Below are 115,343 nucleotides of genomic sequence, written 5' to 3' on the forward strand. Positions count from 1 at the left end.
GCGGTTGGATGATTTCGAACGAGTAGCCCTCGCGGTCAAAACGGTTTTTGGCGCTGCGTAGCGCTTGATTGCTTTTGCCCGTCAGTGTAAATGATTCCAGCGGCACCAGTGCTTCCTCGCCCAGTTTGAAAAAGCGATAGCCGTTCTCGTGATAGATGGACAAATACTCCGGCGAGGCCTGATAAAATACAGCCGTTAACGCATACCGATCTGCGAACCGCTGAAATTCCTGAATGGCTTCACTCACACGTTCTTTTGGACCGAGTGGGTCACCTAATACAATCAGTTTGTCCCGGCTACGAGCGTAGGGAATGACAACCTGTTCATTTTTGGTCCAATACAGATATTTATCGCCCAGAAAAAGCATATGAGAGACGAGATTACCACCCTGCCGTTTCAAAAATTCTTTTAGCTTATCCAGCTCCTGCGCGTCGGGTAGATTAGCGATGCTACGCTGAGGTCGAAGAAAGAAATATACCGTCAGGAATACCCATGCCAAAATCAGACTAAACACGGCGGTAACTCCGTAATCGCTGCGGTTCATAAAAAAGTCTAGATGGACCTTGGCATGCAAATGGCGCATAAAGGGAGTATTGGAGCCTGCCCCAATGATAAAATAAGCCCCGGTTACGAGTAGAGATAATCCACCCCATATTAAAATGTTGTGCCGATTCAGCGGCGCACTGACCCGATAAAACCGCGAACGCGAAATCCATAGCATTAACGCCACAAACAGTAGGAATAAAGCTTCTTCAAAATCTAGACCTTTAGTGAAGGTGAAAATAGCTCCTGTCAGAAGCAGTATCAATGTCAGTCGTAATGCTCTGCGAATCCGCAGAGAGATTCCATGGGACAGGACGATAAGCATAATTCCGATGATGACCGAGATTTCATGCGACAAGCGCATGACGGGCAGGCTGAGCAAATGCTCAGCAAAACGAAGCCGATATAACAGACCGGGCGTAGCTGCCGACAAAAGAAGCACCACGCCGGAGATGAGTACCAGCTTACCAAGCGCCCATACCCCTAGATCGGCCAAAAACCGGAATTGACCAGGCCAGCCCCATACCTTCTGCCAGGCATTAAGGGAGTAATCCCAACCCGTCTCAGCTAGCTGATTCAGGCGCTCGTTACGCGGAATCATTTCCAGCGCGGCTAACACCAAGCCGATGAGCCACGGGATGATGTAATAAAAGACGCGAAAGACCAGTAGGACAGCCAGTGCCCGATCTGAGTTGGCTCCCGCCATTTGCAGCCCGAGCAGGGCAATGATGTCGAATGCCCCGACTCCTCCGGGTGCAAGACTGATCAACCCGGCAATCGCGGCTATTACATAAATGCCGAACACAGCATGCATCGGCAGTTCATGGAGCAAGTGCGAGCCGATCCATGCAAAGGTAAGGCCAGCCAGCAGCCATTCCAGCAGGGAAGCACTGATGGAAGCGGAGATGGTGGACCAGGAAAGCTGTCCTTCTCCCTTGTTGAACCATGTTGAGTACCGTTTGGAGCGCTGCATGATCAGGAATAGCGGTAGGTACAATGCCATTCCCCACAGCGCCCAATGAAGCCACGGGTGAGCATCCAGTACAGGCTGTACCGGATACAGATGAACAATGGCTCCCCAAGCCAGCAAAGATAGTCCGGTAATGACGACTGGCGAAAGAAACACGACCGCAGAGGTGATGACACCTAACGGCACACCGCTTTTCTTATACAGCACTGTGCGAAGTCCCGCTCCTGTAAAGCCTGCAAAACCAAAGACATTATTGAAGGTATTGGAGATCCAGGCGTAGCGAAATGTTGTTCCAGGCTTGACCTGAAGCTTGAAATGATGTCTGATTACGTAATCATATGCGCTCATAGCCGCCACAGCAACCAGTGAGAACAAGCCAATCTCGATGAGAAAGGTGGCATCCATTCGCCGCAGCTCATGAAGCATACGCGCCAGATTAAAGTCTTTTAGTTCTCGTCCGGCCTCCCATATAATAAAAGCCAGTACAGCCAACGGTAGCAAAATACGTGTCAATCGCTGCCTGTAGATGGTCATTATGAACTGTACGATTTTAAAAGATTGAATCGGTTTGTGATTAGATTTCATAGATTCACCTGCTTGGAAAAGAATGAGATATACACGGAATGAGGTGCTTAGATTTCATACCCGATGAACATTACTATATATTATACCTGTAATAATCGCTTCAATAACAACAGAAGGGTTACGAAATGGGATTTCAGATTGATTGCTGTAAATAATTCCAATATAATGATGAAAAACCTAGTGAATTGCTTGGCAATGGAGCTGATTTGGATATGAGTATATGGGACCGTAATCTTTTTATACGTCGGCTGGAGCTGATATGGCCTCCAGATGCGGACAAGAGCCAATATCCGTTTAACTTAAAAGCCTTACACCAGTGGAACGAACTCAAATTTCATCCTTCCGTCACCTATATTATTGGGGAAAATGGCGTAGGTAAATCGACGCTTATGGAGGCAATCGCGGTCGCGTGGGGATTTAATCCAGAGGGAGGAACTAAAAATTTCAATTTTTCTACACAAGCCACGCATTCCTCACTGTATGAGCATATCCGGCTGGTGAGAGGGGTAGAAAAGCCAAGGGATGGCTTCTTTTTCCGGGCGGAGAGCTACTATAATGTGGCGACTCACATCGACGAGCTGGATCGAGAAGGAGGAGGGCGACCGATTCGAGATTCCTACGGGGGTAAATCGCTGCATGAGCAGTCGCATGGCGAGTCTTTTTTTGCTGCCTTTGTGCATCGGTTTGGAGGGCAAGGATTGTATATTTTGGATGAACCGGAAGCTGCATTATCGCCTTTGCGCCAGATGGCCATGCTTGCACGGATTCACGAGCTGGTGCAGCAGGGCTCACAGTTTATCATTTCTACTCATTCCCCTATTTTGATGGCTTATCCAGATTCCATCTTGTATCATCTGACACATGAAGGGATCGACACCCGGACGCTGGAGGAAACCGATCATTTTATCATTACGAAACAATTTCTGAATAACAGGGAAAAGATGATACAGGAGCTATTCGAAGATCCACAACAGGAATCGTAGGGACCAGAGTAGCATCCGCTTGATGAGGAGGAAACAGGATGAATTCAAGTCTCATTGTGGACATTCGACGATTACCTGCTTTTAAGGTGGTGGCTCTGACCGCACAGGCCCCTTTTGCCGAGCTGGGTGATGAGGTGCGGAAGCAGTGGCAATGGGTGCAACAGTCTGTTCCAGAGATTCACCCTGGTCGTCTGGACGTGGATACGGGCTATGTGTTAACTCCCCAATGGACAGTTGCTCAGGAGAAAGGAAGCATGGCGGTCAAGGTGGGCGTTAAAGTGTCCTCTTGGAACGAAATACCGGATAGCCTTGAACGCATTGAGATACCTGAGGGGGAATATGCGGTCACCCGTTTTCAGGGAGATCGTGAACGACTGAACACCATTTATGATGACCTGTTTACTTGGATGGAGCGTAATGGTTATGAGCGTAATACTACGGAGGGGGCATATTGGATCGAGTCGAATCGGCTTAAGCCCGTGAATCCTTTTGATATTCCATCCGCAGAAATTCAGCAATTTGATTATGATATTGCAATTGCTATTGTACAAAAATAAAGGGTTATGAATCGCTATGAGAGGGACAACATCGTCTATTCAGGTTGTTCCTTTTTGCTGTTTTGCCAAAGGAAAGATTCAGGGTTATCGGAAGTATTTTATGATTGTTATTTGTCTCACACTCTATTAATATAATGAAGAGTTTTGCTGGAATGGTTACAAAATAAGATTTTCGTATACGAAATAAAGAACCTGAGGAGGACAAAACGCTACATGTCAGATTCACAACAGTTGAAAATGGGGCCGCTGGTCATTTTGATGATTAATATGTTTATTGCCATGCTGGGGATTGGCCTCATTATTCCGATCCTTCCCAAGTTTATGAGCTCCTTGGGAGGCAGTGGTGAAACGGGTGGTTATTTGGTTGCCGTGTTTGGCTTAACCCAATTCCTGTTTTCGCCGTTAGCGGGAGAATGGTCCGATAAATATGGACGTAAAAAAATGATTATTATCGGTTTGGTAATCATGACGGCGTCTTCTGTATTGTTTGCGATTGGGGAATCGTTAACCATACTGTATATCTCCCGTTTGCTGGGAGGTGCAGGAGCAGCTTTTATGATTCCTCCGATGATGGCCTATATTGCTGATATTACAACGGTCCACAATCGCGGTAGAGGAATGGGGTTGTTGGGTGCCGCCATGTCTCTTGGCTTTGTGATCGGTCCTGGTGTAGGCGGCTTGCTGGCAGATATCTCGATTCGTACGCCCTTATATGTTTCGGCGGCCGTATCGGGCGTAGCTGCACTGATTTCCTTGATTATGCTGCCCGAAACCTTGTCGCTGGAGAAACAGTTGAAGTTTCGGAATGTCAAGGCCAAACGGGATAATGTGATTAAACAGTTTGCCCTTTCTTTCCGCAAGCCTTACTTTATGCTGCTGATTATGATATTCACGCTAACCTTTGGATTGACGCATTTTGAAACGATGTTTCCTTTCTTCGTGACGGGCAAGTTTCATTACAATGAGCGTGATATTGCTATCATTATTACCGTAGGAGCACTGGTCGGAACCGTGATTCAAGCTGTGGTCATTAGCCCGATGTTGAATCGTTTTGGCGAAAAAGGTGTCATTATCGGTTCCTTTCTGTTTTCAGCGATTTCCCTTGTGCTTATGCTGCTCTCCGGCAACTTTTATTATGTACTCGGGGTATCGCTTATCTTCTTTACCGCTACGTCGTTGCTGCGGCCAGCCATTAATACTGCTTTATCCAAAATGGCGGGGGATGAGCAGGGAGTTGCAGCCGGCATGAACAATGCTTATATGAGTATTGGTAATATTCTGGGGCCTGCGCTTGCGGGCAAATTGTTCGATGTGCATATCAATTTGCCATACATTTTTGGGGCAGTCATTCTCATCCTTAGTTTGGGGCTGGCTGTAAAATGGAATAGCAGAGATACGCAAACCACAGCGGTTTAATGTTGTTCTTGTCGTAAATTTAGTCTCTTTTGGTGTGAACTGTGACGTTCTTATGAACCACAGATGGCGCCGAAGGAGGCTATTTTTTTGCATACATTGCGAAACGTTAATGAAACGACAGAATCTTGGGTAATAATGCATGATGGTTTTACAACAAGACAAATAGTAGAGCTAAAAGCCAGATCATATGTAAAAAAAGCTAGAAGGAGCTGAGAGCCGATGGAAGAGCGGAATGAGCAGTTATTTTATACAGGGACTTATGCGTCTCGTCAGGAAAGAGGAATATATGTATGTGCTTTGAATGTGACCCATGGTAATCTGCGCATGGTTGGAGGTGTGGAAGGGATGGAGAGGCCTTCTTTTCTCGCGCTACACCCGGATGGGACAAAGCTGTATGCTGCCAGTGAAACAGAAGGAGGTGAGCTGTATGCGTATCAGGTGAATACCCAGACGGGAGAATTACATCCTTTGGATCGCAAAGGGACAGAGGGAGCACATACTTGCTATGTTTCCGTAACAACCGATGGACGATATGTGCTGGCTTCCAACTATTCAGGCGGCAATGCCGTTGTGTTCCCTGTGACGGAAGCTGGAGGATTAGGAGACATGTCGGGGCAAGTTCAGCATACCGGCTCAGGTATTCGCCAGGACCGTCAGGATGCGGCACATCCGCATTCGATTATTCCAGATCCTTCAGGACAGTATGCCCTGATATGTGATCTGGGGCTGGATCAGATTGTGGTATACCGTTTGACAGAGGATGGCAAACTGGTGACCCATCGTGAGACAGATTTGCCACCTGGTTCTGGACCGCGTCATCTGGTTTTTCATCCTTCGCGTCCATATGCTTTTGTCGCCAATGAGTTGAACAATACCGTCGCTGTGTTTAGTTATAACGAACGTAATGGTGAGCTTACATTGCTGCAAAGCCTGTCCACACTGCCAGAAGGCTTTATAAATGTAGATAATACAGCAGCCGATATTCGGATTACGCCCTGTGGACGCTTTTTGTATGTGTCAAACCGCGGCCATGACAGCATCGTGCTATACCATGTCGATCTGGACAGCGGCAAGCTGAAGACGGTTGAATGGGTGGAAACCTTCGGCAGCACACCGCGTAACTTCAACATCCTGTCCGGTTATCTGGTAGTGGCGAATCAGGATGGAAACAACCTCGTATCCTTTGCCATCCATAGTGAGGATGGAAGGCTGACCCGAACGGGATATGTGCTGGAGGTTCCTTCACCTGTGTGTATTGAACCTGTACGCTAATCGGATAGCACGTGGCAAAAGAGTACGATATAAGTGAATGAAAAATAAAACACGGCGCTTTGTTTCCCATGAAAGGCATGGGCAAAACGCCGTGTTCAGGTCTTGAAGTGGACTAAAACTATTTGCTGCTATCGCCAGCTTCTACCGTTACTGTTTTGGTATGATTTTCTGCATGTTTGTAGTACAAACGGAACAAGATGTCCTGATTGTAGTTACCGAATCCGGTGCCGAACAGAGTAACCCCTCCCACATGCTGGGCATCATCCAATATGGCAATACGGAATTTCCATTGTTTCTGATCAATCAGCACTTGGCTTAAAGTCACGTCAGAAATTTGCTTCCCATCCATAAAGGTACCCTCGGAGGTAACGCGAAGTCTTTTGAGGAGACCATATTGATTGATAAAATCAGGCCACCATGCAGGTGTGTATTTACCACGGTTATCCCCGAAATCCCCTGGGCTGGTCCATGTACCCAAATTCACATCATTTAGGAAAAAAGTGATATCTGAAGGCCAATTATCATTGGTAAAAGGGGCCTCGGATGATAGTTCCATCGAAATTTCCAGTTCCTCAGCTTTTTGGCTGGACAGTAGGAAATTCGGCACCTTATAATCCATATATCCTTGGCTGAACCATAGAATTTTGGAATTGAAGCGCTCAGGGTCCAAGAACGAACGAGGCTCATCGAATTCACCAATGATCTTTTCGACGGTAGCCAGTCCGCAGGTCGCCTGTATTTCAAAATCTGTAAAGTGTCCGACGGAAATCTCTGTCTGATGGAATTGCCGTACATCCTGCTGATAGCGTGGCATGGCGATTTCAATTTTGTCTGTTGCCAGTGAGCACACTTTCTGTACCCCGCCTCGTCCGGGCAGCATTTTGGTCGAAATAATGGACGCTCTCTCCAGTTTCTTGACATGCATCGTCATAATCGCACTGCTGAGCCCCAAAGCTTCCGCCAGCTCACGTATATTCATAGGCTTCTCCGCAAGCAGAACAATCATGTTTAGCCGAACCTCACTGGCCAGCGCCTCATAAACGGGAAGTGATTTTTCAGAAATGTCCAGTTGCATAGTTCCTCCAATTCTAACGCACATCATAAATTGATGGTAGTTTAACATATATGGATTTTTTTCAATAATAATACATATAAAACGATATGATTTACATTTATATAAACAATATACCCTTTCCTTGATCATTGGCACAAGCCTAACCCCACAAAAATCCAAAAATTGTTCAAAAAACAGGACACCCCATAAACTCTTTCTTTGTTGTTGGGATGTCCTGTGATGGTATGTGATTTGCAGGCAGGATACGGGTAAAGGCATGTCCATTGGTGTTTAGGATCGGATATGTTCTTCTGCCAAAGAAGAGTCAGTCGTTTTATCTTTATCTGCTGCGCGTAAATCCTGATGTTGAGAAGCATCTGCCTTGATCAAGCCGGGATGACCAACATAAGGACGATCACTGCGAGAGCGGCCTCGGGTAAGTCGGAAGCCGATCAAGAACAGCACAAGCTGAACAGCCAGTATGTAGGGAGACGCTTCCGGTCCGATCCATTGAAACAGGGCGACAGCGGCGATTACCAAGCACAACAGGCTTGTTGGAAAATGGGATGCCGTCACGTCCAGATCATTTTGCCTGCGCAGGGTCATTAGCCTGTACACATACAGTAAGGCGATCAAGCCTGAAACGAACCTCATCCATGTACACCCTATGAGCCATGAGGCAGATTGTGCAGTGTCGGGCAGACTAACACCAACATGGCTGGAGGCTGTCAGTTCCACAACCAGCCTTGTGACCAACCAGACAATTCCTGCCAGTGCCAGCGGACCAGCTGCTGGACGCAATAGCTTCCACAATGCTGTTCCCCAGCCCGGAGCATGAGATTCCAGCAGAACAAGACGCCGTTCCTCAATAAGTTTGTTCATTTCACGCTCCAGTGATTTGAGAAGCAATTCTCTGCGGAACGCATCACACTCCCGAAGGGATGCTTGGACCTGCTCTTGAAGGTGAGGGGTCAAATAGGGAGCAGCTTTGGCTTCCTGGAGAGCGTGGATGAGTCCGTTCTGGTACTGCTTTTCGCTGTTATTGAACCCGTTCTGGGTAGTGGTTTGGAGGCAACCAGCTAATCGTCCATAGATACGCAGCGATTCCTGTAATTCTTCCAGCCGCTGCTGACGCGAATTTCGAAGCTGGGCTGCACTGTGAACATACAGCCATACCAGCAAAGACAACGCCAGCAGGAAGGCGATCAGACCGGGTGAGATATATGCGACTAACGCCGCGAAGTCCGTCGGGGACACCCGCAATCCCTCCTTCCATTGTTCTTTCTACACTATTGCACAGACTACACAGGCATTTCAAGGGCTTGTATACCTTTGACCAGGATATATGAAGTATTTTTTGGTAAAATAGACAAGATTACAAGCAGGAAGAGGAGATTCGGCATGAATAAAAATATAGAAAATGCAGCAGAACATCATGAGACATCAAATCGATATCCTGCACGGGTTTAAGCTGGAGATAAAACGGATAAATAACAGTAAGTAAATTATAGACAGGAAGAAGGCAGTGAATATGAAGGTTATTATTTTCGGGGCAACAGGAACAATCGGCAAAGCGTTAGTAAAGGAAGCTATCAAGCGTAAGTATGAGGTGACGGCGGCGGTGCGCGATCCGCAACGTATGACAGAGCAAAGTGAATATTTGACAGTGGTTCAAGCGGATATTCTGAATCCAAATTCTGTTACGGATGTGGCCAAAGGGCACGATGCTATCATTAGCGCATACGGTCCCAAGTTTGGAGAAGAGGAAGAACTGCTCGAAGCGACTCGTTCTTTGCTGGAAGGAACTCGGCGTTCCGGCGCGGAGCGCATACTTGTCGTTGGTGGAGCGGGAAGTCTGAAAACAGAAAACGGTGAACGCCTCATGGATACCGCCGAGTTTCCGGAGGAAGTGAAGCCGCTGGCGGCTGCCCATGCAGATGCACTGGAGCTGTACCGCGCTGCGGATGTAGACTGGACCTATTGTAGTCCTGCCGGAATGATTGAAGCAGGAAAACGTACAGGACAGTTCCGTATTGGTTTGGATCATTTGGTGGTTGACGAATTAGGCCATAGCCGTATCTCGGTCGAAGATTATGCGGTAGCCCTGATTGATGAGTTAGTAGAAGGGGAATTTGTCAATTCCCGTTTTACGGTTGGATATTAATAAGCAGGGATAGCCATACGGGAGGCGAAAAGCATGTATATGGTGACCGCCGAAGAAATGCGAGAATTGGATCGCTATACAATTGACAAGCTGGGTATTCCGGCCCTTACCTTGATGGAAAATGCCGGGCGCGCGGTAGCTGACGAAGTATTGAAGCTTTCACACACAGGGCCGGGGGATATACCGGGACATGGCGGTGTTATACGGACAGAGACGTGGAGTCAAGGACGACATGACTTACGGGAACGAGAACACTGGTATATCCTCGTAGGCAAAGGCAACAACGGTGGTGACGGACTGGTGGCGGCCCGTCATCTGACCGATGCAGGGCTGCGCGTCACCGTTGTGTACGTCGAGCCGCCAGACACGCTGCGGGGTGAGGCGGCTGCGCAGCGCGATATCATCGCGGCTCTGGGTATCCCGGTGATCCTCTATGGCCGGGATACCCTCGACCTGCGCGGCGCCTCCGGCATCGTCGATGCCCTGCTGGGCACGGGCACGCAAGGCCCGCCGCGCGAACCCTACGCCTCGCTGATCCGCGAGGCCAATGCCAGCGGCGTACCGCTGGTGTCGGTAGACGTGCCTAGCGGCCTTGACGCCGACACAGGTGCACTGCACGAGCCGTGCATTCGTGCGCGCGTCACCGTATGCCTCGCCTACTTGAAGCGTGGGCTCGTCCAATATCCAGGCGCCGGGACCGCAGGCGATGTGGTGGTACGCTACATCGGTATTCCACCCGGCCTTGCCCGTGAGTGCGGCGTGCAGCTGCAGCTCTTGACCCGTGACACGCTGCGCGCTGCGCTGGACGTGGATGTAAGCCGCAGCCGCGTGCCGGATGGACACAAGGGCACCTACGGCCACGTTCTGGTCGCGGCTGGAAGCCTGCGCATGAGCGGCGCGGGCTTGCTGGCCGCACGTGCCGCCCTGCGCATCGGCAGCGGCCTTGTCACGTGGGCGGTGCCCGAAGCGCTGCTGCCGCGCGTCATTGGCGCCGCGCCGGAACTAATGCTCGCTGCCGCAGCAGCAGGCGGAGACGGCGAATGGAACGCCGACTCCGCAGACGAGCTGCTACAGCTCGCGCAGGCACGTGATGTGCTGGCCGTCGGCCCCGGCCTCGGCCGCTTTGCAGGGGACACCGGCTGGCTACGCCGCCTGTGGGAGGAATACGGCGGTCCGCTCCTACTTGATGCGGACGCCTTGAACATCCTAGCCTCGGCGGGGCCTGAGCTAGAGGCTTGGAAGCCGAGAAGTGCGGCAGTCGTACTGACGCCGCACCCCGGTGAAATGGCTCGTCTGCTGGGCATACCGACAGCAGAGGTGCAGCGTGACCGTATCACCCATGCCCGGGAGTACGCCCGAACACGTGGGGTCACGCTGGTGCTCAAAGGAGCGCGCACGGTCATCGCTTGTCCCGACGGAGCGGCCTACGTCAATACCACAGGCCATGCTGGGATGGCGACAGGCGGTGCGGGCGATGTGCTAACAGGCATCATCGCAGGTTTGCTGGCTCAGGGCTTGAATGCTTCGCAGGCAGCAGCTTTTGGCGTGTATTTGCATGGTGCGGCTGGAGAAACAGCCGCACGTCATCGCCAGCATCCTGCCTCTGTGATCGCTGGCGACATTATTGAAGCCCTATAGGCCATAGCAGCAGTGGCAGGAGGAAGGCCAGCATGATCTGTAATCCATATTCACGGTTCAGCCAGTGCCTTCCTCCATAATACAGCAGTGTAATCCCTGCACCTGCTATGCCGTTGCTCCATGAAATGCCCGTTCCGGCAGGCGACATCAAAGAACCTAGCAGGAGAAAGACACTGAATCCTGCAGCGAGGTATAGGGTGAGCTGCTCGGGCTTGCGAAGCCAGGGTAAAAGATCGCATAGCGCATCAGCGACAAGAGCGGCAGGAAGGGCAAAACCATAGGCCCACAGCTGCGCGGTCAGTTCACCACTATTGCCTGCTATAGTCAGAGGAACCCCTATTACTTCCTCTGTCAGATAGCAGTAGACCCATAAGAGACCAAAAACCAATCCTCCACAGGCCAGTTTATTCAGCGCATAACAACCAAGCTCCATCCGCCAAGGCATTTTGGAATTAAATTCATTCCAAGGCTGTCTCATGTTGCGACTCCTCCTCTGATCACACTCGGTATTCACAACCAATCAAGGAATTTATTTTCAATTACAATCCGCTTACCGTTTACGACATTTCAGTTTACGTTAGCTGTGTATCATGTTCCTAAGCAAAATAAAGATTGCGGATAGCCGCGGTACGGAAAGGCGGGGATTGCATGATACAGGCGGTTATTTTTAATCTCGAAAGTACATTGTTAGACCCCGGAGGACGAGGCTTAACCCAGGGAATGCGTGATATTTTCAGATGGAAAGGTATACAGGTAACTGAAGAACAGGTATCTCATGGGCGAGGAATGCCGATCCGGGATCATATTGCGAATGTGCTGGGACTTTCAGAGGTTCGGAAAAAATGGCTGGAGTGCTTTGGTGCGCATCCTGGCAGAGTGGATATTGAGCATATTTATCTTGAGCTTGTCCCTGTTCTCCGCTCCTTGATCCAAGGGGCTGAGCCTGCTATCGGTATAGATAGGGCGCTGCAGGAGTTGCAGGATCGTCGCATTCAGTCAGGAGCCACTGCATCCTGTCCAATGGAGATGCTCAGTCACGTATTTACGCCTGCGCAGTCACCCTATACGCTGGATTGTATGGTTGCCCCTTGTGAAGTTTCGCAGGGGAGACCTTATCCGTGGATGATCTATGAAATTGCACATCGCTTGCAGGTATTTCCGCTGAGCGATATTGTGAAAGTAGGAGATACAGCAGCCGATATGCAAGAAGGACGGAACGCCGGTGTATGGACGATTGGTGTCTTGAACCATAACGAAAGCGTGACGACCGTAGCTCAAACGACCAGCCATGAAGCGGAAGACAGAGTGGCTGAGGAACGGCGCAGACAGAGTGTATATGGTTTGAAAAGAGCAGGAGCCCACATCGTGATGAACTCGGTCGCTGACTTGCCGCGTATTCTGCGTGAAATCGAAATGCTCCAGCATACGGGAGGCTATCCTTCTTACACAAAACAGGTGAAAACAGCGGCGCTACCTCCATCATAAGAACGGGTATGATTCTGGGTTGCTTGAATACACACTTCTAGGTTATATGTATGCACCTACTCGGATAAAGGTGAACTCTGCTCGGCTTTCAAAACATAATAATGGAGCATTCGCTACGTTAGCGAATGCTCCATTTTAGTTTACTTTTTTTGTTTAGTTGAATCGAATCCAGCATCATATTTACTATTCAGCGTTTTTTACCCGGAACTGGTCGGCATGACGCTGCAGATTGTTTGATAGTGTGGTGAGATTGCGGGCTACTTCGGATAGTTCTTTTACCGCTAGGGCCTGTTTCTGAGCGCTTGCTGATACATCTTCTGTCATTCCGGCAGTCTGCTGTGCCGCGCTGGCTGTGTGATTTAAATGTTGATCTACGCTGTGACGTACCTCTTGCATCTCTGCCGTCAACTGAGCCAGATGTGCAGCTAACTCCTCAACTTCCCGTGAAACCTGGGTGACTTTGTCAACAGACTGTAGACATGCTGAAATTTGGGTTTCTTGTTCATTGACGGTCTTTATGTTTTCATCAAATTGATCACCCATTTGCTCAATTTGCTCAACAAAGCTGCTTAAGATTTCGTCGATTTCACGAATCGATATGGCGGATTGTTGGGCAAGTTGCCCCATTTCATGAGCGACCACAGAAAAACCCTTGCCAGCTTCGCCTGCACGTGAGGCTTCAATAGATGCATTGAAGGACAAAATCTGCGTCTGCTTTACGATGCCCTGTACCTGTTGACCGATGTTAGCTGCCTCGCGGGATTTTTCGGTTAACGCGTGGGACATGCGTTGCATCTGCTTGATACGCAGGGCGCTTTCTCGTCCTTTTTCTAATAACAGTTCATGCTCACTGGCTATCTGATTGCGAACCTCATTGAGATGATGGGCTGTATCCGTGAATTGCTGCACATGGCTTCCGACTTCATCCAGCGTTTGTCCTAATCGGTCAGATTGTTGAACTGATTCCACCGCTTGTTCTGCTTGGTTAATAGAGACATCGGCAATTTGCTGGAGCGTACGGGACAGTTCCTCAGTCTGATGGAGTGTCCCCTCCGTTGTCACGACGATATTCTTCGAAGCATGCTGGAGTGTACTTGAACTGCTTTGAATATCCACAATCATATTGGACATGGCCTCCACCATTTTGTTCGTCAATCCGCTGATTTCGCCTAACTGATCATATGTTACTTGCGACGATGTAACCGTAAGGTTGCCGTCGGCTACTTGCTCCAGTGTATTTTTAATAAATCTCACCTGACGCAGTATCCGCCGGGTTACCAGCATCATAGCCGCAATGGAGATGATTAGAATGATGGAGATAACAGGAATAACTAATCGGTAGGCCTCGGGCAAGGTATGTTCGTATACTTCAGTCACAGAGGACAGGGATCTATCGATTCCCAAATAACCAATGATGGTTCCATCAGTATCCTTAATGGGAGTAAAGGAGGAAAACATCGTCCCCCACTCAGGGTCCGTTGTAATATCTGTAGTCACTGTTTCCCCTTGTTTCAATTTCTCTTCCGTTTCTTTAAGGGTAAAACTTACAGGAGTTCCGAATGGACTGTAGTCTTTGTCGTCCCATGCGGCTCCATCTACCGTAATTTTCCACTCATTGCCCACACGGTTGTACATATAGATGTACAGGATTCCAGTTTGCAGCCTGAGCGTATTTAACTCGTTACGAAGTTGTTTATACTCGCTACTTTGCTCCGATGAATCCGTATTTAAGCTCTTGACTGCGGATTTGTCCAATAACTGGGCCGTGTTCTTTGCCAGCGTTTCATTGTTTAGCTGCATGGTTGATAGAGAAGCATTCTGGATAGATTGATTGGTCGTCCACAGAACAATGACGCCAATCACTATTAAAGGAATGAGCAAGATGAAGTAGAGTTTGGATTGTAATCCCATTCTTTTTTTAACGCTTCTTTTCATAATATGCTCCTTACTATGTTTTTTTTACCTTCATATATATCGTGTACAAATAGGAAAATATGAATAGTTATTCAGATGTTTCATGATTTTTTTGCGTATTTGCGTAAATTCTCATGAAAAAAGCCTTAGCCCGGTAAGTACCGAGCTAAGGCTGTATCTTATGACTTACAAATCGTCAAATCCGTTGTCATCTCCGACCTTGCCATAATTGCGTGATTTTGCTTCAAAGAAGTCCGTTTTTGTCGCATTCAGCGCTTCATCTGAGAATGGTTTAATCCAAGGCATACAGTTTACATCTACGCCTTCGTACGCTTTGTCCATACCAAGCAATCTCAGGCGCATATTTGCCATGTATTTGATGTAATCGCTCAGCTCGTTCAGGTCGATGCCGCGAACCTCTTTGAGCGTATAATGCGCCCAATTCGTTTCCAGCTCCACAGCGCGGTCAATCATACGATAGACATAGTCCGTATTTTCCTTGGTATTCAGCTCAGGGAAATCGGACAATAGCTGCTTGAACACTTCGGCAAAGAAGTAGCAATGCTGATTTTCATCACGCTGAATATACGAGATCATTTGGCTGGTTGCCATCATTTTCTGATCACGGGCCAAATTGTAGAAGAAAGCAAATGTACTGTAAAAGAAAATGCCTTCCAAAATCAAATCCGCTACCATCGCTTGGAAAAAGGTTTGCGGGTTCTGCTCATCGCGGAACTCCTGGTAAATGTCCGAGATGAATGTGTTACGCTCCAGCAGGACAGGATCGTTTTTCCAGTATTCAAAAATTTCCTTCTGTTCCTGATCTGACACCAAAGAAGACAGAACGTAGGAGTAGGACTGGTTATGCACCACTTCCTGCTGCCCGATAATCGCTGAAATAGCTTCCAGTGACGAGTCGGTAAAATAGCGTTTTACATCCCCGACAAACATCGTTTGCATCGAATCCAGTACAGCCAGCAGGCCGATGTTAATTTTAAAGGTGCGCTGTTCTTCGGCATCCAGCACAGGGAACTGGGACGCGTCCTTGGACATCGGAATTTCATCTGGAATCCAGTGGTTCAGCAGTAGCACTTTATACAATTTGTACATATGCGGCATTCGAATATCGTTCCAATTCAAAATACCGGAGCTTTCGCCTTCAATAATACGGGTAGAGCGATTTGGCGCTTCCGTGTTAAAAATCTTCTGTAACTGCATGAGAGCTTCTCTCCTTTAGTTTAGGATGCGCAGCTATCACATTCTTCAATCGTCAGTGCGCGGCTGCGTACATAATAGGTCGATTTCATACCTGATTTCCAGGCATGGATGTGCAGCTCTAAAAATTCAGTTGCTTTAATATCAGGCCGTACATACAGGTTAAAGCTTTGGCCCTGGTCAATATGACGCTGACGTGCAGAAGCCATGTTGATCGAAGCGTGTTGATCCAGCAAGAAAGCCGTCTTGTAGTACCAGATAGTTTTTTCGTTCAAGTCCGGTGCAGGGTTAGCAATCTTGTAAGTTGTTTTCTCTTCATAGGAAAGCAGCTCATACAATGGATCAATGCTGGCGGTAGAGCCTGCAATAATAGACGTGGAACCGTTAGGCGCGATGGCGAACAGCCATGCGTTGCGGACACCGTTTTGTTGGACTTCTTCTGCAAGCTCACTCCACTCGGAGGTAGTGACAAATTTGCCTTCGCGTGTACCATCTGTATAGCCACGGGAAGTGAAATAGTGCCCGGTAGACCAGTCAGAGCCCTCGAATTTGGCATAACGGCCTTTTTCTTTCGCTAGCTCCATGCTGGATTTGACGGCCAGGTAGTTAATTTTTTCATACAAATGATCGTTATAGGTTACCGCTTCATCGGATTCCCAACGGATACCTTCCAGTGCGAGTAGATGATGCAGTCCGAATGTACCCAGACCGACAGCGCGATATTGGCTGTTCGTATATTGTGCTTGCAGTACTTCAATGTTGTTGATATCAATAACATTATCCAGCATACGTACCTGAATCGGCACGAGGCGATCCAGCACACCTGCCGGAACCGCACGAGCCAGATGGATGGAGTTCAGGTTGCACACCACAAAGTCGCCAGGAATTTTGGAAATAACGATGCGTGTTTGTCCGTCCTTGGTGACCAATTCTTCTTTTTCCACTACAGTTGCAGATTGGTTTTGCATAATTTCCGTACACAGGTTGGAGGAATACACCATACCATGGGCACGGTTCGGGTTGGCGCGGTTTACCGTATCACGGTAGAACATGTAAGGTGTACCTGTTTCCAGTTGTGACTTCATCAGGCGCTTCATGATGTCGATGGCAGGCACTGTAATACGAGAGAGAATGGGATGCTGTGATGCCTCCTCATACTTTTCGCGGAAGGTACCTGAACCGAAGGTTTCATCATAAAAATCTTCCAGGCCGAGTGGACGACCGTTGTCATCTTTCCAGCCCATTACTTTCTTCACTTCATGCGGACAGAACAGATTCCATTCGCCCCGTGCTTCGACCCGCTCCATGAACAGATCGGGCAGACATACGCCATGGAACACGTCATGTGCACGCATCCGCTCGTCACCGTTGTTCAGCTTCAGGTCAAGGAATGCGAGGATGTCCTTATGGAATACGTCCAGATATACGGCAATTGCACCTTTGCGAGTACCCAATTGGTCTACGCTAACAGCTGTATTGTTCAACTGGCGAATCCACGGAATGACGCCGGAACTTGTATTTTTATGTCCACGGATATCGGAACCACGCGCCCGTACTTTACCGAGGTATACGCCGATGCCGCCGCCCATTTTGCTAAGACGGGCTACATCCGTATTGGAGTCGAAAATACCTTCCAATGAGTCGTCTACGGTGTCGATAAAGCAGCTGGAGAGCTGTCCGGCCACCTTTTTTCCGGCATTGGACATAGTTGGTGTAGCTGCTGTCATGTACATGTTGCTCATCGCCCAGTACGCTTCTTTGACCAGCTCCATCCGCTTGTCGGCAGGCTCTTGGTGCATCAGGTACATCGCGATGATCATGTAGCGTTCTTGAGGCAGTTCCATTACGCGTCCGTCAAAATCGTTGGCCAAATAGCGCTCAGACAGTGTTAACAGCCCGATATAATCGAACAACAGGTCATTTTTCGGCAAAATGGAATCGCCCAACTCATCAATCTGCTCCTTGGTATAGTAGTCGAGCAGTTCTTGACGGTAAATTCCTTTTTGGACCAAATCAGTGATCAGTGGATAAAAAGCGCCGTAAGGCTCGTCCGCATAGGATTTGTAACGGCGGTGAGTAGCCGCTTTTTTATACAAGGAAGTGAGCAAAGCACGTGCAGCGGCAAATTTCCAGTCCGGTTCTTCCTTACTAACCAATTCAAGGGCAGCCATTGCAAACGCGTTGCTAATGTCATCCCCCGTGACTTCGTCCCGGCGCAGCTTGCTAGTTACACCGCGAATGAGTCGATCCTTATCCAGCTTGTCCAGTCCGCTGAGTACACGGTCGGCATATACGGAGATGCGTATTTCGTCAAAAGCCAACTGGCGATTGTTTGGTTTGGTTACGAGTTGTGGCATAGGATTAATTCCTCGCTTTCCTGATTTGGAATCATACTTGGGAATAGGCATGAAAATGATCATGATGAGAAGATAATGGCGAAAAAAGCGATGGTCAGACAGCATTTGGGGGCTGTATGTAATCCAATAACATAGAAATAGCGATGTACCTGCCAATGAAGGGGGAAAAGATGGTTCCCGTACGATTTATCGGCTACATCACTATATTTAGACGTGTTATGAATATTTAACCCAACATATTGTGTGTAAAAACTTAAAATTTCAAATAAGTGCAAGGAGTATTATAGCAACATTCGAAGCCATACGTAAAGGAAAAGGAATGGAAAATCAAAATATACAGAGAAGTCGCGGGCTGTATTTGAATTGAGACAGTTTGAACGGTACAATGAATGATAAAGATGTTTCCTACAGAAACAAGCAGCATACATATGAACTTTTTTTGTGAAATAAGGCTGCTCGCTCTATAGACTGAAATTTTAGATTTTTAAAGAAGCGATGATTTTAATTTTAGGGAGGAACCTGGCGATGGCTATTGCAGAAGTGACAGTGATCCCGATTGGAACGGGGAGTACAAGCCTGAGCGACTACGTTGCCCAGATGCAAAAAGTGTTGAAGACGCAAAAAGGAATTACCTATGAGCTTACCTCCATGAGTACGATTATTGAAGGTTCGTTGGACGATGTATTCACCGCCATCGCTGCGCTGCACGAAGCACCATTCCTGTCAGGAGCGAAGCGTGTTTCCACCTCGGTCAAAATTGATGATCGCCGTGACAAGCCTTCCTCCAGTCACCAAAAGCTCCGCTCTGTAGCAGAGAAACTATCTGGCACCGTGACAGGAAATGTTACCGAACTAAATCCAAATCCTAGTTGAAAAAGTTGATGTAAGTGATTGATTTTTATGTAACTAAGAGTATAATAGTTTTTGTTGTCAGTTACACTGACCTGCTGGTGTAGCTCAGGGGTAGAGCAACGCACTCGTAATGCGTAGGCCGGGGGTTCAATTCCCTTCACCAGCATAGCTATCAACTCAAGCACAGCGCGGCTTCCAAGCTTTTTGGAGGACGCGCTTTTTTTGTTGGAGTGAGCATTTTTCTACCATTTTTCTAACCCTTTAATCTAGTAAAGTGGGTTTTTCAGTGCTAATACTCTCACCTGTAATTGAATCGCCAATGTTTTTTAACACCGCCTCTTGGAGATTCGGAAGAACATGTGAATAGGTATCCAGAGTTACATTGATAGACGAATGTCCAAGTTGCTCTTGAACGTTCTTCGGATGAATACCAGCTTTGAGAAGTAAGGTTGGTTATTTTTACACTTTCAGGATTATGCGGTTCCAGAAATTAAAGCAGCATTTTTAAATCTTATTGTTAATGTGCCGGATAAGCTTTTAACCACCATCATAGCATTCACCCTCAAGTTACCATTGGAGGATTTTAAAGCACAAGCTCTGCTAACCTTATGGTTGGCAGAGCTTGTTCGTTATCGGAACTCCGTATTTGTTTTCGCAGCTCCTATCGTTAGATACGCTTAATTTATTTCATTATATCGTTCGACTGCCTTGCTTAGCTTATAATTGAAATTCTCAGGTGTGCCATCCGTAGTGTTCAGGAACTGGCCGTTCAGGTCAGAATCAGATACAGGTTCCTTCTTATTGATGCGTTCAATAATTTTTGAAGCAGCCGCTTTTGCCTCAGTGGCTGAGTCAACATAGTTCCTGATACTGAAGCTGTTAATCCCTTCTTTTTGAACTCGATTCTTGTCTTTTGAGATTGTCATGAGCGCACTTAGATCTGCGGTCATAATGTCGTATTTGGCTTTAAACTTCGTCATATCAAGCTGCAGCACATTGTCGGCGGTGATACCCTGCTCATCCATTTCAATGGCCGTAGCCTCGGCATCTATCATGAACTTCAAGGCATTATACCTGATCTGCTGGTCTGAATCCTTGAGTTTTTGCAGTTCAGCCAGACGCTGCTCGTTACCCAATTTTTGCATAGCCGTGAAGTATTGTTTGGAGACAGTCTCGTAAGCGAGATTGGCACTTACCAGCTTGGTATGCAGCTGTTTTCCTTTTGCGAAGTCATCATCCACGTAGCCTTTTGTATCATAGTAGGCTTTCATCTCGTCCAGGACGGACAACAGATCATTGATGACCGGTGTCAGTTTGATCACTACGGGATCTGCGTTCGCAAAAGCAGGTTGGCTTGCGGTATAGCCGTTCGCTTTATCAATAACTTCCCGCTCAGTTTCAGCAACGCCGAGCATGATGAAGCTGAAGTTCTTCTCGATTACAGGCTGTGTATCCACTCCGAACTTCTCGAAATAATGAACCAGAACCTCATTGATTCTGCCTGTCATCAAGTTATTCAGCCTCACATACGCATTGTATTTTTCGATTTCTTTGCTCTCGCCGGACGTAACGCCTGCAGTCGCTTGATCCACGGTGGATGTAATGGCAGAACAAGCGGACAACATTGCACCCAACATAATAATGGAAATAAAGAATGATAGCTTTCTCAAAATAGTGATTCCCCCGACTGAGTAATTTAACGTGCTCTTCTTTTGTAAGATGTCTGAATAGGAGAGAGAACAACTGACCTTTTCCGGGCGATTAAATTCCCTCTTCGCCGCATACCAATGTTAATTGTAAAACGATCTATTCAATTTTAAATTTATTTGGTGAATAGGTCTTGAGACTTGAGTAGCATAATTTTATAAATTTCTTTGTTGTTGACGATTGCTCTGCCAACTTCCTAAATGCTTGTATTCCTCTGGTCTCAGTTAAAGAGACTGACGACGATACTCAACACTGGATTAGCTTGTTCAAAAGTTGGGCAGAAGGTAATACTTACGTATATAAACTGTTGTCAGGAGATATAAGTGTGCTTCAAGATTATGTTGAATATATTGCAGCAACATCCGCCACTAACGAGAATGAGAAAATCTCAAAACTGTTGAATGTTATAATTTCAGCAAACCAATATAGTATAGATGTAGAAGGTATACTTCAGCAATTTGAAGCCGAAATAAATGCTTTTGCACAACAGCAACTATCATCAGATGATATGTATACCCAACAAGTGATACCGGATTATATCGCGTGGTTTGGTTACGAGTTATCTTATTATTATTTACATCGAGGTTCTTACATTGATGGTTTTAAACATTTGATGTATTCATTAGTAAGTTATCATACACTAAATAATGAGACTTGTTTTATAAACTGTTTGGGTTTGTTTTTACATTTTCGGGATTATGCGACTCCTGAAACCAAAGCAGCATTTTTAAATTTTATGGAAAAGGTGTGGATGACCAATGTTGAAAAAAATGGTACTGCTAATCATCGCGGCTAGCTTTTTGTTTATTGTTACTGTGCCGGATCAAGCCCTTAACCACCACAATAGTATTCAGCCTTACGTTACCATCGGAGGTGCTTAAACGTAACAAAACCAATCCCCGCTAACCTTAACTGGTCGGCGGGGATTTTTGTTGAACAATCTAAGGGGAACAGTATGTTGAGGAATCGTACTGGAAATTTAGGCTTTAACTGGTTCAGGTCTTTTTAATTGAAGAGGGGGAGGTATTAGCCAACCCTTTTCTTTATTCATTTTTAAAATACGAACTCCCAAAGCAGTTTTAGTTAGATGATATTTCGCAAATAAAGCCCCGATGTCTTCTCTAATGGATTGACCCATAGCTTGGCTGCAAGATGTCAATCCTACAGAGGTATCTAATGCGATTTTAGCTGCGATTTCGGGATCAGTAAACCTTGCACCAACCGGGATATCCTCAAGTTTCACAGGGGGTCTTTCAGGCAAAATAGGAGCTGGGGCAATCCCATTATCAGTAAGCATTGCGTCGCATTCTTGGATTTCCAGTTTAGCTTGATCAATAAGATCATCCAGTATTTTTTTGAGTTCTTTGTCTCCTGCGTGGTTTAAACATGCTTGGTAAAATGAAACGCTGCCTTTCGCTAACGCTGAAAACTGCCATACACTATAAACTTCTCCGTAATGCATGGGCTCGTCTTTTGGATTCCCGCTTAGGATACCCATTATAAAAACCACTCCTTTTTAATTTTAATGATGTACGAATTTATGATTCCCAGTAGTGAAGATTTAATGTGTGTATAAGAAATAAGTTCAATTGGCATGCTAAATACATTAAAAAATTGATTGCAAACACAAATTTAAAGGAGTGGTTTAGGTATGTTGAAAAAAATGAAGATAATGGCTGTTGTTGCATTAATGATTTCAAGCTTTGGAGCGGCAGTAGCATTTGCTGAAAACAGTCAAAACAATATGGCCACAAACGACAATGGTAGAACACAAATGCTAACTACTACTAATAATAATGATAACGATAATAATAATAATTGGGGGTGGCTTGGCCTGTTGGGATTAATTGGCTTGGCAGGTTTAAAACGTCGCGAGCCTGAAAACCACAGTAAAAGATAATCGTAAACAACAACTCAAAAACAACTAAACAATCCCCGCTAACCATACTTGGTCAGCGGGGATTGTTTACTTTTAGATTCAACACACCGATCACCGAATAGCTATTAAGATTAACTAATCTTATTTTTCCGTGATCAATGTGAATTTAGAGTAAATGAAAGGACTCCGCTAATATATTGCCATAAGAGTCTTTATTTGATTACTCACTTACTTAAAACGTCAGAGTATCTTTACTGTTTTATGGAGTAGTGGGTAATGCAGTTTCCTTCTCTTCGTTATTTTTAACTTTTCTTGTTACTTTCTTAGTTCTCCGTCTAAGAATGACGAACATATAAACTATAGCAATCAAAAATGACTTTATATAGAAAATGTCATCTAATTGTTGATAATAGAAAGACAAAACCAAAATAAAAGTAAAGACAGAGACAATAATCCTTACCGCCAGATGATGAATAAATTTTATAAATTTACTATGTTCATTACTTTTTTGAAGATCAATTATTAAGTATAGTACAAAAACAGGTATGGCAATCGAAGCTCCTTTTAATATATCCTCTATTGATTGTGATCTAACTGTAATAAATATTAGATACGACAATGCAAGCGTGCCAAAAGTAATAAAGGAAGTGACGACATTTTTAAAATTTAAGAATCCTAATAACCATCGTACCAGTACTTTGAAAGGATATAATATAAGAATTAGTGCAAACAAGCCCATGAATACTTCTATCATATATTCCATTCTAACTCTCCTTATGTTATTTAGAACTTAATTCTATACACTTACTATTTTCATTTATTAAATGTTCTCATATATCCACATCGGTTGTGGTATTTGCTTTTTATCTGCCATACATATTATCGGTATTTCCTGTTATTTTCTTTCATTATTTGTTCCATTGAAACAATTTTCTAACTAATGTGATAATGCATATCTTGAGAGTTTTTAGCAGCAATTAGAATTCTTAAGAGTGGAACCAAGTCAAAGATCATCATTCTGCTAGATACAAAGATAAGTATTTTAGAAACCATTAAGGCAACTGTCTCGTCTTGTTACTACTTGAGCGCGCATGGCTCCCACAATGATGGAAAGCTGTAGATAATCACTAATCCTCTGTATAAAATTTCGGATATTTCAACCATAATAAGACAGCCTGTTTTATTCCAAACGTACAGAGGAGTAGATAAAATTGAAAAACAAATGGCTGTTGCCGTTAACCTTGGCGCTCGTTTTTAGCATAACTCCGTTAGTATCGCGCAAGCGAAGGTAGGGGAGGAAAAGGGTTCTGCTTGCCTAAGTTCCAAAATGGTGCAACTGAAAGGCGATATGCAGAAGGTATGGATCGACCATACGATATGGACGAGGAACTATATTGTCAGCGCCATATCTAATCTTCAAGATCAGAAGGACGTATTGGACCGGCTTTTACGGAACCAGCAGGATATAGGCAATCTGATCAAGCCTTATTATGGGGAAGCCGCTGGTAATAAGCTGGCTGATCTCCTGAGGGAGCATATTCTGATCGCAGGCAAAATTGTAGCGGCTGCCAAAGCGGGCAATCAGGCGGATGTGAAAAAGCTAGAGGCGGATTGGCATACAAACGCCGACGATATCGCCAAATTTTTAAGTGATGCGAATCCGAACTGGCAGTTTAAAACGTTACAAGATATGCTGTATACGCACCTTCAGTTGATTACGGAATTAGTCCTTGACTATACCAAAGGAGATTGGAGAGCGGGGATTGCAGCAACCGACAAAAACGAGATCCATGTGATTCATTTAGCGGACATTCTGACAGAAGGCATTGTCAAACAGTTTCCTGAAAAATTTTAAGTGAGCGCTATAGACGCTGCAAAGCAGATTAGCTTTCTATAAATACCCCAAAGGGTGGCTATGGAAAGCTTTTTTTACCGAGAAGCCGCCTCAAAATATATTTCAATACATATACTTGGAGCATGAACATTCGAAGAAATAGTTTTCGAGAAAAATAGGGAAGTTGGCTTTTATGCAAAATAATATTTTCTAATTTTAAAATGTAGAATGGAGGGAACTTCTTGTGCCACGAGCTTCAGTTATACTGCCAGTTTATAACACTGTGTCCTTTGTTTGGGAAGCAATCCACAGTATATTAGCTCAAACCTATTCCGATTTTGAATTGATTATTATTGATGATGGCTCAACAGATGGATCCGCTTTTGTTATTTCACAAATAACAGATCCTAGAGTGGTTAAAATATTCCATAGTACCAATCAAGGTTTGGTTGCTACTTTAAACGAGGGATTCAATAGGGCAACTGGTGAATATATCGTTCGTATGGATAGCGATGATATTTCTACGCCAGATCGATTGGATGTGCAAATATCATTCATGGATCAAAATCCCTTAATTGATGTATGTGGTGCTGCTTTTACTACTTCTAGTGGAGGGGCACTTAAGGTGAATCCGGCTAGTCATGAAGAAATTAGAACATGGTTGTTATTTCATTGCTGTATCTGCCATCCTGCTACAATAATACGCAATAGCATGATACATCGGCTAAACATTCAATATGATAGTAGTTATCCTCATGCCGAAGACTACGAACTGTGGAACCGATTAGCCTCTCAGGTACAAATAGCAAACCTCCCTATAAGCTTATTGTATTATCGTCAACATAAAGGACAAGTGTCCATTCAGCACAGAGCCATACAAGACGACACCGCTCGGAGAATTCGACAAAGACAGTTTAGCCAGTTGGGCTTGGAATTATCAGATGAAGAGAACCAGATGATGCTGAATATTCTTGAGTTTAAAATTAATCCCTATGATTATAATTGCTACACTAAAGCTGTGGGATTTGCAAATTGGGTGTTGGATCAAAACCGTAAGTATCAGATTTACAATCAGGAACTATTAAGCATGGCTTTTTCGCGGTGTATATCTCATCTTCCATATTAACAAAGATATCAGCACGCGATCGGAAAGTATCCTAATATTCCGCTGGCATGCGTAAATGGAGTGCTTTTTATGTTTACCTGAATGCCCGGTCATAAAACATATTTACACATATATTAAGATGAAGACAAATAAAGGAGGGCTAAAGCTATGAGCGGATGTGCAGGTGCAGCTGTTTGCGGTGTGTGGACTTCTACAGCGGCTATTTTGGTGCTCTATATCCTCTTGGTTATCATCCTTAAATCATGTTGGGTTTAATTTTGCGAAAAGAATTGTATGATAATGACCCATCAATCAAGTTGAACGACCTTCTTTCATTCTGTCCGAAATTAGATTAGATAAAAAGCACTGCTAACCTTATGGGTCGGCAGTGCTTTTTGCATTTGAACAATTTTCTAATCACTTTATCTAGCCGGATAGAGTCCCTCTCGTTGTGTATTTAGTTGAATACTCGCTTAAGGGCTTGCATGATTAAAATTTATTGATTTTCTTTCGTGAGAAAAGAAGCTGCTAACAGTGTAGTATTCGTATAGCCACCTGAAATATTTTCATATGAAAAATTAGCGATAGGAACTCCAATAACTGTAGCAACGTCTCCTTCAAAAATTTCCCCACTTGCTCCCGGATAAACTGCCATTACTGTATTATCATTTTCATCACTAATATAAACGATAGCCGTTGTTCCTATAGGAATGTTATCTTCTTCTATATCTATTACATCGCCGCTTATTTTTACAAATTTGTTTAAGTATAAGTTCAAATTTTTATTTAAGTGTTTTGTTGTTACGGATTTGTCTACTAGATTAATGACTTTGCTTTTATCTGTGGAAGGAAATAAGTCACTGTTTTTAGCAATGAAGTCATAAGACGTTTGTTCCATAGAAGCTTGATCTTCTGTTAACATGGGGGTTCCATCTTTCATGAATTCAGCAAATAAATATTGTTTATCTGTGACCTGATTTGTAGAAGCTTGCTGAGCAGTATTTTCATTGCTTGCTGTTTGTTCAGTAGCAAAGGATGTACTTGAAGACCCAGACCTTGTCGTTGCTTCTTTGAAATTGCTTCCACAAGCTGTTAGAGCTACAGAAAGTAGAGCAATGAATAGAGCTTTTTTTAACATGACGAATTCTCCTGTGAGTATCCTCATCGGTTGAGGTAGTTGCTCATTTTATCTTGTTACCTTTATTATCGAATATTAATGTTGAATACATAAGCAAAGCACAGCTTCCAGGCTTTTTGGAAGCCGTGCTTTTTTTGTTTAAAAAACGATTTGCAAACTTTTAGTCTAGAAAAAATGTATCGTCCAGTATAGCAATTTAGGCGTGATTTTGAGATTAAGTAAATATAAAGAAGGACTTCATCGGCAAGTTAGCCGACATGAAGCCCTTCATCATGCTTATTTAGTTGAATATTCGCTTACTTCAAATGTGAGAATTTTGTTGAAGATTACGTAGTCTTTGCGATTGCTGAATGGACCTTTGTTGTTATTGTGCTTGTCAATGGCAAAGAAAGAAGCACCTCTACCAGCATCTTTAGCGTCATACCAAGCGATGAAGGCATTCAGTTCTTTTTTACTCAAATCGAATTCTTTATCAAACCCATTGTCCATGGTTACAGTGAGAATGGCACGATCACCAGTTGGTTGGGAGGCCCCATCTGTATCCGACGGATCGGGCTTAGTGGACGGATCCGGTGTAGTAGACGGATCGGGCTTAGTGGATGGATCCGGTGTAGTAGACGGATCGGGCTTAGTGGATGGATCCGGTGTAGTAGACGGGTCAGGCTTTGTAGATGGATCAGGTGTTGTAGATGTATCCGAATCTTGATAAGGTAAAAATCCTTCAGGGACTGGATATTTAAATTGGCTAGCACCGAAATTAGCTTGAAAGGATTTATATCCATTTTCCCCAGCCATAACCATCGGGAATACTTGTGATCCACCGAGTTGAGATGGTTTTGCAGTATTAGAACCTTGCCAAACTCCATTTTTGTACCAAGAAATTGTGTCGTTATCCATGTCCAACGCTAAACCAATAGTATCCTTCTGCGCAAAAGTTTTACCATATTTAGTTCTTGTTATATCAGAAGATATTTTAGTTAAAATTTGACCGTCATACCCATAGTAACTATGATACTTCCATTTATCTGATGTATTAGTACCTGATTCACTTGTTATACCAATTAATGATATACTTGGTATATCTGGATTTCCATCAACTACATTTACTTCCCAGTACCACTTCCCACTGGTTTTTCCTACAGTTGCTTTATCTCCTTGACCTCCATTCCCTAGTTTTGCTAATAAAGAACCATTCGACCAAGTCACGTTACTAGTCTCAGCTTTTGTAACAGTAGGGAACAATGAGAACACCGAAACCCCAATGAGAAGGGCTAACACTATTGTTCCTAGTTTTTTGAATATAATATTTTTCATGACTTCCTCCTAAATATATGTAATAACAAGTGAATTATAGAACTGGATTGGGAGAATTGTCCAAACATTAAATGATATATATTCAAATATGAGTATTATTATGGAATTTAATTTGTTAACTTCAGAATTAGACTAATATGAGGCGTGGGATTCGATAATCATAATAACCTGGCATATCCCATATGACTAAGTAAGTGCTTTTTGCTCACATAGAGGAGGGATATGATTGGATGCATTCGTAGCGCGCTCATTAGATGAAATACGATTTTGGTCGAGGATTATGAAGGAGCATTCCTTTTTTCTGGGGTTAGGTTTTAGAGCGGAAGATACTCAACTTAAAACAGAAGCCAATCAGTTTTACGCTATTTTCGAGGATATCGAGAAAAGGTCGCATGAATTTAATAACAAGGCAGATCCTTATACAATCAAAGAGTTTAATACGGAAGTTCAGAATGCGGCGACGAATATTTGGGCATTTAAGAGGATGGTACTGGGCCTTATATTACAATGCAAGCTTCCTGGACAAACCAATTTTCCTTTACTGGTAGATCACGTAAGTCGGGAAGCAAATTATTTCAGAAACCGTTTAGGAGAACTGAATTCAGGAACACTTGAACCCTTACCTGATGCTATTATTGACGAAAATGTATTTTTCTTAAAAATCATGGCCGATCACGCAAAATTTATAGGCCATTTACTTGATCCATCCGAACGTAAACTGGTTGAACAAGCTAGGGAGTTTAGTAATGATTTTGATATGCTAATGTTTCAAGCGATTGACCTAAGTCATATGCGGCCACAGTCACAAACCGTTCCACTCCTGAGTCAATTTGTTGATGAGAACCGTGTCTCTGTGAAGTCCTTGCGTGATTTTAAAAAAACAGCGCGTGATTTAATCGACGAGTGCCGAATAAAAAGCATTATCCATCCTTTATTAGCCGATCATGTATTTCGTGAAGCTGAGAGGTTTCTTTTTATTCTCGATATGTTTGATCAATCCTTATCAGGTGTTAAGGTGAATAAGAGAGAAATCATGCACTGAGAGAGCCCAGCCAAAAGAACACAGTTTCTGTAAAATATCCAGTGGAAATAAAGCTTTAGACTGAACAAAAAATCAAACAGCGGCGGACCAAGACTTGAAAAATAAAGTCTTAGACAGCCGCTGTTGTCATCCAACTAACGTGTATGAGCATATAGAAAATCCAATATGTCAGCATTAAGTCCCCTATGGAAATGTTCGCGATCAAAGCCGGGAGGGTCTTGCGATGGGAGAAAGGCTGGAGTCCTCATCGATTTCGGGAAAGGACTCAGAAAGGAGAAATGTCCGGCGTTTTTTACTGTTTTGTATTGTACCTTCTTAGGGTCCAGCACGCCATCCAATATTATACGCGCGTGTAAAGAAGGAGTGTACTGATCCTTCTCTGCATCCATCATTAAGATAGGTAGATTAACCGTACGCAAGCTATCTTCAGCTCGAAACCAGACCGACGCTGGCGCTAGTAAAACGAGGCATTTTACTCGGTAATCTGGTGTAACCTCTATAAGCTGGGGCTTTCCGTCCGAGGTCTCGTGAGGAAAAGAAGTCGGCACGCCACCTGCCGCTGCTAATACCGTATAACCACCCATGGAATGTCCAATGAGCGACACAGCATTCTGTATCAAATTGTCCTTGAACAGCATACTATCGAAAAACCAATCGGTGGCCATATTAAGATGTCTAGGTCTATAGATAAGATTCTGGGCAGTCCCTTCCAGACTATTATCATTTCGATTGTTAAATGGATGCTCTGGAATGCCGACAATAAAACCATTACGTGCTAAATACTGCGCCAAAATCCGATACACAAGCGGTGTACTGCCAGTACCGTGAGAGATGATAACCAAAGGGAACCTTCCTTCCGATGGCCCTGCCTCTCTCGCCAACTCTAACTGGTATGGACCCAATCGCTCTATTTGTTCGGGTTCGTCCGTTGGATACATTACCATCATGGGAAATGTAATGCCTAGAGAGGAATCCTTTATTTCTACTTCTCGCCATCCTGCATAACTATTCTTAAATTCTGCGTTTCTTATCATCCACTATACTCTTCCTTTCTCGAAATTTTTGTTTAACTATCCCCCCTGCCCGTTGCTTAATGCAATAATAGACAGCTACGGAGTGCATACGCCCCATCTCCGATCAGCTTCAATTTTTCTTGTTCACTTCTAATTATTGCTATATATTCAAATCCAAGTATCATTGGCTGCCGTTAATTCTGACTCTGCTCCTCCAGTATTTACCACTCCCCTCGGCTCTACTAGCATGATATGGCACTCCTCATGGGCGAAAGGTTTATGTTCGACCCCCTTAGGTACAATAAACATCTCTCCCTGAGAAACTTGTACCCGTCCATCTCTAAAATCAATGAACATCTCACCTTCAAGTACAATAAAGACCTCGTCGGTATCCTGATGATCATGCCATACAAAATCCCCAACTATTTTCACCAATTTAAATTGATAGTCATTCATTTCACCAATAACTTTCGGAGACCAATGATCACTAAACTTAGATAACTTTTCATTCAGTTTGATGGATTGATACTTCATAATAACCTCCTTTTAAACTAGATATCCTCAGATGGATTTATAATCGCCAAAACCTGGTGATCCTCCCATTTCCCGTTGATCTTTACGTTACTTCGAGAGATGCCTTCTTTGTGAAAGCCAGCCTTCTCAAGCACACGTATGGATCCTGGATTCTGGGGAGAGGCTTCCCCGAAGATCCGGTGAAACTTTAGCTCATCGAAGGCATAGTGAACCACTTGCTTCACCGCCTCCGTCGTATAACCCTTTCCGTTATATGCTTGGTCTAGACTGTATCCGATCATACAGCTCTGAAGCGGTCCTCTCACCACAAAAGATAGGCTTATGCTGCCTATAATCCGGTCGTCCTCCTTGTGGCATACCACGAAGGAATATTTCCGGTCTTCCATCATGTCGGCCTTGCTTTTAATAATCGTCTGGAGCTGGTGCTCCTCCGTATAGTACTTCTCTTGGTTGTTTGGCGAAAACTTCTCAAAGAATTCTCGATTGCGCTTGTACATTGCTGCCAACTCTGCGGCGTCCGTCTCCTCAGAGAACCGGATGTATACTCGCTGCTCCGACATCTGCACCATCCTTCCAAACTGTAATATTGAAAGAATTATATCACAGGATGAAGATTGGGAAATTGATTTGATGAATGGTGTATATCAGGCAGCATTCCTTTGAATGTTAACTAAAAATATATACCGTAATTATTGGATTGGATATAATGTTTTCTAAAAAAGGAGGATATATTGTAATGAATAATGCTTACGAAGTGCTTGAGGAGCGTATATCCGAATGGGGAATCTCTAATGAGGAAATTATTGCGGTTTATATCGTTGGGTCCCGGGCAAGAGAGGACAAGCCTTTTGATGAGTTTTCTGACTTGGATGTAGTCGTCTTTTCAACGAATCCAGATTACTATCTTCAAAATGATCAATGGTTACTAAACATCGGCAAAGTTTGGACCAGCTTTATGTTTCGAACGGCAAAAGGGGATCCGGAAAAACTCGTTCTCTTTGACCAAGGGGCTGAGGTTGATTTTCTATTCCGTCATATTTCTGATCTGGATCATATAATCAAAAATGGACGTATTCCTGAAGGATTTCAGCGGGGGGTCAGGATGCTGCTCGATAAGACGGGGAATGGAAATCAAATCATTTCTCAAACCACAACGATCCCGGATACTCCTCTAATATCTGAAGGTGCTTATCTACAGGTTGTTAACATGTATTGCTTCGCCTCTCTATATGTGGCTAAACAAATTTTGCGTAATGATCTGTGGGTAGCTAAGCAAAGAGATATGGACTGTAAACAATTATTGCTGCAAATGATAGAGTGGCATGCAAAAGCTGTACATGGATCGGAATATGATACTTGGCATGCAGGGAAATTCATGAATGAATGGGCTGATCAAGATGTTGTTACTGATTTGAAGAAATCTTTTGGGAAATACGATTCCAATCATAGTTGGGAAGCATTGGTCGTATCCTTAAAGTTGTTCAAACGATTATCCTCGGAAGTGGCAGCTAAGTATAAATACGCGTATCCGGATGAATTATTTTCCCATATTCAAAACTGGTTAGGGGGACAATATGATAAGCATAGATAAAAAGTCGAGCACCCTAATTGTTGTACTGCATGAGATTTATGGGATTAACAAGCATATACAAAATTTTTGTAGCCTATTATCAGATCAGGGTTATGACGTCATTTGTCCAAATTTACTAGGCAAAGAAACGCCTTATGACTATTCGCAAGAGGAAAGTGCCTATACCAATTTTATAGAAAATATAGGATTTGAACGCTCTTTCTATCATATCGAAAGTTTATTATTAAGTATTCGAGCTCGCTATAAAAAGGTATTTATCGTCGGCTTTAGCATAGGGGCAACGGTTGCCTGGCTGTGTAGTCAAGAAAAGTATGTTGATGGAATTGTAGGATACTATGGCTCTCGCATTAGGAATTATTTAGAAATAACTCCACATTGTCCAACACTGCTTTTTTTCCCACAGGAAGAACCATCATTTAATGTGGATGAGCTTATTTCAATTTTAGATAACCGTAATATCCGGGTACATAAATTCAGCGGACAGCACGGATTCAGTGATCCGTACTCTCCCCGATATAACGTACATTCGGCTCAGCAATCATTTAACGAAACGGTAGAGTTCTTCAAGAGAGGTTGATCAATGAACAGCTTCATCCAGCCCACACCTGTTTCATTACTCTGGGGAAACGCACAGTCTTGATATGCGGATTAGTCATATGTATACACATCATTGACTATGAAAAGGAGACGTATGTGGCTGTGGCTACCTTTTTTTCATAATACCATTCAACCTTCTCCGGCAGATGGGGCAAAAGCGGCGGATCAGAGCGGGAAAGCTTCTTAATTTATCCTGCTTACTACGACAGGAGTTAACTTTCAGGACTCCGCCATTGCTATTGCCCAATTCAAACAGTCTGCTTGATTTGAGGTAATGCGAAAAATAAAAGGACTCTGATGATCTAGTCGACCTCTATCGAAAATATCTCTTTAAAACCTCTTTTACCCTCGGCTGTAATACGTATCGCTCGGGTTGTAGGCAGACGCTCGATCCAATGTAATTCGAATAATCTGTCCAGAATAGCACTTCCTAAAGCACCTGCAAGGTGATGACGTCGTTCACTCCAATCCAGGCATTTATGTGAGAAGGAGCGGCGCTTTTGTCTTGTTTTTGTAAGGTCAATCTGAAAGTCAGTGAAGAAAGTCTCTCCTTGGTCCGTAATATGAAGCCCGTCCTGATCCTCGGAAAGAATCCCCCTTTGCATGAAAAAACTCATGATTTGTACGCCTAATTGACCCGCAACATGATCGTAGCAAGTTCTTGCCAACCGTATGGCCTCGTTTTCGGAGGCTTGTTTGAATGACTTGATTGGAACAGGTGGAGCTATGGATAAAAATGACTCCATCACCCGGGCAACTTCGGGGTCTTGAATGCCATAGTAACGGTGACGCCCTTGTTTTTCCACAGTAACGACGTGTGCCTCGGTCATTTTAGCCAGATGGAAGCTGGCCGTTTGCGGTTTGATGCCTGCCATATGGGCCAATTCACTTGCCGTGTGGAACCTGCCGTCTAATAAAGCGGTGAGTATAGCTGCACGGGAAGGCTCGCTGACAAGAGAAGCAATCATGGCTACATTTGACTTGGTGCTCATGGCACGGTTATCCCCCTTTGTAATCCATACTTCGATGAAGATTGAAATATTTATATTTTACAATAGGGAGGTAGATCTGAATAGAAGGAGAAGAGATGATGAACCCAACAAATCAGATGAATGAGATGAATCATACCCCAAACGTTAAAACGATTAACCCTAGCATTTTATATTACGGAACCCCTGTAATTTTACTCAATACGGTGAATGAGGATGGAACGACCAATATTAGCCCGATTTCCTCCTCGTGGGCATTAGGAGATTGTGTGGTACTAGGCATTGGAACAGGTGGCAAAGCATTAGAAAATATGGAGCGGCATCCCGAATGTGTAATCAATGTTCCGGGACCTTCCATGTGGGAAAATGTAGAACGTTTGGCTCCTTATACAGGTAAGAATCCTGTTCCAGCGGAAAAAAAGGAACATGGATTTATGTACCATAAAGATAAGTATGAGATCAGCGGACTCACTTCGATTGAGTCGAATAGGGTCAAGCCTGCCCGAATTAGGGAGTGCCCTATTCAAATTGAAGCCAAGGTGAGGGATGTAAGAATTCCTGACCATTCTCCTTATTTTGCTATCGTCGAAACTCAAGCCATACAGGTGCATGTTCATCAGGATATCATCCTCGGCGAGAACCATATTGATCCGACAAAGTGGAGTCCGCTCATCTATAATTTCCGCCATTATTTTGGTCTGGGTGAGCATTTGGGCAAAACCTTTCGATCCGAAACCTGATGCTTTAAATAAAATGATAATATCCTACCTGAATAATGAGAATTATCTTCCCAAATCGTTCTTTTTGTGCGAGAATAATTGAAAAATCATCCATGAGTACGTATACAGGAAGAGACGATTCATACAGCACGTATAACAAGGGAGGAAATAATCATGTCAGAAGAACGCAAGCTGTCATTCGAAACTCTCGCTGTCCATGCCGGACAAGAGATTGATCCTACTACCTTTTCCCGCGCCGTTCCGTTGTACCAAACCACTTCATATGGATTTCGGGATGCCGAGCATGCGGCTGATTTGTTCTCGCTGAAAGAATTCGGCAACATTTATACGCGTCTGATGAATCCGACCACGGATGTGTTCGAGCAACGGATTGCCGCACTGGAAGGCGGGGCTGGCGCGTTGGCCACAGCTTCGGGAATGGCGGCGATTTCCTTCTCCATTCTGAACATTGCGGGAGCTGGAGATGAAATTGTATCAGCCTCCAGCCTGTATGGCGGTACATATAATCTGTTTTCTACCACACTGCCCAAATTGGGTATTAAGGTGCATTTTGTCGATTCGGATGATCCAGAGAATTTCCACCATGCCATTACGGATAAAACGAAGGCCATCTTTGCCGAAACGATTGGCAATCCACAGGGCAATGTGCTGGATGTGGAAGCAGTAGCGGCGATTGCGCACGAATATGGTATTCCGCTGATTGTGGATAACACGTTCCCAAGTCCTTACTTATTGCGTCCTATTGAATACGGAGCGGACATTGTCGTGCATTCGGCAACGAAGTTTATTGGCGGACACGGTACGTCTATTGGTGGGGTGATCGTGGACAGCGGCAAGTTTGACTGGAAAGCGAGTGGTCGTTTCCCGGGGCTGACTGAGCCGGACCCGAGCTACCACGGAGTTGTTTACACCGAGGCGGTGGGACCTATCGCATATATTATCAAGGCACGGGTGCAATTGCTACGGGACTTGGGAGCTGCCATTTCTCCGTTCAATTCATGGCTGCTGCTTCAAGGCTTGGAGACACTTCATCTGCGGCTGGAAAGACATAGTCAAAATGCCTTGAAGGTAGCGCAATATCTCGAAGGCCACAAGGATGTGGAGTGGGTAAGCTACACCGGGTTGCCGAGCCACCCGTCCTACGCATTAGCTCAAAAGTATTTGCCGAAAGGACAAGGAGCAATCCTGACCTTTGGTATTAAAGGTGGAAGCCAGGCGGGAAGCAAGCTAATTGCGAATGTAAAGCTATTTTCTCATTTGGCGAATGTAGGTGATTCCAAGTCTTTGATTATTCATCCGGCAAGCACAACGCACCAGCAGTTGAATGAGGAAGAACAGGTTGCTGCCGGAGTCAAACCGGAGCTGTTACGCCTATCTGTCGGGACAGAAGCAATAGACGATATATTGTATGATCTGGAGCAGGCGATCGCGGCCAGCCAGCAGTAGTAGCAGTAGACTCTTCTTAGACTAAGTGTGACAGAGCATTCGTGTAGCATCGCAAGTGATTTTTCGACCCAGATCGGTATTCGTTCAGGGTTGATCAGGCGGGGGGCAACCTCCGTCTTTTTTTGCGTGTTGACAACATACCCCCATAGGTATATATTATACCCCATAGGGTATATAAGGAGGGGAAGAAGTGGGTAGAAAAATAGTTATTATTGGCGGGGTAGCAGGTGGAGCTTCTGCTGCTGCGAGATTGCGTAGATGGAATGAGGAAGACGAGATTACTCTGTTTGAACGCGGAGAGCATGTTTCTTTTGCGAACTGTGGCCTTCCCTACTATATTGGCGGGGTAATCCCTGCGCGAGAGAAGCTGTTTCTCCAAACACCTCAAGGGATAAGAGACCGTTTTAATATAGATGTGCGGGTACTGAAAGAAGTGATACAAATAGACCGGGAGCAGAAGCTCGTCCATTTCCGCGATATGGTTACAGGGGAAACAGATGAGCAGCCATATGATATTGTGGTATTGTCGCCGGGAGCCAAACCGATGATACCGGACATTCCCGGATTACATGAAGCTATGAATCTATTTACATTAAGAAATATTCATGATACGGACGTTATTAAGGCATATGTAGATGAAAGACATCCAAAGCATGTCACGGTGATCGGGGCCGGATTTATTGGGCTGGAGATGGCCGAGAATTTGCGAGAGCGTGGACTTGCAGTAACTATTATTGATATGGGACAACAATTATTGAATCCGCTGGACCCTGAAATGGCTAAATTGGTAGAACAGCATATGAGACTGAACGGGGTGGAGGTGCGTTTAGAGGAAGGAGTCACGGCTTTTGAAGAGCAGGGTGCACAACTTCGTTTGACCTCCGGGGGTGTGCTTCAGACGGACATGGTTATTCTGGCGATCGGTGTTGTTCCTGAAAATGAGTTGGCCAAGCAAAGCGGATTGGAACTTGGTTTTCGCGGCGCCATCCAGGTCAACGCCCAACTGCAAACCAGCGATCCGGCCATTTATGCGGTGGGGGATGCCATCCAGGTCAAGGACCGCAATCATGGGTTTGCAACGATGGTATCGCTAGCTTGGGGAGCCAATCGTCAGGGGCGCTTGGCAGCGGATCATATTAACGGTCAGACAATTTCTTATGATGGGGCGCTCGGAACATCCGTCATTAAGACCTTTGCATTGACTTCAGCTTCTACAGGCAACAATGAAAAAACATTGCAGCGACTGGCTGTTCCTTATCAGGCTATTCATATTCATCCCGGTTCGCATGCTGGTTATTATCCTGGCGCATCACCCATCGCTATGAAGCTGCTCTTTAATCCCGAGAATGGGATGATCTATGGGGCGCAGGCTGTTGGAGCTGATGGAGCAGACAAAAGAATTGATGTCATTGCGACGGCTATTCGTGGTCATTTGAACGTCCGAGAACTGGCTGATATTGAACTTGCTTACGCACCTCCCTATTCTTCAGCAAAAGACCCTGTGAATATGGCGGGCTACGTGGCTTCGAATATCATGGATGGGCTGGTCCAAACGATACAGTGGCATGAAGTTGATGATTTTCACCGAAAGGGTGGTCTTATTATTGATGTTAGGGATGCAGTGGAGCTACAGGCAGGAGCCATTCCAGGTTCGATTCATATTCCTCTGGCCGAGATTAGAGAGCGGATGGCGGAAATCCCTAGTGATCTGGAGATCGCGGTATCCTGCCAAGTTGGTCTGCGAGGCTATATTGCGGCCCGAATTTTGACCCAATACGGTTATCGGGTGAGGAACGTTGATGGTGGCTATAAGACGTATTCGGTTATGGCTGAACGTGATCATCTCTTAAAATAGTTCATCACCCATCCAATCTGGTTAAGGTGATCCGTTACTTCGCCGTGCAGCGCACCAAAGAAAGTATCTTGTAGCTCCACGGTAACGGTACCTTTTTCTGCTAGTGCGTGGTAAGCCTGCTTAAGCTCGTCCTCACTTTCACAGTCGAGAATGATTTGTACATGCTGTGCTTTCAGCGGCTTACCGTAGGAATCCGAAAAATGGATATGACTGCTACCCAGGTGAAGTTCAGCGTGCAAGAGTCTGCCTTCCTGCTTGTTTAGCACTTTGATTTTTCCGCCTAAAACCGATTGGTAATAGTCAATTGACTGCTGCACGTCGTTTACAATGACAAAAGGGCTTGCACTTCTCATGGAATCATTTCCTTTCCTGTCTTTAATGTAGGATTGCTACTGTACATTATTTACGTTATTCGCAGAGTTTACCCCTTTTCTGATCAAATTATGGCTTGGTTCACTGTGTGACGTCTGTTACAATAGAAGAGGCATATACGAATGGATAGAAAAGAGGTTGAACAGTGGGCACTTCAGTGATTTGGGAAGCAGTTATATATTGGGTAATCTTGGTGATTTCCGCTCTGTGCGTGATCGCAGTATCTGGTAGTCGGAAGACGGCAAGCACGATTATTTTGGCGCCCGTTGTTTTATTCTGTACCATATTTATGATGCAGGGCTCGGTGTTTACTGCCATGCAGCACCCGACGATGGGGTCTAATGTGGGTTTGGGTATGGCATTTCTGACAACATGGGTAGTCAGCGGAATATTGTTTGCTGTAGCGCTTGTAATTGCTTTTATTAAATATAGCAAGAAGAACAAGGCGTAATTTAGCCCTAACCTCATATGAATAAAGGCTTTCGGTGATGTGCCGAAAGCCCTTTTTGTATTCCTTTTTAACCATGCAGGATGTCGCCGCTTATCTGCGTCTTCTCATAAGCAACACAACGATCAGCACGACGATGATCACGATCAATAGGAATTTCATATTCGATAACCTCCTTGGTCTGTCTCATATTTGGTATTAACCATTTTTAGTTAGTATGCACCGATGGATCTCAAGCAAGTATCTATTGTCGAGTTCTTGGGGAAATTTAGAATGTGGGATCAAAAAGAGGTTTACAGGCTTAGCTGGAAAGTGTATACATAAAGTAAGGGAGGCGATTGCCATGAGTGATCGTGCATTTCATTTGTTCTATATTATTTTCTTAACGGTTCTGGCACTTGGAAGTGTTGGTGGAGTCGCTTGGTGGCTGCGCTCTGTCGGTCGTCAAGAGAAGGAAAAAAGCTGAATTCAACATGGGAATACAAGCCCAGTGCATCTAGTGCATCTTCCAGTAGGAGGGTGCATTTTTATGTGTTATAATGGGAACATATGTTCTTTGTAGGAGGGAAGACGATGTTGCCAGATTTGGAACGAAAGCTGCTACGTATTTTGTATAATTATTTCGCCCAGCATCGCCACATGCCTACAATGGCGGAATTGACCGTAAAAACGGGCAAGCGAGACGCTGAAATTACAGTCGCCTTGCGACATATGGAACAGGAGCGCTACATCACTTGGGAAAACAATTCGGGTACCCAACATGTTGTTTTACTGGAAGGATGGGAGCGTCCCTCGACCCAAAGGCGCACTCAAGCCGAAACAAGACGTTCCACTACGCAAACGATGCCGACCGATGGTACAGAATATTGGACGAATTATTAGAAGGTATATAAAACTGGAGAATTAATGAGTTTTTAAGGTGCATATCATTTAGTTTTAAGAAAGCGAGACTATAATGACCCTATTAACCCCTTTTTGATCAAGCTATAGGCCCTGTCGATGTATCGACGGGGTCATTTTTTTGTTCATGATACGGTTTCCGTAAAATGAAAAATCCCCCGGGGATCATCCGGAGGATGGGTGCAGTTTGCATGTACTGCACAGCTTGCCCAAACTTCATCGTTTGATGGCATAATATATATTCAACCCCTGCTACCTTGCAATATATGGTCAGCATGTTCATAAGGGGCAGTGTGATTCCACTGTTCATTTTCCAAACGACAAAAGCCCTACCTCTCTTTCGTCCTTGCGGCTCCGATGACCGCGCCAGTGTGAATGTGAAAATCTTCGGCAAAAGCTCAAAATTCTACATTAGGGTTATACATAAAATTTGGAGAAGCTCCATACGGTGATTAGGAGTAATAGCTTGTTGCGTGGAATCTTATGGGGTTAATACATACTTTAATAGTATAGCAGGAATATATCTAAAACACAAGGTGTGTTTGGTTTCTTAATTAAGAATAGTATGATTTCCCATCTATAAATTGCAGACTAAAAGTCGTCTTCGTATTGTAAAATGCTCAAGCAAGAAGGTAAACTTTTGATGGTTGGACTCCGATATTGAATACACAAGATATTTTAGAGTGTACGGATGAAAAGAGGGGTAGCAATTTGCCGACCTATAAGCGCTTTATTCAGCATGTTATCCTGAACTATATTATAGGTTCGTTTATCACTGTATTGTTGGTAGGTATGATTTTTGTATTTTCCACGTTAAATGTAGCCCACTATGAAATTTGGGGTCTTGTTAAAATTATTGCATTTTCCAGCGTCATTATGATTGTTTGTGAAACCATAGTGTTTCGAATCCATTTGAGACCAGTTCATCGTTTTTTTCTAGGTAACCAGGAAACACTCAAGGATGTAGAAGCGGTGTATATCCGGGTTCATCATCTGCCTAATTTGTCAGTTTTACGTATTGTAGGACCGCATTTGTTAGGCTTCTCTATCCCGGCAACCGTCATTGCGTTATGGATGATACATACTGGACAACTTACTTTTCCCTTTTATTATGTAGGAATCGCCTGTATAGGAGCTTGTCTGGTTGCTTCCATGCACGCACTGGTTGAATTTTTCCTGACCATGAGAGCAATCAAACCACTGCTGGAGGAAATTCGGGATCGAACCTACCAGCAATATGGATTGAGCCTGTCCCTGCGAGGACGAGTCCTGCTATCGCTTCGGCATAAATTTCAGTTAAGTGCGACGCTCATTGGTGCTTTTCCTTTATTTTTATTTTGTTTAGCTACACAGATTCGCTTGGAACGTTTGGAGGCGGCGAATTCTAGTTCCTATTGGGCATGGGCGGGTGCGATTTTAATCTTTGGTGTAGCCTTTGCTTATCTGGGAGGCAGGTTGCTGACCCGTGAGATCGAACAGCCGATCCACCACCTGCTGGAAAAAATGAATGAAGTGAAGGAAGGCCGCCTGAACAGTAATGCCAGCGATTTGTATTCGGACGAATTTGCGGAGCTGGTCGAAGGATTTAACATGATGATTGAGGGCCTAAAGGAACGGGAAGAAAAGAACGGTCAGCTATTGGACAGTTACTTCGCCACCTTGGCGGCAGCACTGGATGCACGAGATGCCTATACCGCAGGACATTCTTTGCGTGTAGCTGAATACTCTGTACTCATTGGGCGCAAGGGAGGTTTGAATGAGGCGGACATCGATTTGCTGCGCAAAACAGCCTTGCTGCATGATATCGGTAAAATCGGCGTGGCTGACGCTGTGCTGCTCAAGGACGGCAAGTTGACGGACGAGGAGTTTGATCAGATTAAAATGCACCCGGTTATGGGGGAGAGCATTCTCCGGCAAGTTGAACCGGCTTATGCTATGGCCCCTTATTTGCCTGGCGTGCGCTCGCACCATGAACGTTATGATGGCAAAGGATATCCTGACCAGCTCGCTGGGGAAGATATCCCCTTATTTGGACGAATCATTGCTGTAGCGGATGCTTATGATGCAATGACGTCTAATCGCCCCTATCGGCAAGGTATGAAGGAAGAGAAGGCGGTTATGATATTGGAGGAGGGAAAGGGAACCCAATGGGACCCTTATTTTGCCGAATTATTTGTCAAGGAGTGGCGCCGGAACAAAGGCATCACAAGCTGATTCTATAGGTATCAGCACATTAGAGCGAGCCATTGAGGTTCGCTTTTTTATATAGGGAGCTAAGCATCTTTTGACATGTCGAAAGATGGGGCTTCATGTTATGATGTACAAGAAAGGCAAACGCGGTTAACATAGGCCTGGCATCCAATTTTTTGCGCTATGGGAGTGTGAGTCCATGCAATTTTCAATGATGTTTTTAATGAATTTAGGGATGCTGATTGCCGTTGCCTATGTGGCGAACGTGATTTATAAATATGGTTTGAGTCGTACCTCTTTGCGGTTCAAATATGTCAGCTCCGTGCTGCTAGTGATATTTGGCGGATGGGTCAGCTCTTGCTTTGGTTTTAACTTTAGTGAAACGGTTATTTTTGATCTGCGTTTTGTACCGCTGATTATCGCGGCATTGGTGTATCCCCGCTCCTATACGCTTATTATTATTGGGGTCGCAATCGGACTTACGAGATTTACCTTTGGTCTGCATATGGCGGCGTGGGTCGGCTTTTTGAATATGAGCATTCTGGGCGTCCTGTGCGCCGGATTGAACTACTGGATGCGGCGTTCCACCTGGCGTCTGATTATCAAGGCATCGGTGACCATTTTAGCAGTTAATATCGTAAATACGTTAAATATAGCCTGCCTGGGCGTCATTCCCTGGCGCTATTATATAGCGGAGGTTGTTCCTCTGACACTGCCAATCGGCATCGTCCTCAGTTTTCTATTTGCTCTGATTTTACGGGACTTTCAGATGGAGCAGCAGCGGAATCATCAGATTAAGCAGGCGAATGAGTTGTTATCAGAGCAGCGAGATGAGTTGCAGAAGGCAAAGGTCATTCTAGAGGAACGTGCCAAGCAACTGATGATGGCTTCCCAATATAAATCGGATTTTATGGCAACGATGTCGCATGAGTTACGTACACCTCTTAACAGCATTATTAACCTGGCGCAGATTATCAACGAGCAGGGAAAGGAACTGGATGAGGACGAGTTATACCAGTACAGCGATCTCATCTATGCCTCGGGGCATGATTTGCTCCAACTGATCAACGACATTCTGGACTTGTCCAAGGTAGAGGCTGGACACATGGAAATCGTAAGTGAGCCGGTCAATGTGCGTGAAATTGCGCAGGTGATGATGATGCAGTTTGAAGTCACTGCGAAGGATAAAAACCTGGAATTCAGCTTAAAGGAGCATGAGCCTATACCGAATGAAATTCGGTCCGATTCCAAACGTGTACAGCAAATTTTGCGTAATCTGTTGTCCAATGCCTTTAAGTTCACTCATGAAGGACGTGTATTGTTGGAAATCAGTACACAACATCTGGATCGAAAGGGACAGGAGGGAGATTGGGTTGTATTTGCTGTAAAAGATACGGGCATCGGCATTTCCAAGCTTCAGCAACACGTTATTTTTGAGGCATTCCAGCAGGCGAACGGTTCCATTAATCGTAAATATGGAGGAACTGGGTTGGGATTGTCCATCAGCCGTGATTTTTCCCGCTTGTTGGGCGGGTTTATCCGTCTGGAGAGTGAGGAGGGCAAGGGAAGTACATTTTCCCTGTACCTACCGATGTGTCCGTCCAAAAGCAAGGAGGCGGACGAACAACCCTTTAAATTAACCTAATCGCAATTGTAGGAGCAGGAGCGTTATGGCACAAAGGAGGTCTATCATGGAACGTAAAGCGGTCGTTGTGGGTGCAACAGGGCTTGTCGGGGGTTATGTTGTACGAGAGCTGCTGGTGCAAAAGGAATACAACCGCGTCATGGTTATGGGCAGACGTCCGTTGGACATCAAGCATCCCAAGCTGGAGCAGGCGCTTATCGATTGGGAACAGCCGCAGAAAGCGGCGTTCGCCTTCGAAGGGGTGGATGATGTTTTTTGTTGCCTTGGGACAACGATGAAAAAGGCTGGCTCCAAGGAGCAGTTCCGTCAGGTGGATGTGGACTATCCAGTGCTAGCTGCCCAGTTGGGCAAAGAGGCTGGTGCTGTACAGATGCTAGCTATCTCAGCGATGGGGGCCGATCCAGATTCACGCGTGTTTTATAACCGCACCAAGGGTGAGGCTGAAGAGGCACTTGCCGCTATCGGGCTGTCTGCGCTGCATTTGTTCCGTCCGTCGCTGATCTTGGGAGCGAGACCTGAACGACGTTTGGGCGAAGCCGCTGCCGCTGTTGTCATGAAAGCGCTGGACGGTCTGATGACGGGCAAGCTGGCTTCCTACCGTGCCATCCCGGCTTCGGTCATCGCACGAGCCATGGTACGAATCGCTCTTGCGCAGGCGAGCGGCGTACATATTTATCCGAACGACATCATTCGGGTCATCGGTGCGGAGCTAACATCCGATGTTGAGGAAACTGGTTCAGGAACGGGTGCGGATGCGGATGTAAACGTGTAAAACCACGTTTAGGATTAAAAATGACAATAACGCCACTGTTGCCCGATGATTCGGGCAACCGCGGCGTTATTTGTGTTTTATGGGTGGTTTATGTTTTGCGGCACATCGATCGTAATCTCTAATTCATCAATGTAATGGCGTGTCCAGTTGCCATTAGCATCGAGTAGGGCACTGCCTCCTGGTTGTGTTGGCAATATATAAGGCTTGAAGATGATCTTCTGGGGAGTGTCCACAAAAGGAGTAAATAGGGTGATCATTTTGCTCTCACGTTCTTTAGTAAGGGGAACTCCAGAGCCGCTTAGGAGTTGGAGTTCTCTTCCCTGCTCGTCGAATACCGCATAATCAAGCATATCCAATTCTTTTTTGGTGTACTGGATCGTTTGTCCATTTTTGATGTCATTGTACTCTCGCTTCACGGTGTACTCATCCGGCATATGTGCAATATCGGTCAGCATTTTAAACGACGTTGTGATCTTGGTCGTGATGGGTGTGATTTCTACCTTGTCTGCCGTAAATGCAAGATACGGATTAGATATACTCATTTGCAGCTGAAGTATCTTGTTATTTATTTTAGTTTTATGAACTGTGGCTTGTATGCGAAACGGCTCGGCTACACTTTTTAACTTTGCATATACCTCTAGCTCAAACTGATCTGGTAAGGCGGGTTTACCACTGGCAGGGTCACTCATATACGCAATCAGCATAGAATTACTATCTTTGCCTGGGCGGCCATACATGAAATTAAAGGCGCCATTATTGCTATTGACCGATGTCCCATTGATGAACAGGTCCACTTTCTCCAGAATGTCCCCTTCGGGCTGTCCTTGCATTTGGATCGCCGGATATAGGGTTTGATGTTGTGAATCTCCGCCGCTCTTTTCCAACGCCACGACCAAGCGTGTCCCGTCAAATATGATTTGTGGTACCTTTAATGTAATACCGCTATGGGTAACACTGAGATTCGAGGAAGTTGCCAACCCTTTCTGATCAGCGGTTTGCAGCCCGAGATCCCCAGCAAGCTTGAACACGCTGTCTACAAGGGGAACCTGTTTCAATGATTCTGCCATTGTAGGCGAAACAAAGGCGCTACCAATGATCATAACGCTAATGACAGCCGCAGAAGCAGCGGCAATTGCGGTCCCCCGAAGAAATTTTTTGCCCGGTCGATGTAAGGAAGGAGACTTGGATAACGGCTCCACATCCGATTCCATTTGTGTGTAAAATGCATCTAAGCGTGCTCTTACCAAATCGGGAATCATTACCGTGTCTGCGTCCAAGTTTTCTTTTTCTGATTGTAATTTTCGATCCAGCTCTTGATTCTGTTTCTCAATCTCTGAAGGGCTCATTGAAAGGTCACCTTCCTTTCTCCACGATTTTGTAGCAGGTCCATTAATATTCTGCGAGCACGGTGCAATCGTGTTTTGACGGCCCCCTCTGATACATCCAGTACCTCTGATATTTCTCTGATCGGCATATCCCGCAAATAGTGCAGGGAAATTACGGTTCGCATGGATTCCTCCAAGTGGTCGATGGCCTCGCGCAGTTCGATTTTTTCATATTCGCCCGAGGTGGAGGGTTCCTTTATAAATTCGGCCACGGGGACGATCCGTTTTTGCTTGCGGATAATCTGATGGCACTCATTAATGAGGATGCGAAGCAGCCATGTTTTAAAATAGCGAGGTTGACGCAGCTCTCCCAGAGACTTGTAAGCCTTGAGCATTGCTTCTTGTATCGCGTCCGCGCAATCCTCATTGCTGCGAAGAATGGAACGCGCCATGCCATACATATCGGATTCCATATGTTTCATCAAGGCGACGAATGCCTTGCGGTCTCCCTGCCTTGCTTGGTGTAAGTTTGTTTCGAGATTCAAAGGATGGTGCTCCTTTCCCGTCTATACTAGCTATGTTCATTGTACCTGTATCTGGATTTGTAAAGTTTGTTTTTGTAGCAGGTTATAGGAGTTAGATGATACATAGGTGCTAAAGGTTACAGCGGAAACAAAAAAATATAGCACCTTCCCAATGGGGTGTCTTAAAAGAAACCCAGTGCGTTAACCCGTCGCACGGAATAGTAGCTTTGGACTTCACATGCTATAATACGGTGAACCAGTATCAGGAAGGAGAATCCAACCCATATGAAAAAAACAATTGCGACTGAAAAAGCACCTGGTGCTATCGGCCCTTATAGCCAAGCGGTAGAGGCAGGCGGGTTTGTTTACACTTCGGGACAGCTTGGACTGAATCCGGCAACAGGTGAGTTTGGTAAGGATGTACAGGAGCAGGCACGCCTGTCCTTGAGCAACGTACAAGCCATTCTGGAAGCGGCAGGCAGCAACATGAACCAGGTTGTGAAAGCGACTGTATTCCTGAAGGACATGAACGATTTTGTCAGCGTCAATGAGGTGTACAGTTCTTTCTTTGAGCAACCCTATCCAGCACGCAGTGCGGTGGAGGTAGCCCGTCTGCCTAAGGATGCACTGGTGGAGATTGAAGTCATTGCATTGAAGGGCGAATAGTCTGTACCCGGTGTAGATCACTCAACAAGCAAGCTTATAGATTTGATCAAAGTCTATACCTAATCATATTGGATAAAATGAATAAACAAAGCAAGCGAGCTTGGGCTAGATGATTCAGACCCAAACTCGCTTGTTTTTGCTAGTAGATATCAATAGTTACTTTAATCCCGGTCTCGATTACGGGCAAAGAATAGCCACAGCGCGTACACCAGAATGATTGCTGCCAAGATCAATGCAGCCAGCCGTACATTTTCATGGTTCGGATGCTCGACGGCGATGGCGACATAGGCCCATACAAATACGAGAGGATAAATGCTGTCACGATAAGGGAAGCTGACCATGATCGCCAATACGGTGCCGATGAGCAGGATAATGATCGCCCATGTCGTATCGCTGAGTCCCCAGCCACTCCATTCATTCTTTTCCAGTGCCACTGCAATATTGATAATAGTAGCAACGGATACCCAACCGAGGTTGAGGCTGAACGGTAGCTTGACGAACCACATTTCTCCGCGGGTTGGCTGAGGTGTGCGGGTACGTACATACACGACGCCCAAGGAAAGCAAGTATAAAATAATAACGATGACGCACAGTTCTACGTATACATACTGCCAGAGGAAAATCCAGATGATATTGAAAAGACAGCTTAGAATAAAAAAAATACCGATGGATTGAACGCTTGTCTTGGCTTGCCCTGTAGGTGTAGCTTGATACACAACAAAGCAGGCGAGCAGCACGTAGATGACTGACCAGATGGAAAAAGCGTAACCCGCTGGGGTGATTAAGGTAGGGTACATGTTGGATACAGCAGCAGTACTTCTGCCACCGATAGGAAGTGTAGAAGCCAGAAAGTTAATGAAAACGACAGCAATAAATACAATAATGTTCCACCATTTATACGGATGGCTTCGTGACATTGGGATATCTCCTCCTCAACGAATGATGATCCAAAATGACCGACTGGTCACAATCTTCTACTATGAATATACCCACTTTGCTTTCGAATATGTCCGAACGGGAGAAAGTTTCTTGATCCCGGCATAATCATAAAAAGTGGTATGTATATGCAGTCATATGTAGTACAATGATAAAAATTTTAAGCACTATATAAGCTGTATTTCCTCAAATTCAACTTATATAGAAGTAAGGAGATAAGTAGAATGAATGGCTTGGAGAAAGTAGGGAAATTTGTAGGAGGAACCTTTTCCATTTGGGTACTTTTATTTGCATGCTTGGGGTTTTTCTTTCCTGCGACGTTTACAGGGTTGAAAGGATACATACAGTTATTTCTGGGCATTGTCATGTTCGGGATGGGACTAACTTTATCTGCGGCTGACTTTCGCGAAGTATTCCGGCGTCCAGTGGATGTGGCTATTGGTGTGGTCGGGCATTATCTGATTATGCCGTTTCTGGCCTTTGGATTGGCATTAGTATTGCGGCTGCCACCGGATATTGCGGTAGGTGTCATTTTGGTAGGCTGTTGCCCGAGTGGAACTGCGTCCAACGTAATGACGCTTTTATCCAAAGGCGACGTGGCGTTGGGGGTATCGATTGCTTCGGTGTCGACGCTGATTGCTCCACTGGCTACCCCAGCCATGATTAACCTGCTTGCGGGACGTTGGATGAATATTGATGCGAAGTCGCTGATCATGGATATTCTGATCGTGGTTATTGTCCCGATTGTGCTGGGTGTTATCGTCAAATCGCTATTTCGCAAGCAGGCAGAAGCCAGTGTCCAGGCGCTGCCGCTCATATCAACACTGGTGATTATGCTCATCGTGGCTATTGTGATTGCAGGTAGCAAAGGCAAGATTTTGGAGACAGGTCCGATTATTTTTGGTGTGGTTATTTTGCATAACGGAATCGGGTTCCTGCTTGGATATTGGTTTGCCAAGCTGTTCGGCATGGATCTTTCCAAGCGTAAAGCTGTTACGCTGGAAACGGGAATGCAGAATTCCGGACTGGGCGCTGCGCTGGCAGCAGCTCATTTTAACCCAATTGCTGCTGTACCGAGTGCGATTTTTAGCGTGTGGCATAATATTTCCGGCTCGTTGCTCGCGACTTGGTTTTCCCGCCGGGAGGAGAAGAAAAGCACAGCCGGGAAGCATTAAGCTTTGTTAGTGGCTTGTGCCAAGTGGCTACGGTTCAGCTTTTTCGAACAGTTTGGGGATGGTCAGAAAGGATAGATTTGACTTTATAGTTGCGGATCATTATACTGTGGTTATTATAACCACTGTATTTAAGTAAGCAACAGTAGTTTGAGTTCGTTATGGAGGAAAACTACATCGAATTCGTATTCGGCTTCATGCTCAACAGCCTTATATTATCTGATCTGATTTAACTGAAGGAGAGAGAAAGAATGAACCCAAAATATAATTCTCTATTTGAAGCTTTTACCCTGCCATCCGGTGTTACGTTGAAGAACCGTATTACCATGGCACCTATGACTAACTTTGCTTCCCACGAAAATGGTGAAGTGAGTGACGAGGAACTGGCATACTACCGTGAACGCTCAGGTGGTGTGGGCGCAGTTATTACCGCTTGTGTGTATGTAACTCCAGATGGTAAAGGATTTGTTAATGAGTTTGGTGCGGACAAGGATGAAATGATTCCTAGCCTGCGCCGTCTGGCGGATACGATTCATCAGGAGGGCGCGAAAGCGATCCTGCAAATTTATCATGGTGGCCGCCTGTGTCCACCGGATCAGATTCCAGACGGACAACCGATTAGTGCAAGCGCAGTAGCTGAGGAAAAAGAAGGCGCACCTGTGCCGCGTGAAATGACATCCGACGATATCCATCGCGTCATTCGCGCCTATGGCGAAGCAACTCGCCGCGCGATTGAAGCAGGCTATGATGGTGTGGAGCTGCACGGAGCGAATGGTTACCTGGTGCAGCAGTTCTTCTCCCCGCACTCCAACCTTCGTACCGATGAATGGGGAGGAAGTGTTGAAAAACGAATGACCTTCCCGCTGGCGATTGTTCACGAAGTGAAGAAAGTGATCGCAGAACATGCAAAGGGGCCATTCATTTTCGGATACCGCTTGTCTCCTGAGGAAGGACACACGCCAGGCATCACGCTGGATGATACGATGGTGCTTGTAGACCGTCTGGCGGATCAAGGGCTGGATTACCTGCACATTTCCGTAAATCATTTCTTCGGTGGTTCATTCCGTGACCGTAGTGACGAACGGTCACGTACCGTTCTCATCCATGAGAAGGTAGGTAACCGTGTGCCGATTATGGGAGTCGGATCGCTGAATACACCGGACGAGGCGCTTGCAGCACTGGAGACAGGTGTACCGCTTGTATCGCTGGGACGTCCACTTTTGATGGAGCCGCAATGGGTTCAGAAGGTGCAAAACGGCACAGAAGATACCATTCGCACGACCTTATCCAAGCAAGCCCAGCAGGAGCTAGTCATTCCTGACTACCTGTGGGGTGCGTTGACGACCCTTCCAGGCTGGATGCCTGTTACGGACTAAATTTTGAATGACGGAGATACCCTAGGCTGCTCTCATGCACCTGGGGTATTTTCCTGTCTTGTGACCGTGAACACAATAATATAGGAATAACTGAGAAAGAAGGAAACTGACAATGTTACATGGAGCTAATGGCGCGATTTTGATGGAGTCAACCCATCCGGGGCTACAGATTCGACTGTTGCAAGTAAATGATGCAGAACGTTTATTAGAGATCAGACGTGAAAATTTTGATTTTTTCAAACCGTTCGAGCCAGAACGGCCTGAAGTTTACTTTACCCTGGAAGAACAGGCGCGTCTGATTTCCAACGGTTTGGAAGCGGCACAAGCCGGACAGGGATATACGTTTGGACTTTTTTTGCCGGAAAATAATAAGCTGATTGGCAGAATAGAGCTGTCGGGTGTCGCTAGAGGCCCCTTTCAAAACGCCAATCTGGGCTACTTTGTAGATCCTGCTTACCACGGACAAGGCTATGCTACTTCCGCAGTGAAGGATATTGTACGCTACGCCCTGAATGAGTTGGAATTACACCGTATTCAAGCTGGAGTGATGCCAAGAAATACGCCTTCCAATCGAGTGATGGAAAAGGCAGGATTTCGCCGCGAAGGGCTAGCTCTCAACTACTTGAAGATTAATGGTGTGTGGGAAGATCACGTGCTGTATGCGATAACGGCTGAGGATTTGCAGAATGGCGTCTTCTGAACTCGCCAGGCGTGACACCCTCCAGTTTTTTGAACACCTTGCCAAAATATTTTTCATCCTGATAACCGACCATACCGGCAATATGATGAAGGCGCAGCTTGTCATTCAGCAGTAATAGCTTTGCCTTGCCCATCCTGATCTGGCACAAATAGTCCGACAGATTAACCCCGTACTCCTGCTTGAATTTACGAGAAATATATTCCCGACTGAGGTAAAAGCGGCTCGCCATATCCTGTAGAGAAATGTCCTCGTCGTAGTGTGCATCCAGATAGCGGGCAATATCACGGATGGTCGGGTTGTTTGGACTATGGCTTGGTGTAAGTGCCTGACCGGCTGCCAGCAGTCGGTTTTCGACCTGTCTTTGCCATAAGGGCAACGAAAGCATGCCGCGGTTGTCGACCGGCAAGGCATGAATGGAGCCGGACTCATCTGCCATCTCCTCGCCATCGGTATCTCCAGGTCTGTCATTCAACCAGCGGGCCAGCATCCAGTCCAGCTCTTGATTCCAACTGGCTAGCTGCTCTGCTGTAACCGAAGGCAACTCGGCTACGGCTGCTATCCAGCGGCCTACCGCTATAGACACACGACTGGCATTACAGCTGAGCGCACTAAGCCGTAGTTCCTCTTCCATGTCAGGTAACTGGGGAAGACGAATGCTCTGCCGTGTCTGGGTACTCTGGTGCATCCAGTCGGCTTGCAACACATCCCGTTTCCACAACGCTTGCCTTGCCTCTTGGTAGGCAGTGGCTGCCGCTATGGGAAAGGCACCAAAAGAGCCAACCCCGATGTGCATGTAGCACCGCAAAGCGGTTTTGATTCCTGTATGAATATCCTGCAAGAGCTTTGACCAACGAGATGGATCGCCCCAATATAGCAGAATAATTTCGTCCATACGCTCCAGATGACGGAATGCAACTCCGGTTTGAGAAGTTCCGAGAAATTCGTTGCAGATGTTAGTGAGGGAAAAGCTCAAAAGCGCACGCCGCGTTTTATATTTGTCCAGTATATCGGCATCCAGCTGAGTAGTACTCATCACAGCTGCATTACATATCTGAATAGCTGCGGGAAGACGTAGCTCCTCGCGTAAGGGCGTAATGGAAAGAGAGGTATTCGCTATCCCGGAAACGATTTCAGTCAGGAGCTTATCAGCATAGTGTGGCCTCATCCGATTGACTTCCATGGCCTGCATCGTCTGCCTGTTCCGGTCTTGCTCTGCTGTCCGCCAGACTTGAGTGGCTTTTTTTACAGCCTCGTTAATCTCCACTGGATCCACGGGCTTAAGAATATAGTCCATGCCTCCCCGGCGGATGACCTGTCGAACCAAGTCAAAATCATCATAGCCACTGACCACCACGACTCTGGTTGCTGGGGAATTGACTTGAATCCACTCCATCAGTGCTATTCCATCCTTGCCGGGCATCCGCATATCCGTGAGTACAACGGGTGGGGATAGGGCGGTAATGACCTCAATCGCCTGATCGCCCGACTCGGCTTCAATCACCTCGCTCACACCGCAAGCCTCCCAATGTACGAGCATCCGTATGGCATGGCGCACATGCTTCTCATCATCCACAATCAGGACTTTCATTGACAGATCACTCTCCCTTAATATGAATCTCCGTATGGGTTTCCGTGCGAATTTCGAGTGTGTACCGGACACCATGAGGCAGAATGTTGTCTACGCACAGGGTGTTAGAACCATCCTCCGAGTGAAGCTGAATACGCAATAGAACATTACGAAGGCCAATGGAGTCCTGCTCGCTAGTGTCTGGCTCCTCGTAGGCTTTTAGCGGACGTTTTAACATATGCTGGAGTTGCTCCAACTCGGCTTGTGGAATGTTAGTTCCGTTATTTTCCACTGTTATTTTCACAATACCTTCCCGGATTCGGCTACCTGTAATGCGAATTTCACCGGGCCCCAGCCGGGGATCGGCACCGTGTTTAAAGTAGTTTTCCACTAACGGTTGGAGAATCATTTTAGGCACCCGATCATTCAGGACCTCATCCTCCCACTGGTAAGTGACCTCTAATTGCTCACCGAAGCGTTCCTTTTGTAAATCAAGATATTGTTTTACATGTTCGGCTTCTTCCTTAAGAGTAACGACCGTATGGTCCCTCATATTATAGCGCAGCATTTTGGCAAGGGAAGAGAGCAACGAATAAATTCGCGGCACCTCATGCTGTAGAGCCAGGGTTCCAATAGACTGTAGCGTATTATATAAAAAGTGAGGATTAATCTGTGCCTGGAGCGCTTTCAATTGATGTGTCTTATTAGCCAGCTCCAGCTTGTATTCCCGCAAAATGAGGTTATTGATGGTATCCATCATCTGTCTGAAACGGCGCGACAGTACTCCGATTTCATCGTTGCTCATGGCCCGAATGTCTACATCCAGTTGACCGGACTGAATCTGGTTTATGTAGCGAGTGAGTCGTTTAATAGGTGCTGTGATTTTTATCGAAATCCATAACGTGGCAACAATGGCAAGTAGCAATGCTGCGCCTGTAATGACCGCATTGATCTGAGTCAGGCGGGTAGCTCGTAAATATAGCGTACGATGTGGAATTTTCTTGACGAGTGTCCAGCCAGACAAATTGGCATCCAGCTTGCCGTACACGTGCAACGCTGTATCATCCTCAATCACTCCGTGCTCGCCTTCTTTAGAAATTCGATTGAGCAGGTCAGATTCCTTCCAGTGTGTTCCAATGAATGCTTCTTTTCCGCTATATATGATCGTTCCGTTTCGATCGATTAAAAACAGCTCCTCTGTATCCGCATCATACAATTGACGGCAAATACTGCGCAGCGGCTCCAGATCAACATCTATAGCCAGTACCCCAAGCGTCTCTGAGGCAGGAATGTTCCGAATCGCTCGATGAAGTGTAAATACCTGCTGCTCTGTGTTGTGCTCCGCATAGGAAACCGCCGAAAAGCCGTACAAATGCTTCATATGCGTGGGCTGTATGAACAGTCCGGAAGGCCCATAATGAATAAAACCGGTAAAGGGCTCCAGCCGGAATTCCCGTAGAGGAACTGTGCTGGTAATCAGCGTAGATTGCCTGGCCTCAAAAGAATGCAAATACACCTGGTCAATGCCTGACGTAGCATTCATCATCGTTTGCAGCGTGGTGTAAATTTCAGCGACGGCCCGGTAATCATCCGGAATTTTGGCCAGATTACGCAGAAAATGAGGGTCATTATAGACTCCGATGGACGCGCGATTCAAACCCTGTAAATAGTTATCCAAATTCGTAATTCCCTGAAAAATAAGCCGCTCATTTTCTTGTGTGGCCTGCTCCCGCAAGGAGTGCTTGGTGAGAACGAAGGTCATGGTCATCGACAGCAGTAGCGGCAGGGTGACCGCAATGAGCAAAAACCAGATTAGGCGAGAACGAATACTGTAAAATTTCATGCAGTGAGCTCCTTTCACAATTCAAGGCGAGCCAGAGGTCAATATTTTCCCCCTTAATGGTTCACGATCCTACGTGTTCTCGAGAGCGCTTATTCGACATAATGAACATGTGAATCGCATATCCTTACGGCCCAAACATCATACTGCTGAAAGAAAGCCGTAAAGGAGCGTTCCAGACACCAATAGACAACATAAGGGGGGATCGGTTTGAATCGCGCCAAGTCGTCGCAATGGCTACAGCAATGGATTTTTGTAGGGCCGTCGACGTTATTTTTCGTTATCATTATTGTAATCCCTTTCATGCTCGGAATGTACTATTCTTTTACAGAGTGGAATGGAGTAGCCAATCAGGCAAAGTGGGTTGGGCTGGATAATTTCAGTCACATTTTATGGAATGATGACAAATTTGGGACAGCGTTCTGGTTTACGGTCCGGTTTACGGTGGTAGGAGTGGTGGCTGCGAATATTTTTGGCTTTCTGCTGGCGTATTTTCTAACCAAACCGTTGAAAACAAAAAATGTACTAAGGACCATCTTTTTTATGCCCAATGTGATCGGAGGTCTGTTGCTGGGCTTTATCTGGCAGTTTATTTTCGTCAAGGGATTTGCAGCAATCGGAGAGAGCACGAACTTGTCCTTCTTCAATCTGTCCTGGTTGGGAGATGAGATCACGGCCTTCTGGGGCATTGTAATCGTGTTTATCTGGCAAACTGCCGGTTATTTGATGGTGATTTATATCTCTTCCCTAACCAATGTGCCCCGCGATATGCTAGAAGCAGCCGAAATTGACGGAGCTAGTCGGATGCAAATTTTGCGGTCGATTATACTTCCTTTAATCATGCCTGCCGTTACGGTTTGTCTTTTCCTGGCGATATCATGGTCATTCAAAATGTTCGATCTTAATTTGTCACTGACCAAAGGCGGTCCCTTCGGGTCCACAGAGTCGGTTGCACTCAATATTTACAATGAAGCGTTTGTGAATAATCGTTATGGGCTGGGAACAGCTAAAGCACTCATTTTCTTTATCATTGTTGCTCTGGTTACGAGCCTTCAGGTACGACTGACGAAAAGTCGGGAGGTGGAAGCGTAAATGGAAACAAGCAAGCGCTACCGCTTTGGAACATGGGCGACCGAGATAGTGATGATCCTCGTCGCATTGTTATTCCTCGTCCCGTTTTACTTTTTATTCGTGAATTCGGTCAAAAGCTTTGGTGACCTGCTCACCGATTCTGCGGCCTGGCCACAAACCTTTGTATGGAGCAACTACGCTAGAGCGTGGAGCATCACACGTTTTCCCGAAGCTTTATGGAATTCATTCGTGGTTACGGTAGTTAGCAATCTGCTGCTCGTACTGATCAGCTCAATGGCAGCTTACCGAATGGTCCGGCGTCCGACGCGTTATAATCGAGTGTTGTTCAGCCTGTTCGTAGCTGCTATGGTTATTCCTTTTCAATCGGTGATGATTCCTTTGGTCAAGGTTGTAAGTACACTGGATTTAATGAACAGTATAAGTGGTCTGGTCATCTGTTATCTGGGATTCGGAGCTCCAATGTCGATCTTTCTCTTTCATGGATTCGTCAAAGGTGTGCCAGTCGAGGTGGAAGAAGCAGCTACGGTGGACGGCTGTACGCCTTACGGAGTGTTTTTCCGAATTGTGTATCCGTTGATGCTGCCGATGATGGTAACTGTTATTATTTTAAATACGCTCTGGATTTGGAATGATTATCTCCTGCCTTCTCTGGTACTGCAAAAGGCTGAGCTGCGCACGATTCCGATTGCGACCTATGCCTTTTTCGGACAATACACAAAGCAGTGGGATTTGGCTTTGCCTGCTCTGGTGCTGGGCATCTTGCCAGTCATCGCATTCTTTCTGGCTATGCAAAAATATATTATACAAGGTATTATGGCGGGTTCGGTCAAGGGTTGAGTGTGGGATGAGCTGAAAATGTACACGGTGTGCCACTCCGCAAACGGAGGGTGCTTACCATCGCTGTTAGCCTCCAGATTTCCCTGAATAAACGAGTAAAGGTGGGAATCTAGAGACAAAGGCGAGCGCTATCGCTTGTTCAGCACCATTCCCTTTGCTCCGTCGCCACATGAATTTTTCGAGTTCATCTGATATGAATTTAAAATAGAAAGGAACATCAAAATGAAAACGCATACTTTTAAAAAGAAAGCTCAAGCATTAATCTTGCTTCTCGCGGCCTTTGCCCTGGTTTTGGCAGGTTGTAACAGCAGTGGCGGACAAAACGCAGGCAAAGAGGAAGTGAAGGAGAAAACCATTCACATTTTTCAATTCAAGGTAGAGATTGCAGAAGCGCTGAACCGCATGAAGGCGGAATACGAAGCGTCTCATCCAGGGATCAAGCTCGATATTCAGACCGTGGGCGGGGGCAGTGATTACGGAGCGGCTTTAAAGGCGAAGTTTGCTTCCGGGGAGCAACCGGATATTTTTAACGTCGGCGGTTACCGCGAGCTGGATACGTGGCTGGAATATTTGGAGGACCTGTCTGACCAGCCTTGGGTTGGGGATGTGGTCGATGTCGCCAAAGAGCCGATGACCAAAGACGGCAAGCTGTATGGTCAGCCGATGAATCTGGAAGGATACGGCTTTATTTATAACAAGGATTTGTTCAAGAAGGCGGGGATTACGGAGACCCCTAAAACATTGTCCGAACTGGAGGGAGCTGCACAAAAGCTCCAAGCCGCTGGGATTACTCCATTTTCTAATGGATATCAGGAGTTTTGGGTGCTGGGCAATCATTTGCTGAACGTGGCATTTGCCAATCAGCCAGACCCTTCGGCCTTCGTTAAGGGACTGAATGATGGAACTGCAAAGATTCCGGGCAACGCTGTATTTGCCGAGTGGGTTAAGTTGTTCGATCTGACACTGAAGTATGGGAATACGAAGCCGCTCACGACTGATTACAACACGCAGGTAACGAACTTCGCCACTGGAAAGGCTGCCATGATGCAGCAAGGAAACTGGACTCAGGTCCAAATTGACGGAATTAATCCGAAGCTGAATCTGGGGATTTTGCCTATGCCGATTGGTGAAGACGCAACAGCCGGAGATAAGCTGTTTGTAGGTGTCGCCAACAACTGGGTGGTTAATAAAAATTCGTCTGTCAAACCCGAGGCGAAAGAGTTCTTAAACTGGATGGTAACATCCGAGCAGGGTAAAAAGTATATCACCAAGGAATTCAAGTTTATTCCAGCGTTCAAGAGCATCGAAGGGGCAGAGGCTGATATGGGCCAATTGGGTGCTGAAGTGGTGAAGTACAGTAAGGAAAACAAACTGCTGGGCTGGTTCTTTAGCCGCTATCCTGAAGGAGCACAGCAAGAATTCGGAAGTCAGATGCAAGCCTATGTGGCAGGTAAATCGGATGCTGGGAAGCTATTCGATGATTTCCAGAAAACATGGGAAAATTTGAAGACTAAATAAGAACAAAAGCACGCGATAAAGCCTTCGTATGTCAGGGAAATTGCATGATCCTGAACATACGAAGGCTTTTTTGCAAAATTAATTATATATGGTAATGGAGAAGAACAATATCCCCGCGGCGTTCTATTTCTTGGAGTTCAAACGTACTTGGTAGTGTTCCCTCTGGAAATAACGGTATTCCTTGTCCAAGCACTTTGGGAATGATCGCAATGATAGCTTTCTCCAGCAGTCCAGCTTGTAAGAAGGCCTGGACTAACTGGCCTCCACCGACTAGCCATACCGCACCTTCCGATTGTCCTTGTAGACGTGAAACCAGTTCATTCAGAGCTTCGTCCGTAAATGTAATATGTGGCGCCTGCTGTTGCTCCGTTAATGCTCGTGTGAGCACATAGCATGGCTTTCCAGCATAAGGGAAATCATCTGAGAGCTTCAATACTTCCTCATACGTCAGTCTGCCCATCAGCACCGTACCAACGGTATCATAAAAGTCGGCATATCCATTGTCCCCACCATCCCCTTTAACATCATACAGCCAGTCCACCGAACCGTCCGGCAAAGCGATATACCCGTCGAGACTCATGGCAATATACAGCACAACTGCGTTTGATTTCAAATCCTTCATAGTGTTCATTCACTCCTTTCTATATCCTAATGTTACAATGTATTTATGACATCGTATGTCGTAGTTAAACGGTCATTTTAAATTAATTTTTGATTAGAGGGGTACCTTATGAACGAACGCAGAATTGCTCTTATGAGGATACTGGATTCCCGAAAAAAATATACGGCGCGTGAGCTGGCTGAACGTTTTGGTGTCTCCGTCAGGACGATACAGAGAGATCTCGACTATTTGCAGCAGACCGGATTACCCCTTTATACCGAAATGGGTCCTCATGGCGGGTATCGGGCACTTCCCAATCGGCTTCTTCCTCCCCTTCATCTTGCTCGTGACGAGGCCTTGGGTCTTTTTCTCATGCTGCAACTGTTGGAGAACATTCCAGATATCCCTTTTGGCTCAGTTCGTGAGCATTTATCCGAGCACTATTATGCCGAACTTCCACAGGATGTGCAGGACAGCATCGATCAATTAAAGGAGTACATTTCTTTTCGTATGCTACCTACTCACGCAGAGTCACCCTACACCTCAATCATTTTGGAGGCTGCGCTGAATAAGCGCCGGGTGAACATGCATTACCGCTCCGCTTCCGGGGCAAAGTGGACTCAGGTATATCCGATTGGACTGTATTTTGATCACGGATATTGGTACATGCCAGCGTATAGCAGAGACCGCATCATTTTGTATCGTTCAGATCGGGTGATCACAATAACGATGCTGGACGACACCTTGGACACCCTTCCTACACTTCAAGAATGGTTGGCTTCGGAGGATTCCCGTATAGGAATTCCGTCCAAAATAAAATTTACCGCATTGGGTGTCAGGCTGGCCGGATCAGATGCCCTCTTCCAAAATGTTTCCCATCAGGAAGGGCAGGCTCAGGAATGGCAGGGATATATTCCGGTCGAAGAGTTTAGATATGTATCCCGACTTTTGCTAAAATACGGGCCAGAGGCCGAGGTCGTATTTCCCAAAGAACTGCGTGTACAGGTCAAGCAACTGTTGCAAGACAGCCTGAACCCTTATCTGAAGGATGCAAAAGCGGATGATGAAGAAAAAGACAATTAATCCTGTAAATTGATTCTCTTATTTATAGTTAACCACATGAATATTTAAGGTTATTGACTTATGACTTTCCATTTATTTTTGTGATAAAGTTTTGAAAAGAGCCCGTTTTCGTATATGATGAAGAGTAATAATTCAAAAGGCTGGACGGGAGACAGATATGAATCAACCGCTTTATGGGATATGGCTCGGAGATGTGTTTTTTTGCTTTTCTGGTGAGACGTCGGAACCACGTATCGATGCGTGGAGCAGTGTAATTCGCAGGCTGACGCTAAAGGGAGACCTTCGGCCGTTTCGGCAGGCTGCGTTGCGCCTTGCCGAGGTACGAATACCGAACACTGCTCGTGTGGAAACCGCGGGCAGAGGTGGCAAAAGACGTTCCATGCTGGGGCGTACATTGGAGGGCTTGGCGCTGGAACCGCGCGAGACGATGGCACTGCTGACCCGCATGGACGAGAAGGGCTGTGCGGCATCGGGCATTACGCTGGGCGAGGAAATGCAATATTGGCAAAAAGCCGCTTATTTTGCGCTAGAGCTGATGCAGCGGGGCGAAATTACGCCATCGCTTACAGAGGCGCGTCCATCGGGACCGCGTCGTCGCGGTCCGGAAGCGGCTGTCGGGGTGTGGATTCCTCGTCTGTATCAAGAGGAGGACATACGCCGCTTTCATGAGCTGGCTGCTGCAATGCCGGCTGTTTGTATGGCGGCTCCTGCCGTTTTCGCGGGTAAGGAGCCTGAAACACGCGAGGATGCAGCCGGAATCGTGCTGTACTCCTTCTTGTGTGCGGTCATCCATGCGGAAACGACCGCGGTGTTGGCAGCATCAGACCGTGAGCTGGGACGATATCGTGCAGAGTATCGGCGCGGAGGATCGCCGCTGACAGAGCTATGGTGGAACAGTCTGCTGACAGGTTCCCGCCCGGTGGCGATTCAGGGAACGCCCGCGGAGATGGAGGAGCTGGTTCTCCAAGCGTCCTCTCTTAAGGGAAGCGCAATGCCTGTCACGGAGCGGGAAGACAAGGAGCCGATAGAAGGGCAACTGCGGTTGTGCCTTCGTTTGGAGCCTTCGCTGGAAGAGAGTGTGAAGGAATGGCGCATTACCTTTTGGGCAGAAAGCGATGCTGAGCCGGGGTTGCGACTGCCTGCTCTGGCACTGTGGGCGCATCCTGAACGCGATCTGGTTCGCGGCGGAATTGTATATCGTCAAGTGCAGGCGCAACTGCTAATGAGGCTCGGACAGGCTGCTGAAGCGGCACCTATATTGCAAGAATCGTTGAACCGCCCTTATCCCGAAGGGCTGACACTGGAGCCGGAGATGTTCTTCCGCTTCCTGACGGAAGCCGTTCCCGCATTACAAAAGAACGGTATTACCGTGCAAATGCCTTCACGCTGGAGCCGGGAGGGCCGAAGACGTGCAGGCTTGCGGCTCAAAATGCGTTCGACAGAGCAGGGTGCCAAGCCGGATGGTGTGATTGCCGATACATCGACTGTCGGCATTAACCGCATGATTTCGTTTGATGCCGAGGCTGTGCTGGGTGATACAACTTTGACGATGGAGGAACTGGAAAGCATTGTCGCCGCTAATTTGCCGTATGTACGTCTCGGAGGGGAATGGATCGAGGTCGATCCTAAGGAAATTCGTCAGGTGCTGCGCTTTATCAAGCGCGGTGAGAACGGTGAGATGAGCTTGTCCGAATGGATGCATCTGGCCGCAGAAAATGAAAGTGCAGGCGAGGCCTCATGGAAAGGCTTGTCCATCTTTGGCGCGGAATCCGCCGGATTGCTTGCGTCTTTGGCTGAGGGCGGCGTACTTCGTTCGGTAGAGCCGCGACCTGTGCCAGAGACGCTGCACGGCGCATTACGGCCCTATCAAGAGCGCGGCTTTCAATGGCTGGCCGCGATGCGTGGATTAGGTTTTGGCGTCTGCCTTGCGGACGATATGGGGCTTGGTAAAACGATTCAGGTCATCACCTGCCTACTCGACGGTGGCATCGGCGCAGATGATCAACGTCCGGCGTTGATCATCTGTCCGACGTCCTTGCTCGGCAACTGGCAGCGCGAGTTGAAACGCTTTTCACCGGATTTGTCACTGTATATTCACCATGGAAACCAGCGACTCCACGGCGAGCTGTTTCAAGAAAGTGTACGTGAGTATGATATCGTCCTCACTACCTATCATTTGGCGGGACGGGACGGTAGCGATTTATCTGCGGTATACTGGTCCTCCATCGTGTTGGATGAAGCGCAATATATAAAAAATGCACGAACAAAGCAAGCACAAAGCGTCATGAAGCTGTCTGCTCCACATCGGATTGCCATGACGGGTACACCGGTAGAGAATCGGCTGAGCGAGCTGTGGTCTATTTTTCAATTTCTGAATCCAGGTTACCTCGGTACGGCGTCTTCATTCCGCCAACGGTACAGTCTGGCGGGAGAGGAGCGGGGGTCTGCGTTGCGTGAGCTTCATCGCCTCGTCTCCCCGTTCATGCTGCGTCGACTCAAAAGCGACCCAGATATACGCAAGGATTTGCCGGAGAAGCTGGAGTTGAAATCCTACTGTGTACTGACACCAGAGCAGGCCGGATTGTATCGGGGCGTAGTGGATCAATTATTGGGAACACTGGATGGGCAGATCGGTATGGCTCGCAAAGGGCTTGTTCTGTCTTCACTGACCAAGTTGAAGCAGATTTGTGACCATCCGGGTCTGATCATTCCGGGTCGGGCTGATAGTGGTAAAACGCAAAACTCGGGCAAAATGGAGCGACTGCTGGAATTGGTAGAGACGATTCGCGAGAACGGCGAATCGGCGCTGATATTCACCCAATATGTGTCGATGGGAGAATTGCTGGTCTCCCGTTTGGCCAAAATCTTCGGGGAAGAGCCGTATTTTCTACATGGAGGACTGGCGAAAACCAGACGGGATGAAATGGTTCACAACTTCCAGCAGGGAGAAGGGCCGAATATATTCGTACTTTCCCTGCGTGCAGGTGGTGTGGGCCTGAACCTGACACGTGCCAGCCATGTCATTCACTATGACCGCTGGTGGAATCCTGCAGTGGAAAATCAGGCGACAGACCGCGTATTCCGTATTGGCCAAAGCCGCAATGTACAAGTGCACAAGCTGATTTGTCAAGGTACACTGGAGGAGCGAATCGACGAGCTGATCGAGAGCAAAAAGGCACTTTCCGAGCAGGTTGTCGGCTCCGGTGAACATTGGCTTACCGAAATGTCTGATGATGAATTGCGTGGTCTGATAGCGTTGCAAAATGATGTATGGATTGAGTGAGCAGAGAAAGGATGAAGGCGATGACGAGGCCGCGAGTGAAGCTGAAAGTAACTGACGGTCAATGGATAGCGGAATTAGACAGAAATGGCTTGGAAGGCGAATCAACGGGTGTACCTTCCGCACATGCTGTCCAATGGATGGGTCCAGCGCCTGTACTAAACCCCGAACAGCGAAAGGCATGGCTGGAGCAGCTAAAAGCAGATCCTTTGGACATCTACCGCTTTTTGCAAGGGAAAACCTGTCTATCGCTGGATGAGATCGTTCAGCTAGCAGCTGAGACAGCCACTTCCAGCATGGAGGATGGCGTGGGTGTAGTCGACGATGTGAAGAAGGCTCTTCAGACCGGGATGGAAAGCGAGCCGCAGACCTGTCTGGAATTGATCGGAATGACGCGGGAAGAGCTGCTGGAGTACGTATTCAGTGCTTGGGCCGGAGAGTTATCTCATGTGCAGGGGACATCCCCCGCGCTTGAGTCTACCTCGCGGCCGGAGGGCGGACGCAGTGGATCGGCAGCGATTAGCGAATGGATTGCCGAGTCAGCGGCAGAAGGAGCATTACATCGTCCCGGTGCAGGTTTTCATGCGATTGAGATTCATCTGCCGCAGAAGCTTGTTCCTAAGAAGGAAGCGGATATTACGGCTTTGCTGCCGGGTTTACCCCGTGCGGAAGAGGCATTGAAACTCATACGTGAACGGGTAGCCGAGCGGGCCCGAGCTGCAATTCCGCAAAAACGTCATACTCCGTAACAATTCGGGTATATACTTCCTTTTTCGAGTCTATTCGCCTTCATCGAACGGGGTAACGGCTTCGAAGAGTGTCCAAAGTTCAGTTACAATGGGGGAACGGAAAAATCACTGCAAGTCATGTATCAATTGCAATATTGGAGGAGATACCAGCATGAAACGACATATACAACAGACGCGCACATCTCAGCGATGGACCAAAGCGCTCATTCCAGGGCTGATCCTGCCAGGGCTATTACTGGCAGCCTGCCAGCAGGGAGGATCAGGTGGACAGGAAAGCGAGCCGTTAAAGTCATCTACAGCGGTACAGGAGAATGTGCAGCCTTCCCAGCCGGATGCGGGCAATGGTAGCACTAGTGCTGGACAAGCCTCTGCGGGTACAGAAAGTGGACAAGCCGACCCAGTGATGGCGTTGCGGAGCCAGAGTGCGCTGCAAGCCACGGTTAAGGAAGAGGATGGAACCGCGATTGTCACCAATGCGACTTCGGATACAGTCGTTGTGAACAAAAAGCGCAGCTTGCCTGTGGGCTATGTCCCAGACGACCTGGTGGAGCCGCAGGTGCAATTTTCCTTCGAGGGACCGCACGAAAAGCGGCATTTGCGTAAGGAAGCGGCAGAGGCACTGGAGAAGCTGTTCGACGGTGCGAAAAAGGACGGCATCGAGCTGCGTGCGGTATCGGGATACCGTTCCTATAAGCGTCAGGTGTCTATTTTCGACAACAATGTAAAGACAAAGGGACAGGAATATGCCTCTAAAGTCAGCGCTGTACCGGGTACGAGTGAGCATCAGACGGGATTGTCCATTGATGTATCCAGCCCAAGCGTAGGTAATGCGCTGGAGCAATCCTTCGGAGCTTCCAAGGAAGGCGAATGGTTGGAACAACATGCACCGGAATACGGATTTATTATTCGTTATATGAAGGGTAAGGAAGATGTGACCGGCTACGTGTACGAGCCTTGGCATATCCGTTATGTGGGAATAGACATTGCGGAGGATGTAGCCAAGCAGGGGATGACGCTGGAGGAATATTTCGACGAGAACAATATCAAGCTGTAGCAGCTAAAATCAAGCCGTAATCCTAGGGATTGCGGCTTTTTGTCGTGTTTTTCTTCCAAATTGAACCTTTTCAAGGTAGAATCTCGTATAGTGATCAACGACAGAAGCGCTTTGATTTGTTGCAAACCTCATGACAGAAGCGTACAGGAAGGGAAGGGAATCATCATTTATTATTCATTAACGTATCGCGAATGGTCGGAAGACACTCAAAAGGAACTGCGCAGCCTGACACGGGAATCCGTATCGGGAGATGAGCTGTTTCTACGCAAGCTTGTAGACGCTACGCGTCTCCATGACAAACTATGGTCGCATATCTCGAATGAAAGTGAGGAACATACGGATCATTCCGTCTATGTGACTGAATTTACAGGGGAACGTGCAAAGCCTTACGGTGCGTCTATCACAGACCTCGTGCTTGCCAGTGAGGGAGGTTACACTTCCACATACAGTGCAATGTACTGGATATGGCATGAACCTGCATTCCGTAGTATGGATCAGCGGGAAGGTTCGGTATTTACTTTGGAGTTGGCCCAACGGCTATTAGATCACTATATAGTACTGGGTGGCAAAACATATGAATTTATATATTCGGTACTGGACCCTCAGCTGAAAAAGGTACATCTGTTTGTGAAGGAGGTCGATCTGTGATGGAGCATTCTTGGGAAAAAATGAAATCCAAGCCCGGCTCTCGTACACGGATGGCGGCCTTTGCCCTGATGTTGGCTGTCCCGGCCGCTCTGACGGGTTGCGGTGACGACGAGTATTATGACTGCGATGAGCTTCCTATATCGGAACAAACGGCGTGTCGGGATTCAGGCAGCAGTGGGTATTACTATGGCGGATCGACTTATTATAGTGGAGGCTCCTCATACCATAGCAGTCGTTCTTCTTCCAGCTCATACCGCAAAAGCTCATCCTCATCTTCCAGCTCACACAGCGGTTTTGGCAGCAGCGGCTCACGCAGCGGCTTTTTCTCTGGGGGTTAAGATGAGCATGCGCACGATTCGGCAATTGCCTTATGAACATGATGAGCTTTTTAAGGGTGAAATCAGCCGTATCATCCCGTATCACCGCATGTATGGCAAGTCCTATTGCGTGCCGGCCTTAACGGTATATCGGGAAAGCGAGCTGGCAGAGCTTCAGGTTGCTTCTGAGGCGGTACATCGTATTTATCGCAAGGTTCAGCAATTCGTTCAGCGCTATATGCCGGATGAATACCTGGTGGAACGGTTGGGGATTCATCCGGGCTTGCTGCGTGCTGCACGTATGGAGGCCGAGCCGGATGGGATAACCCGCCAGGACTGGATTGTGGGGGAAGCGGGTATCAAGTGCATTGAGAATAACACCGATACCCCAACCGGAATTCCCGAGGTGGCTTATCTCGAAGGAAAGCTGCTAGAGGTGCTGAGTAAGGGAGGAATGTCGGAGGATGACAATGCACTACATGGACCCTCAACTGGAATGGACGAGGCGATTCAGTCTGCCTTGACGGAGCTCATTCATTTTTATAGCCGCAAGGGATTAGGGACAAAGGTGTATTTCACTTGCTATGACTGGCACATCGAGGATCAGACGAACACCAAATATATTATGCGTTTATGTGAACAAGCCGGATTCGAAGTCGTTTATGCTCCTTTGGAAGAACTGGAGATTATCCCGAATGAAGGATTGTATCACCGGGGAGAGCAAATCCGCATTCTCTATCGCCTGTATCCGCTGGAGTATCTAATTGATGACCGGGAGGAGAATACGGGGCTTGAGGTGGGGCAGGCGCTAATGGATATGGTGGCAGACGGGAAAATAGGATTAATCAACCCACCGCAGCATATCATTACCCAGAGCAAAGGGTTCACCGCAACCGTATGGTCACTGTATGAGCGCAATGAGCAGACACCAGAGTTCTGTGGTTTTCGTTTGTTTGACGATCGCGAGCTGGAGGTGATACGAACCTACCTGCTGCCTACGTATTTTGAACCCTCGGTGTTTATGCAAAATAAAGAGCCCTATGTGGCCAAAGGTATATGGGGTCGGGAGGGTAAAGGGACGCACTTGATTGAACATACCGAAGACGAGGAGAGACTAGAAGGCGTCTTGGGAAAGGTTCAAAATGCGAAGACCGACCATCCTGATCTGCTTCACCAAGCTGATGCCCCACGAACGCCTGAGCAGGAGGAAGCCGCACATGTTGCCGCTTATTATGAAGGACAGCCTAAGATTTATCAGCGGCTGTGGCCGATGCAGACCGCAGAGGTACAGACCGAGGAAGGGCTATTTCACGGCTATGTGTTAACAGGCATATTTGTAATTGGGGGGCGTTTTGCGGGTGTCCTGCCGCGAATCGGTGAAAAGGTAACAGGTGATATGGCCTACTATTGCGCCGCCGCCGTTGCCACCGTACATCCTAATCCGCCGGTTGTATAAGCTAAATTGAAAAATATACAATATTCGAACATATCTGTTTCATTTTCACAAGTGAGGATTTTGCAAAATCCTGAAGTATCATAAGGAGGAAAAAAATTGGACTCTCATATCAGTTTGGGCAACGCACTGGGCAATGTAGGTATCGGCCTGCTTATCCTGTTTGCCATCTTAATCGTAGGTTATTTTGTGTTCAGCTTACTGACACGTTATAACGATAATCAAGAAATCGCACACGGCAATGAGGCGGCAGGCATCTATATGGGGGCAAAGCTGCTAGGTCTGTGTATCATCGTGGGGATGGTGTCGTACAGCAGTCATTCATGGCTCGATATGCTGGCCTGGTCGGCTGTGGGCATTGTAGTGCTGTGTCTCGTCTATGTGATTTTTGATCTGGTGACGCCGCGTACCAAGGTGTGCGAGGAAATTGCCAAGGGCAATGTGGCTCTGGCACAGCTGCTGCGTTCAATCATCGTCGGGGTTTCTTTTGTGGTAGGTACATTTTTGATGTAGTCGATATAGAGAAGGAATACCAAGGATCTGCAACACCGGACAACGGAGCTGCAGATCCTTTTTTTATGAGACATTGTATTCACTACCGGCATCGGACTGTTGAATTAAGGGTTGCAACGATCACTTCCTGTGGGGACTATTCTACAAAGCAACGGGTGATACTGCATAGCAAAAGGAATTTGCTACAGAGTTCAAACCAAATTGAAGAGAAGGGAGTTCTGAACATATGAGTACCACCACCTTCCCAACCAAACAAATTCGGATGGGTATCATTGGCCTGGGTCTTATCGCTGAATATCACATGAGATCACTGCACACCATCTCGGGGGTATCTATTGTGGCCGTTAGTGATGTGAATCCCCATCGCCTTCAAGCCATCGGAGAACAATTGCAGCTGCCTGCTTCCAAGCGGTACGCCCATTATGAAGCATTAATCCGTGACCCAGAAGTAGATGCGATTCTGTCGCTGACACCCAATGATGTGCATTTTGACATTATTCGTATTGCGCTGGAAAAACACAAAGCTGTACTGGCAGAAAAACCATTGACTCTCACATGGGAGGAAGCGGATCGGTTGAAAAAGCTATATACAGCGAATCCGGTGCCTTTGCTGGTTCACTATAAGCATCGCTACGGCGCGGCCTTCCAATATACCAAGCAACTGCTGGATGAGCAAAAGCTGGGTAAAATCTATAACATTCAATTTCGTTATCTAATGGATGCATTTGCGCCGTATCGTCAGCATCCGTATACTTGGCGTCACAATTTAGCCAAGGCTGGTTCTGGAGTAGTGGGGGATACAGCCTCACATATCATTGATCTGGCCCGTTTTTTGGTGGGTGAATTTAAAAGTGTCGCAGCGCTGCTACATACCATTACACCCGAGCGGCTCGATCCGATCACGGGCCTGCCTGTAAAAGTGGATGTGGAAGATCTCGCTGCCTTTCATGGCATCGTAGGCGACAATACCGTGGGAACCTTTATCACACATAAAAATGCCATCGGCATACGGCACGATATCGAAGTCGATATCTATGGAGAACTGGGTACGCTGCACGCCAGCCTCAATAACCCGGACAGTATCCGCATTGTGCTGCGGGACCTGGAACACCCGGATGCCGAATACGAGACTTGGACTGTCCCTGCAATCTATAATCATACGGCCTATGAAGATTTTGTTGAGCTGGCAAGGGGAGAGTCTGTGGATCGTGCCCCCTTATTCGAGGACGGCTACAAAAACCAGTGGGTACTTGAGAAAATACTGCAATCATGGAAAGAGAATGGACGTTTAGTAGAAGTGTAGGGACCCGCAAGAGGGTTCCTTGGAAAGAGCAGCCATCTTGCGGTTTAGCAATTCAATTATCTGTAAAGACATCTTTTTCATCATTTTCGCATCGCAACGCTTATAGGACCTTCGCCTTCACACTCCTTTACCATCAATTTTGTTCTGCATGCATAGTAATGCTTCATGTGAGCTCCACCCTTGTATCCCATTTTTAAAATTGTAAATGTTACTCTTTATCCCTTTTCTTGCTGCGTTCTTACCCGTCTAGCCCCAATCAGCCGCCAGCCTGTTAATAATGCCGCCACAAGACAGATGGACGCGGACGTCATAAAGACTACATGCATGCCTGCCAGAAAAATTTCTGGATGACCCTGAACCAAGCCGGTGACCCGATAACCAGCCTCTTTACTCATAATATAAAAGAGGATTGATGTGGCCAAAGTGATCCCCACAACCATACCGACGTTGCGAACCAGCGAATTGACGCTACCGGCTGAGCCGAGCTGTGTGCGGGGTACCGTGGACATAATCAGCGAGTTGTTCGGCGATTGGAATAAACCACTGCCAATGCCCAGCATGGCAATCCACAGACCCACGAGCGGGATGGAGCTGCCTGCATGCAGTTGGGCCAATCCAATCTGGGCAATGACCATAACGACCAGCCCGGCGAATGTGAGCAGTTCAGACCCGATTTTATCGGAAAGCGCACCGCTGAGTGGGGCCACAATAACCATAGAGATGGGGAACAACATCAGCAGGAACCCGGCATGAAAAGGCGACAAGTTCAGCATATTCTGCGCATAAAAAGGTGAAATGATGTTAAAGCAAAAGTTAGCGACGAACACCAGAAAAGCACACAAAATACTGAGCGAAAATAACGGATTTTTGAATAGCGCAAGCTGTAGCAGTGGCTGTGGACGACGAAGTTCCAACCTAATGAACATGGCAAAAGCAACTACAGCCACCACCAGCGAAGCAACGATACGTTTGTCTCCATACCCGACCTGCTGTCCCAGCAACAATCCGACGAACAAAGTGAGAATAAAAATAGCAAACACCAAGCTACCGGGAACGTCAATTTTATCTTTCACCTTGATCAAATCCTTCGGCAAAAGCTTCCAGCCAAGAAAGACAGCGACCAGTCCTACCGGTACATTGACCCAGAAAATATACTGCCAGCCCAGCGACGAGACAATAATACCGCCCAAGCTTGGCCCGGCGATACTACCTAGAGAAACGAAGGTTCCAATGAGGCCAAGCGCTTTGCCCCGTTCATTGGACGGGAAGATATCTGTCACGATCCCCTGGCTGTTCGCCATGGTCATGGACGCCCCAATCGCCTGAATAATGCGGGAAATCAGCAGCATAGAGAGCGAAGAGCTAAGACCGCACAATAGGGAGCCAAGAATGAATACGATTGTGCCGATTTTAAATATTTTGATTTTACCGACGATATCTCCAAGCTTGCCAAAAAATAAAATAGCGGTACATATCGCCATTAAATAGGCGGTTGTCACCCATTCAATCTGTGCTACGGGTAAATGTAATGTGCGAGACAACACAGGAAGAGCGATATTGACGATGCTTCCATCCAATGTGGACATAAATGTAAACAGATTCAAAACAATTAAAATCAGCCAACGTTTCTTCTGGACTTCGATATTCTCTTGATAGGTTGTAGCCGTTGTAGCAGTTGAACTCATCATTACACCTCGTTATCGTTGACAATTTTCATTTAGTTGCACGCGCAACTAAATGAACGGTTCTAGTGTACAGCAAATTAGTTGCGTGTGCAACAATATTATTGTAAACTTTGCTTTGGTCCCAACTGGGGATGTGTCATTTTTAAGCCAATGAGGTGTATTTGATGAGAAAAAAACAACCGATTGGAAAGCTAATTTCCCACCTGTACCGTCGTAATCAAAAAATATTGTCCAAAAAACTGACTCCTTACGGAATCGGCAGTGGAGGACAACACAGCTTTTTAAAGCTCATTTTGCAGCGGCCGGGCATTACACAAGAGCAGTTGACGAATGAACTTAAATTTGACAAGGCAACCACGGCGCGCTCTGTGAAACAATTGGAGGAATCAGGCTATATTGAACGGAAAACAGACCCAAATGACCGCCGTTCCCATCTTTTGTCTCCTACAGCCAAGGCGCTAGAGTTTTCCCCTGTCCTACAAGGAATATTGGACGAGTCCAATGTCAGCCTTGTCCACAATCTATCCGAAGAGGAAGAGGACCTTCTGATCGACCTGCTGCAAAAAATTAGTATAGACCCTGACGAATAAACAAATCAGGAACTAGCCAGAGGATCGTGGCAGGTAAAAGAAAAAGCAGCCCTCACAGAGGATACTCTGTGAGGGCTGCTTGATGCCACGTCATTCAGTCCAAGCCAATTCCTTTGAACGCATTCATGACTAATTGTCGTACATAGGAGTCGTCTAATGGATAACCGGTTACCAACAATCGATAAAAAACGGGCCCATAAATGAGATCGATACATAATTCAATATCGAGATCTTCCTTCAATTCTCCGCGCTCCATTCCGCGCTCAATAAGAAGCCTGGCCTCAAGTCGCCGAGGGTGGAAATATCGGGTCCGGTATGCCTCTGACAATCCTGAATCAAGTTGCCCTTCGCCTATTAACTCCGTAATGATTTTACCCTCTCGACTTATTAAGAACCGCACTAAATTCGTGGCATGAATGAGAATATCATCTAATACAGAGCCCGTGTCGGGCACGGGCAATCTTGCTATGGTGGCTGACAGGAAACCATCCATCACTACGGCAGCTTTGTTAGGCCACCATTTATAAATGGTGGCTTTGCTAACTTTCGCTCGTTCAGCAATTTTTTCTACCGTAACCGCCCCAAAGCCTTGCTCCAACAGTAAATCATAGGAAGCGTTAAGGATAGATTTTTGCGTCTCGACATTACGTGGACGTCCTCTTTTGCTCTGCACTGGAATGCTCACCTTCTTAATAGATATAAGTAACCACAAAAAATAAACTATACGTTCAGTATATCAAATACCATATAAAAATAAAAAGTTGATTTTGCCTATTTACAAAACGAAACGTTCAGTATATTATTTAACTATCGAATTAATGAACTATACGTTTAGTATTTAAATTAATGAGGAGGATTATCATGCAAAGAGAACAACAAGCCTTAGAAAGTAACCGTATCTCAAATTGGATGATGTTTTTGTTAGCAGCCGCATGCGGCCTTATTGTTGCCAACCTGTACTATGCTCAAACCCTTGTAGGACCTATTCATATTGCTATGGGTCTTTCTTCTACAGCCGCGGGCTTCATTGTCACCTTGACTCAAATCGGCTATGTGGTGGGATTGCTATTTATCGTACCGCTCAGCGACATTATCGAAAATCGACGGCTCATGGTCGTATCGCTAATCATTACAGTCTGTGCATTGGTTGTTGCCGCTTTTGCTACCAATGCCCCGTTGTTCCTGACCGCATCCTTGTTCATTGGAATTGGATCTGTGGTAGCCCAAATACTGGTGCCGTACGCCACCTATTTAGCATCCGAAGAGCAACGCGGCCGCGTTGTTGGGAATGTCATGAGCGGACTCTTGCTAGGCATTATGTTCGCACGGCCAGTAGCAAGCTTTATCACCAGCATCTGGGGGTGGCAAGCCGTATTTATTTTGTCAGCCATTGTCTTGACGCTGTTGACGATTCTGCTCTCGCGAGCTCTTCCAGAACGCAAGCCTGTGCCTACGGTATCTTACAGTAAATTGATTTTCTCGTTAGGTACTCTTCTAAAACAAACGCCTGCATTGCGTCGCCGTGCCCTCTATCAAGCCTGCCTATTTGGTGCATTCAGCCTATTTTGGACTGTTGTTCCTCTACGTTTGGCGGATGATTTCGGAATGTCCCAACAAGGGATTGCATTGTTTGCTTTAGTAGGCGTAGGTGGTGCGGTAGCTGCTCCGATTGCCGGGAGATTGGCGGATAAAGGCTGGAGTAAAGTATTAACCGGGTTAGCTATGATCATTGCAGCCTTGTCTTTTTTACTCATCTATCTTTTTCAAAGTCATTCGACGGTTGCACTCGTACTTCTCTTTATTTCAGCGATTACACTGGATATGGCTGTATCGGGAAATCTTGTACTTGGACAGCGTGTGATTTACTCCTTGGGAAGTGAAGCGAGAGGGCGTTTGAATGGATTATTCATGTCTATTTTTTTCATAGGCGGAGCGATTGGATCATCATTAGGTGGTTGGTCGTATGCGTTAGGAGGTTGGAATTTCAGTGCTCTGATTGGAGTCGTCCTGCCTGTGCTGGCTTTGCTGTACTTTTTCACTGAGAAAGAAACGAGTGGAGATGTGCGAAAGAAACAAACCACCTGATAGAGGTCAGCTTTAAGTTATGCCGTACGCAAAAACATAATGATTAAAATGGCTGTTCCCAAGAGAAAGCAAAGGGGCGAATAGAGCACACTGTCCCATTTTGCAAAAACGGTTCCTTTCTTTCTCTTGCAGAACCCTACCCATTTGAAATCTCCTATAGAACGTAAAATAAATACGCACGACAACAAGCCTGCACCGTAGGAATGAAAGGACCTGAAAAACAGGAATTGTGTAACTCCACCTAGTTCTAGGACGAACCAAGCGGCTAAAGCTAGTAAAATGGCAACGGTCGATGTCCCTATTTTGGAGGGTTTAAAGAGTAAATCCGTTCCCGTGCTTGGGATCGCTGCCTTAGCGCCTTTTTGTCCGCCGAATACCCAATATAAATGCATGCCGCTCAGTACCCATAGAATTCCGCCAACTGCCCATGTAAGTAATTCCAACATCCCACATCCTCCTTAATTGGGTTCATTCGAAATCCACTCTGTCCAAATCATGTGAATATGCTGTTGAATGGCTTCGTCACTTAATGTCTCTTGCTTGTGACGCTCATACCAGCCTAAGTAGTAATGGTACAACATCCATGATCTCTGAAAGGCTTTCTCTGCCTGCATTCCCTTCTGTATTAAAAGCTCTTTCATAAACTCCATTCTCATCTGTTCAACTTCATCGAGCAAGGAACGGTAACTATCATCCTTCAATGACAGTTTTCGCAGATAAAACAGAAAATCTCCTCGTTTCGTCTTCCCGAACATCTGGGTTAACAACTCTTTGATCCGCTCATCTGCAGCAGCATGGATGATGGACGCTGCAATCACCTGTTGTGTCGTCTGTTCCTTCCATGTCTCCACAATCTGTCTAATGTAGCTGCTGCGATTGTTAAAATACCAATAAAAACTGCTCTTACTGCACCCCAAAGAAACGGCCATTTTTTCAACTACGAGTTGATCAATTCCACCCTGTTCAAAACGTTCGATTCCTTTCCGAATCCATTGTTCTTCTGTGACAATAATTCTAGGCATCTCTCCTTCTCCCTTTCTGTACGGTGTCGTCTAGATAAGTGTATATTATAGTGTTTTCAGAGCTGTGTAAATATGGATACATAAACGCCCACTTGAAATACCTGCGAATTTGATCTATAATGCTGTAGCATATAGTGATATTCAAGGCATTGACCAAAGACATGATTTCCTTGAAGGGCCGTTCAGAGAGAAAAGACGAGGCTGAGAGCTTTTCCGGCAACCGCATGTGAAGTTACCCCTTTGTAGCCGTGACGTTGAACATGTAGCTGTGCAATCTGGCAGTGACATCAGTAAGCGCCTACCGCTTTATCCCCGTTAACGGATACCAATGGAGGGTCACGCATGTGTGCATGAGCATGTTCCGATGAACATGAATGTACGCACGGGAGCGGGCCGAACTAGGGTGGAACCACGAGCTGAACGCACTCGTCCCTTGAGGGAGAGAGGCGTTTTTTTGCGTTCAATTTTTGATATAGCACACAATTTGAATGGAGGCTTTAATCGTGAGTATTCAAGTGAAATTGCCGGATGGAGCCGTACGCGAGTACGAGCAGGGCGTAACGATCGCCGATGTGGCGGGTTCGATCAGCTCCGGGCTGAAAAAGAACGCCGTAGCAGGTAAAGTGAATGGGAAGGCTGTAGACCTGAACACCGTTTTGGACCAGAACGTTGACCTTGAAATCATTACGCTGGACGGTGCAGACGGTCTGGAAATTTATCGCCACAGTACAGCGCATTTGCTGGCACAGGCGCTCAAACGCATTTACGGTGAGAAAAATGTGAAGCTGGGTATCGGTCCGGTCATCGACAGCGGCTTCTACTATGACATTGATATCGAAAACCCCTTGTCCGTTGACGACTTGGCCAAGATTGAGAAGGAAATGACGAAGATCGCACAGGAAAATCTGCCGATTACACGTCGTGTGGTCAGCCGTGAGGAAGCCACTCGTATTTTTGGAGAGTTGGAAGACCCACTGAAGCTGGAACTGATTCGTGATTTGCCGGAAGAAGCGGAAATTACAATTTATGACCAAGGCGAATTTTTTGACCTGTGTCGTGGCCCGCATTTGCCATCTACTGGCCGCATCAAAGCTTTTAAACTGTTGAGTGTAGCGGGTGCATACTGGAGAGGCGATTCCAACAACAAGATGCTGCAACGTATCTACGGAACAGCATTCCCGAAAAAAGCACAACTGGATGAGCACCTGCATTTGCTGGAGGAAGCAAAAAAACGTGACCATCGCAAGTTGGGTAAAGAGTTGGAACTGTTCATGTTCTCCGAAGAAGCACCGGGTATGCCGTTCTACCTGCCTAAAGGTATGGTTGTCCGCACTGCATTGGAAGATTACTCCCGTGACATTCAACGTCTGCATGGCTATGAGGAAGTACGTACACCGCTGATGATGAACAACCGGCTGTGGGAACAATCGGGACACTATGAGCATTACAAGGAAAACATGTACTTCTCCGAAGTGGATGAAACTACATTTGCTCTGAAACCGATGAACTGCCCAGGGCATATGCTTGTGTTTAAAAATGAGCTTCATTCTTATCGCGATCTGCCAATTCGTATAGCCGAATTTGGACAAGTGCATCGCCATGAGCTGTCCGGTGCGTTGAACGGTATGATGCGTGTTCGTACATTCTGTCAGGATGATGCGCATATTTTTGTCACACCAGGTCAGATTGAACAAGAGATTTCAGACGTAATTAAGCTGATTAACGAAATGTATAGTGTGTTTGGCTTTGACTTCACAGTGGAATTGTCCACACGTCCAGATGACTTTATGGGCGAGCCAGCACTGTGGGATCAAGCGGAACAAGCTCTGCAAAACGTGCTGGATCACCTGGGCATCAACTACCGTATTAATGCGGGAGATGGAGCATTTTACGGTCCAAAAATTGACTTCCACATTCTCGATGCGCTCAAACGCAGCTGGCAGTGCGGAACGATCCAATTGGACTTCCAAATGCCTGAAAAATTCGACCTCACTTATGTGGGCGAGGACAACCAAAAGCACCGTCCAGTCGTTATTCACCGTGCCATCTACGGTTCAATTGACCGCTTCATGGGCATCCTGACTGAGCATTTTACAGGTGCATTCCCATTATGGTTGGCTCCTGTTCATGCGAAGCTGTTGCCAGTATCCGAGAACTATATCGAGACTGCTAATGAGATACAGGATGCGTTGCTGAAAGCGGGTCTGCGCGTCGAAGTGGATACTCGCAATGAGAAGCTTGGTTATAAAATCCGCGAGGCGCAACTAGAGAAGGTTCCATATATGTTCGTTATCGGGGAAAATGAAAAAACAACTGGTACTGTAGCGGTTCGTAAACGCGGCGAAGGCGATCTGGGATCACTCAGCATTGCGGACATCGTTGAGAAAATCAGCACAGAAATCCGTGAGAAACAGTAATATTTGATCGAAAAAATGTGTAAAAGAGCCATCAAAACCATGATGAACGTGGTTTTGATGGCTCTTTTTTTGTACATTACAGAATTCAGCGTAAGACTGAACCAACGTTTTTGCAGCCTCGACGGAATTCTTAAGTTATCTTACACACAAAAACTTAGCAGGTTTGTGGCCGTGAAGTGGCGTGATCTGCGGGGAGGGAGAGTGTCTTCATGGACGACTCTTCGGATGGTTTCGCCGGGGTTTCTTCTGCATCCTGTTCCTCGCTAAGCGATAAAATTTCGCCGCGCAACTTCAGCATTTTCTGATCCAGCTCGTAGGTTGCACGTGCGGCTTCGGTCAATCCATTAACGACATGTTCAGGCACTTTCTTATCGAACTTATAATACAAAATATGCTCCATACTGGCCCAGAAATCCATAGCCAATGTACGCAATTGAATTTCAACCTTGATCCAACGTGTGCCCTCAAACAGGATCAGTGGAATTTCCACAATGACATGCAGGCTCTGATAGCCGTTGGGCTTAGGATGGGCTATATAGTCCTTGACCTCCAGAATACGAATGTCTTCCCGAGTGTGTAGATGATCCATCAGACGATAAATATCTTTCACAAAGGCGCATACCACACGCATCCCCGCGATATCATGAATTTCACGCAATATATTGTCCAAGGTCACTTCATGCCCTTTGCGCCGAACCTTTTCCACGATGCTGTGGGGCTCTTTGATTCGGGTTTTAATATGTTCAATCGGGCTAAAACCGTCTAACAGCTTCCATTCCGTCTGGATCAGCTTAATTTTATTCTTTAATTCTTCCAGAGCCAGCTGATAAAGGACGGGAATCTTTCTCCACTCCTCTAGTTGCTTGGCGTCAACACTGTTTTGATCCAGCTGTAGCTGAAATTCCTGCAGGGGTAATGGGACAGCATTCAGGTGCTTCCAATCCGGTTCATTCACAGAGCATTCTCCTAAATGAGGCTTATGATGTCCTCGATCTTTTTCGTAAAAATGCATTATCGTATACATTGTACACTATGTCAAAACCTACAGGCAAAGGAGAGACGGACAAAGAAAAAAAGAAATACGACAAGAATTATAGTGGTAAAACCGAGTAATCCGATGTATAATTACAAAAATGCTGATTTGGAGCATTTAATTCTTTGAAAAAAATCACAAATGTAGAGTATCCATCATTAGATTAAAAATATAAATTACAGAAAAGAGGAAAAGAAAAATGGCAAAAGTAGAAAGTTTTCAATTAGATCACACGATTGTAAAGGCTCCTTATGTAAGAGCAGCGGGAGTAGAGCATGACGAAAAAGGAAGCACAGTACAAAAGTATGACTTGAGATTTTTGCAACCCAATGAAGATGCACTTCCGACAGCAGCTGTACATACGCTGGAGCACTTATTAGCCACGTATCTGAGAGATGAAATCAAAGGAATTATTGATATCTCTCCTATGGGATGCAGAACGGGGTTCTACTTGATTTTATGGAATGAACATGAGCCTGAGGAAATTGCACTCGCTTTGGAAAAAACCTTGAAAAGAATTCTGGAAACGACAGAGGTCCCGGCTGTTACTGCTTTGGAATGTGGGAACTACAAGGACCACTCCCTTTTCTCTGCGCAGGAATATGTGAAAATTGTATTGGAAGCAGGCATTAGCCGCGATCCTTTCGAAAGAGTATTGTAAAATCTATGATTTCGATTGACCTATCTCATCAGACAGCGGTAGTGACAGGCGGTAAGTCAGGCATAGGCAAGGGAATTGTAGAGCTTTTCATTCAAAGCGGAGCTAAAGTGATTTCTGCTGATATCTCTTATGAAGAGCCGTATAGAGTGGTCAATCCACAGTTGGTTGAAACTCAATTGGACATATCCAACCCGGATGATATCGAAAGATGGTGCGATCTCCTCATCAGCGAAGCGGGGGTTCCTGATATATTGGTGAACTGCGCGGGTACTTCTACGATGGATTATGTCATTGATAGTGAGTTAGCTGATTGGGAGAAAGTATTTTCGATCAATTCAACCGGATTATATGTAACGTCCAAACGTTTTGCCAAAGAAATGGTGGCTGCTCGTAAAGCAGGACGAATTATTCAAATGGCTTCGCAGGCTGGAAAAAATGGATATCGGGCGATGGGCGGATATTGTGCTTCCAAACATGCGGTTCTCGGCTTGACCAAGGTGATGGCCATTGAGCTTGCCCGGCAAAATATTTTGGTAAATGCGGTCTGCCCTGGCATTGTAGAAACGCCGATGAAGCATCGTGAACGGATTGAAGGAGGCGTCATTCGCGGAATGACCGCTCAAGAAATATACGAAGAAGATTGTTCACAGGTCCCTTTGGGGAGAACGGCCGAGGTGGAGGATGTTGCCAATGTAGTGCTGTTTTTGGCAAGTCCGCTCTCTGCATACATGACAGGACAAGCTATTAATGTTACAGGTGGAATGACGATGCACTAGCATACTAGCATGATCTGGGGGAAAACAACATGAGAAAATCGTTCGTTTTACTATTAGGGATTAGTTTATTATTAGTTGCCGCAGGATGTGGTACTAAAAGTTCGGACAGCAATGGCTCCGGCGCCGCTTCCGGTTCGGAAACGCAAAAAGTAGTCATCGGATCCATGGGCTCTGACGCCCAGATATGGAAGCATATTGCCCAGTCCCAGGCTGCCAAGGATGCCAAGCTGGACATTGAAGTGAAAGAAATTAACGGTGGAATCGAAACGAACAATGCAACCAAAGAAGGCGAAGTAGACGTGAATGCATTCCAATCATGGGCGTACCTGGTTAGCTATAACAAAGAGAGCAAAGCCGATTTGAAGGCAATAGCCACAACCTATCTGGAGCCGATGGGGATTTATTCGCAAAAATTCAAAAGCATCGATGAAGTGACTGACGGGGCTCTGGTAGCTTTGGCAGACAACCCGGCCAATACGGCAAGAGGTTTGAAGTTATTGGAAGCCTCCGGTTTGATCAAGCTTAAGGCTGACTTTAATGATGCCTTGGGTACAGTCAATGATATTACTAGCAATCCTAAAAACCTGAAATTTGAACTCATTGATGACAAAACAGGACCACGAGTGATTCAAGATGTAGGCTTGGTGCTGATTGGGAATACGATTGCTTTAGAAGGGGGCCTGAATGTACTGAAAGATTCCTTGTTCCATGAGGAAATCAGTCAGGCAACCAAAAATAATATTAACGTTCTGGTGACTTCATCTGATAAGGCAAATAACAAAGGGCTGCAAAAGTTAGCGGATCTCTATCATAACGAGGATACTCAAAAATTCATTAAAGATGAATTTGGCGGTACCAAAGTAGAAGTTAAAGAGCCGGTTTCTTATTTGGAAGGACAAACTACAACAAAATAAACTTATGAGGTCAGCCAGTTTTTCGGGTTGACCTCTTTTGTTAGTAGTCGGCTTGAGTTTGAGCATGGGTTTCGATTCGATAGTGTTTGGGGGAGAATCCCTTTATCTTTTTAAAAATTTTCGAGAAGAGTAAAGGATCGTTATAGCCGACTGAACGGGAAATATCACCGATCGAAAGTTCAGCGTTTCCCATCATTTCACATGCTTTGTTGATCCTATAGCGAACCAAATAATCCTGAATGCTTGTGTTCACTTGTTGTTTGAATAACGAACATAAATAGCTCCGATTGAGTCCGATAAAATTTGCAATGTGCTCAATGGTAATCTTCTGAGCATAATTCATTTCGATAAAATCCTTCACTTTTTCCACGTAAATTTCCGCCCGGCTTTCCTTTTGTTCAGGAGGTGTTACCGGACCGAACTCTATAAGCTCCGATAACATTAGGCATAGCAGACCGGTCAGTCTGGTTTCCCGAGCTTTATGGCATCCACTTGATTCGTTCATGAGCTGCAAATACTGATAAATCAAATGGTCTCCTTCAAAGTTGAGGATTGGACGCGTCATCGTTAGGCCTGCTTGCTTGAGGAGTGTTTCTGCCAGTACCCCGTTAAAACCAAACCAGCAATAAGACCAAGGATTCACCACATCGGCTTGATAATAAGTGATGACTTGGGGGCAGATTAGAAACCACTGTCCTTTCCGCAAGCGATAACTGAACCCGCCAACCTCGAAGGTACCCTCTCCGTCCAAAACATAATGGAGCAAATAGTGATCTCTTATCGCAGGTCCAAAAAAGTGACTGGGTATGCATTTCTCTATACCAAACTGAGTTAGATACAATTCAGAGTGCTGTTTACTACGTGGCAAATACTCTATCACGGTAAAATCTCCTTATGTAAAATTATCAAGCATTATAACATAAATAGTGAGCACCATGCCATGTACTTCATATCTAAAATTAATATATGATTTCTGTAGAGCCTGCTGCTATATTGTTGGATCTTATCAAGCTTTACACCATATGAGCTTAGTTGATGCCTGCTACATAAAGATTCTTCTAAGTGCCTTTTTGGTGTGGATCTCCGATGATTATTATCTAAGAGAGGGGTTATTTTCCCAATGGGTATCATTGTTCAAGAGCAAACGGGGCTGTTTCATCTACAGTCGTCGGGCATGAGTTATATTATTCAGGTTGTGGATGGATTTCCTGTGCATGTATACTGGGGAGATAGGCTGAAGCATCGCGAATCAACGGCCGATCTATTGCCTCACACTTCTGCGACGGCTGGATTGGATCGGCTTCCGCAAGAGTATCCGCAGTATGGGAGTGGAGACTTCCGTACCCCGGCGTATCAGGTAGAACTTGAGGATGGAACTCGTATTACGGAGTTGAAGTACGATGGTTACCGTATCATGAAGGGAAAGCCATCATTAAGCGGACTTCCGGCCGTATATACCGAGAATGAAGACGAAGCGGATACGCTGGAACTGGAATTAAAAGATGCCTTTTCAGGTCTTAAAGTGGTTCTTCTTTACACCGTTTTCGCGGATCGAAACGTAATCGCTCGTTCGGCTCGTTTGAGTAATGCGGGGGAAAAGAATCTTAGGCTCCTTCGTGCACTAAGTGCCAGTGTCGATTTTTCGGGTAAAAGCGATTTGGAATTCATGTATCTTTCGGGAGCATGGGCTCGGGAAGGGAATATTACCCGCAAACCAATTCTTCAAGGTGAAACCCGAATTGATAGTAAAAGGGGCATGAGCAGCCATCAACTCAACCCTTTTACTGCATTGGTCACTCGGGAGACAACGGAAAGCTATGGCGAGGCATTCGGCTTTAGCCTTGTGTATAGCGGGGGCTTTGAGGCGGGAGCAGAAATGGATTCATTTGGCTCCACACGGTTTAACATCGGCGTGAACTCCTTTGACTTTTCGTGGTTACTGAGCCCAGGGGGGAGTTTCCAAACGCCAGAAGCCGTTATGGTTTACTCCGGTCAAGGCCTGGGAGATATGTCGCGGACGTATCATCGCTTGTATCGGACTCGACTTTGCCGAGGGAAATATCGGGACGAAGAAAGACCTATTCTGGTCAACAACTGGGAAGCTACCTATTTTGACTTCAATGCAGATAAGTTGGTATCGATCGCGAAAGAGGGGGCTGAGCTAGGCATCGAACTATTTGTCTTAGATGACGGTTGGTTCGGAAAACGAGATTCCGACAATTCGTCTCTTGGCGATTGGTACGAGGATCGTCGGAAGCTGCCAGACGGACTTGCGGATGTCGCGAAACGTATCAATCAGCTGGGTCTTGAGTTCGGGCTCTGGTTTGAGCCAGAGATGATCTCTCCAGACAGTGAGTTGTACCGGGAGCATCCGGACTGGTGCCTTCACGTTCCGGGACGGAGGCGCAGCGAAGCCAGATGGCAACTAGTGCTGGACTATACTCGCAAGGAAGTGCGCGATTTCATCTACGATTCGCTGGCTGCCATTTTCTCCAGCGTGCCGGTTTCTTACGTGAAATGGGATATGAACCGCTGCCTGACGGAAATCGGTTCCGCTGCTCTGCCGCCGGAACGCCAATCCGAGACTGCCCATCGCTATGTTCTTGGATTGTATGAGTTATTGGAGCGCGTCACCACTGAATTTCCGCATATTCTTTTCGAGAGCTGTTCAAGTGGCGGAGGACGCTTTGATCCAGGCATGCTTTACTACATGCCTCAAGTCTGGACTAGTGATAATACCGATGCGGCGGAACGCCTGAAGATTCAATATGGAACTAGCCTTGTCTATCCTGTAAGCGCAACCGGGGCGCATGTCTCGGCAGTTCCGAACCATCAAGTTGGACGCATAACGCCCCTTGATTTTCGAGGTGATGTAGCCATGTCCGGGAATTTTGGATATGAGCTTGATCTCACGAAATTCACCGATGAGGAAAAAGAGACGGTCAAACGCCAAATCGCAGTCTACAAGCAGATTCGTGGTTTAGTACAGAAGGGTGACTTGTATCGCCTAAAGAGTCCGTTTGAAAATAACGAGTCGGCTTGGATGTTTGTTTCTGAAGACCAAGAGGATGCCATCGTCTACTATTTCCAAGTGATGGCTGTCCCGAACGCGCCTTGGCGAGCCCTCCGCCTTGACGGACTTAATCCAGAACTCGAATATGAAGTTCAGTCAGGAAATAGCGGGCAAAAGTCTATCCATGGGGGGGATAGGCTTATGAAGTTGGGGCTTCCTCTTGTCTACAGACAGAAAGACTATGAAAGTGGATGGTTCAGGCTCCGGGCAATAAAGTCCGGCAAGGTCTAAAGGATCAGTACAACAGTAAACTGCCAAAAGAGAAAAAACAATCGATTAGGTTATGCCCCTTTTTATATGAAAAGGGGCATTTTGCGCGTAGCAGCCGCACTGATCTGAGAGGGGGGAAGCCTTGTTTTTTATACGAATGATGAATGACATGAAACTGAGGAAGAAAATGACGCTTACATTCATTTCGGTAGCCGTTCTTCCCTTGCTGTTATGCGGTCTGTTTCTGACCGGGAGGCTTCGAGAGATTGTCATTAAGAACGCCTTTATGCAAGCATCCAACAATGTTGAAAGGGTCCGAAATCGTACAGGAGAACTGATTAAAGTTCCGCTGGACATCTCGTACCGGCTAACCAATGACAGCCGGATGAAGATGGTGGCCAGCCAAAAGTATAACAGCTACCTCGAAGTCATTCAGGCATACCGGGGGTATACGGATATTCGTGACTACCTCCAGTTATACAAAGAGATATCCGGCATCCGTGTCTATGTCGCTAATCCAGGAGCGCTTAACAATTGGGAATTTATCCAGCCTGACGATACGATCACAACCGCAGATTGGTACAAGGAGGCTATAGATCAGAAAGGTTTGGCCGGATGGGATTTAATCAAGGATGAGAGGGACGGTTCCGATTATCTCAGTCTAATTCGTTCATTCTCAGTGGATTCACTAGGGCGAAAAGGAGTTCTGGTCATGAATGTAAACAAGCGCCAATTAAATTCAATCCTAGAGCAGGAATCGTTCCCTACCTTGATCGTAGATAACCGAAATCAGATCGTCGCGTCTAATGAAGTAAAGTTGTTCGGGAAGAATCTTTCCGAAATTCATGCTGACGAAAATATACTTTTTAATCAGGAAGGAAGTTACAACACGTTCATCAACGGAAAAGCGTCAAAAGTGGTTATTGTAAATCTAATTCCACAGAACAGCTGGAACGGACTTCGCGTCATTTCCATCTTTTCCGTTTCAGAGATCACCCGCGATGCCAATCAAGTGATATGGCTTGGCGGAATCGTGATCACGGCCAGCCTGATGTTTGCAGTCTTACTTATCTATGCTTCTGCTTCGCTATTATCCAGAAGGCTTCTCCGCTTGAGCAAACATATGACCAAAGTTGGCGCGGGCTCATGGGAAACATTTCTCCATATCGACGGAAAAGATGAAGTCGGTATACTATCAAGGCAATTTAACGCGCTCGTCAGCAGCGTGAACAATTTGGTGCAGGAGGTCCAAGAAACGAATCGTCAGAAAAATCTCGTAGAGCAAAGACAAAACGAGATCAAATTTAAAATGCTGGCCAGCCAGATTAACCCGCACTTTCTCTTCAATTCGTTGGAGTCCATCAGAATGGAGGCCCACATTCGCAAACAGGACGATATTGCTGAGGCAGTATGGCAGCTGAGCACGATGCTTCGCAGCAGTCTGGAGGCTGGTAATGATAAGATTCCGCTACGCAAAGAACTTGAGCGGGTTAGCTGTTATCTTGATCTTCAAAAGTTTCGATATGAAGACCGTTTGAATTATCGTTTAACGGTTGATCCGAATTTGGAGGAGATGTTGGTCCCGCCGTTGATTATTCAACCTTTGGTGGAGAATTCTATTGTGCATGGCCTGGATAACCGAGCAGAAGGAGCTGTCATTGAAGTGAAAGTAAAGGAAATCCTGGAGGGGGTCCGAGTTATGGTACGTGATAACGGGGCCGGTTTCACGGCCGATCGTCTCGCTCTTATACGGGAAGAGCTTGCTGCATCCCTACATGAACAGGAGGTCCAGCGGATTGGATTGCGAAACGTAAACGATCGTCTCGTCTTACTGTATGGGGCTTCTAGTGCCTTAAAAATCGAGAGCGAGCCTGGGAAAGGCACTTGTATTCAGTTTTTCATTCCTGGAGGGAATCCAAATGATTAAGGTAGTGATCGTTGATGATGAACCGAAGCTTCGTCAAGGCCTTCAAACGCTGATTCCATGGGAAAGTCTCGGATTTATCGTTATTGCTGCGGCAGCTAATGGAAAAGAAGCATTGAAAGTCATTGAGGAAAAGACTCCCGATGTCGTAATTGTCGATATCCGCATGCCGGTTATGGATGGTTTACAGTTGATTGAGCACTTGACATCTGACGGTCATCATTTGCATTTTATGATTCTCAGTGGATATGCCGACTTCGAGTATGCCAAACAAGCGATCAAATACGGGGTTGTCGGCTATCTCCTTAAACCGGTGGACGTCGCTGAAATGTCGGCCAACTTAAAGCGGATACGCGAGCGGATTGAAGAGGAGCGACTTCAAGGAGAGTGGCGTGAGAGGGAGATTATGAGTCGTGATTTTTGCCTGCATAGCCTGCTCATCCCGCAAGAGAAAACTGAGGATCCTGCCAAATTGAGAAGTAAGGCAAAAGAAGCGGATTTGTTGTGGACCAGCTATGAAGTCGTAGTCGTCTACCCGCGTGTTTCTGAAGTGGATCGTGCCGATGTGGTAAATCGGCTTTCGATTGAGTTAAAACCAAAGATAGAAGGGCAGATGATGGGGCTTGTAACTGTGATTCCCCCGTATACGGTTCTTCTGCTCAACGAGCTGCTGCGCGGGAGAAAACGACGTGAAAGTCTGTATAACGAGATTCGTAACGCCGTGGGTAATGGACGGTTCGTTGCTGCAACCGGAGGGGGAGTGTCTGTTCCCCAAGATATTTGCAAATCTTTTTTTAAGGCCCAGAAAGCAGTAAAACAAGCTTTTTTCAGCGAGAAGAACCGACTGATAGATCCGTATCCTCTCTTTTCGTCCTCGCTGGATTCTCCCCGATTGTCCGTCAATAAAGCCGAAGAAATGATGGAGGATTTCATCTTCCGCCTGTATTACAGTCTGGAGGTAGGAAACCAGGCTATAGTACTATCGTTGTTGAAAGAGGCGGCAGCATTTTTTCTCAAACAGGGGCAAGATGAGAAATCTGTTAAAGAATCCTTCTTCTTTCTGTCCAATGCAGTCATTCACAAGCTGACCGCGGGTTTCTGCATTGAGTTGAAAGAGACGGAAGCAGTTTCCCGCTTTTTGAATGGGATATACCAGCATGATAACCTAGATGATCTTTTGGAAGAGACCCACCGTTTCCTACTAGCATTGGGAAAAGACTCCGAACACCGTGGAAAGGAGCAGGAATTCAAGAAAATGATCGACTTCATTCATAGGCATTATGCGGACAATCTGAGGCTGGAAACGCTAGCCGGACTACTAAACTACAGTACCGCCTATTTAGGCCAGCTTTTCAAGAACAAGACTGGGGAGTACTTCAACACCTATCTGGACCGAGTCCGCATCCAAAAGGCCAAGGAGCTGCTGGATCAGGGAATGAAAGTATACGAAGTCGCTGAAAGCGTGGGCTATACAAGCGTCAACTACTTTTACAGCAAATTCAAAAGGTACGAAGGCCGTTCACCGTCGGAATATAGAAATCCATAATTTGTGTATGATTTTTTCCGAAATCCGTTGTATGGGCGCGGACTCCTCTCTGTTTTATGATGGATTTTAAGAGAGGGGATGAAAAAAATGAAAGCGGTAACAGTGGTTTCGGAAAAGGCATACAAAAAGACGGAGAGGAATGCTTGGAAGGTATTTAAAAGCCAGAGGTATCTTTACTACATGTCCATTCCGTTTGTTATTTGGGTTTTTGTCTTCCAGTATTTGCCGCTATGGGGCTGGACAATGGCCTTTCAAAAATATAAACCCGGTTTGAGTTTTTTTGAGCAAAAGTGGGTGGGCTTGGAGCATTTTCGTACTTTGTTCCGAGATGATCATTTCTACCAAGTGCTGCGGAACACGCTGGCTATGAGTCTTATGGGACTGATCGCCGGTTTTATCGTGCCGGTTGTCTTTGCTTTACTGCTCAACGAGGTTCGTATCCAGGTTATAAAACGATTTGTTCAGACGGTATCTTATCTGCCGCACTTTGTTTCATGGGTGGTTGCTGCAGGCATTGTCACCAAAATGCTTTCAGCGGATGGCGGTGTCGTGAATGATATGTTCATGGGTCTAGGCATCATCGAACAGCCGATCCAGTTTATGGCCCAAGGTAAATTATTTTGGTGGGTTGTAACCTTCGGAGACATCTGGAAGGAAACAGGTTGGAACGCCATTATTTATCTGGCTGCCATCGCCGGTATTGGTCCTGAATTATACGAGGCTGCGCGGGTCGACGGCGCTAGCCGATTCCGGCAAATGTGGCATATCACGCTGCCAGGGATCCGGCCGACCATTATCATTCTCCTGATTATGTCGATTGGTCATTTGCTCGGTACGGGATTCGAGAAACAATTTTTGCTGGGCAATCACCTGGTCATTGATTACTCTGAAGTACTTGATTTGTATGCGCTTAATTATGGTCTGGCGATGGGACGTTACTCTTTCGGAACGGCAATTAATATCTTTAATTCGGTGATAAGCCTGATCCTATTGTTTGCGGCTAACGGAATCTTTAAGCGCTATACCAACGAGAGTATTATGTAAGGAGGATGAAGGACATGGAGGCTGTCAAAAGCAGTACGCCAGTCGGCCGATTAAACAACTGGCTTAAGGCGAAATCACCACAAGATCGAATCTTAGAAGTCGTTGTTTATCTTTTCATGATTGTGGTAACCGCTCTAACAATCTATCCGTTCTTAAATGTACTGGCTATCTCTTTTAACGATTCGGTAGACACCATTAGAGGTGGGATCACCATCTGGCCAAGGCAATTTACTTTAAAGAATTACGATTTGATTTTCACCTATGAGGGGTTAATCACTGGGTTCAAGATCTCCTTTCTGCGGACCGTCATTGGCACCGTAGCGGGCTTGGCCAGCGGTTCGATGCTTGCGTATACGCTTGCACGAAGTGACTTTCAAGCTCGAAGGTTCATCTCAATCTTTCTTGCCGTCACTATGTATGTTTCCGGAGGGTTGATTCCAGGTTTTATCCTGATGAAGGAATTGCATTTAATTGATACATTTGCCGTCTATATTTTACCCGGCCTTGTAAGTGCGTTTAATGTCTTCATTATTCGTTCCTTCATTGATGGTCTGCCTTATGCGTTGCAAGAATCAGCTAAGCTAGATGGTGCCAACGATTTCACGATATATTGGCGCGTTATTCTTCCTCTTTGCAAACCAGCATTAGCGACCGTAGCGCTCTTCTTGGCAGTAGGGCAATGGAACTCTTGGTTCGATACTTATCTGTTTAATGGGTCTAACGAATCGTTGACGACCCTGCAATATGAATTGATGAAAATTTTGCAGAGTACTACAACGAGCGCAACCAATTCTCAGGATGCTGCCAATATGGCTGAGCGTATGGCACAAGTGTCTCCGGAATCGGTCAAAATGGCAATCACCATCATTGTTACAGTCCCGATTCTTATCGTCTATCCTTTTCTACAAAAGTATTTTGTTAAAGGTATGACGCTTGGAGCGGTAAAAAGCTAAAACGAAGCAGCAAACATTCATTATACAGGGAGGTTTCGCTCCATGAAGTCAAGAAAAAACAGAATGATCGTATCTTTCGTAATGTCACTGACTTTAGTGGCGACCCTTGCAGGGTGCAGCGGTAATAATCCGTCCGAGGCTACCAAGGCCGTAACAACGGGTGACATCACGCTTACTTATTTTTCGGAAGACTCCAGCACAAATTGGAATGGCATGAAGGATGAAGTCGGTAAGGTCATCGCTGAAAAAACTGGAGTAACCCTTGATGCTGAATTCGCTGTCGGTGACCCGGTCCAAAAGATTTCATTGATTGCTGCCACAGGAAACTATCCTGATTTAATCGCTGCTAAGGCGGATGTTGGCAAATTTGTCGATGCTGGCGCAATCATTGATCTGACGGATTTGATCGACAAGCATGCACCAAACATCAAAAAAATGCTGGGTGACAAGCTTGTTCGAACAAAGTACAGTTTGGACGACCCATCAATCTATGTGATTCCAACTTGGTCTGCTGTCGAAGAGAAAAAAATCAAACCCGACGTAGGATTTAAAATCCAACACCGTGTCGTCAAGGAAGCGGGATACCCAGACATTCGTACGGTACAGGATTTTGAAAAAGTCATTAAGGACTATCTAACCAAGCATCCGACGGATGAAAATGGCAACAAAAATATCGGACTGTCCCTAAATGCGGACGATTGGCATATGTACCAGGTAACGAACTCAGGATTCCAAACAACAGGGGGACCAGACGATGGTGAATACTACATCGATCAAAAAACACACCAAGCGACTTATCATTTCCGTCGACCGGAAGAAAAAGAATATTTTCGCTGGTTGAATCACATGAATGCCATTGGATTACTTGATCCGGAAAGCTTTGTGCAAAAGACTGACCAGTTTAAAGCGAAAGTGGCTTCAGGTCGCGTACTGGGCCTGGCCGATCCGGAATGGGACTATGGCGACGGACAAAATGCGCTGAAGGCGGAGGGCAAATTCGATCAGACTTACGGTCATTATCCAGTTACCATGAGCAAGGAGTACAAGGATACCAACTTCTGGCTGCCTGGTTTTGATGGGGGGTACGGAATCTCAATCTCTAGCAAATGCAAGGATCCGGTACGCGCTATCCAGTTTCTCGACTTTCTAGCATCGGAAGAGGGGCAAGTCCTGAATAACTGGGGAATTGAAGGAAAGCATTACACGATGAAAGACGGCAAACGGACGATTACTCCGGCTGTACTTGAACGGATAAACAATGACAATGCGGCTTTCCAAAAAGAGTCTGGAATCGGCCTATATTGGAACTTGTCGGTCCATTATGGTGATGGCATCGAGGACTCAACCGGCAACTATTTCACTCGTAGTTATCCAGAACTGCTGACAGCGACTTACAATAAGTCGGAGAAGGAAGTTCTTAAGGCTTATAAGATCGAGCACTGGAAAGATCTATTCCCGAAGGAAGAGGAATTTCCGCCTAGAGCATACGGAGCAGCATATACAATGTCTCTTCCCAATGACGATCCGGCTGTTATTCTTGGAGCCAAGATGAAGGATATTACATGGAAACGAATTCCGGAAGCTGTCATGACTAAACCGGAAAACTTCGACAAGGTTTGGGATGCCTATATGGCAGAACTAGAGAAAGCTGGAGTGCAAGAAATGGAACAATCCTTTACCAAGCATATCCAAGACCGAATTAAGCTGTGGTCCACGAACTAACTCGTTTCGCATAAAAGAACGGGGCCGTTTCCACTTTCCTGCCGGAGAGGAGACGGTCCTTTTTCATAATGTTCTCTTGGTTAGAAAAGTAGCTACATTAACGAAACGGGAGAATAGAAATATGGAGCATTTGAGGTACAAATAAACAGCGGCTACCCTGGTTATTTTCAGAGGCGGCCGCTGTTTGTTAGAGGAAGACTACTTCGTTACTTTACGACGCTGGATGGGACGGTATAGTTACGGATACGTTCAAAGTAATTTACTCCGCTTCATTCTTGGACGAAGTAAATAGGTCTTCGGGAAGCTCATCCCTCGTGATCACGTAATCGCTGTTGAACACTTTTATGAGATGATCCAGGGAGTTATATTGTCCGTTGCGGATGAAGTCGCCTGTCCATGTGGTGAAAAAGAGCCAATGCGCTGAATATGTTTGAAGTAATTCAGGATCGCCAATCGGGCCGTTTTCGGACAGACCAACCAGCTTCTTGCCTTGCACGAGATTCGCCAAGCTGTCATACTTGCCGATACTTGGGCTATAATTAGCCGCCTGGTTGTAGATATCCACACTTACAATATCGACGACATCGTCTCCCGGATACCACTCGGGGCTCTCAGAGTTCCATACCCAGATCAGGTTGTTCAGGTGATGGTAGTTTGTTAGGCGGTCGTACATGATATGGTACAGTTGCTTGGCGGAGTCTGGCCCTTGGGCGCCCCACCAGAACCATTTGCCCTCCGCCTCGTGCAGCGGTCTCCACAGCACCGGAACGTGAGCGTCTTGGAGACGTTTCAACTGAGCAGCAATAGCATCGATATCCCTTAGGATAAGCTGATACTCTTCCGACTCGGGATGAGTGAGCGCATATTGAACGTCGAATGTAGTAGCGTCCTTGTAAAACCCGCGCCACCATTCTTTGCCGGGAATATCATGCAGTCCCTTAGGAGCATTCCAGTGCCATGCGAATGTGACAATTCCACCTTCTTTGGCCCATTGAATCGCCTTTTCCACTTCAGTTGAGGTGGCGCCATGTTCGATGCGAGAGGGGGAATAATCCATCATGTCCGTTGATAACATCGCAGGATACTTTCCAGTTTGGTCTTTAATCCACTGGGCATCCTCAAGAGTGTGCTGACCGGAAAGAATATTGCTGCCGTAACTATCGACGAGATAACCCATAAGTGCCTTGGTTTCCGCAGTCGCATTCGGGTTTACTGGCTTTTTCTCAATCTGATGCAATTTCGGGGGGGACACTGCTGACAGCTTGACGTAGTCGATATGATATTGGTCCGAATCGACATTGAACTGTATGGTATTGTTTCCCGCACTCAGCATCAGTTTACCGCCAGATACCTCTGTGTAGCTTGCTGTTGTCGGGAGTGATGTTTCGCTGGTCTGGCCATTGACCACCAATTGAGTCTTTTTGTCTCCATTGGGGTTACTGTAACCGATTGCAAGATTGTAAAGCCCGCTTGAGGCTGCGTTATAGGCAAAGGTTAACGACCCTGTGCCTTTAAAGGCTGCGTAACCGGTACCGGAATAACCCGTATCAGCAGCTTCGATGCTGACCTCACCAGTAATGGCTCCGTCTTCGGCTTCCATTTTGCTTATTGCAGCAGGCAGATTGGCGAATTCAACCTTCACATACTCGATCCCGTAATATCCCCAGCCTCTTGAAAAAGTCAGCTCGTTTGTGCCAGCATTCAGCATGATCTTAGTTACCATTTTCTCGTTCACCGCCGCACCTTTCGGAGGAGCAGCCAGCGTTACGTTTTCAGCCATTGTGCCATTGACCTTGATGCTGGTATCCTTGGAGCCGGTGTCCGCCGGAATGTAGTAGCCGAGGCTCAGCCTATAAAGACCTGCTGTAGGCACGTTCACTTTAAACGTAGCCGTCCCGTCAGACTTTCCTGAGTTTGGGTCATAGTCATAAAAGAAGGATACATAGCCATCGCCTTTATAAAGCGTATCGCCGGTATAGGGTATATTCCGTTTTTCTACCCCGTAACCTTGAAGAATTGCATTTTTGGAGCTGACGACAATTGGAGAGGGGCTACCGTCAGTGACCAAGTGAGCTGATTCTGCTTTTGCTAGGCTTGGAATTAAACTGAGAGATACCAACAAAAAGGATAAGAGAACAAAACTGAGAATACTGAAAAACCTTTTTTTCCATGGGTCTGGCATATGACTCACTCCTTGAATTAGATGTTAAAGCCTTAGTTAACCTGCAACGCATAGTAAAGAAAACGCTTTCATAAGTGTGTACATATTAAGTACGCTTTGAAGTAATCGATGACAGGTGATTAAGGACCAGCTTGCACTTTTAAACATTCCTTCTTCATTTGTATGCGTTTTCAATTTTTGTCATTAATTTTTTCAGTGCCTCACCTCTCTTTAATTTCATCATAAATTAGACGCGAGGCAGGAACCATACAATGAATTTCGGGAAAAATCATCCTTAAATTATGGATTTTTATACTCCGGCGGCAAACAATTTATCTTTATAGAAATGTATAACCCAATATTTTTTAAGGCTATATGGAATAAGCGGGAAGAATAGTTTCAATTTGTGGTATCATGCCAGTAGGTATTCCACGCATAGGAAAAGTATGACTAATGAAAGGGACTAATAAATGATTTCTCATCAATTGCTTACCTACGAAACAATTAGTCAATTAACTGACCAGATTAATAGAGACCAACACTTGTTATTCTATAGCTATTTAAGTCAACGTAAGGAGCAGGCTAAATTTGTTGGTCAATATGTAGACGACAAGCTGACAGCGGTCTTAGCATACTTTTGTGGGCTATCCTTCCCTGCATTTTCTTTCCATTGCATAAATCGCGAGAAACTTAACTTTCCAGCTCTTATTGCTTTTACTGAGGAAATCATTCAACTTAAGAAAAATACTGTTTGTGGTACAATCCTCTGTAATCGTGACCTTGAACTTTTTCAATCTCATGGTCTTATAATGGGTAACCCACAACGTTTTTTAACAATGAAGCATATGGATCAATCGAAACTGCTCGATTCAAACTGGGCTGAGCTTGTTAAGGAAAATGACCTTTCAGATATAGTGGATTTATTACGAAATGGCGGCATGAAATTTTTTACGAGGAGCGAACTCGAACAATATCCTTTCCTTGGGATAAAGGAATGTGGTCATTTTATTGCCGTGGGCGGCTTCCACTTTTATGATTCTAAACTCGTTGAGCTCGGAAACATATACACAAGCCCTACCCACAGAGGGAAAGGCCTAGCAAAGCACTTGACGAGCCAACTTACAAAACTGGGCAGATCACTTTCATCAGATATCTACCTGGGAGTACTGAAGGAGAACCAAGCCGCTGTATATCTTTACGAGGGCTTAGGCTATGAGATCACGGCTGAGCAAACTATTGTTGATTTTAAGCTATCTATTGATTGACGAACTAGGCCGCTGTCGCGCGCCGATTGAGAAGTACAACGGAATATAGGTGACTGTTGGTATTAGAGCGGTATCAGGTAACTGTCAGACTGGGGAATCACCTATTCTCGCCTACTTATTCTTGGGAGAAGTCATTTCTGCATTTCAATTCATCGGTGGAATGATGACTTTATTCGGTATGAGAATGTATTTTTGGACAAAATCATTAAAGTATACAGTTGCAAAATATTAAATTTGTAACTGATTATCGTGAAAGTTAGAAACAATCAATGAGGAGAAGGTTTAGATGGCAACGATTGATGATTTTTTGAAACTAGATATTCGAGTTGGAACCATCATTAAAGCTGAGTTTTTTGCAGAAGCAAAAATACCTGCTATTAAACTTGAAATTGATTTTGGACAAGATATCGGTGTAAAAACTTCGAGTGCACAAATTACAGAAAGATATGTGGCTGAAGATATTATAGGGGAACAAATCATAGGTGTAGTCAACTTTCCACCTCGACGGATAGCAGGCTTTAACTCAGAGGTATTGGTTCTTGGAGGAATACCCGAAAAGGGGGATGTGGTTCTATTGAAACCAGATATCAAACTACCTGATGGAACACCTATTGGGTGATAGAACGCTTGGATAATCTAACAGGACATGATCGTTCAATAGCAAGTTAAAACAGATAGTGGCAGGCTAGGGCTTTATTTTTAAGTCCTAGTCTGCCACTTTTTTATTTGGTCTGTCCAAATTTTATTTGATTTATTATTGGTCTGCACAATTCTCCATACCAGCTATACGCCGTATCCCTATCTGGCTGGGATGCTGCGTGTCCCCTCTGTCATCGGGGAGGCGCAGAGCGGGCACACTGGCGGCGTGCTTGTGCTAGCCGCGCTTGTACGGCGTCCGCTTGTTGTGTCGCGACGCATCCACGCTTTGCAAGCGCCGTCGGTACATTTCCACACGGGCACGCTGATGCGTGGCTCCGCCGGAGACCCTGCCACCGACGAGGTTGTCCGTGCCGTAGCGCTGCCTGGTCCCGGCCTGCTGCTCACGCGGGTCGCTGTGCCAGACGCTGGCGATCCAGCGCCAGCACGGCTGCCATACCCGGAAGCACCCTTCGCTTGGCCAAAGCTACTGCGGCGTGTTTCTGGCTTGGAAGCCTCAGGGGTGACCCCATAGGCTTCCAGCAGGAAGCGTGACACGGCGGCAGGCTTGCCATGATTAGAGGCGGGGGAGGTGATGTATAGCAACTCCTTCGCCCGGGTGACGGCCACGTAAGCGAGGCGGCGCTCTTCTTCAAGCGCTGCATCGTTATCCACAGCTGTAGTTGGGGCGGCGCCTGCCCGCCGATCCTCCGGCAGCTCGCTGTGCAGCGCCGAGCTGTGCGGCAGAATGCCTTCGCTGGCTCCGATCCAATATACGCAAGGGAATTCCAATCCCTTGGCGCGGTGGATCGTCATGAGCCGAACAGCATCGCTGTCTTCCTCTCTGCGCAGCGATTCCATTTGGCGGTGACGCTCGGAAAGCTCGTCCGCAAAGCTGACGAACGCCTCCACAGTGTCAAACCGCTTGGCTGCCGTTTCGAGCTCCTCCAGACTTTCTTGCATCGTTTCCTTATAATGAGTCCACGCGCCCGTATCTCCACTTTCCAAATATTTGTCATAAAAGACGCGCCGCATTTCTTGAATGGCATAGGCAGGTTTCATGGTAGTGAGACTGCGAATCAGACGAATACGCTCTTTCACTTGTTCGCGCTGAAAATCACGTAGACGATCCCAGCGGCTGAGATGAATCAGCGGGTATTTTTTAGCCTGCTGTTTCTCCTCGCGCATAATCCATTCCATACCCGCCTCACGGGAGACGTACAGCGGCCCAAGGGTGCTCGGAATGGATTCCATACGCCGGGGATTTAGCGACAAGCGCAGGTGATCCATTAAAGGACGAATCAGGGACTGATCATAAAATACAGCCCCTGCTCCGTACTGAATAAATGGGACATCCCGCATAATTAATTGCTCAAAAATAGATCGGCTTCCGCTGGCTGTTCGGTGCAAAATAGCGATATCCCGGTAGCGCAGCCGACCTTCCTCTACCTGCCCGAGTAGATGGGTAACAATATGCCCCGCTTCCTCCTCGGGTCCGGATGGGGTGGCAAACTGCGGCGGCAAGCCTTCACGCCCGGCAGCCGAAAGGCGCTTGGAGCGTCGATGAACATTTTTGGCGACGATGTTGGAGCCCAGCCCCAAAATGCGTGCATCACTGCGATAATTAATATCCAGAGTAATGACCTTTGCATCCTTATAGACCTTGTCAAACTCCAGAATGGATTCCTGGCGTGCCCCATTAAAGGTATAGATCGTCTGGTCATCATCCCCCACAACCATCAGATTGCGATGTCGGGCAGCCAACCGCTGCACCATCTCATATTGGAGGGCATTCGTATCCTGAAATTCATCGACCATGATATGTGAAAAACGTCGCTGAAGCGGCTGAAGCACATCCGGGTCACGCAGTAGTGCGGAGGCACGCAGCAGAATATCGTCAAAATCCATTTTATTGCGCTCCTGTTTCCACGCTTCATAAGCGAGCATGGCACGCTTGGCATCCGATTCCTCGCGCACGGTTTCCGGCAGCTCGTCCGCGCTGCGGCCTTCCGCTTTCCAGGCGGAGAGGGCAGACAGCAGGCTTTCCGGCTGGAAAGCTTCGCTGAGCCCAAGCTGCCGCAGCATCATTTTCATGACGGTATGCTGGGCCTGCGTTTCACCGAACACTTCATCTTGCACGCCGCGATGCCGCAGCATCGCCAAAGCGAATGAGTGAAACGTGCGTGCCTGAACTGCACGTGCAGCGGCAGGGCGCACACCGGGTAATCCCGCGATGCGCAGTTTCATCTCGGCAGCTGCCTTGCTGGTGAAGGTCACCAGCAGAATGGACGATGCAGGAACATCCCGCATCGCCATCAGGTAGCCTGCGCGGGCAGCCAGCACTGTGGTTTTGCCGCAGCCAGCCCCTGCAAGGGTCAGTAGGGGACCTTTGCCGTGGCGGACGGCCTGAATCTGCGGGCGGTTCAGGTGAATGCCGGCGTTCTCTAAAGCACGGAAATAAGCCGAGTCTTGGTCGGTATCGGGTACCAGCGTCATACTGGTATCCATGGAAGCACGACGTGCCTGAGGGCTCGACGTTGAATAAGGAACCCCGATGGGTCGGGGGTAAAAAGAAGGATTTGGGTCCATAATCCTGAAACCCCTTTCGTTCTTAAAATCTTCCATTTTCACAAATGGGGGTAGTTTTTGGTATGATAGAGTTCTAGTCAGCTTTAGCTGACGATAAGAACAAGGCGATGGACTAAAATAATGCTGAAATTCATGCGGATCTTGCCGAAGCGTCAGAACGTCAATACGTTGACGCCAATGCCTATAGCCTTCAAACAGGCGATATGACCGCATTCCATTATACAGGAGTTCGAGGTTTGCCAACAGAAAAAAACTTTGGGATATACGGACGGTACAGTGAAATCCGGCTGGATATGGGGAGGAAATAACGATGAAGCTGATTCAACGTATAAAGGAAGGCGCTAATCGCGCAACAGAAAAGGCGCAGCATGCTGTCGAGATTAGTAAGATCAATTCACAAATTACAACGATCCAGCAGGAAATGGATGTTCATTTCTTGCGAATGGGTCAAATCTTTTACGAAGGTTATCGCGCATCCGACATGTCGGTGGCAGAAACCGAGATGACACAGCTATCCACTGCTTGTGATGAGCTTCAGGATGAAATTGACGAGCTGCGCAGTAGAATTGCAGAATTGAAGAACGCTCATTTATGCACCTGTGGAGCGGTTGTGCCTCTGGATGCGAACTTTTGCCCTAAATGCGGACGCAAGCTCAATGAAGGACAGGCTGCTTCCAAACAAGTAGCTGCTGTGCGTGAAGAGGTGCCAACGGACGTCTATTCTTTTGATCTGCGCAAGCCAGAGGTAGCGAAGGATGCTGCGCCTGCTTACACGGAGTATGCAGAACATGAAGTAGTCGATCGACATGAACAGGAACAGGATGAGCGGTATGAAACACACGAACCAGCGGGACTAGACCGCGATTATACAGTGTCTGATTTTACACCGGAGGAAAAAGCGGCATTCGACGCTGAGTGGGAGCGCCGTCGTCAGGAAGATCTGGAAAAAGAACACCGTCGTCTTGAAGAACTGGCACGTGAGCGTGAGCGTCAGGAGGAGCTGGACGAGCGGATTCGATATTGGAAGGCCAACAACTCCGGGGCTGAGAAACCGGCAACGCCGTCTGCACAAGTACGTGAAAATGTAAAATGCCAAATCTGCACCGCAGAACTACCCAAAGGGTCCAAGTGGTGCCCGCGTTGCGGAGCTGAACAGATTTAACGCAGCCGAACAGGCTGCTGCAGGACACAGACATAACGCCGGGCAGCATAGGGGGAACAGAATATATGGAGCGTTTGCTGCATCATCTGCGGAATCTGGGTTTTACGGAAATGGAAGCCAAGGTTATGGTCGAGCTTTCGAGGCAAAATGCGGCTTCCGGCTATGAAGTGGCTAAGCGTCTGGGTGCATCACGCTCCAACGTGTACGCGGCTTTACAGCGTTTGGCCGGGCAGGGATACCTCAGAACCAGTGCGGGAGAGCCTGTACGTTACAGCATGCTGCCACCGGCTGAATTGACCCGGATGATCGAAGGACAAATGCAGGAGTCTCTACGTGCAGTGGAGAAAGAAATGCCACGAACAGAACCAACCAAGCCGACCTTTTATAATGCGGAAGGCGATCGGAAGGTACTGGAAAGTCTGACCCGTGAGTTGGAACGGGCAGAGCATGAGATTGTGTTGGACTTGTGGCGCGAGGAAGCCGAACTGCTGCGGACAGAGTTGGAGAAAGCCGAGAGTCGAGGTGTGCGTCTGCTCTGGTCCTGCGATAACGGAGAAAGCATGATGGGACCGTGGTTACCGCTTAGGTCTGGTACAGACGGACAGGAACCAGCAGGGCGTAAGTTTTCTTTTGTTATTGATCGGCGTTGGTGCATGCTGGGTATGCGGGGAGAGAATTGCCCGACACAGGCGCTTATTACCGAGCATCCGGTAATGACAGGCCTGCTGCTTAATCATTTTGCTCAGGATCTTATTCTGTATGAGCTGGAGCATGATATGGGCAGAGAGCTGTCGACCCGGTATGGCTGGCGGTATGAAGGCATTATCGGCAAATATATGTCAGCTGGGGAATAGCTAAAGATTACCGGGTAGGAAGTTCCATCAGTGCCCGGCATATAGATGTAATATAGCCCGCCTTATGAGGCACGAATTGATCCGATGTGATCAGGCGGCGAGTTTTTTCTGGGTTCGGCCCTGACGTAATGCCTTGGGCTTCGATAAAGGGAATATAGCCTTCAAAAAGGGCCAGTGCTTGGTCAAGATCCGCTTCGTACAGTCCGGCTACTTCTTCTTGCTGGAGATGATAAGCTTCCAATGGCTGGTTCGATAGCAGTCCAAACACCGAGCTAACCTCCCGATCCCAAAAAGAGGTGCCCTGGGCGGTACCTTTGCTTTCATACCGAACGGTCATCAGCGGTGTTAATGAGGTAAAGGGAACATGAATGCCCAGTTCTTCCTCCAGCTCGCGAGCTGCCTGAGACATATCTTCGCCTGCCGTCAAATGACCGGCTGCTGTAATATCGTAGCATCCGGGGAAGGTATCCTTCGTATCCTGACGCTGTTGGAATAGCAAGCGACGGCCTGTAGAAGTGTCTCGTGCTAGCCAGCAGTGAAAGGTATGGTGCCAGTATCCCTTGGCATGTGCGTCTCGTCGGGAGGCTGTGCCAAGGGGGTTGTCTTCATCGTCGTAGATATCCAGAAGCTCGCTATTCATCGTGGTTCCTCCTATAGTAAGCAGAAATCAAAGGTCTACTTTACAGTATAACGTGTTTTCTGTCCTAACGATATGAAGGCGGGTGTGGAATGTGGAGTGGCATTTGGGGTATGCTGGGAACATAAGGATTTGAAACATCACATAGATTTATGATTGAAAGGAGCGATTTTACATGGAATGTATAGTACATTTTCGAGTCATGCATCCGGAGGAACCCAAGGAACTTCGCGGGTTGATTATGCTGGAAAGCGGGGGCAAGCCGGGGATTGATCAAATCACGGATATGTTCAAAAATATGGGCTATGATGTCCGCCCAGACAATCCGGAGGAATTGATTTTTAAACCAGTCGATGTCAGAGCCAATTATACATATATCCGGGTTATTGAGCTGGATACGGGTGAGGAAGTCTACCAGGAAGATAGGGATTTGCGCGCGATTTTGGAAACTTTGCTGAATAAACGTTAAACGTTAAAGACCAGGAGAACTAATCGATGAAATGAGATAAAGCGATCCTGTCGCCATTCATAGGAACGGAGAACAATGATGAGATTGTATATTATCCGACACGCAGACCCCGATTACCCCAACAACACCATCACGCCGGAGGGGCATTTGGAAGCCCAGGCACTAGCCAAGCGGCTTTCCAGTCACGGACTGGATCGAATTTATGCCTCTCCTTTGGGGAGGGCTTTGGATACGATGCGCTACACCGCCGACTCTCTGGGTATGACTCATGAAGTAGAACACTGGACGCAGGAGCTGGCTCTAAAGCTGGAGGAAACCCCATACGGTCGTCTTTCCCATTGGGATTTGCCTGGTGAAGTGATCCGTTCCGAGTTGCCCCTGCCGACTCATGACTCTTGGCAGGAGATTTCCTATTATCAGGGAACGCAAAGCCCTGAAACCTTCGAGCGGCTGAAGCTTCATTCCGATGAGTTCCTGAAACGGCAAGGCTTTGAGCGGGTGGAGGGCAGGTACCGGATTCTGAAGCACACTGAAGATCAGGTGGCGGTATTTTGTCATGGCGGCTTCGGGCTGACCTGGCTTGCTCATCTGTTGGAGTTGCCATTGGCCTTGGTCTGGTCCGGTTTTTGGATGCCGCCTAGCTCCGTAACCACGATCTTGTTTGATGAGCGCTCCCAAGAATGGGCAGTTCCCCGTTGCATCGGCTTCGGTGATGTTTCCCATCTGTACGCTGAGGGCTTGCCCGTTAGACCCCGTGGCATTATCACCAATTTCAACTAATTGAATTTTCCATACATGCCAAAACGGCTTAAGACGATAGAGCGTCTTAAGCCGTTTATTGTAGTCATATAAGTGGGTTGAGTCAGCGTGCTTCCACGTACCCTTCCAGCTTGGAAGTGCAATGTGCGCAACGGGTAGCGGCTACAGGAATTTCGGATAGGCAATGTGGACATTCCTTGATCGTTTTTTCCTGAGGAGGTTTTTCTTCCTCTTTGCGTTTCAGCATGTTAATCCCTTTGACCAGCATGAACACACAGAAGGCCACGATCAGAAAGTCCAGCAGGACGTTAATGAACTGACCATAGGCGAGGACCGCGATCCCTGCTTCTTTGGCCTGTGCCAAAGTCTTGCGTGTACCGTCACCATTTAAAGGATCAGCAGCTTGTAAAGCTACATACAAATCTGGAAAATTCATACCTCCCAGAAGCTTACCAATCGGAGGCATAATAATATCGTTTACCACAGAAGTGACAATTTTGCCAAACGCTCCACCGATGATAACACCGACCGCGAGGTCAATCACGTTACCCCGTACAGCGAATTCCTTAAATTCTTTTATAATACCTTTTCCGCTCATGTGAGTGCTCACCTTCTTTGCATAAAATCATTTATCTATAATACATGCTATGTCAATTGAGGGCAATTCCCAATTGATGTATTGCACTTTGTCACAAAATCACATGTTCATTTGTCTTCTATATGTAAACCAATAATGGAGGCGATGTATCGTGAGTTTAAGATTCAATCACAGAACAGTGAGTCCTAGTACGTTCAAGGCGATGATGGAGATGGAGAAATATATTTCCGGTCGTTTTACAGACAAAGTATTGTACGAACTACTGAAAATTAGAGTATCCCAAATCAATGGATGTTCCTATTGTCTGGATATGCATGCGAAGGATCTGCTCAAGCTGGGGGATTATGCTGACCACATTTTGCAGCTAGCCTTATGGCGGGAGGTTCCTTTGTTCACGGAAAAAGAACGTGTTATGCTTGAATTAGCCGAAGCGGTTACTCGTATCTCAGAACAAGGGGTACCTACAGATTTGTATAATCGGGTCAGAGAGCATTTTACCGAGGAAGAATACGTAGATTTGATAACCGCAGTTAACGTGATTAACAGTTGGAACCGGATTGCAATTGCAACGGGCATGTATCCGGGCATTCTTTAATGAACAGGGGGCTATGCTTTGTCTGGCAAAGAACATAGAATTGAACAAGAATCGGTGGATGTAAGTCTGGAAGAGCTGTATCAGAAATATCGCAAATATTCTTTTGCCATTGCTTATCGCATGCTTGGAACGGTTACAGATGCCGAGGATGTCGTTCAAGACTGCTTTGTCGAGCTGAAGGATAAGCCCCTGGATAATATACACAATCCCAAAGCCTATGTGGCCAAAATGACGATGAATCGGTGCCTGAATCTACTGAACTCTGCACGTAAGCAAAGAGAGACATATGTAGGACAGTGGCTGCCGGAGCCGTTGGGTGAAAGCGCAGATCTCCCTGCGGATTGGTTAGAGCGTAAAGATATGATATCTTACGCTTTTCTGGTTTTGCTGGAGCAGCTAAAGCCGATAGAGCGGGCTGTTTTTGTGCTGAGGGAAGCTTTTCAATATGATTACAAAGATATTGCGGAATTGCTGGGGAAGACGGAGAGCAACTGTCGTCAGTTGTTTAGTCGCTCCCGTCGTATTCTATCTTCCGGAGAATCTGCTTTTGAGGCTCAGTCCAGTCGCAATGTGAATAACTCATCCCGAATAAAACTACTAGAACGTTTTACAACAGCTTTTCTTGCCTACGATGTGACTGCTATGCTGGAACTACTGGCTGAACAACCTGTATTTGTGTCAGATGGCGGAGGTAATGTGCATACGGTGATGAGGCCGATGGTTGTACGCAAAGGTGTTCTTGCCCTGTTGACTTCTCGTCGGGTATTAACCGTTTTACGAGAAAGAGATGTGTGCCATACCGTCATCAATGGCGAGGTCCAGCTGGCATTTCTGGAAGACGGAAAAGTGAGAGAAACCTTATGTCTCATACTGACACCGGACGGGGAGCATATTCAGAATTTTTATTTAATGGTTAATCCAGATAAGCTGGGACACATCCATATAGACGAGGATTTTGCAAAAATCCCATAAGCGACTTCCAATGACTAAGATATAGATCGAAATGGTTTAGTTCGTCTATATCTTGCACTCCGGAGCGACTGGAATCGAATTTTTCAAAGTCCTGATAGGACAGAAGAAGCTAGTGTAAAAAAATGAACTGCCCAAACATAAAAAACCTTGATTCCTTGCTTAGGATCAAGGTTTTTTGCTGTTTTCATAACTGCCGGGCTTGATGAAGAGCCAGATCGCCTATCCAGGGAAGCTTGAGCCACTTTCCTTGTCCCGCACGAATTAACAAGATAATCCACAAGGCAAGGCCTGCCAGCGTTAGCAGGGAAGCGAAGAAAGGACCGAGTAGGGGGATGAATCCTACCAGCACATGTCCGATCATGAGGGCTACAAAAAGAAGTATGGATTGCAGTGCGTGAAATAATACGAATCGGCTTTTCTTTTCCAGCATGACAAAGGCCAGCGCGCCAATAAAGGCGAACAAATAGCACAGGACAGCTGCTATATTTTCATCCAATCCTGTGGAAGACTTATAGACTGACATGTCAGGCATATCCTCCTTTATAAAAAGATTCAAGCTAAGTCTCCGTACTATACAAGCTATGAGGACAGGATTGAAGGATATGCCCGATCTCGGTAAAAAAAATGGCTCTACACAAAGGATAAGCGGTCAAGCGAGTGGATATACTCGAATTTGGCGATAACCTTTGGACTGCGCTTCTGTCGCATCGCCCACAAGCTTCGCAGATTCGATGTTCGACTGTAGCCAGACGAGCTTGCAGACTCATTGAACCACTTCCACCTTACGAATTGCCTGATAGTCTTTCCCGAGAATCCGTTTCGGTTCCCGCCAAACGTTTTAGAAACGTATTTCTCCAGTTTAAGGACAATTCTTCAACTTCAAGAATTTGCTTAATACCCTCGATATGATTCTTCTCTTGATGCATAATTCGATTGGCAAATGAAACCGTAATTGCTTTCGGATGGCGATGAAGGAGGGATAGTCCGTCGGCTTTAGAGGCAACTCCCTCCTCCAAAACGCGGAAGTAGAATCCCGTGTGGCCTGTTTGCTGTACCTTCAAGGGCATGTCCGGTACGCCGTACTTGATGGACAACTTGTAGCAAGGCTGTCTCGGTTGGCTAACTTGAACGATAGCTTTGCCAAGCTTAAAGACGTCTCCAATGCAAACGTCGGATTCTAGCAAACCCTTTATCGTTAAATTTTCCCCGAACGCGCCGTAATCGAGCGGTCTCCGCAATTCATTTTCCCAGAACGGATAGTGCTCGTAGGGATAGACGCATACAGCTTTCTCTTTACCCCCGTGATGAACTAGATCGCCCTGCCCATCCCCTTCGAAGTTTAGATAAGATAAATACAAATATTCATCTGTGGCCGACTTGAATATCCCCGTAGAAACGTTCTTCTGATTAAACTGGATCTGCTTGGGCATGCCGACATTAAGTGAAAGGATTTTAATAGATGCCATTCGGATCACCCCTACTCCAAATTTTGGTCAACGAGTTTTGCTAGATGCTTCTATATACCGCGTTCCTGCATATGTTCGCCCGCCTGAAGCGAGAATTTCTATGATGACTACGCCTTATTACATTTCGGTAATTCCTCTTTTGACTCTGTTCGTCCTCGTTTCCATTTTACACTCCTCTATGCGCTATTTGCGAATTTTCGATGAGTCTCCGTTAATGGGATAGAGTCCTTTTTGGGCAACTCATCGTTCCGGGAGCGATTTTTCGTTCGAACATACCCGATCTCGGTAAAAAAATGAATTAGAGAATGTGTATAAAAATACGAAAAAGGCTGAACGAAAAGAATTCGTTCAGCCTTTTAAACGGTTATGCACATGTTTTGCACATGTTGTATACACTTTATCCACCACATATTAATGTTTATCCACATAAATAACATTATTTATGCACAAGTTGTGCACAATCTGTAGATAATATTACGATAATTAATACTTTGCACACAGTTTGTCCACAAACTATCAACATATTGGGTGTAATTGTGGATATACTTTCGTAATTATCGGTCACCAGTTTTTAAATGGCGGCGTGGATGTGTGATTTTACCCATTTTATTCTTGTCATCCTCTTTGGGGATAAGTCGTTCATCGGTACGTCCCTCGTGATGGTTATCAAAGGCATATTCGGTCATTTTCCACTCGGAAGTACCCAAAACTACATCAGCGGGAAAATGCTGGCCTCTGTGCAAATGCTGCTCATGTCCATCCTCATCAATATAAACACCGTCCACTTCTACCTTATCACCCGTTAGTGGGAGTAAATCCTTTCCTTTGCGTTCCATTGGTATCCCCTCCGTCTGGCTTATTCTCCGTTAATTTGTCCGGACGGAGGTTCTTTTATCCACAAGCTGATGCAAAATATCCTCGGCAATTTGGTCTGCGGGATGAGGTTTGCGAAGTAGCTTAATCGCCTGCGTCATCTCTCCAGCAAGAGAGGGGATGGAAATCAGGTCGAGACAATGCTGAATCAGCTCCTCCGTAGTGCGAGCAATCCGAGCAGCTCCTTTTTGCTGCAAATATAGAGCATTATTTAGCTCCTGACCGGGTACGGGCTTGAACACAAGAATAGGCAAACCGGATGCAATGCTTTCTGAGAGTGTAATGCCGCCCGGCTTCGTAATCACCAGATTGCTCGCACGCATAAGTGCTGGAACAAAGTCCACGAATCCATAGGTGTAAATGTCCGGGTAGTCTGCATACAGCGCATCCAATTCTGCCTTCAGTTGCTGGTTACGACCGCAGACGATGAGTAGCCGCAACTGAGGAAGCTGGCTTAATTGCTGACAGATATCCATTATGCCGGATAGCACACCATAGGCGCCAGCCATAATGAGTAGCGTAGTAGTCTCAGCCTGTAGGGGTGGGATTAGCTGTTCTTGAACAGGCGCTTCGTCGGCAGACATGTTATAAAAAGAAGCGTGGATCGGAATGCCCGTCGCGGCAATGCGTTCGATCGGTATTCCCCGCTGGGCAGCTTCCTGCTGCATATCCTCAGTGGCTACATAGTAGCGGTCAATATCGGGATGCAGCCAGCGCCCATGCAGATCGAAATCCGTAACCACGTTGACAATCGGCAAATGCATTCCCATTTTGCGACGTAACGCCGGAAGCGCGAGCTGCGGGAATGTATGTACTACGAGGTCGGGCAACTCCTTTTTCAGTGTGAGCGTAAGTTGACGCATTCCGAATGAATGCAACACATGGCCGAAGGCCGATGTAGCCTGCATACCGCGCGTGATGTTATAGACCCATCCGTAAAGCTGTGGAATGGTTTTGAAGCTTTGCATATATACAAATTTGGTCAGACTGTTCAACCAGGGATGAGATTCAGCCATTAGGTCAAGTAGTCGTACCTCGCAGTGTCCGAGTCTTCGCAAACTGTCCTTAATTGCCCGGGCGGCCTGTACATGGCCTTCCCCGTAACTGGCGTACAATATTAGAATTTTTGGTGGTAAGACTTCCATGATTGTTTAGCCCCCTATATTCAATAAGCACATTGAAGCTCATTTCAGGAACGTTCCAAGTTGAGGGAGGATACGGCTGGCAAAACGTAACGCTCCAGCAGTGTTCGCGGATTTTTCCAACGGCTCACCTTGCTGTCTGCTGTAAATACCGCGACTGCGTTCGCTTCTGGCACAAGATAAATTTGCTGTCCTCCATGTCCGTGTGCACACGCGTAGTTGATGCCGTGGAGTCGTCCTGTCCACCATTGGAATCCGTAATCCCCGAATTCTGGATAGCCTTCGACCTGTCGCTGTGTCGCCTGATGCAGCCAATCGGCCGGTATCAATTCTTTTCCGTTCCAGCTGCCTTGATGAAGGCAGCAGTCGCCGAATTTAGCCATGTCACGCGATGTCAGATATAGCCCGATATGTCCCATGGTGTAGCCCTCTGGATCTTGTGCCCAACCACTTCTCCCAAAACCTAAGGGTTCGAACAGATGCTGGAGAGCGTACGTATAGGCGTCAATCCCACAACAATGGGTCAGTAGCACGGACAGCAAGTGCGAGTCAACACTGCGATATTGGAATACACCGAGTTGATCCTCCTGTACAGGTAAGCGCAGGGCAAAGGACGGCCAGCTTTTGCTGCGATGAAAACGGTGGATAAAAGCTTCTCCGAGCTTTTTGCCTGTCTGCCAATACAAGCCGGATGTCATGGTCAACAGATGGCGAATCGTAATCTGCTCTAGCAGTGTTTCCTTCCGCCTAGGTAAATACTCAGGCAACAGCTTATGTACAGCCGTCTCTGGCCCGGGCATATCACCGCGAGCCATAGCTATGCCGATGAGCGTGGAAGTGAAGCTTTTGGTCGCGGATCGCAAATCGTTCAGAGAGCTTGCTTCATGACCGTTGTAATAGCGTTCCCAGATCAGTTTACCGTGGCGCAGCAGCAGGAAGCTGTGCATTTTAGGAAACTTGGCTTGAACTTCACGGTCTGCCTGATCAAGTAAGGAGGCATTGATGCCCTCCTCTTCACAAGTTCCTATGTTCAGGGCAGACATACGGGCAACAGGTGCAGTGAACAGCGGAGCATAGCGGCTCATCCTTTTCCCTCCTTGTTATGTTTATTTATTTTACCCCAAACACATACACTCCAAAAACCGATAAATAAGGTATACCCTCTGTGCAACAGCTGATGTAGTACCCCAAATGACATGATGCGTAAAAGATAGGTAAAATCAATGTAAATTTACTGGAAAGCTGAAAGCTGTATCTGAATATGTTATAATGGGGTAGTGATTCAGCCAAAAGAAAATCGGTTAATACAAGTGTCAGGTACATGCCTGCCTAAGGCGTTCCCGACCTAAGCTGCAATTAGACATACTACTTCACTGCATAAGGACATCAATACTTTTCGGCATTCTCTTCAACGGAGCACTTATTTTCAACGTTTTGGGAGGGAGTTACATGGCAACGAAAGGTCACAATGAAGTAAAGGAAAGTCTGCGGGAAATGACTCGAATTTTCCGGCCTAAGGATCCCAAAAAATTTGTAAAGGAATATGTGCGAAAATACCGGATTACAGGAGGGTATGAGGAAGAGTTGACCATGGTGGTGGAAAACGAACTCGGTCGCATAAATTCTTCAGTATCTTAAAGGGTTCGATTACCCGAAAAACTAGAAATACGACTTTTATAAACCGTCTATCCACAGAGGAGACGGTTTTTTTGTGTCTGCCCTGCATACAATGGGATAGGTTTAGTGTATTTGTATGCTCAAAGGAGGCGGATTCCAATAGAGATAGCGATACGAACACCGGAGGAAATCGGCTACATGAGGGAGGCCGGGCGTATTTTAGCAGATTGTCATCGTACGCTGGAAAGTCGTATTCTTCCGGGAATCACAACGCTTGAAATCGACGCTTGGGTGGAGCAGTTTTTAAACAAGCGCGGAGCCACGCCTGAACAAAAGGGCTATAAAGGTTTCCCTTATGCCACCTGCGCTTCGGTCAATGAGGTGGTGTGCCATGGTTTTCCCTCGGAGCGGGTGCTTCATGATGGGGATATTGTGACCATCGACATTGTGGTTAACAAGGACGGTTGGCTGGCTGACCGAGGATGGACCTATGCGGTAGGTAACATTAGCCGCCCGGTAGCGAGACTGTTGCGGCAGACCCATAAGGCACTGATGCGCGGTATAGAGGTTGCCCGCCCGGGGAGGACATTGGGGGATATCGGGCATGCTGTGGAAAAAGCGGCAGGCTGGCGGCGGTTCGGCAACGTCAAGCCTCTGATCGGGCATGGCATTGGCCGCCAAATGCATGAGCCGCCAGAGGTTCTGCACTACGGTCGTCCCAAAACGGGATTACCCCTGCGCGAAGGGATGGTGATTACCATCGAGCCGGTATTTACCCTAGGAACCGAGGGGGCCGTGCTCTGGGGGGACGATGGCTGGACCATCAGCACAGCAGACGGCAGTTGGGGAGCCCAATACGAGCACACGATTGCGATTACAAAGAACGGCCCTTATATTTTGACCTCGTAAAAGCGAGTTGTGCCATAGGGAGTCAATGTGCGGGTCCTTTGCATAAGGCTCTCTAGGTAAGTTTTTTTCAGGATGATGCATTCATCGGAAACAGCCATCACAATTCCCGCCACTTTGCCGTCCAGTCCTGGAAAAAAGCAGATACAGAGAATAAGCGCGAGAATTGCAAAGCTACAGAAAACAGCCTACCGATAAAGATAGGTTTGGTAGCATCACGATAATACGTATGGACGAGCTGAATGTCATCCATGCCGTTCGGTGCTTGTTAATAATAAGTCCCTGATATATGTTACGGACAGCTACCCATATGTATAGTAAAGTAAGAACCTGAAATACGTTCTTGGTAGGTTCGATCAATTCGGGGACACACCAAATACATATTGAAAGACCAGATTGCCTACGGGCGTCAACCCGATACTCCAGCCTATGATCAATACAGCTACAGCCACGAACGTACATAAAATGAAACAATTTTATTCAAGTCGAATCCTTCAGGAATGAATGAATAGCAGTGAACATTTTTATTATAGATCAAGATTCGGATCGTCGGTATATGGAAAGTATAATATTGGAAACTAGGAGTGGAACTCACATGATCATCAGGGAAGCAACGATATCAGATGCCGAGGGCATCGCCAAGGTGCACGTAGATTGCTGGAGGACGACGTACAAAGAAATAATGCCCGCCCAGGTTCTGGAACAGATTTCCTATGAGCAAAGAACAGAACTGTGGAATGCGAATCTATCCAGTGAAGACGGTCATCGGGTATATGTTGCTGAAAATGAGAAGGGGGAAATCATCGGATTTGTGAGTGGGGGGCCGGAAAAGTCAGGTGAATATCCCCCGTATGGGGGAGAAATAACGGCAATTTACGTTTTGAGTGAATACCATAGTTTAGGCTTGGGGAAGAGACTATTTTTACGTCTGCTTCAACATTTCAATAGTATGGATATTCACTCTGTGATCGTATGGGTGCTAGCAGATAATCCAGCATGTACCTTTTATGAAAGGTTGGGAGCCAAACTTATAGTAGAACAACATATTATAAGTTTGGGTGGCAAAAATCTGAACATGGTGGCTTACGGTTGGATACTATTCGGATAGAATACGCTTTTGTCCTTCCAAGGCACGAATGGGTGCGATATTTTGCGTAAATTCCAACGTTCCCAGATAGCGGCCCTCTGCATCACGGATGGCAAAATAACGAATGTAGACAAATTTATCCTTGATTGGAATCCAAAAATCTTCAACATCCTTGCGGCCTGCCTTAAAATCTTCCAGCAGCTTCTCAACGACATGCACGCTTTGGGGGGGGTGGCAATTCTGTACGGTACGACCAATGACGGCTTTCGTGCGCGCGAAGATTCGTTCCTTACCATGGGAAAAATAGCGAACAACATCATTTTCATCGATAAAGGTCAGGTCAACAGGTAGATGGTTCAACAGCAGTTCCAATTGTTGTACGGATACAATCCCTGTCTCGAATCGCACGAAGCCTTGCGGTGTTCCTGATGTGCCTTCCGTTTGCTCAAGGGCTTCTGCAGGCTCCTCTGCCCGTTCGGGTATCCATTCGCGTTCGGGGGCGGTCAGGCAGAATCCAATTTCCTCGCTTTCCCGGGCTATTTTCAGCCATTCATCCTCTGTCAGCTTACTGAGTGCCATCGGCAGCAAAATATTCTCTTCCTTGAATATCATTTCATTTACTTCACTCATGATATGGGCAAGCGCCTTCCCAATCTGTTCACGATCCCCGTTATATTCGGCGAGCAGACTCTTCGCTTCCTTAATCGCGGCACGAATGCCGTCGTCCACACCCCACATGACTTTGGTCGGGCCAAAAATTCCATAGCGTTCTAGATAAGGAAAGACCAAGTTTTCTTTACGACTGTAGTGCTTGTCGAGATCCATTAGCAGACTTAAATCCTCAAGCAGCTTGTAAATAACCTTGGGACTGTCCTCCTTTTGAAATTGCTCTGCATGCAATGCCAACTTAAAGTTGACCAGTCGTTCGATCTCCCGATTTTCCAGCTTGAATGTGTGGACAGGATGTCCCGGTTGTTCCTCCGGTCCTGAAGGACGGTGAATATCCTCAATGGAGCCCTTGAAGATCGAAGTATGCACGGAACAGAGCCGCTGAACTTCCGATACGGGAATTCCCTCCTCGGTCATCAGTGCGTGCTCCATAGCTGAAATTTCCGCCACACTTACTCCGCCAACAGCCTCTGCAAAACGCGCTTTCACCTCTTCGACGCTTTTCCCGGCATGTAATTCTTTTATAATTTCCTTCAGTGTTCGTTGACGTTCTGTTAATTCCTGTGCTGTATGTTCACGGTTGTTAATTAGCTCGCTCATGATCGTTAGCTCCTTTATTTTTGAATGGTAAAACCATGTTGCAAAAACGTGCGTTCCACGGTTTCCATAGCTACTTTTTTCAATGCAATACCTTTGGACAATGTCATAAAACGACCTGCGGTTTGTAACATGCCAGGCTTGGCGATATCATGAAAACCCAGCTCTACCATAATGTCCTTCACTTCGGGATAACGGTTAACAAGGTTAAAAATCGGCTCATCCCAGTGCAGTATCTTATCCATTTGTTCATCCCCTTGATTGAGAACGTTTATCATTTACAGAGTAGCATAGGTCCTGACGAGCTATTGTGATTGTACGCACAATTTACATTCAGGTGTTGACAGTTGTAATTCATGGTTTATATACTGTGTATAAAGATATATACAGTAATAACATTGATTACTTTAATAATAACTTCGTATGAAGAGAGAACGAGGTCGTCATTACAGGCAGTGCAGAAGGGATCAGGATAAGAAAATGACAATCATCAAGCAGGCATGGAAGATTACCCGGCAGGATTTTCGCAACAATCCATATGTTATGCTGTGGACATTGCTGTTTATTGCGTATTTGGGATTTACCATGAGTTTTGCTGTAAGTGTGCATTGGGATGAACGTGGAAACTTGAGTCCGGTAGCCGATTTTATCATGCTGGTGTTGATTCCGTTTCTCGGATACATTTATAACCGCCGTGCATTTAAATATCTTCAGGAAGATTCCTATACGCATATGCTAGCCTTTTTCCGCACCTTGCCTATACCGATGAATGCGGTGATTATGAGTCGAATTCAACAGGCGCTTTTGGCGTTTGTTGTGAATAGTGTGATATTTTTCACTCTATTGTTTACGTTGTCAGCTACGTTTCGGGTATATGCCAGTACAGGTTTCTTTGTATCGTTTGCACTTACCTGGATAGGCTACGGAATGCTGATTCAAGCCATTTATATTCATTTGGAATTTCTTAAAAAAGGTAAATCCTACTTTTGGCTATCCATTGTCATCATGCTAATTTGTGGGATAGTTACGATTATAGTTCGAGTATGTGGGGCCAATCTGGTATCGATAACGGCATTTTACAGCAAGGAATGGCAGCTGTTGTCTCCGGTGATGTGGGGAGCGCTGCTGGCAGGAGCTCTGGGTATGTGGATGTCCTACAGGGTGACACAGCGTAAGCTTATGAAACGGGATTTAACTTAGCGGTATGTGTACAAAGATAGATAAAAAGGGGGGAGAAGCAGGTGAATATACCAGTGCAAATTGATGAGAATAGCGCGGAACCGCTGTATGCGCAGATTGAAAAGCAACTTCGCTCACTCATCGTAACCGGACAGATTGCAGCGGGAACGCTGCTTCCCTCCATTCGGGAGTTCGCAGGGACGCTCCGCTGCAGCGTCATCACCGTCCGGCGGGTCTATCAGGATTTGGAGAACGAAGGCTTGCTTCGTACCCGGCAGGGAACGGGCACCTTCGTAGCTCTGGTCGAAGACGATAAGCGCTCAGGTTACCGCCTTAAAGCAGTGACCGAGGCGTTGGAAACGGCGATTGACACAGGCATCGCTGTACAGATGACAGAACAGGAATTGTTGGAGCTTTTCGCAGAAATGGTGAAGAGAAGGTATGAAGTCCAAGTGAAGGAGTGACGCCCGTGAAAAACGATGTAAACCATCATGTGGAAGTTCCTATGGGGATACAGATAAAAACACCCATTATTGAGATGAGCCAAGTCTATAAAACTAGAGGTAACCGGGAAATTGGACCGATTAATCTAACCATTGAACCGGGATATGTAGTCGCTTTGGCTGGACATAACGGATCGGGCAAAAGTACATTGATTCATCTGCTGACTCAGCTTATCCACCCGGATTCCGGTGAAATACGTTGGTTCGGTCAAGCGTATCCGGACGGCATGCCGGCAGATACACGACAATGGGTTGGGTATATGTCAGAGCAGCCGACCCGTGAGGAAGATCGACTCACAGCAGAAGCAGCAGCGGCGTTTCGAGCCTTGTGGTATCCCGGCTGGGATGAAACACGTTTTCAGCGTCTGATGGAACGATTTCAGGTTCCGCAGCATACGAAATTATCGCGCATGTCCAAGGGAGAGCGCCGTAAGTTTGAACTGGCTGCAGCCTTGGCGCCTCACCCTCGTTTGTTGCTGCTGGATGAGCCTTCGTCGGGTTTAGACCCTTTTGCCTGGAAAATCATGCTGGAGGAACTGCGGGATTGTATGGAGAACGGCAAAACGACGGTCATTATTGCCACTCATATCATAGACGAGATTAAGCGTTTGGCGGATTATATTGTCCTGATGCATGATGGCAGGCTGCTCGGCAAGCTGGAAAAAGACCATTTGCTCGAAAATAGCAAAGAAATGTGGTTTGAAGGCACACCGGAGGAGGCATCGGAACTTCCGGGTGTTGTAGAGATGGAGAGCGAAGGCGGATTGCAGCGAATTGTAACGTTGGCAGCCGGAGAGACCAGCGCCATCTTGGAACAAGCGGGCATCCGCCCCATCCGTGTGCGGCGTTTGGAACTGGATGATATTTTAGTACATTGGTCTGCGGGACAACTATCAGAAGATGCGGAGACATACACGCAGAAAAAAGGAGCGGAGTAATCATGAACATGCTGGAATTGAAAGAGGTCGTGAAGCAATATGGGAACCACACGGCGGTGAACGGAATTTCGCTGAATGTGAACGGTGGGGAGATTTACGGACTACTGGGAGGCAATGGAGCAGGCAAAACGACAACGATGCGCATGGTGCTCGGTCTGATTTACCCTGATGGAGGTAACATTCAATATGAGGGCAAGCCCTACAGCAAGGAGCTTCAGCGGACGATGGGCTATTTGCCCGAGGAGCGAGGGTTGTACCCCAAGGTGAAGGTGAGCGAGCAAATTAACTATTTGGGCAGGTTGCGCGGAATGTCGGCTAAGGAGGCGGACAAAAGTCTACGCTACTGGCTGGAGCGCTTTGGAGTGCCCGAATATTACGACAAGCGGATTGAGGAGCTATCCAAGGGAAATCAGCAGAAAATGGGCTTTATTGCCGCCGTTGTGCATCGCCCGACGCTGCTCATTTTGGATGAGGCCTTTAGTGGGCTTGATCCGGTAAACGTTGAATTGCTTAAGGATACGGTGAAAGAGCTGCGGGACGATGGGGCTGCGATTTTATTCTCGACCCACCGCATGGAGCATGTGGAGGAACTGTGCCGCCATATTACGATTTTGCATCGCTCAAATACAGTTGTGCAGGGAAGTGTGCAGGAGATTAAGGGCCGTTACCCGCGTGAAAAAGTTCGTCTCATCACTACAGGTGAAGTGAACGGACTGGAACAGCTGCCCGGCGTGCGCCGTGTAGAGCCTATGGATCGCGGCTGGATGCTGCATATTGAGCAGCCGAATGCGGCGAAGTTGGTATTACAAACGGCGTTGGAGCAAACGGATGTAGAGCATTTTGAGATCAAGGAACCTACGCTGAACGAGATTTTCATAAGAGAGGTGGGTGATTCCCATGAATAGACTGGGTACGGTAATCGGTTTTACGTTTCGTCAGAAGGCGAGAACCAAATCTTTTATCATTACAACGCTGGTACTGGCCTTGCTCATTACGCTTGGTGTAAATCTGCCATATTTGATTTCTTTGTTTAAAGCAGATGGGACAGGAGGTTCGGGCACGACGGCAGCCGAGCATCATCGCTTGGGACTGATTGCCGGGAGCCGGATAGAAGTGGCGAATCAACTGGAGAAATTCACCAAGGAGCAATCCAACCCGGCAGCCATCTGGAAGCGTTATGACAACGTACAAACACCAGCCATGCAGCAAGCCTTGAAAAATGGGGAGCTGCAAGGTTACGTACAGTTCACGGAGCCTACCGACAAGGGAGACACGTTTCCTAAAGTGGAATATGTCTCTGTAGAAAAAGAGCCATCTCCTGCTGTAATTACATTGTTGCAGACG

The 115,343-nt window shown here is 46.5% G+C and carries 107 protein-coding genes, 1 tRNA gene and 3 pseudogenes (2 of these 111 cut by a window edge); 70 read left to right on the forward strand and 41 right to left on the reverse strand.

The features are described 5' to 3' along the window. A protein-coding gene (gene mprF, locus ACYCS5_RS17300; protein WP_459759839.1) for a bifunctional lysylphosphatidylglycerol flippase/synthetase MprF crosses the window boundary here: on the reverse strand, positions 1 to 2,098 show its 5' portion. The gene continues 545 nt to the left of window position 1, outside the view; 2,098 of the gene's 2,643 nt are visible here — the first part of the coding sequence; the start codon lies at positions 2,096 to 2,098; its stop codon lies off the left edge, out of view. 212 nt (positions 2,099 to 2,310) lie between these two features. Between mprF and ACYCS5_RS17305 the strand changes: the two genes are divergently transcribed. The 4 genes from ACYCS5_RS17305 (at position 2,311) to ACYCS5_RS17320 (ending at position 6,326) form a co-directional block, all read left to right on the forward strand. After that, positions 2,311 to 3,081, forward strand: a complete 771-nt coding sequence (locus ACYCS5_RS17305) for an AAA family ATPase (protein WP_340884184.1) — start codon at positions 2,311 to 2,313, stop codon at positions 3,079 to 3,081. A gap of 38 nt (positions 3,082 to 3,119) precedes the next feature. Next, positions 3,120 to 3,638 carry a GyrI-like domain-containing protein gene (locus ACYCS5_RS17310; protein WP_165148002.1) on the forward strand — a complete coding sequence of 173 codons (519 nt, stop codon included), beginning with the start codon at positions 3,120 to 3,122 and terminating at the stop codon, positions 3,636 to 3,638. A gap of 213 nt (positions 3,639 to 3,851) precedes the next feature. After that, positions 3,852 to 5,054 (forward strand): MFS transporter, encoded by a 1,203-nt coding sequence (locus ACYCS5_RS17315; RefSeq protein ID WP_029514730.1) that lies wholly within the window; start codon positions 3,852 to 3,854, stop codon positions 5,052 to 5,054. A gap of 219 nt (positions 5,055 to 5,273) precedes the next feature. After that, positions 5,274 to 6,326 carry a lactonase family protein gene (locus tag ACYCS5_RS17320; protein WP_459759840.1) on the forward strand — a complete coding sequence of 351 codons (1,053 nt, stop codon included), beginning with the start codon at positions 5,274 to 5,276 and terminating at the stop codon, positions 6,324 to 6,326. A 118-nt stretch (positions 6,327 to 6,444) separates the two neighbouring features. Here the strand turns inward: ACYCS5_RS17320 and ACYCS5_RS17325 are convergent, their stop codons facing one another. Together ACYCS5_RS17325 and ACYCS5_RS17330 are read right to left on the reverse strand one after the other, a co-directional pair. Beyond that, complete coding sequence (locus ACYCS5_RS17325; protein ID WP_039270301.1) at positions 6,445 to 7,401, reverse strand: ArsR/SmtB family transcription factor; 957 nt, start codon at positions 7,399 to 7,401, stop codon at positions 6,445 to 6,447. Positions 7,402 to 7,671: 270 nt separating this feature from the next. After that, a complete protein-coding gene (locus ACYCS5_RS17330) occupies positions 7,672 to 8,637 on the reverse strand; it encodes a hypothetical protein (protein WP_459759841.1) in 966 nt (321 codons plus the stop codon). 274 nt (positions 8,638 to 8,911) lie between these two features. On the opposite strand from ACYCS5_RS17330, the gene ACYCS5_RS17335 reads away from it, so the two are divergent. Together ACYCS5_RS17335 and ACYCS5_RS17340 are read left to right on the forward strand one after the other, a co-directional pair. Next, the gene (locus ACYCS5_RS17335; protein WP_459759842.1) at positions 8,912 to 9,544 is read left to right on the forward strand and encodes an NAD(P)-dependent oxidoreductase; all 633 of its coding nucleotides are present in this window, start codon (positions 8,912 to 8,914) and stop codon (positions 9,542 to 9,544) included. A gap of 33 nt (positions 9,545 to 9,577) precedes the next feature. Then, complete coding sequence (locus tag ACYCS5_RS17340; RefSeq protein ID WP_459759843.1) at positions 9,578 to 11,182, forward strand: NAD(P)H-hydrate dehydratase; 1,605 nt, start codon at positions 9,578 to 9,580, stop codon at positions 11,180 to 11,182. On the opposite strand, the gene ACYCS5_RS17345 is transcribed toward ACYCS5_RS17340, so the two are convergent. Then, entirely contained in the window at positions 11,166 to 11,660 is a 495-nt protein-coding gene (locus ACYCS5_RS17345) for a hypothetical protein (RefSeq protein WP_165148014.1), read from the reverse strand. The genes ACYCS5_RS17340 and ACYCS5_RS17345 overlap by 17 nt on opposite strands. Before the next feature lie 170 nt (positions 11,661 to 11,830). Here ACYCS5_RS17345 and ACYCS5_RS17350 point away from each other — a divergent pair, with 170 nt between their 5' ends. Beyond that, positions 11,831 to 12,667, forward strand: coding sequence for an HAD hydrolase-like protein (locus ACYCS5_RS17350; protein ID WP_029517887.1), 837 nt, complete (start codon positions 11,831 to 11,833; stop codon positions 12,665 to 12,667). A gap of 183 nt (positions 12,668 to 12,850) precedes the next feature. Here the strand turns inward: ACYCS5_RS17350 and ACYCS5_RS17355 are convergent, their stop codons facing one another. The 3 genes from ACYCS5_RS17355 to ACYCS5_RS17365 all read right to left on the reverse strand — a co-directional run bounded on the left by ACYCS5_RS17355 (position 12,851) and on the right by ACYCS5_RS17365 (position 18,153). Next, on the reverse strand, positions 12,851 to 14,602 hold the full coding sequence (locus ACYCS5_RS17355) for a methyl-accepting chemotaxis protein (protein ID WP_459759844.1): 1,752 nt from the start codon (positions 14,600 to 14,602) through the stop codon (positions 12,851 to 12,853). Positions 14,603 to 14,767: 165 nt separating this feature from the next. Then, positions 14,768 to 15,799 (reverse strand): ribonucleotide-diphosphate reductase subunit beta, encoded by a 1,032-nt coding sequence (locus ACYCS5_RS17360; RefSeq protein WP_029517885.1) that lies wholly within the window; start codon positions 15,797 to 15,799, stop codon positions 14,768 to 14,770. A 20-nt stretch (positions 15,800 to 15,819) separates the two neighbouring features. Then, entirely contained in the window at positions 15,820 to 18,153 is a 2,334-nt protein-coding gene (locus tag ACYCS5_RS17365) for a ribonucleoside-diphosphate reductase subunit alpha (RefSeq protein WP_029517884.1), read from the reverse strand. Between the two features lie 525 nt (positions 18,154 to 18,678). Between ACYCS5_RS17365 and ACYCS5_RS17370 the strand changes: the two genes are divergently transcribed. Both ACYCS5_RS17370 and ACYCS5_RS17375 read left to right on the forward strand, forming a co-directional pair. Further along, complete coding sequence (locus ACYCS5_RS17370) at positions 18,679 to 19,026, forward strand: MTH1187 family thiamine-binding protein (RefSeq protein ID WP_029517883.1); 348 nt, start codon at positions 18,679 to 18,681, stop codon at positions 19,024 to 19,026. Between the two features lie 73 nt (positions 19,027 to 19,099). Next, a tRNA-Thr gene (locus tag ACYCS5_RS17375) sits at positions 19,100 to 19,171 on the forward strand. Positions 19,172 to 19,266: 95 nt separating this feature from the next. On the opposite strand, the pseudogene ACYCS5_RS17380 reads toward ACYCS5_RS17375, so the two are convergent. Then, positions 19,267 to 19,455: pseudogene (locus tag ACYCS5_RS17380) on the reverse strand (tyrosine-type recombinase/integrase); the annotation flags it as partial. A 227-nt stretch (positions 19,456 to 19,682) separates the two neighbouring features. Then, entirely contained in the window at positions 19,683 to 20,675 is a 993-nt protein-coding gene (locus tag ACYCS5_RS17385; RefSeq protein WP_029516023.1) for a YiiG family protein, read from the reverse strand. 260 nt (positions 20,676 to 20,935) lie between these two features. Here ACYCS5_RS17385 and ACYCS5_RS17390 point away from each other — a divergent pair. Then, a pseudogene (locus tag ACYCS5_RS17390) lies at positions 20,936 to 21,508 on the forward strand (transcriptional regulator); the annotation flags it as partial. 183 nt (positions 21,509 to 21,691) lie between these two features. Here the strand turns inward: ACYCS5_RS17390 and ACYCS5_RS17395 are convergent. After that, positions 21,692 to 22,210: a DUF3231 family protein gene (locus ACYCS5_RS17395; RefSeq protein ID WP_029516021.1), complete on the reverse strand. Its 519-nt coding sequence runs from the start codon at positions 22,208 to 22,210 to the stop codon at positions 21,692 to 21,694. Between the two features lie 153 nt (positions 22,211 to 22,363). Between ACYCS5_RS17395 and ACYCS5_RS17400 the strand changes: the two genes are divergently transcribed. Next, positions 22,364 to 22,612: a WGxxGxxG family protein gene (locus ACYCS5_RS17400; RefSeq protein ID WP_340931250.1), complete on the forward strand. Its 249-nt coding sequence runs from the start codon at positions 22,364 to 22,366 to the stop codon at positions 22,610 to 22,612. Positions 22,613 to 22,850: 238 nt separating this feature from the next. Here the strand turns inward: ACYCS5_RS17400 and ACYCS5_RS17405 are convergent, their stop codons facing one another. Then, positions 22,851 to 23,354 carry a hypothetical protein gene (locus ACYCS5_RS17405; protein ID WP_069010791.1) on the reverse strand — a complete coding sequence of 168 codons (504 nt, stop codon included), beginning with the start codon at positions 23,352 to 23,354 and terminating at the stop codon, positions 22,851 to 22,853. Between the two features lie 448 nt (positions 23,355 to 23,802). On the opposite strand from ACYCS5_RS17405, the pseudogene ACYCS5_RS17410 reads away from it, so the two are divergent. From ACYCS5_RS17410 to ACYCS5_RS17420, 3 genes and pseudogenes are all read left to right on the forward strand, one after another. Beyond that, positions 23,803 to 24,446, forward strand: a pseudogene (locus tag ACYCS5_RS17410) (glycosyltransferase). Positions 24,447 to 24,669: 223 nt separating this feature from the next. After that, positions 24,670 to 25,551: a glycosyltransferase family 2 protein gene (locus tag ACYCS5_RS17415; RefSeq protein WP_342445482.1), complete on the forward strand. Its 882-nt coding sequence runs from the start codon at positions 24,670 to 24,672 to the stop codon at positions 25,549 to 25,551. A gap of 147 nt (positions 25,552 to 25,698) precedes the next feature. Beyond that, positions 25,699 to 25,806 (forward strand): hypothetical protein, encoded by a 108-nt coding sequence (locus ACYCS5_RS17420; RefSeq protein WP_023986758.1) that lies wholly within the window; start codon positions 25,699 to 25,701, stop codon positions 25,804 to 25,806. A gap of 220 nt (positions 25,807 to 26,026) precedes the next feature. Here the strand turns inward: ACYCS5_RS17420 and ACYCS5_RS17425 are convergent, their stop codons facing one another. Continuing rightward, positions 26,027 to 26,668 carry a hypothetical protein gene (locus ACYCS5_RS17425; protein ID WP_069010792.1) on the reverse strand — a complete coding sequence of 214 codons (642 nt, stop codon included), beginning with the start codon at positions 26,666 to 26,668 and terminating at the stop codon, positions 26,027 to 26,029. Positions 26,669 to 26,944: 276 nt separating this feature from the next. Further along, complete coding sequence (locus tag ACYCS5_RS17430; protein ID WP_459759845.1) at positions 26,945 to 27,982, reverse strand: SPRY domain-containing protein; 1,038 nt, start codon at positions 27,980 to 27,982, stop codon at positions 26,945 to 26,947. Between the two features lie 226 nt (positions 27,983 to 28,208). Here ACYCS5_RS17430 and ACYCS5_RS17435 point away from each other — a divergent pair, with 226 nt between their 5' ends. Next, entirely contained in the window at positions 28,209 to 29,024 is an 816-nt protein-coding gene (locus ACYCS5_RS17435; protein ID WP_165148032.1) for a DUF2935 domain-containing protein, read from the forward strand. Between the two features lie 134 nt (positions 29,025 to 29,158). Here the strand turns inward: ACYCS5_RS17435 and ACYCS5_RS17440 are convergent, their stop codons facing one another. The 3 genes from ACYCS5_RS17440 to ACYCS5_RS17450 all read right to left on the reverse strand — a co-directional run bounded on the left by ACYCS5_RS17440 (position 29,159) and on the right by ACYCS5_RS17450 (position 31,131). Beyond that, complete coding sequence (locus ACYCS5_RS17440) at positions 29,159 to 30,058, reverse strand: alpha/beta hydrolase family protein (protein ID WP_069010794.1); 900 nt, start codon at positions 30,056 to 30,058, stop codon at positions 29,159 to 29,161. A gap of 147 nt (positions 30,059 to 30,205) precedes the next feature. Then, positions 30,206 to 30,571, reverse strand: coding sequence for a cupin domain-containing protein (locus ACYCS5_RS17445; RefSeq protein ID WP_039270324.1), 366 nt, complete (start codon positions 30,569 to 30,571; stop codon positions 30,206 to 30,208). A 17-nt stretch (positions 30,572 to 30,588) separates the two neighbouring features. Further along, complete coding sequence (locus ACYCS5_RS17450) at positions 30,589 to 31,131, reverse strand: GNAT family N-acetyltransferase (protein WP_080658582.1); 543 nt, start codon at positions 31,129 to 31,131, stop codon at positions 30,589 to 30,591. Positions 31,132 to 31,277: 146 nt separating this feature from the next. Here ACYCS5_RS17450 and ACYCS5_RS17455 point away from each other — a divergent pair, with 146 nt between their 5' ends. Further along, entirely contained in the window at positions 31,278 to 32,162 is an 885-nt protein-coding gene (locus tag ACYCS5_RS17455) for an aminoglycoside 6-adenylyltransferase (protein ID WP_459759846.1), read from the forward strand. Next, positions 32,146 to 32,739 carry a dienelactone hydrolase family protein gene (locus ACYCS5_RS17460; protein ID WP_459759847.1) on the forward strand — a complete coding sequence of 198 codons (594 nt, stop codon included), beginning with the start codon at positions 32,146 to 32,148 and terminating at the stop codon, positions 32,737 to 32,739. Before ACYCS5_RS17455 ends, ACYCS5_RS17460 begins: the two co-directional genes overlap by 17 nt. A 322-nt stretch (positions 32,740 to 33,061) precedes the next feature. Here ACYCS5_RS17460 and ACYCS5_RS17465 read toward each other — a convergent pair whose 3' ends face one another. Beyond that, a complete protein-coding gene (locus ACYCS5_RS17465) occupies positions 33,062 to 33,751 on the reverse strand; it encodes an ArsR/SmtB family transcription factor (protein WP_459759848.1) in 690 nt (229 codons plus the stop codon). A gap of 98 nt (positions 33,752 to 33,849) precedes the next feature. Between ACYCS5_RS17465 and ACYCS5_RS17470 the strand changes: the two genes are divergently transcribed. The 3 genes from ACYCS5_RS17470 to ACYCS5_RS17480 all read left to right on the forward strand — a co-directional run bounded on the left by ACYCS5_RS17470 (position 33,850) and on the right by ACYCS5_RS17480 (position 37,789). Next, entirely contained in the window at positions 33,850 to 34,488 is a 639-nt protein-coding gene (locus ACYCS5_RS17470; RefSeq protein ID WP_165148038.1) for a flavin reductase family protein, read from the forward strand. A gap of 153 nt (positions 34,489 to 34,641) precedes the next feature. Beyond that, a complete protein-coding gene (locus tag ACYCS5_RS17475; RefSeq protein WP_459759849.1) occupies positions 34,642 to 35,934 on the forward strand; it encodes a homocysteine synthase in 1,293 nt (430 codons plus the stop codon). A gap of 190 nt (positions 35,935 to 36,124) precedes the next feature. Then, the gene (locus ACYCS5_RS17480) at positions 36,125 to 37,789 is read left to right on the forward strand and encodes a CoA-disulfide reductase (protein ID WP_459759850.1); all 1,665 of its coding nucleotides are present in this window, start codon (positions 36,125 to 36,127) and stop codon (positions 37,787 to 37,789) included. On the opposite strand, the gene ACYCS5_RS17485 is transcribed toward ACYCS5_RS17480, so the two are convergent. Further along, positions 37,774 to 38,142 (reverse strand): VOC family protein, encoded by a 369-nt coding sequence (locus tag ACYCS5_RS17485; RefSeq protein WP_029516003.1) that lies wholly within the window; start codon positions 38,140 to 38,142, stop codon positions 37,774 to 37,776. The genes ACYCS5_RS17480 and ACYCS5_RS17485 overlap by 16 nt on opposite strands. Positions 38,143 to 38,306: 164 nt before the next feature. On the opposite strand from ACYCS5_RS17485, the gene ACYCS5_RS17490 reads away from it, so the two are divergent. The 6 genes from ACYCS5_RS17490 to ACYCS5_RS17515 all read left to right on the forward strand — a co-directional run bounded on the left by ACYCS5_RS17490 (position 38,307) and on the right by ACYCS5_RS17515 (position 44,116). Beyond that, positions 38,307 to 38,612: a hypothetical protein gene (locus ACYCS5_RS17490; RefSeq protein WP_238794843.1), complete on the forward strand. Its 306-nt coding sequence runs from the start codon at positions 38,307 to 38,309 to the stop codon at positions 38,610 to 38,612. A gap of 340 nt (positions 38,613 to 38,952) precedes the next feature. Continuing rightward, positions 38,953 to 39,075, forward strand: a complete 123-nt coding sequence (locus tag ACYCS5_RS17495) for a hypothetical protein (protein WP_274386362.1) — start codon at positions 38,953 to 38,955, stop codon at positions 39,073 to 39,075. 107 nt (positions 39,076 to 39,182) lie between these two features. Continuing rightward, positions 39,183 to 39,491 carry a hypothetical protein gene (locus tag ACYCS5_RS17500; RefSeq protein ID WP_029516002.1) on the forward strand — a complete coding sequence of 103 codons (309 nt, stop codon included), beginning with the start codon at positions 39,183 to 39,185 and terminating at the stop codon, positions 39,489 to 39,491. Between the two features lie 729 nt (positions 39,492 to 40,220). Then, on the forward strand, positions 40,221 to 41,723 hold the full coding sequence (locus ACYCS5_RS17505) for an HD-GYP domain-containing protein (protein ID WP_459759851.1): 1,503 nt from the start codon (positions 40,221 to 40,223) through the stop codon (positions 41,721 to 41,723). Positions 41,724 to 41,898: 175 nt separating this feature from the next. Then, a complete protein-coding gene (locus ACYCS5_RS17510) occupies positions 41,899 to 43,344 on the forward strand; it encodes an ATP-binding protein (protein ID WP_459759852.1) in 1,446 nt (481 codons plus the stop codon). Positions 43,345 to 43,390: 46 nt separating this feature from the next. Further along, entirely contained in the window at positions 43,391 to 44,116 is a 726-nt protein-coding gene (locus ACYCS5_RS17515) for an NAD(P)H-binding protein (protein ID WP_341038614.1), read from the forward strand. A 77-nt stretch (positions 44,117 to 44,193) separates the two neighbouring features. On the opposite strand, the gene ACYCS5_RS17520 is transcribed toward ACYCS5_RS17515, so the two are convergent. Both ACYCS5_RS17520 and ACYCS5_RS17525 read right to left on the reverse strand, forming a co-directional pair. Then, positions 44,194 to 45,462, reverse strand: a complete 1,269-nt coding sequence (locus ACYCS5_RS17520) for a DUF4179 domain-containing protein (protein WP_459759853.1) — start codon at positions 45,460 to 45,462, stop codon at positions 44,194 to 44,196. Continuing rightward, entirely contained in the window at positions 45,459 to 45,986 is a 528-nt protein-coding gene (locus ACYCS5_RS17525; RefSeq protein WP_459759854.1) for a sigma-70 family RNA polymerase sigma factor, read from the reverse strand. The genes ACYCS5_RS17520 and ACYCS5_RS17525 overlap by 4 nt, the downstream gene beginning before the upstream one ends. Positions 45,987 to 46,250: 264 nt before the next feature. Here ACYCS5_RS17525 and ACYCS5_RS17530 point away from each other — a divergent pair, with 264 nt between their 5' ends. Beyond that, complete coding sequence (locus ACYCS5_RS17530; RefSeq protein WP_029515998.1) at positions 46,251 to 46,631, forward strand: RidA family protein; 381 nt, start codon at positions 46,251 to 46,253, stop codon at positions 46,629 to 46,631. Between the two features lie 161 nt (positions 46,632 to 46,792). Here the strand turns inward: ACYCS5_RS17530 and ACYCS5_RS17535 are convergent, their stop codons facing one another. After that, the gene (locus ACYCS5_RS17535) at positions 46,793 to 47,548 is read right to left on the reverse strand and encodes a TspO/MBR family protein (RefSeq protein WP_459759855.1); all 756 of its coding nucleotides are present in this window, start codon (positions 47,546 to 47,548) and stop codon (positions 46,793 to 46,795) included. Positions 47,549 to 47,791: 243 nt separating this feature from the next. On the opposite strand from ACYCS5_RS17535, the gene ACYCS5_RS17540 reads away from it, so the two are divergent. The 3 genes from ACYCS5_RS17540 to ACYCS5_RS17550 all read left to right on the forward strand — a co-directional run bounded on the left by ACYCS5_RS17540 (position 47,792) and on the right by ACYCS5_RS17550 (position 50,815). Beyond that, the gene (locus ACYCS5_RS17540) at positions 47,792 to 48,742 is read left to right on the forward strand and encodes a bile acid:sodium symporter family protein (RefSeq protein ID WP_459759856.1); all 951 of its coding nucleotides are present in this window, start codon (positions 47,792 to 47,794) and stop codon (positions 48,740 to 48,742) included. A gap of 248 nt (positions 48,743 to 48,990) precedes the next feature. Then, on the forward strand, positions 48,991 to 50,115 hold the full coding sequence (locus tag ACYCS5_RS17545) for an NADH-dependent flavin oxidoreductase (RefSeq protein WP_029515994.1): 1,125 nt from the start codon (positions 48,991 to 48,993) through the stop codon (positions 50,113 to 50,115). 112 nt (positions 50,116 to 50,227) lie between these two features. After that, on the forward strand, positions 50,228 to 50,815 hold the full coding sequence (locus tag ACYCS5_RS17550; protein ID WP_029515993.1) for a GNAT family N-acetyltransferase: 588 nt from the start codon (positions 50,228 to 50,230) through the stop codon (positions 50,813 to 50,815). Here the strand turns inward: ACYCS5_RS17550 and ACYCS5_RS17555 are convergent. Together ACYCS5_RS17555 and ACYCS5_RS17560 are read right to left on the reverse strand one after the other, a co-directional pair. Then, positions 50,745 to 52,403, reverse strand: a complete 1,659-nt coding sequence (locus ACYCS5_RS17555) for a response regulator (RefSeq protein WP_459759857.1) — start codon at positions 52,401 to 52,403, stop codon at positions 50,745 to 50,747. The genes ACYCS5_RS17550 and ACYCS5_RS17555 overlap by 71 nt on opposite strands. 7 nt (positions 52,404 to 52,410) lie before the next feature. Further along, positions 52,411 to 54,225 (reverse strand): sensor histidine kinase, encoded by a 1,815-nt coding sequence (locus ACYCS5_RS17560; RefSeq protein WP_459759858.1) that lies wholly within the window; start codon positions 54,223 to 54,225, stop codon positions 52,411 to 52,413. A gap of 207 nt (positions 54,226 to 54,432) precedes the next feature. On the opposite strand from ACYCS5_RS17560, the gene ACYCS5_RS17565 reads away from it, so the two are divergent. The 3 genes from ACYCS5_RS17565 to ACYCS5_RS17575 all read left to right on the forward strand — a co-directional run bounded on the left by ACYCS5_RS17565 (position 54,433) and on the right by ACYCS5_RS17575 (position 57,669). Further along, entirely contained in the window at positions 54,433 to 55,314 is an 882-nt protein-coding gene (locus ACYCS5_RS17565) for a carbohydrate ABC transporter permease (protein WP_029515990.1), read from the forward strand. Continuing rightward, complete coding sequence (locus tag ACYCS5_RS17570; RefSeq protein ID WP_029515989.1) at positions 55,315 to 56,151, forward strand: carbohydrate ABC transporter permease; 837 nt, start codon at positions 55,315 to 55,317, stop codon at positions 56,149 to 56,151. A 222-nt stretch (positions 56,152 to 56,373) separates the two neighbouring features. Then, positions 56,374 to 57,669, forward strand: a complete 1,296-nt coding sequence (locus ACYCS5_RS17575) for an ABC transporter substrate-binding protein (protein ID WP_165148071.1) — start codon at positions 56,374 to 56,376, stop codon at positions 57,667 to 57,669. Between the two features lie 82 nt (positions 57,670 to 57,751). On the opposite strand, the gene ACYCS5_RS17580 is transcribed toward ACYCS5_RS17575, so the two are convergent. Beyond that, the gene (locus ACYCS5_RS17580; RefSeq protein WP_459759859.1) at positions 57,752 to 58,291 is read right to left on the reverse strand and encodes a dihydrofolate reductase family protein; all 540 of its coding nucleotides are present in this window, start codon (positions 58,289 to 58,291) and stop codon (positions 57,752 to 57,754) included. 108 nt (positions 58,292 to 58,399) lie between these two features. On the opposite strand from ACYCS5_RS17580, the gene ACYCS5_RS17585 reads away from it, so the two are divergent. The 9 genes from ACYCS5_RS17585 to ACYCS5_RS17625 all read left to right on the forward strand — a co-directional run bounded on the left by ACYCS5_RS17585 (position 58,400) and on the right by ACYCS5_RS17625 (position 68,670). After that, positions 58,400 to 59,353 carry a helix-turn-helix transcriptional regulator gene (locus ACYCS5_RS17585; RefSeq protein ID WP_029515986.1) on the forward strand — a complete coding sequence of 318 codons (954 nt, stop codon included), beginning with the start codon at positions 58,400 to 58,402 and terminating at the stop codon, positions 59,351 to 59,353. Between the two features lie 157 nt (positions 59,354 to 59,510). Continuing rightward, positions 59,511 to 62,636, forward strand: coding sequence for a DEAD/DEAH box helicase (locus ACYCS5_RS17590; protein ID WP_459759860.1), 3,126 nt, complete (start codon positions 59,511 to 59,513; stop codon positions 62,634 to 62,636). A 20-nt stretch (positions 62,637 to 62,656) separates the two neighbouring features. After that, positions 62,657 to 63,382: a hypothetical protein gene (locus tag ACYCS5_RS17595; RefSeq protein WP_029515984.1), complete on the forward strand. Its 726-nt coding sequence runs from the start codon at positions 62,657 to 62,659 to the stop codon at positions 63,380 to 63,382. 151 nt (positions 63,383 to 63,533) lie between these two features. Continuing rightward, a complete protein-coding gene (locus ACYCS5_RS17600) occupies positions 63,534 to 64,436 on the forward strand; it encodes a M15 family metallopeptidase (protein WP_459759861.1) in 903 nt (300 codons plus the stop codon). 90 nt (positions 64,437 to 64,526) lie between these two features. Then, a complete protein-coding gene (locus tag ACYCS5_RS17605) occupies positions 64,527 to 65,084 on the forward strand; it encodes a hypothetical protein (protein ID WP_239645142.1) in 558 nt (185 codons plus the stop codon). Further along, positions 65,084 to 65,422: a hypothetical protein gene (locus ACYCS5_RS17610; protein ID WP_069010810.1), complete on the forward strand. Its 339-nt coding sequence runs from the start codon at positions 65,084 to 65,086 to the stop codon at positions 65,420 to 65,422. The genes ACYCS5_RS17605 and ACYCS5_RS17610 overlap by 1 nt, the downstream gene beginning before the upstream one ends. Before the next feature lies 1 nt (position 65,423). Further along, positions 65,424 to 66,857, forward strand: coding sequence for a glutathionylspermidine synthase family protein (locus ACYCS5_RS17615; protein ID WP_049816912.1), 1,434 nt, complete (start codon positions 65,424 to 65,426; stop codon positions 66,855 to 66,857). A gap of 96 nt (positions 66,858 to 66,953) precedes the next feature. Next, positions 66,954 to 67,367: a DUF350 domain-containing protein gene (locus ACYCS5_RS17620; RefSeq protein WP_029515979.1), complete on the forward strand. Its 414-nt coding sequence runs from the start codon at positions 66,954 to 66,956 to the stop codon at positions 67,365 to 67,367. Between the two features lie 226 nt (positions 67,368 to 67,593). Next, positions 67,594 to 68,670 carry a Gfo/Idh/MocA family protein gene (locus ACYCS5_RS17625; RefSeq protein WP_459759862.1) on the forward strand — a complete coding sequence of 359 codons (1,077 nt, stop codon included), beginning with the start codon at positions 67,594 to 67,596 and terminating at the stop codon, positions 68,668 to 68,670. Positions 68,671 to 68,885: 215 nt separating this feature from the next. On the opposite strand, the gene ACYCS5_RS17630 is transcribed toward ACYCS5_RS17625, so the two are convergent. Beyond that, positions 68,886 to 70,355, reverse strand: a complete 1,470-nt coding sequence (locus tag ACYCS5_RS17630) for an MFS transporter (protein WP_459759863.1) — start codon at positions 70,353 to 70,355, stop codon at positions 68,886 to 68,888. Positions 70,356 to 70,519: 164 nt separating this feature from the next. Between ACYCS5_RS17630 and ACYCS5_RS17635 the strand changes: the two genes are divergently transcribed. Next, on the forward strand, positions 70,520 to 70,945 hold the full coding sequence (locus tag ACYCS5_RS17635; RefSeq protein ID WP_029515975.1) for a MarR family winged helix-turn-helix transcriptional regulator: 426 nt from the start codon (positions 70,520 to 70,522) through the stop codon (positions 70,943 to 70,945). A gap of 94 nt (positions 70,946 to 71,039) precedes the next feature. On the opposite strand, the gene ACYCS5_RS17640 is transcribed toward ACYCS5_RS17635, so the two are convergent. Further along, a complete protein-coding gene (locus ACYCS5_RS17640; RefSeq protein WP_039270372.1) occupies positions 71,040 to 71,618 on the reverse strand; it encodes a TetR/AcrR family transcriptional regulator in 579 nt (192 codons plus the stop codon). Between the two features lie 188 nt (positions 71,619 to 71,806). Between ACYCS5_RS17640 and ACYCS5_RS17645 the strand changes: the two genes are divergently transcribed. Continuing rightward, entirely contained in the window at positions 71,807 to 73,030 is a 1,224-nt protein-coding gene (locus tag ACYCS5_RS17645) for an MFS transporter (protein ID WP_029515973.1), read from the forward strand. 17 nt (positions 73,031 to 73,047) lie between these two features. On the opposite strand, the gene ACYCS5_RS17650 is transcribed toward ACYCS5_RS17645, so the two are convergent. Together ACYCS5_RS17650 and ACYCS5_RS17655 are read right to left on the reverse strand one after the other, a co-directional pair. Continuing rightward, entirely contained in the window at positions 73,048 to 73,476 is a 429-nt protein-coding gene (locus ACYCS5_RS17650; RefSeq protein WP_029515972.1) for a DUF3995 domain-containing protein, read from the reverse strand. A 12-nt stretch (positions 73,477 to 73,488) separates the two neighbouring features. Next, positions 73,489 to 74,052: a TetR/AcrR family transcriptional regulator gene (locus ACYCS5_RS17655; protein WP_165148092.1), complete on the reverse strand. Its 564-nt coding sequence runs from the start codon at positions 74,050 to 74,052 to the stop codon at positions 73,489 to 73,491. Positions 74,053 to 74,555: 503 nt separating this feature from the next. On the opposite strand from ACYCS5_RS17655, the gene thrS reads away from it, so the two are divergent. Next, positions 74,556 to 76,469, forward strand: a complete 1,914-nt coding sequence (gene thrS, locus ACYCS5_RS17660; RefSeq protein WP_029515969.1) for a threonine--tRNA ligase — start codon at positions 74,556 to 74,558, stop codon at positions 76,467 to 76,469. 154 nt (positions 76,470 to 76,623) lie between these two features. On the opposite strand, the gene ACYCS5_RS17665 is transcribed toward thrS, so the two are convergent. Beyond that, positions 76,624 to 77,424: a GTP pyrophosphokinase gene (locus ACYCS5_RS17665; protein ID WP_039270377.1), complete on the reverse strand. Its 801-nt coding sequence runs from the start codon at positions 77,422 to 77,424 to the stop codon at positions 76,624 to 76,626. Between the two features lie 277 nt (positions 77,425 to 77,701). Here ACYCS5_RS17665 and ACYCS5_RS17670 point away from each other — a divergent pair, with 277 nt between their 5' ends. From ACYCS5_RS17670 to ACYCS5_RS17680, 3 genes are read left to right on the forward strand one after another with little or no spacing between them, the layout of a single operon-like run. After that, positions 77,702 to 78,163: an S-ribosylhomocysteine lyase gene (locus tag ACYCS5_RS17670; RefSeq protein ID WP_029515967.1), complete on the forward strand. Its 462-nt coding sequence runs from the start codon at positions 77,702 to 77,704 to the stop codon at positions 78,161 to 78,163. Between the two features lie 5 nt (positions 78,164 to 78,168). Continuing rightward, complete coding sequence (locus ACYCS5_RS17675) at positions 78,169 to 78,939, forward strand: SDR family NAD(P)-dependent oxidoreductase (RefSeq protein WP_459759864.1); 771 nt, start codon at positions 78,169 to 78,171, stop codon at positions 78,937 to 78,939. 29 nt (positions 78,940 to 78,968) lie between these two features. Beyond that, the gene (locus ACYCS5_RS17680) at positions 78,969 to 79,853 is read left to right on the forward strand and encodes a MetQ/NlpA family ABC transporter substrate-binding protein (protein ID WP_459759865.1); all 885 of its coding nucleotides are present in this window, start codon (positions 78,969 to 78,971) and stop codon (positions 79,851 to 79,853) included. A gap of 40 nt (positions 79,854 to 79,893) precedes the next feature. On the opposite strand, the gene ACYCS5_RS17685 is transcribed toward ACYCS5_RS17680, so the two are convergent. Next, positions 79,894 to 80,733 carry an AraC family transcriptional regulator gene (locus ACYCS5_RS17685; RefSeq protein ID WP_165148101.1) on the reverse strand — a complete coding sequence of 280 codons (840 nt, stop codon included), beginning with the start codon at positions 80,731 to 80,733 and terminating at the stop codon, positions 79,894 to 79,896. Positions 80,734 to 80,973: 240 nt separating this feature from the next. Between ACYCS5_RS17685 and ACYCS5_RS17690 the strand changes: the two genes are divergently transcribed. From ACYCS5_RS17690 to ACYCS5_RS17715, 6 genes are all read left to right on the forward strand, one after another. Further along, on the forward strand, positions 80,974 to 83,157 hold the full coding sequence (locus ACYCS5_RS17690) for an alpha-galactosidase (protein ID WP_459759866.1): 2,184 nt from the start codon (positions 80,974 to 80,976) through the stop codon (positions 83,155 to 83,157). Between the two features lie 121 nt (positions 83,158 to 83,278). Continuing rightward, positions 83,279 to 85,063 carry a sensor histidine kinase gene (locus ACYCS5_RS17695; protein ID WP_459759867.1) on the forward strand — a complete coding sequence of 595 codons (1,785 nt, stop codon included), beginning with the start codon at positions 83,279 to 83,281 and terminating at the stop codon, positions 85,061 to 85,063. Continuing rightward, positions 85,056 to 86,606: a response regulator transcription factor gene (locus ACYCS5_RS17700; RefSeq protein ID WP_340884224.1), complete on the forward strand. Its 1,551-nt coding sequence runs from the start codon at positions 85,056 to 85,058 to the stop codon at positions 86,604 to 86,606. The genes ACYCS5_RS17695 and ACYCS5_RS17700 overlap by 8 nt, the downstream gene beginning before the upstream one ends. 87 nt (positions 86,607 to 86,693) lie before the next feature. After that, positions 86,694 to 87,650: an ABC transporter permease gene (locus tag ACYCS5_RS17705; RefSeq protein WP_029515960.1), complete on the forward strand. Its 957-nt coding sequence runs from the start codon at positions 86,694 to 86,696 to the stop codon at positions 87,648 to 87,650. A 14-nt stretch (positions 87,651 to 87,664) separates the two neighbouring features. Next, on the forward strand, positions 87,665 to 88,603 hold the full coding sequence (locus ACYCS5_RS17710) for a carbohydrate ABC transporter permease (RefSeq protein WP_459759868.1): 939 nt from the start codon (positions 87,665 to 87,667) through the stop codon (positions 88,601 to 88,603). 42 nt (positions 88,604 to 88,645) lie between these two features. Further along, positions 88,646 to 90,325: an ABC transporter substrate-binding protein gene (locus tag ACYCS5_RS17715; protein WP_459759869.1), complete on the forward strand. Its 1,680-nt coding sequence runs from the start codon at positions 88,646 to 88,648 to the stop codon at positions 90,323 to 90,325. Positions 90,326 to 90,584: 259 nt separating this feature from the next. Here ACYCS5_RS17715 and ACYCS5_RS17720 read toward each other — a convergent pair whose 3' ends face one another. Next, entirely contained in the window at positions 90,585 to 92,507 is a 1,923-nt protein-coding gene (locus ACYCS5_RS17720) for a glycosyl hydrolase (protein WP_459759870.1), read from the reverse strand. A gap of 449 nt (positions 92,508 to 92,956) precedes the next feature. Between ACYCS5_RS17720 and ACYCS5_RS17725 the strand changes: the two genes are divergently transcribed. Next, complete coding sequence (locus tag ACYCS5_RS17725; protein WP_459759871.1) at positions 92,957 to 93,751, forward strand: GNAT family N-acetyltransferase; 795 nt, start codon at positions 92,957 to 92,959, stop codon at positions 93,749 to 93,751. Between the two features lie 286 nt (positions 93,752 to 94,037). Next, entirely contained in the window at positions 94,038 to 94,370 is a 333-nt protein-coding gene (gene csaA / locus ACYCS5_RS17730) for a chaperone CsaA (RefSeq protein ID WP_039270396.1), read from the forward strand. A 179-nt stretch (positions 94,371 to 94,549) separates the two neighbouring features. On the opposite strand, the gene ACYCS5_RS17735 is transcribed toward csaA, so the two are convergent. Continuing rightward, complete coding sequence (locus ACYCS5_RS17735; RefSeq protein WP_459759872.1) at positions 94,550 to 96,976, reverse strand: UvrD-helicase domain-containing protein; 2,427 nt, start codon at positions 96,974 to 96,976, stop codon at positions 94,550 to 94,552. A gap of 310 nt (positions 96,977 to 97,286) precedes the next feature. On the opposite strand from ACYCS5_RS17735, the gene ACYCS5_RS17740 reads away from it, so the two are divergent. Then, the gene (locus ACYCS5_RS17740) at positions 97,287 to 98,138 is read left to right on the forward strand and encodes a zinc ribbon domain-containing protein (RefSeq protein ID WP_029515952.1); all 852 of its coding nucleotides are present in this window, start codon (positions 97,287 to 97,289) and stop codon (positions 98,136 to 98,138) included. Positions 98,139 to 98,203: 65 nt separating this feature from the next. Beyond that, positions 98,204 to 98,992: a TrmB family transcriptional regulator gene (locus ACYCS5_RS17745; protein ID WP_029515951.1), complete on the forward strand. Its 789-nt coding sequence runs from the start codon at positions 98,204 to 98,206 to the stop codon at positions 98,990 to 98,992. A gap of 7 nt (positions 98,993 to 98,999) precedes the next feature. Here the strand turns inward: ACYCS5_RS17745 and ACYCS5_RS17750 are convergent, their stop codons facing one another. Beyond that, positions 99,000 to 99,632: an NUDIX hydrolase gene (locus tag ACYCS5_RS17750; RefSeq protein ID WP_029515950.1), complete on the reverse strand. Its 633-nt coding sequence runs from the start codon at positions 99,630 to 99,632 to the stop codon at positions 99,000 to 99,002. A gap of 172 nt (positions 99,633 to 99,804) precedes the next feature. Here ACYCS5_RS17750 and ACYCS5_RS17755 point away from each other — a divergent pair, with 172 nt between their 5' ends. After that, positions 99,805 to 100,098 carry a hypothetical protein gene (locus ACYCS5_RS17755; RefSeq protein ID WP_029515949.1) on the forward strand — a complete coding sequence of 98 codons (294 nt, stop codon included), beginning with the start codon at positions 99,805 to 99,807 and terminating at the stop codon, positions 100,096 to 100,098. A 78-nt stretch (positions 100,099 to 100,176) separates the two neighbouring features. Next, a complete protein-coding gene (locus tag ACYCS5_RS17760) occupies positions 100,177 to 100,878 on the forward strand; it encodes a histidine phosphatase family protein (protein WP_029515948.1) in 702 nt (233 codons plus the stop codon). A gap of 82 nt (positions 100,879 to 100,960) precedes the next feature. Here the strand turns inward: ACYCS5_RS17760 and mscL are convergent, their stop codons facing one another. Further along, the gene (gene mscL, locus ACYCS5_RS17765) at positions 100,961 to 101,455 is read right to left on the reverse strand and encodes a large conductance mechanosensitive channel protein MscL (RefSeq protein ID WP_029515947.1); all 495 of its coding nucleotides are present in this window, start codon (positions 101,453 to 101,455) and stop codon (positions 100,961 to 100,963) included. 151 nt (positions 101,456 to 101,606) lie between these two features. Here mscL and ACYCS5_RS17770 point away from each other — a divergent pair, with 151 nt between their 5' ends. Together ACYCS5_RS17770 and ACYCS5_RS17775 are read left to right on the forward strand one after the other, a co-directional pair. Beyond that, positions 101,607 to 102,050 (forward strand): carboxymuconolactone decarboxylase family protein, encoded by a 444-nt coding sequence (locus tag ACYCS5_RS17770; RefSeq protein WP_039270408.1) that lies wholly within the window; start codon positions 101,607 to 101,609, stop codon positions 102,048 to 102,050. An 18-nt stretch (positions 102,051 to 102,068) separates the two neighbouring features. Further along, positions 102,069 to 103,022 (forward strand): sigma-70 family RNA polymerase sigma factor, encoded by a 954-nt coding sequence (locus ACYCS5_RS17775; protein WP_318627617.1) that lies wholly within the window; start codon positions 102,069 to 102,071, stop codon positions 103,020 to 103,022. A 184-nt stretch (positions 103,023 to 103,206) separates the two neighbouring features. Here ACYCS5_RS17775 and ACYCS5_RS17780 read toward each other — a convergent pair whose 3' ends face one another. From ACYCS5_RS17780 to ACYCS5_RS17800, 5 genes are all read right to left on the reverse strand, one after another. Then, positions 103,207 to 103,545, reverse strand: coding sequence for a DUF4870 domain-containing protein (locus ACYCS5_RS17780; protein ID WP_029515944.1), 339 nt, complete (start codon positions 103,543 to 103,545; stop codon positions 103,207 to 103,209). 259 nt (positions 103,546 to 103,804) lie between these two features. Further along, positions 103,805 to 104,488: an MOSC domain-containing protein gene (locus tag ACYCS5_RS17785; RefSeq protein WP_029515943.1), complete on the reverse strand. Its 684-nt coding sequence runs from the start codon at positions 104,486 to 104,488 to the stop codon at positions 103,805 to 103,807. A gap of 554 nt (positions 104,489 to 105,042) precedes the next feature. Then, positions 105,043 to 105,324, reverse strand: coding sequence for a hypothetical protein (locus ACYCS5_RS17790; protein ID WP_029515942.1), 282 nt, complete (start codon positions 105,322 to 105,324; stop codon positions 105,043 to 105,045). A gap of 30 nt (positions 105,325 to 105,354) precedes the next feature. Then, complete coding sequence (locus ACYCS5_RS17795; RefSeq protein ID WP_029515941.1) at positions 105,355 to 106,506, reverse strand: MGDG synthase family glycosyltransferase; 1,152 nt, start codon at positions 106,504 to 106,506, stop codon at positions 105,355 to 105,357. 44 nt (positions 106,507 to 106,550) lie between these two features. After that, a complete protein-coding gene (locus ACYCS5_RS17800; protein ID WP_029515940.1) occupies positions 106,551 to 107,588 on the reverse strand; it encodes a serine hydrolase domain-containing protein in 1,038 nt (345 codons plus the stop codon). A gap of 364 nt (positions 107,589 to 107,952) precedes the next feature. Between ACYCS5_RS17800 and ACYCS5_RS17805 the strand changes: the two genes are divergently transcribed. The 3 genes from ACYCS5_RS17805 (at position 107,953) to ACYCS5_RS17815 (ending at position 110,134) form a co-directional block, all read left to right on the forward strand. Then, a complete protein-coding gene (locus tag ACYCS5_RS17805; protein ID WP_007428354.1) occupies positions 107,953 to 108,141 on the forward strand; it encodes a hypothetical protein in 189 nt (62 codons plus the stop codon). A gap of 105 nt (positions 108,142 to 108,246) precedes the next feature. Next, positions 108,247 to 109,029, forward strand: a complete 783-nt coding sequence (map, locus tag ACYCS5_RS17810; RefSeq protein WP_080658580.1) for a type I methionyl aminopeptidase — start codon at positions 108,247 to 108,249, stop codon at positions 109,027 to 109,029. A gap of 592 nt (positions 109,030 to 109,621) precedes the next feature. Beyond that, entirely contained in the window at positions 109,622 to 110,134 is a 513-nt protein-coding gene (locus ACYCS5_RS17815) for a GNAT family N-acetyltransferase (RefSeq protein ID WP_039270419.1), read from the forward strand. Here the strand turns inward: ACYCS5_RS17815 and ACYCS5_RS17820 are convergent. Together ACYCS5_RS17820 and ACYCS5_RS17825 are read right to left on the reverse strand one after the other, a co-directional pair. Then, complete coding sequence (locus ACYCS5_RS17820; RefSeq protein ID WP_029515937.1) at positions 110,123 to 111,382, reverse strand: DUF438 domain-containing protein; 1,260 nt, start codon at positions 111,380 to 111,382, stop codon at positions 110,123 to 110,125. The two genes, ACYCS5_RS17815 and ACYCS5_RS17820, sit on opposite strands and share 12 nt — an antisense overlap. Before the next feature lie 14 nt (positions 111,383 to 111,396). After that, positions 111,397 to 111,624: a DUF1858 domain-containing protein gene (locus tag ACYCS5_RS17825; RefSeq protein ID WP_029515936.1), complete on the reverse strand. Its 228-nt coding sequence runs from the start codon at positions 111,622 to 111,624 to the stop codon at positions 111,397 to 111,399. A gap of 235 nt (positions 111,625 to 111,859) precedes the next feature. Here ACYCS5_RS17825 and ACYCS5_RS17830 point away from each other — a divergent pair, with 235 nt between their 5' ends. The 5 genes in view from ACYCS5_RS17830 to ACYCS5_RS17850 are tightly spaced (at most 41 nt apart) and all read left to right on the forward strand, a layout consistent with a single transcriptional unit that may run on beyond the window. Then, complete coding sequence (locus tag ACYCS5_RS17830) at positions 111,860 to 112,579, forward strand: hypothetical protein (protein ID WP_029515935.1); 720 nt, start codon at positions 111,860 to 111,862, stop codon at positions 112,577 to 112,579. A 41-nt stretch (positions 112,580 to 112,620) separates the two neighbouring features. Then, entirely contained in the window at positions 112,621 to 113,022 is a 402-nt protein-coding gene (locus ACYCS5_RS17835; protein WP_039270421.1) for a GntR family transcriptional regulator, read from the forward strand. A gap of 41 nt (positions 113,023 to 113,063) precedes the next feature. After that, positions 113,064 to 113,999: an ATP-binding cassette domain-containing protein gene (locus tag ACYCS5_RS17840; protein ID WP_185156356.1), complete on the forward strand. Its 936-nt coding sequence runs from the start codon at positions 113,064 to 113,066 to the stop codon at positions 113,997 to 113,999. 2 nt (positions 114,000 to 114,001) lie between these two features. Continuing rightward, positions 114,002 to 114,904: an ABC transporter ATP-binding protein gene (locus ACYCS5_RS17845; protein ID WP_029515932.1), complete on the forward strand. Its 903-nt coding sequence runs from the start codon at positions 114,002 to 114,004 to the stop codon at positions 114,902 to 114,904. Further along, positions 114,897 to 115,343, forward strand: the beginning of a protein-coding gene (locus tag ACYCS5_RS17850; RefSeq protein WP_459759873.1) for an ABC transporter permease. Its footprint extends 873 nt past the window's final position; 447 of the gene's 1,320 nt are visible here — the first part of the coding sequence; the start codon lies at positions 114,897 to 114,899; the stop codon falls past the right edge of the window. Before ACYCS5_RS17845 ends, ACYCS5_RS17850 begins: the two co-directional genes overlap by 8 nt.

This window comes from Paenibacillus sp. SEL3 (assembly GCF_054602585.1).

Bases quoted from the DNA above. Each gene is read 5' to 3' on its own strand.
- ACYCS5_RS17510 (WP_459759852.1), top strand. From the start codon at position 41,899: ATGCAATTTTCAATGATGTTTTTAATGAATTTAGGGATGCTGATTGCC.
- ACYCS5_RS17845 (WP_029515932.1), top strand. From the start codon at position 114,002: ATGAACATGCTGGAATTGAAAGAGGTCGTGAAGCAATATGGGAACCAC.
- ACYCS5_RS17500 (WP_029516002.1), top strand. From the start codon at position 39,183: ATGTTGCCAGATTTGGAACGAAAGCTGCTACGTATTTTGTATAATTAT.
- ACYCS5_RS17630 (WP_459759863.1), bottom strand. From the start codon at position 70,355: ATGAGTTCAACTGCTACAACGGCTACAACCTATCAAGAGAATATCGAA.
- ACYCS5_RS17455 (WP_459759846.1), top strand. From the start codon at position 31,278: ATGTTTTCTAAAAAAGGAGGATATATTGTAATGAATAATGCTTACGAA.
- ACYCS5_RS17370 (WP_029517883.1), top strand. From the start codon at position 18,679: ATGGCTATTGCAGAAGTGACAGTGATCCCGATTGGAACGGGGAGTACA.
- ACYCS5_RS17475 (WP_459759849.1), top strand. From the start codon at position 34,642: ATGTCAGAAGAACGCAAGCTGTCATTCGAAACTCTCGCTGTCCATGCC.
- ACYCS5_RS17535 (WP_459759855.1), bottom strand. From the start codon at position 47,548: ATGTCACGAAGCCATCCGTATAAATGGTGGAACATTATTGTATTTATT.
- ACYCS5_RS17450 (WP_080658582.1), bottom strand. From the start codon at position 31,131: ATGTCGGAGCAGCGAGTATACATCCGGTTCTCTGAGGAGACGGACGCC.
- ACYCS5_RS17785 (WP_029515943.1), bottom strand. From the start codon at position 104,488: ATGGCATCTATTAAAATCCTTTCACTTAATGTCGGCATGCCCAAGCAG.
- ACYCS5_RS17700 (WP_340884224.1), top strand. From the start codon at position 85,056: ATGATTAAGGTAGTGATCGTTGATGATGAACCGAAGCTTCGTCAAGGC.
- ACYCS5_RS17545 (WP_029515994.1), top strand. From the start codon at position 48,991: ATGAACCCAAAATATAATTCTCTATTTGAAGCTTTTACCCTGCCATCC.
- ACYCS5_RS17815 (WP_039270419.1), top strand. From the start codon at position 109,622: ATGATCATCAGGGAAGCAACGATATCAGATGCCGAGGGCATCGCCAAG.
- ACYCS5_RS17725 (WP_459759871.1), top strand. From the start codon at position 92,957: ATGATTTCTCATCAATTGCTTACCTACGAAACAATTAGTCAATTAACT.
- ACYCS5_RS17585 (WP_029515986.1), top strand. From the start codon at position 58,400: ATGAACGAACGCAGAATTGCTCTTATGAGGATACTGGATTCCCGAAAA.
- ACYCS5_RS17805 (WP_007428354.1), top strand. From the start codon at position 107,953: ATGGCAACGAAAGGTCACAATGAAGTAAAGGAAAGTCTGCGGGAAATG.
- ACYCS5_RS17760 (WP_029515948.1), top strand. From the start codon at position 100,177: ATGAGATTGTATATTATCCGACACGCAGACCCCGATTACCCCAACAAC.
- ACYCS5_RS17470 (WP_165148038.1), top strand. From the start codon at position 33,850: ATGAACCCAACAAATCAGATGAATGAGATGAATCATACCCCAAACGTT.
- ACYCS5_RS17340 (WP_459759843.1), top strand. From the start codon at position 9,578: ATGTATATGGTGACCGCCGAAGAAATGCGAGAATTGGATCGCTATACA.
- ACYCS5_RS17405 (WP_069010791.1), bottom strand. From the start codon at position 23,354: ATGGAATATATGATAGAAGTATTCATGGGCTTGTTTGCACTAATTCTT.
- ACYCS5_RS17580 (WP_459759859.1), bottom strand. From the start codon at position 58,291: ATGAAGGATTTGAAATCAAACGCAGTTGTGCTGTATATTGCCATGAGT.
- ACYCS5_RS17595 (WP_029515984.1), top strand. From the start codon at position 62,657: ATGACGAGGCCGCGAGTGAAGCTGAAAGTAACTGACGGTCAATGGATA.
- ACYCS5_RS17670 (WP_029515967.1), top strand. From the start codon at position 77,702: ATGGCAAAAGTAGAAAGTTTTCAATTAGATCACACGATTGTAAAGGCT.
- ACYCS5_RS17715 (WP_459759869.1), top strand. From the start codon at position 88,646: ATGAAGTCAAGAAAAAACAGAATGATCGTATCTTTCGTAATGTCACTG.
- ACYCS5_RS17720 (WP_459759870.1), bottom strand. From the start codon at position 92,507: ATGCCAGACCCATGGAAAAAAAGGTTTTTCAGTATTCTCAGTTTTGTT.
- ACYCS5_RS17735 (WP_459759872.1), bottom strand. From the start codon at position 96,976: ATGGACCCAAATCCTTCTTTTTACCCCCGACCCATCGGGGTTCCTTAT.
- ACYCS5_RS17795 (WP_029515941.1), bottom strand. From the start codon at position 106,506: ATGGAAGTCTTACCACCAAAAATTCTAATATTGTACGCCAGTTACGGG.
- ACYCS5_RS17320 (WP_459759840.1), top strand. From the start codon at position 5,274: ATGGAAGAGCGGAATGAGCAGTTATTTTATACAGGGACTTATGCGTCT.
- ACYCS5_RS17305 (WP_340884184.1), top strand. From the start codon at position 2,311: ATGAGTATATGGGACCGTAATCTTTTTATACGTCGGCTGGAGCTGATA.
- ACYCS5_RS17355 (WP_459759844.1), bottom strand. From the start codon at position 14,602: ATGAAAAGAAGCGTTAAAAAAAGAATGGGATTACAATCCAAACTCTAC.
- ACYCS5_RS17345 (WP_165148014.1), bottom strand. From the start codon at position 11,660: ATGAGACAGCCTTGGAATGAATTTAATTCCAAAATGCCTTGGCGGATG.
- ACYCS5_RS17395 (WP_029516021.1), bottom strand. From the start codon at position 22,210: ATGGGTATCCTAAGCGGGAATCCAAAAGACGAGCCCATGCATTACGGA.
- ACYCS5_RS17365 (WP_029517884.1), bottom strand. From the start codon at position 18,153: ATGCCACAACTCGTAACCAAACCAAACAATCGCCAGTTGGCTTTTGAC.
- ACYCS5_RS17335 (WP_459759842.1), top strand. From the start codon at position 8,912: ATGAAGGTTATTATTTTCGGGGCAACAGGAACAATCGGCAAAGCGTTA.
- ACYCS5_RS17750 (WP_029515950.1), bottom strand. From the start codon at position 99,632: ATGAATAGCGAGCTTCTGGATATCTACGACGATGAAGACAACCCCCTT.
- ACYCS5_RS17430 (WP_459759845.1), bottom strand. From the start codon at position 27,982: ATGAAAAATATTATATTCAAAAAACTAGGAACAATAGTGTTAGCCCTT.
- ACYCS5_RS17325 (WP_039270301.1), bottom strand. From the start codon at position 7,401: ATGCAACTGGACATTTCTGAAAAATCACTTCCCGTTTATGAGGCGCTG.
- ACYCS5_RS17710 (WP_459759868.1), top strand. From the start codon at position 87,665: ATGGAGGCTGTCAAAAGCAGTACGCCAGTCGGCCGATTAAACAACTGG.
- ACYCS5_RS17600 (WP_459759861.1), top strand. From the start codon at position 63,534: ATGAAACGACATATACAACAGACGCGCACATCTCAGCGATGGACCAAA.
- ACYCS5_RS17705 (WP_029515960.1), top strand. From the start codon at position 86,694: ATGAAAGCGGTAACAGTGGTTTCGGAAAAGGCATACAAAAAGACGGAG.
- ACYCS5_RS17675 (WP_459759864.1), top strand. From the start codon at position 78,169: ATGATTTCGATTGACCTATCTCATCAGACAGCGGTAGTGACAGGCGGT.
- ACYCS5_RS17570 (WP_029515989.1), top strand. From the start codon at position 55,315: ATGGAAACAAGCAAGCGCTACCGCTTTGGAACATGGGCGACCGAGATA.
- mscL (WP_029515947.1), bottom strand. From the start codon at position 101,455: ATGAGCGGAAAAGGTATTATAAAAGAATTTAAGGAATTCGCTGTACGG.
- ACYCS5_RS17625 (WP_459759862.1), top strand. From the start codon at position 67,594: ATGAGTACCACCACCTTCCCAACCAAACAAATTCGGATGGGTATCATT.
- ACYCS5_RS17445 (WP_039270324.1), bottom strand. From the start codon at position 30,571: ATGAAGTATCAATCCATCAAACTGAATGAAAAGTTATCTAAGTTTAGT.
- ACYCS5_RS17790 (WP_029515942.1), bottom strand. From the start codon at position 105,324: ATGGAACGCAAAGGAAAGGATTTACTCCCACTAACGGGTGATAAGGTA.
- ACYCS5_RS17690 (WP_459759866.1), top strand. From the start codon at position 80,974: ATGGGTATCATTGTTCAAGAGCAAACGGGGCTGTTTCATCTACAGTCG.
- ACYCS5_RS17635 (WP_029515975.1), top strand. From the start codon at position 70,520: ATGAGAAAAAAACAACCGATTGGAAAGCTAATTTCCCACCTGTACCGT.
- ACYCS5_RS17590 (WP_459759860.1), top strand. From the start codon at position 59,511: ATGAATCAACCGCTTTATGGGATATGGCTCGGAGATGTGTTTTTTTGC.
- ACYCS5_RS17555 (WP_459759857.1), bottom strand. From the start codon at position 52,403: ATGAAAGTCCTGATTGTGGATGATGAGAAGCATGTGCGCCATGCCATA.
- ACYCS5_RS17840 (WP_185156356.1), top strand. From the start codon at position 113,064: ATGGGGATACAGATAAAAACACCCATTATTGAGATGAGCCAAGTCTAT.
- ACYCS5_RS17825 (WP_029515936.1), bottom strand. From the start codon at position 111,624: ATGGATAAGATACTGCACTGGGATGAGCCGATTTTTAACCTTGTTAAC.
- ACYCS5_RS17830 (WP_029515935.1), top strand. From the start codon at position 111,860: ATGACAATCATCAAGCAGGCATGGAAGATTACCCGGCAGGATTTTCGC.
- ACYCS5_RS17420 (WP_023986758.1), top strand. From the start codon at position 25,699: ATGAGCGGATGTGCAGGTGCAGCTGTTTGCGGTGTGTGGACTTCTACA.
- ACYCS5_RS17650 (WP_029515972.1), bottom strand. From the start codon at position 73,476: ATGTTGGAATTACTTACATGGGCAGTTGGCGGAATTCTATGGGTACTG.
- ACYCS5_RS17560 (WP_459759858.1), bottom strand. From the start codon at position 54,225: ATGAAATTTTACAGTATTCGTTCTCGCCTAATCTGGTTTTTGCTCATT.
- ACYCS5_RS17530 (WP_029515998.1), top strand. From the start codon at position 46,251: ATGAAAAAAACAATTGCGACTGAAAAAGCACCTGGTGCTATCGGCCCT.
- ACYCS5_RS17495 (WP_274386362.1), top strand. From the start codon at position 38,953: ATGAGTGATCGTGCATTTCATTTGTTCTATATTATTTTCTTAACGGTT.
- ACYCS5_RS17515 (WP_341038614.1), top strand. From the start codon at position 43,391: ATGGAACGTAAAGCGGTCGTTGTGGGTGCAACAGGGCTTGTCGGGGGT.
- ACYCS5_RS17615 (WP_049816912.1), top strand. From the start codon at position 65,424: ATGAGCATGCGCACGATTCGGCAATTGCCTTATGAACATGATGAGCTT.
- ACYCS5_RS17540 (WP_459759856.1), top strand. From the start codon at position 47,792: ATGAATGGCTTGGAGAAAGTAGGGAAATTTGTAGGAGGAACCTTTTCC.
- ACYCS5_RS17610 (WP_069010810.1), top strand. From the start codon at position 65,084: ATGGAGCATTCTTGGGAAAAAATGAAATCCAAGCCCGGCTCTCGTACA.
- ACYCS5_RS17460 (WP_459759847.1), top strand. From the start codon at position 32,146: ATGATAAGCATAGATAAAAAGTCGAGCACCCTAATTGTTGTACTGCAT.
- ACYCS5_RS17440 (WP_069010794.1), bottom strand. From the start codon at position 30,058: ATGATAAGAAACGCAGAATTTAAGAATAGTTATGCAGGATGGCGAGAA.
- ACYCS5_RS17520 (WP_459759853.1), bottom strand. From the start codon at position 45,462: ATGAGCCCTTCAGAGATTGAGAAACAGAATCAAGAGCTGGATCGAAAA.
- ACYCS5_RS17315 (WP_029514730.1), top strand. From the start codon at position 3,852: ATGTCAGATTCACAACAGTTGAAAATGGGGCCGCTGGTCATTTTGATG.
- ACYCS5_RS17645 (WP_029515973.1), top strand. From the start codon at position 71,807: ATGCAAAGAGAACAACAAGCCTTAGAAAGTAACCGTATCTCAAATTGG.
- ACYCS5_RS17745 (WP_029515951.1), top strand. From the start codon at position 98,204: ATGGAGCGTTTGCTGCATCATCTGCGGAATCTGGGTTTTACGGAAATG.
- ACYCS5_RS17310 (WP_165148002.1), top strand. From the start codon at position 3,120: ATGAATTCAAGTCTCATTGTGGACATTCGACGATTACCTGCTTTTAAG.
- ACYCS5_RS17755 (WP_029515949.1), top strand. From the start codon at position 99,805: ATGGAATGTATAGTACATTTTCGAGTCATGCATCCGGAGGAACCCAAG.
- ACYCS5_RS17425 (WP_069010792.1), bottom strand. From the start codon at position 26,668: ATGTTAAAAAAAGCTCTATTCATTGCTCTACTTTCTGTAGCTCTAACA.
- ACYCS5_RS17680 (WP_459759865.1), top strand. From the start codon at position 78,969: ATGAGAAAATCGTTCGTTTTACTATTAGGGATTAGTTTATTATTAGTT.
- ACYCS5_RS17485 (WP_029516003.1), bottom strand. From the start codon at position 38,142: ATGAGAAGTGCAAGCCCTTTTGTCATTGTAAACGACGTGCAGCAGTCA.
- ACYCS5_RS17465 (WP_459759848.1), bottom strand. From the start codon at position 33,751: ATGAGCACCAAGTCAAATGTAGCCATGATTGCTTCTCTTGTCAGCGAG.
- ACYCS5_RS17400 (WP_340931250.1), top strand. From the start codon at position 22,364: ATGTTGAAAAAAATGAAGATAATGGCTGTTGTTGCATTAATGATTTCA.
- ACYCS5_RS17800 (WP_029515940.1), bottom strand. From the start codon at position 107,588: ATGAGCCGCTATGCTCCGCTGTTCACTGCACCTGTTGCCCGTATGTCT.
- ACYCS5_RS17350 (WP_029517887.1), top strand. From the start codon at position 11,831: ATGATACAGGCGGTTATTTTTAATCTCGAAAGTACATTGTTAGACCCC.
- ACYCS5_RS17550 (WP_029515993.1), top strand. From the start codon at position 50,228: ATGTTACATGGAGCTAATGGCGCGATTTTGATGGAGTCAACCCATCCG.
- csaA (WP_039270396.1), top strand. From the start codon at position 94,038: ATGGCAACGATTGATGATTTTTTGAAACTAGATATTCGAGTTGGAACC.
- ACYCS5_RS17740 (WP_029515952.1), top strand. From the start codon at position 97,287: ATGAAGCTGATTCAACGTATAAAGGAAGGCGCTAATCGCGCAACAGAA.
- ACYCS5_RS17780 (WP_029515944.1), bottom strand. From the start codon at position 103,545: ATGTCAGTCTATAAGTCTTCCACAGGATTGGATGAAAATATAGCAGCT.
- ACYCS5_RS17820 (WP_029515937.1), bottom strand. From the start codon at position 111,382: ATGAGCGAGCTAATTAACAACCGTGAACATACAGCACAGGAATTAACA.
- ACYCS5_RS17360 (WP_029517885.1), bottom strand. From the start codon at position 15,799: ATGCAGTTACAGAAGATTTTTAACACGGAAGCGCCAAATCGCTCTACC.
- ACYCS5_RS17575 (WP_165148071.1), top strand. From the start codon at position 56,374: ATGAAAACGCATACTTTTAAAAAGAAAGCTCAAGCATTAATCTTGCTT.
- ACYCS5_RS17655 (WP_165148092.1), bottom strand. From the start codon at position 74,052: ATGCCTAGAATTATTGTCACAGAAGAACAATGGATTCGGAAAGGAATC.